100 protein-coding genes (1 of these 100 cut by a window edge) are annotated in these 115,343 nt (G+C 57.5%); 61 read left to right on the top strand and 39 right to left on the bottom strand.

Translation table 11 applies throughout. The features are described from left to right. The first annotated feature begins 182 nt into the window (after positions 1-182). Positions 183-1,964 carry an aspartate--tRNA ligase gene (gene aspS, locus JM93_RS03755; protein WP_145340694.1) on the top strand — a complete coding sequence of 594 codons (1,782 nt, stop codon included), beginning with the start codon at positions 183-185 and terminating at the stop codon, positions 1,962-1,964. An 84-nt stretch (positions 1,965-2,048) separates the two neighbouring features. Then, on the top strand, positions 2,049-3,860 hold the full coding sequence (locus tag JM93_RS03750) for an ABC transporter ATP-binding protein (RefSeq protein WP_341873622.1): 1,812 nt from the start codon (positions 2,049-2,051) through the stop codon (positions 3,858-3,860). A gap of 57 nt (positions 3,861-3,917) precedes the next feature. Here JM93_RS03750 and JM93_RS03745 read toward each other — a convergent pair whose 3' ends face one another. Beyond that, positions 3,918-5,093: a hypothetical protein gene (locus JM93_RS03745; RefSeq protein WP_145340692.1), complete on the bottom strand. Its 1,176-nt coding sequence runs from the start codon at positions 5,091-5,093 to the stop codon at positions 3,918-3,920. 312 nt (positions 5,094-5,405) lie between these two features. Between JM93_RS03745 and JM93_RS03740 the strand changes: the two genes are divergently transcribed. The 4 genes from JM93_RS03740 to JM93_RS03725 all read left to right on the top strand — a co-directional run bounded on the left by JM93_RS03740 (position 5,406) and on the right by JM93_RS03725 (position 12,012). Next, positions 5,406-7,031 carry an EAL domain-containing protein gene (locus JM93_RS03740; RefSeq protein ID WP_145340691.1) on the top strand — a complete coding sequence of 542 codons (1,626 nt, stop codon included), beginning with the start codon at positions 5,406-5,408 and terminating at the stop codon, positions 7,029-7,031. Between the two features lie 162 nt (positions 7,032-7,193). Next, the gene (locus JM93_RS03735) at positions 7,194-7,745 is read left to right on the top strand and encodes a TetR/AcrR family transcriptional regulator (RefSeq protein ID WP_145340690.1); all 552 of its coding nucleotides are present in this window, start codon (positions 7,194-7,196) and stop codon (positions 7,743-7,745) included. 19 nt (positions 7,746-7,764) lie between these two features. Beyond that, positions 7,765-8,865 (top strand): efflux RND transporter periplasmic adaptor subunit, encoded by a 1,101-nt coding sequence (locus JM93_RS03730; RefSeq protein WP_145340689.1) that lies wholly within the window; start codon positions 7,765-7,767, stop codon positions 8,863-8,865. 36 nt (positions 8,866-8,901) lie between these two features. After that, positions 8,902-12,012, top strand: a complete 3,111-nt coding sequence (locus JM93_RS03725; RefSeq protein ID WP_145340688.1) for an efflux RND transporter permease subunit — start codon at positions 8,902-8,904, stop codon at positions 12,010-12,012. A 91-nt stretch (positions 12,013-12,103) separates the two neighbouring features. Here the strand turns inward: JM93_RS03725 and JM93_RS03720 are convergent, their stop codons facing one another. From JM93_RS03720 to JM93_RS03710, 3 genes are all read right to left on the bottom strand, one after another. Beyond that, a complete protein-coding gene (locus JM93_RS03720; protein WP_145340687.1) occupies positions 12,104-12,598 on the bottom strand; it encodes an ureidoglycolate lyase in 495 nt (164 codons plus the stop codon). A 4-nt stretch (positions 12,599-12,602) separates the two neighbouring features. Further along, on the bottom strand, positions 12,603-13,424 hold the full coding sequence (locus JM93_RS03715; RefSeq protein WP_145340686.1) for a bifunctional allantoicase/(S)-ureidoglycine aminohydrolase: 822 nt from the start codon (positions 13,422-13,424) through the stop codon (positions 12,603-12,605). A gap of 395 nt (positions 13,425-13,819) precedes the next feature. Beyond that, positions 13,820-14,017, bottom strand: coding sequence for a YdcH family protein (locus JM93_RS03710; RefSeq protein ID WP_145340685.1), 198 nt, complete (start codon positions 14,015-14,017; stop codon positions 13,820-13,822). Positions 14,018-14,133: 116 nt separating this feature from the next. Between JM93_RS03710 and JM93_RS03705 the strand changes: the two genes are divergently transcribed. Together JM93_RS03705 and JM93_RS03700 are read left to right on the top strand one after the other, a co-directional pair. Continuing rightward, on the top strand, positions 14,134-15,069 hold the full coding sequence (locus JM93_RS03705) for a LysR substrate-binding domain-containing protein (protein ID WP_145340684.1): 936 nt from the start codon (positions 14,134-14,136) through the stop codon (positions 15,067-15,069). 83 nt (positions 15,070-15,152) lie between these two features. Continuing rightward, positions 15,153-15,473, top strand: a complete 321-nt coding sequence (locus JM93_RS03700; RefSeq protein WP_145340683.1) for an antibiotic biosynthesis monooxygenase family protein — start codon at positions 15,153-15,155, stop codon at positions 15,471-15,473. Between the two features lie 73 nt (positions 15,474-15,546). Here the strand turns inward: JM93_RS03700 and JM93_RS03695 are convergent, their stop codons facing one another. Then, positions 15,547-16,257: a substrate-binding periplasmic protein gene (locus tag JM93_RS03695; protein WP_145340682.1), complete on the bottom strand. Its 711-nt coding sequence runs from the start codon at positions 16,255-16,257 to the stop codon at positions 15,547-15,549. Between the two features lie 413 nt (positions 16,258-16,670). Between JM93_RS03695 and JM93_RS03690 the strand changes: the two genes are divergently transcribed. Then, positions 16,671-17,210: a winged helix-turn-helix domain-containing protein gene (locus JM93_RS03690; RefSeq protein WP_145340681.1), complete on the top strand. Its 540-nt coding sequence runs from the start codon at positions 16,671-16,673 to the stop codon at positions 17,208-17,210. Between the two features lie 75 nt (positions 17,211-17,285). Here JM93_RS03690 and JM93_RS03685 read toward each other — a convergent pair whose 3' ends face one another. From JM93_RS03685 to JM93_RS03660, 6 genes are all read right to left on the bottom strand, one after another. Continuing rightward, positions 17,286-18,005: an MgtC/SapB family protein gene (locus JM93_RS03685; protein ID WP_145340680.1), complete on the bottom strand. Its 720-nt coding sequence runs from the start codon at positions 18,003-18,005 to the stop codon at positions 17,286-17,288. Positions 18,006-18,189: 184 nt separating this feature from the next. Beyond that, entirely contained in the window at positions 18,190-19,371 is a 1,182-nt protein-coding gene (locus JM93_RS03680) for an OmpP1/FadL family transporter (protein WP_208994900.1), read from the bottom strand. Positions 19,372-19,459: 88 nt separating this feature from the next. Continuing rightward, a complete protein-coding gene (locus tag JM93_RS03675; protein WP_145340679.1) occupies positions 19,460-20,257 on the bottom strand; it encodes an SDR family NAD(P)-dependent oxidoreductase in 798 nt (265 codons plus the stop codon). Then, a complete protein-coding gene (locus JM93_RS03670; RefSeq protein ID WP_145340678.1) occupies positions 20,257-21,186 on the bottom strand; it encodes an SDR family oxidoreductase in 930 nt (309 codons plus the stop codon). The genes JM93_RS03675 and JM93_RS03670 overlap by 1 nt, the downstream gene beginning before the upstream one ends. Further along, a complete protein-coding gene (locus JM93_RS03665; RefSeq protein WP_145340677.1) occupies positions 21,183-22,085 on the bottom strand; it encodes a bile acid:sodium symporter family protein in 903 nt (300 codons plus the stop codon). The genes JM93_RS03670 and JM93_RS03665 overlap by 4 nt, the downstream gene beginning before the upstream one ends. Then, a complete protein-coding gene (locus JM93_RS03660) occupies positions 22,082-23,449 on the bottom strand; it encodes a flavin-containing monooxygenase (protein WP_145340676.1) in 1,368 nt (455 codons plus the stop codon). Before JM93_RS03660 ends, JM93_RS03665 begins: the two co-directional genes overlap by 4 nt. A gap of 71 nt (positions 23,450-23,520) precedes the next feature. Here JM93_RS03660 and JM93_RS03655 point away from each other — a divergent pair, with 71 nt between their 5' ends. Then, on the top strand, positions 23,521-24,186 hold the full coding sequence (locus JM93_RS03655; RefSeq protein ID WP_145340675.1) for a TetR/AcrR family transcriptional regulator: 666 nt from the start codon (positions 23,521-23,523) through the stop codon (positions 24,184-24,186). 9 nt (positions 24,187-24,195) lie between these two features. Here the strand turns inward: JM93_RS03655 and JM93_RS03650 are convergent, their stop codons facing one another. The 9 genes from JM93_RS03650 to JM93_RS03610 all read right to left on the bottom strand — a co-directional run bounded on the left by JM93_RS03650 (position 24,196) and on the right by JM93_RS03610 (position 35,511). Continuing rightward, on the bottom strand, positions 24,196-25,188 hold the full coding sequence (locus JM93_RS03650; protein ID WP_145340674.1) for a LacI family DNA-binding transcriptional regulator: 993 nt from the start codon (positions 25,186-25,188) through the stop codon (positions 24,196-24,198). 73 nt (positions 25,189-25,261) lie between these two features. Next, a complete protein-coding gene (locus tag JM93_RS03645) occupies positions 25,262-26,179 on the bottom strand; it encodes a ribokinase (protein WP_244300759.1) in 918 nt (305 codons plus the stop codon). A gap of 5 nt (positions 26,180-26,184) precedes the next feature. After that, the gene (gene rbsD, locus JM93_RS03640; protein WP_145340672.1) at positions 26,185-26,595 is read right to left on the bottom strand and encodes a D-ribose pyranase; all 411 of its coding nucleotides are present in this window, start codon (positions 26,593-26,595) and stop codon (positions 26,185-26,187) included. Further along, positions 26,592-27,590: an ABC transporter permease gene (locus JM93_RS03635; RefSeq protein WP_145340671.1), complete on the bottom strand. Its 999-nt coding sequence runs from the start codon at positions 27,588-27,590 to the stop codon at positions 26,592-26,594. Before JM93_RS03635 ends, rbsD begins: the two co-directional genes overlap by 4 nt. Then, a complete protein-coding gene (locus JM93_RS03630) occupies positions 27,587-29,158 on the bottom strand; it encodes a sugar ABC transporter ATP-binding protein (protein ID WP_145340670.1) in 1,572 nt (523 codons plus the stop codon). Before JM93_RS03630 ends, JM93_RS03635 begins: the two co-directional genes overlap by 4 nt. Before the next feature lie 78 nt (positions 29,159-29,236). Then, on the bottom strand, positions 29,237-30,157 hold the full coding sequence (locus JM93_RS03625; protein ID WP_145340669.1) for a sugar ABC transporter substrate-binding protein: 921 nt from the start codon (positions 30,155-30,157) through the stop codon (positions 29,237-29,239). 415 nt (positions 30,158-30,572) lie between these two features. Then, positions 30,573-32,993, bottom strand: a complete 2,421-nt coding sequence (locus JM93_RS03620) for a methyl-accepting chemotaxis protein (RefSeq protein WP_145340668.1) — start codon at positions 32,991-32,993, stop codon at positions 30,573-30,575. A gap of 671 nt (positions 32,994-33,664) precedes the next feature. Beyond that, entirely contained in the window at positions 33,665-34,558 is an 894-nt protein-coding gene (locus tag JM93_RS03615; protein ID WP_145340667.1) for a nucleotidyltransferase domain-containing protein, read from the bottom strand. Positions 34,559-34,569: 11 nt separating this feature from the next. Then, on the bottom strand, positions 34,570-35,511 hold the full coding sequence (locus tag JM93_RS03610) for a patatin-like phospholipase family protein (RefSeq protein ID WP_145340666.1): 942 nt from the start codon (positions 35,509-35,511) through the stop codon (positions 34,570-34,572). Between the two features lie 71 nt (positions 35,512-35,582). Here JM93_RS03610 and JM93_RS21900 point away from each other — a divergent pair, with 71 nt between their 5' ends. Next, complete coding sequence (locus tag JM93_RS21900; RefSeq protein ID WP_208994898.1) at positions 35,583-36,182, top strand: helix-turn-helix domain-containing protein; 600 nt, start codon at positions 35,583-35,585, stop codon at positions 36,180-36,182. After that, positions 36,179-36,649: an IS630 family transposase gene (locus JM93_RS21895; protein WP_208994896.1), complete on the top strand. Its 471-nt coding sequence runs from the start codon at positions 36,179-36,181 to the stop codon at positions 36,647-36,649. The genes JM93_RS21900 and JM93_RS21895 overlap by 4 nt, the downstream gene beginning before the upstream one ends. A gap of 447 nt (positions 36,650-37,096) precedes the next feature. On the opposite strand, the gene JM93_RS03600 is transcribed toward JM93_RS21895, so the two are convergent. Then, positions 37,097-40,774, bottom strand: a complete 3,678-nt coding sequence (locus tag JM93_RS03600) for a vitamin B12-dependent ribonucleotide reductase (RefSeq protein ID WP_145340665.1) — start codon at positions 40,772-40,774, stop codon at positions 37,097-37,099. Positions 40,775-41,429: 655 nt separating this feature from the next. Here JM93_RS03600 and JM93_RS03595 point away from each other — a divergent pair. Both JM93_RS03595 and JM93_RS03590 read left to right on the top strand, forming a co-directional pair. Continuing rightward, positions 41,430-42,131, top strand: coding sequence for a response regulator (locus tag JM93_RS03595; protein WP_145340664.1), 702 nt, complete (start codon positions 41,430-41,432; stop codon positions 42,129-42,131). 162 nt (positions 42,132-42,293) lie between these two features. Next, positions 42,294-42,680 (top strand): NADH:ubiquinone oxidoreductase subunit NDUFA12, encoded by a 387-nt coding sequence (locus tag JM93_RS03590; RefSeq protein ID WP_145340663.1) that lies wholly within the window; start codon positions 42,294-42,296, stop codon positions 42,678-42,680. Positions 42,681-42,743: 63 nt separating this feature from the next. Here the strand turns inward: JM93_RS03590 and JM93_RS03585 are convergent, their stop codons facing one another. Further along, positions 42,744-43,220 (bottom strand): GNAT family N-acetyltransferase, encoded by a 477-nt coding sequence (locus JM93_RS03585; protein ID WP_244300746.1) that lies wholly within the window; start codon positions 43,218-43,220, stop codon positions 42,744-42,746. A gap of 62 nt (positions 43,221-43,282) precedes the next feature. Next, on the bottom strand, positions 43,283-43,951 hold the full coding sequence (locus JM93_RS03580) for an alpha/beta hydrolase (RefSeq protein ID WP_244300745.1): 669 nt from the start codon (positions 43,949-43,951) through the stop codon (positions 43,283-43,285). A gap of 301 nt (positions 43,952-44,252) precedes the next feature. Between JM93_RS03580 and JM93_RS03575 the strand changes: the two genes are divergently transcribed. The 8 genes from JM93_RS03575 to tenA all read left to right on the top strand — a co-directional run bounded on the left by JM93_RS03575 (position 44,253) and on the right by tenA (position 52,011). Beyond that, a complete protein-coding gene (locus tag JM93_RS03575; protein ID WP_145340661.1) occupies positions 44,253-45,419 on the top strand; it encodes a cysteine desulfurase family protein in 1,167 nt (388 codons plus the stop codon). Positions 45,420-45,536: 117 nt separating this feature from the next. Next, positions 45,537-47,009 (top strand): Fe-S cluster assembly protein SufB, encoded by a 1,473-nt coding sequence (sufB, locus tag JM93_RS03570; protein ID WP_145340660.1) that lies wholly within the window; start codon positions 45,537-45,539, stop codon positions 47,007-47,009. Positions 47,010-47,077: 68 nt separating this feature from the next. Further along, complete coding sequence (gene sufC / locus JM93_RS03565; RefSeq protein WP_145340659.1) at positions 47,078-47,830, top strand: Fe-S cluster assembly ATPase SufC; 753 nt, start codon at positions 47,078-47,080, stop codon at positions 47,828-47,830. Between the two features lie 17 nt (positions 47,831-47,847). Beyond that, positions 47,848-49,170 (top strand): Fe-S cluster assembly protein SufD, encoded by a 1,323-nt coding sequence (gene sufD / locus JM93_RS03560; protein WP_145340658.1) that lies wholly within the window; start codon positions 47,848-47,850, stop codon positions 49,168-49,170. A 15-nt stretch (positions 49,171-49,185) separates the two neighbouring features. Further along, positions 49,186-50,442: a cysteine desulfurase gene (locus JM93_RS03555; protein WP_425280802.1), complete on the top strand. Its 1,257-nt coding sequence runs from the start codon at positions 49,186-49,188 to the stop codon at positions 50,440-50,442. Positions 50,443-50,454: 12 nt separating this feature from the next. After that, complete coding sequence (locus JM93_RS03550) at positions 50,455-50,850, top strand: SUF system Fe-S cluster assembly protein (RefSeq protein WP_145340657.1); 396 nt, start codon at positions 50,455-50,457, stop codon at positions 50,848-50,850. A gap of 93 nt (positions 50,851-50,943) precedes the next feature. Then, positions 50,944-51,321: a Fe-S cluster assembly scaffold SufA gene (gene sufA / locus JM93_RS03545; protein WP_145340656.1), complete on the top strand. Its 378-nt coding sequence runs from the start codon at positions 50,944-50,946 to the stop codon at positions 51,319-51,321. A gap of 27 nt (positions 51,322-51,348) precedes the next feature. Continuing rightward, the gene (gene tenA / locus JM93_RS03540) at positions 51,349-52,011 is read left to right on the top strand and encodes a thiaminase II (RefSeq protein ID WP_145340655.1); all 663 of its coding nucleotides are present in this window, start codon (positions 51,349-51,351) and stop codon (positions 52,009-52,011) included. 42 nt (positions 52,012-52,053) lie between these two features. Here tenA and JM93_RS03535 read toward each other — a convergent pair whose 3' ends face one another. The 4 genes from JM93_RS03535 to parE form a co-directional block, all read right to left on the bottom strand. Beyond that, positions 52,054-53,109 (bottom strand): GGDEF domain-containing protein, encoded by a 1,056-nt coding sequence (locus JM93_RS03535; RefSeq protein ID WP_145340654.1) that lies wholly within the window; start codon positions 53,107-53,109, stop codon positions 52,054-52,056. Positions 53,110-53,229: 120 nt separating this feature from the next. Next, positions 53,230-54,666 carry a DEAD/DEAH box helicase gene (locus tag JM93_RS03530; RefSeq protein WP_145341049.1) on the bottom strand — a complete coding sequence of 479 codons (1,437 nt, stop codon included), beginning with the start codon at positions 54,664-54,666 and terminating at the stop codon, positions 53,230-53,232. Positions 54,667-54,923: 257 nt separating this feature from the next. Beyond that, entirely contained in the window at positions 54,924-55,715 is a 792-nt protein-coding gene (locus tag JM93_RS03525; RefSeq protein ID WP_145340653.1) for a sulfotransferase family 2 domain-containing protein, read from the bottom strand. An 88-nt stretch (positions 55,716-55,803) separates the two neighbouring features. Continuing rightward, a complete protein-coding gene (parE, locus tag JM93_RS03520; RefSeq protein ID WP_145340652.1) occupies positions 55,804-57,834 on the bottom strand; it encodes a DNA topoisomerase IV subunit B in 2,031 nt (676 codons plus the stop codon). Between the two features lie 668 nt (positions 57,835-58,502). On the opposite strand from parE, the gene JM93_RS03515 reads away from it, so the two are divergent. Further along, positions 58,503-59,405, top strand: coding sequence for a tetratricopeptide repeat protein (locus JM93_RS03515; protein WP_208994894.1), 903 nt, complete (start codon positions 58,503-58,505; stop codon positions 59,403-59,405). Between the two features lie 519 nt (positions 59,406-59,924). On the opposite strand, the gene xth is transcribed toward JM93_RS03515, so the two are convergent. Together xth and erpA are read right to left on the bottom strand one after the other, a co-directional pair. After that, entirely contained in the window at positions 59,925-60,707 is a 783-nt protein-coding gene (gene xth, locus JM93_RS03510) for an exodeoxyribonuclease III (RefSeq protein WP_145340651.1), read from the bottom strand. A gap of 52 nt (positions 60,708-60,759) precedes the next feature. Next, positions 60,760-61,101 carry an iron-sulfur cluster insertion protein ErpA gene (erpA, locus tag JM93_RS03505; protein ID WP_145340650.1) on the bottom strand — a complete coding sequence of 114 codons (342 nt, stop codon included), beginning with the start codon at positions 61,099-61,101 and terminating at the stop codon, positions 60,760-60,762. A gap of 168 nt (positions 61,102-61,269) precedes the next feature. Here erpA and JM93_RS03500 point away from each other — a divergent pair, with 168 nt between their 5' ends. The 4 genes from JM93_RS03500 (at position 61,270) to JM93_RS03485 (ending at position 67,694) form a co-directional block, all read left to right on the top strand. Further along, positions 61,270-62,493, top strand: coding sequence for a deoxyguanosinetriphosphate triphosphohydrolase (locus tag JM93_RS03500; RefSeq protein WP_145340649.1), 1,224 nt, complete (start codon positions 61,270-61,272; stop codon positions 62,491-62,493). 87 nt (positions 62,494-62,580) lie between these two features. Next, positions 62,581-64,350, top strand: a complete 1,770-nt coding sequence (argS, locus tag JM93_RS03495) for an arginine--tRNA ligase (protein ID WP_145340648.1) — start codon at positions 62,581-62,583, stop codon at positions 64,348-64,350. Positions 64,351-64,422: 72 nt separating this feature from the next. Then, positions 64,423-67,029 (top strand): SPOR domain-containing protein, encoded by a 2,607-nt coding sequence (locus JM93_RS03490; RefSeq protein WP_145340647.1) that lies wholly within the window; start codon positions 64,423-64,425, stop codon positions 67,027-67,029. A gap of 206 nt (positions 67,030-67,235) precedes the next feature. Then, complete coding sequence (locus JM93_RS03485) at positions 67,236-67,694, top strand: hypothetical protein (RefSeq protein ID WP_145340646.1); 459 nt, start codon at positions 67,236-67,238, stop codon at positions 67,692-67,694. A 97-nt stretch (positions 67,695-67,791) separates the two neighbouring features. On the opposite strand, the gene JM93_RS03480 is transcribed toward JM93_RS03485, so the two are convergent. Then, a complete protein-coding gene (locus JM93_RS03480) occupies positions 67,792-68,700 on the bottom strand; it encodes a LysR family transcriptional regulator (RefSeq protein WP_145340645.1) in 909 nt (302 codons plus the stop codon). Positions 68,701-68,836: 136 nt separating this feature from the next. Here JM93_RS03480 and JM93_RS03475 point away from each other — a divergent pair, with 136 nt between their 5' ends. Then, entirely contained in the window at positions 68,837-69,763 is a 927-nt protein-coding gene (locus JM93_RS03475; protein WP_145340644.1) for a DMT family transporter, read from the top strand. Here the strand turns inward: JM93_RS03475 and JM93_RS03470 are convergent. Beyond that, positions 69,760-70,773 carry an alpha/beta hydrolase gene (locus JM93_RS03470; protein ID WP_145340643.1) on the bottom strand — a complete coding sequence of 338 codons (1,014 nt, stop codon included), beginning with the start codon at positions 70,771-70,773 and terminating at the stop codon, positions 69,760-69,762. The two genes, JM93_RS03475 and JM93_RS03470, sit on opposite strands and share 4 nt — an antisense overlap. A gap of 138 nt (positions 70,774-70,911) precedes the next feature. On the opposite strand from JM93_RS03470, the gene nagZ reads away from it, so the two are divergent. From nagZ to JM93_RS03415, 11 genes are all read left to right on the top strand, one after another. Continuing rightward, entirely contained in the window at positions 70,912-71,928 is a 1,017-nt protein-coding gene (gene nagZ / locus JM93_RS03465; protein WP_145340642.1) for a beta-N-acetylhexosaminidase, read from the top strand. 26 nt (positions 71,929-71,954) lie between these two features. After that, positions 71,955-72,767: a segregation and condensation protein A gene (locus tag JM93_RS03460; RefSeq protein ID WP_145340641.1), complete on the top strand. Its 813-nt coding sequence runs from the start codon at positions 71,955-71,957 to the stop codon at positions 72,765-72,767. 28 nt (positions 72,768-72,795) lie between these two features. Continuing rightward, the gene (gene scpB / locus JM93_RS03455; protein WP_145340640.1) at positions 72,796-73,497 is read left to right on the top strand and encodes an SMC-Scp complex subunit ScpB; all 702 of its coding nucleotides are present in this window, start codon (positions 72,796-72,798) and stop codon (positions 73,495-73,497) included. Positions 73,498-73,616: 119 nt separating this feature from the next. Next, positions 73,617-74,651 carry an ABC transporter ATP-binding protein gene (locus tag JM93_RS03450; RefSeq protein ID WP_341873618.1) on the top strand — a complete coding sequence of 345 codons (1,035 nt, stop codon included), beginning with the start codon at positions 73,617-73,619 and terminating at the stop codon, positions 74,649-74,651. Between the two features lie 117 nt (positions 74,652-74,768). Beyond that, positions 74,769-75,005 (top strand): twin-arginine translocase TatA/TatE family subunit, encoded by a 237-nt coding sequence (locus tag JM93_RS03445; protein WP_145340638.1) that lies wholly within the window; start codon positions 74,769-74,771, stop codon positions 75,003-75,005. 53 nt (positions 75,006-75,058) lie between these two features. Then, entirely contained in the window at positions 75,059-75,496 is a 438-nt protein-coding gene (gene tatB, locus JM93_RS03440) for a Sec-independent protein translocase protein TatB (RefSeq protein WP_145340637.1), read from the top strand. Continuing rightward, positions 75,493-76,290 carry a twin-arginine translocase subunit TatC gene (tatC, locus tag JM93_RS03435; RefSeq protein ID WP_145340636.1) on the top strand — a complete coding sequence of 266 codons (798 nt, stop codon included), beginning with the start codon at positions 75,493-75,495 and terminating at the stop codon, positions 76,288-76,290. Before tatB ends, tatC begins: the two co-directional genes overlap by 4 nt. A 63-nt stretch (positions 76,291-76,353) precedes the next feature. Further along, on the top strand, positions 76,354-77,634 hold the full coding sequence (gene serS, locus JM93_RS03430) for a serine--tRNA ligase (protein WP_145340635.1): 1,281 nt from the start codon (positions 76,354-76,356) through the stop codon (positions 77,632-77,634). Next, positions 77,634-78,392 (top strand): 5'/3'-nucleotidase SurE, encoded by a 759-nt coding sequence (gene surE / locus JM93_RS03425; RefSeq protein ID WP_145340634.1) that lies wholly within the window; start codon positions 77,634-77,636, stop codon positions 78,390-78,392. Before serS ends, surE begins: the two co-directional genes overlap by 1 nt. 17 nt (positions 78,393-78,409) lie before the next feature. Then, positions 78,410-79,114, top strand: a complete 705-nt coding sequence (locus tag JM93_RS03420) for a protein-L-isoaspartate(D-aspartate) O-methyltransferase (RefSeq protein ID WP_145340633.1) — start codon at positions 78,410-78,412, stop codon at positions 79,112-79,114. 128 nt (positions 79,115-79,242) lie between these two features. Beyond that, positions 79,243-80,637: a M23 family metallopeptidase gene (locus tag JM93_RS03415; protein ID WP_145340632.1), complete on the top strand. Its 1,395-nt coding sequence runs from the start codon at positions 79,243-79,245 to the stop codon at positions 80,635-80,637. Positions 80,638-80,724: 87 nt separating this feature from the next. On the opposite strand, the gene JM93_RS03410 is transcribed toward JM93_RS03415, so the two are convergent. After that, the gene (locus tag JM93_RS03410; protein WP_170230495.1) at positions 80,725-81,225 is read right to left on the bottom strand and encodes a DUF2165 family protein; all 501 of its coding nucleotides are present in this window, start codon (positions 81,223-81,225) and stop codon (positions 80,725-80,727) included. A gap of 102 nt (positions 81,226-81,327) precedes the next feature. Then, a complete protein-coding gene (locus JM93_RS03405; protein WP_145340630.1) occupies positions 81,328-82,200 on the bottom strand; it encodes an ATP-binding protein in 873 nt (290 codons plus the stop codon). 236 nt (positions 82,201-82,436) lie between these two features. Between JM93_RS03405 and yajC the strand changes: the two genes are divergently transcribed. The 5 genes from yajC (at position 82,437) to JM93_RS03385 (ending at position 86,792) form a co-directional block, all read left to right on the top strand. Next, positions 82,437-82,769, top strand: coding sequence for a preprotein translocase subunit YajC (yajC, locus tag JM93_RS03400; protein ID WP_145340629.1), 333 nt, complete (start codon positions 82,437-82,439; stop codon positions 82,767-82,769). Between the two features lie 131 nt (positions 82,770-82,900). Further along, entirely contained in the window at positions 82,901-84,511 is a 1,611-nt protein-coding gene (secD, locus tag JM93_RS22070) for a protein translocase subunit SecD (RefSeq protein ID WP_155197708.1), read from the top strand. Between the two features lie 15 nt (positions 84,512-84,526). Next, positions 84,527-85,486 (top strand): protein translocase subunit SecF, encoded by a 960-nt coding sequence (gene secF / locus JM93_RS22065; protein ID WP_155197709.1) that lies wholly within the window; start codon positions 84,527-84,529, stop codon positions 85,484-85,486. A gap of 9 nt (positions 85,487-85,495) precedes the next feature. Further along, on the top strand, positions 85,496-85,873 hold the full coding sequence (locus tag JM93_RS03390) for an Mth938-like domain-containing protein (protein ID WP_145340628.1): 378 nt from the start codon (positions 85,496-85,498) through the stop codon (positions 85,871-85,873). 61 nt (positions 85,874-85,934) lie between these two features. Beyond that, on the top strand, positions 85,935-86,792 hold the full coding sequence (locus JM93_RS03385) for a phytoene/squalene synthase family protein (protein WP_145340627.1): 858 nt from the start codon (positions 85,935-85,937) through the stop codon (positions 86,790-86,792). Positions 86,793-86,796: 4 nt separating this feature from the next. On the opposite strand, the gene trmFO is transcribed toward JM93_RS03385, so the two are convergent. Next, positions 86,797-88,212 carry a methylenetetrahydrofolate--tRNA-(uracil(54)-C(5))-methyltransferase (FADH(2)-oxidizing) TrmFO gene (gene trmFO / locus JM93_RS03380; RefSeq protein WP_145340626.1) on the bottom strand — a complete coding sequence of 472 codons (1,416 nt, stop codon included), beginning with the start codon at positions 88,210-88,212 and terminating at the stop codon, positions 86,797-86,799. A 231-nt stretch (positions 88,213-88,443) separates the two neighbouring features. Here trmFO and JM93_RS03375 point away from each other — a divergent pair, with 231 nt between their 5' ends. Beyond that, on the top strand, positions 88,444-89,085 hold the full coding sequence (locus tag JM93_RS03375; RefSeq protein ID WP_208994892.1) for a hypothetical protein: 642 nt from the start codon (positions 88,444-88,446) through the stop codon (positions 89,083-89,085). 102 nt (positions 89,086-89,187) lie between these two features. On the opposite strand, the gene JM93_RS03370 is transcribed toward JM93_RS03375, so the two are convergent. The 3 genes from JM93_RS03370 to uvrA form a co-directional block, all read right to left on the bottom strand. After that, positions 89,188-89,337 (bottom strand): DUF1127 domain-containing protein, encoded by a 150-nt coding sequence (locus tag JM93_RS03370; RefSeq protein WP_145341044.1) that lies wholly within the window; start codon positions 89,335-89,337, stop codon positions 89,188-89,190. Between the two features lie 404 nt (positions 89,338-89,741). Beyond that, the gene (locus tag JM93_RS03365) at positions 89,742-89,891 is read right to left on the bottom strand and encodes a DUF1127 domain-containing protein (protein WP_145340625.1); all 150 of its coding nucleotides are present in this window, start codon (positions 89,889-89,891) and stop codon (positions 89,742-89,744) included. A 229-nt stretch (positions 89,892-90,120) separates the two neighbouring features. Beyond that, entirely contained in the window at positions 90,121-93,054 is a 2,934-nt protein-coding gene (gene uvrA, locus JM93_RS03360; RefSeq protein ID WP_208994890.1) for an excinuclease ABC subunit UvrA, read from the bottom strand. Between the two features lie 576 nt (positions 93,055-93,630). Between uvrA and JM93_RS03355 the strand changes: the two genes are divergently transcribed. Both JM93_RS03355 and JM93_RS03350 read left to right on the top strand, forming a co-directional pair. Further along, positions 93,631-94,191 (top strand): single-stranded DNA-binding protein, encoded by a 561-nt coding sequence (locus JM93_RS03355; protein ID WP_145340624.1) that lies wholly within the window; start codon positions 93,631-93,633, stop codon positions 94,189-94,191. 268 nt (positions 94,192-94,459) lie between these two features. Next, positions 94,460-96,466 (top strand): L,D-transpeptidase family protein, encoded by a 2,007-nt coding sequence (locus JM93_RS03350; RefSeq protein WP_145340623.1) that lies wholly within the window; start codon positions 94,460-94,462, stop codon positions 96,464-96,466. A gap of 87 nt (positions 96,467-96,553) precedes the next feature. On the opposite strand, the gene JM93_RS03345 is transcribed toward JM93_RS03350, so the two are convergent. Next, entirely contained in the window at positions 96,554-97,786 is a 1,233-nt protein-coding gene (locus JM93_RS03345; RefSeq protein ID WP_145340622.1) for a zinc ABC transporter substrate-binding protein, read from the bottom strand. A gap of 173 nt (positions 97,787-97,959) precedes the next feature. On the opposite strand from JM93_RS03345, the gene JM93_RS03340 reads away from it, so the two are divergent. The 4 genes from JM93_RS03340 to JM93_RS03325 all read left to right on the top strand — a co-directional run bounded on the left by JM93_RS03340 (position 97,960) and on the right by JM93_RS03325 (position 103,877). After that, a complete protein-coding gene (locus JM93_RS03340; protein WP_145340621.1) occupies positions 97,960-98,703 on the top strand; it encodes a sulfite exporter TauE/SafE family protein in 744 nt (247 codons plus the stop codon). 137 nt (positions 98,704-98,840) lie between these two features. Further along, positions 98,841-99,803 carry a 1-phosphofructokinase family hexose kinase gene (locus tag JM93_RS03335; RefSeq protein WP_145340620.1) on the top strand — a complete coding sequence of 321 codons (963 nt, stop codon included), beginning with the start codon at positions 98,841-98,843 and terminating at the stop codon, positions 99,801-99,803. Between the two features lie 265 nt (positions 99,804-100,068). Beyond that, positions 100,069-101,610 carry a sensor histidine kinase gene (locus JM93_RS03330; protein ID WP_145340619.1) on the top strand — a complete coding sequence of 514 codons (1,542 nt, stop codon included), beginning with the start codon at positions 100,069-100,071 and terminating at the stop codon, positions 101,608-101,610. A gap of 17 nt (positions 101,611-101,627) precedes the next feature. Further along, positions 101,628-103,877: a bifunctional diguanylate cyclase/phosphodiesterase gene (locus JM93_RS03325; protein WP_208994889.1), complete on the top strand. Its 2,250-nt coding sequence runs from the start codon at positions 101,628-101,630 to the stop codon at positions 103,875-103,877. A gap of 87 nt (positions 103,878-103,964) precedes the next feature. Here the strand turns inward: JM93_RS03325 and JM93_RS03320 are convergent, their stop codons facing one another. Beyond that, a complete protein-coding gene (locus JM93_RS03320; protein ID WP_145340618.1) occupies positions 103,965-104,963 on the bottom strand; it encodes a nuclear transport factor 2 family protein in 999 nt (332 codons plus the stop codon). A 142-nt stretch (positions 104,964-105,105) separates the two neighbouring features. On the opposite strand from JM93_RS03320, the gene JM93_RS03315 reads away from it, so the two are divergent. The 10 genes from JM93_RS03315 to JM93_RS03270 all read left to right on the top strand — a co-directional run. Next, positions 105,106-106,161, top strand: a complete 1,056-nt coding sequence (locus tag JM93_RS03315; RefSeq protein WP_145340617.1) for an ABC transporter ATP-binding protein — start codon at positions 105,106-105,108, stop codon at positions 106,159-106,161. An 87-nt stretch (positions 106,162-106,248) separates the two neighbouring features. Next, positions 106,249-107,454 carry an ABC transporter substrate-binding protein gene (locus tag JM93_RS03310; protein ID WP_145340616.1) on the top strand — a complete coding sequence of 402 codons (1,206 nt, stop codon included), beginning with the start codon at positions 106,249-106,251 and terminating at the stop codon, positions 107,452-107,454. Positions 107,455-107,539: 85 nt separating this feature from the next. Next, the gene (locus tag JM93_RS03305; protein WP_145340615.1) at positions 107,540-108,565 is read left to right on the top strand and encodes a carbohydrate ABC transporter permease; all 1,026 of its coding nucleotides are present in this window, start codon (positions 107,540-107,542) and stop codon (positions 108,563-108,565) included. After that, on the top strand, positions 108,562-109,719 hold the full coding sequence (locus JM93_RS22060; protein WP_145340614.1) for a carbohydrate ABC transporter permease: 1,158 nt from the start codon (positions 108,562-108,564) through the stop codon (positions 109,717-109,719). The genes JM93_RS03305 and JM93_RS22060 overlap by 4 nt, the downstream gene beginning before the upstream one ends. A gap of 40 nt (positions 109,720-109,759) precedes the next feature. Further along, on the top strand, positions 109,760-110,296 hold the full coding sequence (locus JM93_RS03295; protein ID WP_145340613.1) for an ester cyclase: 537 nt from the start codon (positions 109,760-109,762) through the stop codon (positions 110,294-110,296). Positions 110,297-110,401: 105 nt separating this feature from the next. Beyond that, on the top strand, positions 110,402-111,712 hold the full coding sequence (gene hisD, locus JM93_RS03290) for a histidinol dehydrogenase (RefSeq protein WP_145340612.1): 1,311 nt from the start codon (positions 110,402-110,404) through the stop codon (positions 111,710-111,712). Next, on the top strand, positions 111,712-112,764 hold the full coding sequence (locus tag JM93_RS03285; RefSeq protein WP_145340611.1) for an ester cyclase: 1,053 nt from the start codon (positions 111,712-111,714) through the stop codon (positions 112,762-112,764). The genes hisD and JM93_RS03285 overlap by 1 nt, the downstream gene beginning before the upstream one ends. Next, complete coding sequence (locus JM93_RS03280) at positions 112,761-113,528, top strand: SDR family NAD(P)-dependent oxidoreductase (protein WP_170230493.1); 768 nt, start codon at positions 112,761-112,763, stop codon at positions 113,526-113,528. Before JM93_RS03285 ends, JM93_RS03280 begins: the two co-directional genes overlap by 4 nt. Then, on the top strand, positions 113,528-114,559 hold the full coding sequence (locus tag JM93_RS03275) for a LacI family DNA-binding transcriptional regulator (protein WP_145340610.1): 1,032 nt from the start codon (positions 113,528-113,530) through the stop codon (positions 114,557-114,559). Before JM93_RS03280 ends, JM93_RS03275 begins: the two co-directional genes overlap by 1 nt. Continuing rightward, on the top strand, positions 114,546-115,343 hold the 5' portion of the coding sequence (locus tag JM93_RS03270) for a nuclear transport factor 2 family protein (RefSeq protein ID WP_145340609.1). 171 nt of this gene lie beyond the right edge of the window; 798 of the gene's 969 nt are visible here — the first part of the coding sequence; it begins with the start codon at positions 114,546-114,548; its stop codon lies off the right edge, out of view. The genes JM93_RS03275 and JM93_RS03270 overlap by 14 nt, the downstream gene beginning before the upstream one ends.

Below are 115,343 nucleotides of genomic sequence, written 5' to 3'. Positions count from 1 at the left end.
TGCTGGTTCATTCAATCGGTCCTGGCTCTGTCTAACGGTGCCGCATTTTTTGCGGGCCGGTCCAGCCCGACCCAAGCCTTTCCCTTGACTTTCGGCGCGTGCCGTGGCTTGTGCAGCCCCGACCGGCCTGCCTTGTGCAGGCCGAAGCAATTTTCAGTCAAGAATAAAAAATCGAGGACACAATGCATCCTTTCCGCAGTCATACGTGCGGCGACTTGCGCGCATCCCATGTCGGCGAAAACACGCGCCTGTCAGGCTGGGTCCACCGCGTGCGTGACCATGGCGGTCTCCTGTTCATCGACCTGCGCGACCACTACGGAATTACGCAGTGCGTTGTTGACCCGGACAGTGATGCCTTTGCTTTGGCCGAAACAGTGCGTTCCGAGTGGTGCATTCGCATCGATGGTGAAGTGAAAAAGCGGACGGATGAGACCATCAATTCCGGCATTCCGACCGGCGAGGTCGAGATTTTCATCCGCGACATGGAAGTGCTCGGCAGTGCGAAAGAACTGCCGCTACCGGTCTTTGGCGAACTGGACTACCCGGAAGAGGTACGGCTGAAGTACCGCTATCTCGATTTGCGCCGCGAGAAGCTGCACAACAACATGATTCTGCGCTCCGAGGTGGTCAAGGATCTGCGTGAGCGCATGTGGTCCATCGGGTTCAACGAATTTCAGACGCCGATCATTACCGCATCCTCCCCGGAAGGCGCGCGCGACTTCCTGGTGCCGTCCCGTCTGCATCCGGGCAAGTTTTATGCCTTGCCGCAAGCCCCGCAGCAGTTCAAGCAGCTGCTGATGGTCTCGGGCTTCGACAAATACTTTCAGATCGCGCCGTGTTTCCGCGATGAAGATCCGCGCGCCGACCGCTCGCCGACCGATTTTTATCAGCTCGACATGGAGATGTCCTTCGTCACCCAGCAGGACGTGTTCGACACGATCGAGCCGGTGATTGCCGGGTGTTTCGAAAAATTCGGCAATGGTCGTCCGGTGAACCGCGACTGGCCGCAAATCGCCTACAGGGACGCCGCTCTGTGGTACGGCTCGGACAAGCCGGACTTGCGGAACCCGATCAAAATGCAGGTGGTTTCGGAGCATTTCGAAGGCTCCGGTTTCGCAATTTTCGCAAAGCTTCTGGAACAGCCTGGCACTGAAATCCGCGCCATCCCGGCACCCAAGGGCGGGTCCCGCAAATTCTGCGACCGGATGAACAAGTTCGCCCAGGAAGAGGGCCTGCCGGGCATGGGATACATCTTCTGGCGCAAGGCCGAGGACGGCTCGATGGAAGCGGCCGGGCCGCTGGCTAAGAACATTGGCCCGGAGCGGACCGAAGCCATCCGCCAGCAGCTCGGCCTCGAGATGGGTGATGCAGCGTTCTTCCTCGGTGGCAAGCCGAAGGCGTTCGAGCGCGTTGCGGCCAAGGCCCGCGACATCATCGGCGTCGAGCTTGGTCACACCGATCTCAACCGCTTCGAATTCGCCTGGATCGTTGACTTCCCGATTTACGAAAAGGATGAGGAAACCGGCGAGATCGATTTCGAGCACAATCCTTTCTCCATGCCGCAGGGCGGGATGGAAGCGCTCGAGGGCGACCCGCTTGAGGTCAAGGGTTACCAGTACGATCTGACCTGTAACGGCAACGAGCTCGTGTCCGGCGCGATCCGGAACCACAAGCCGGAAATCATGTACAAGGCCTTTGAAATCGCCGGGTATCCGGCCGAAGAGGTCGACAAGCGCTTCGGCGGCATGGTCAACGCGTTCCAGTATGGTGCGCCGCCCCATGGTGGCTGCGCAGCCGGCATCGACCGGATCGTGATGCTGCTGGCCGATGAGGCCAACATCCGCGAGGTCATGCTGTTCCCGATGAACCAGAAGGCCGAAGACCTGATGATGGGCGCGCCGAACGAGCCAACACCGGCCCAGCTGCGCGAGTTGCATTTGCGCCTCAACTTGCCTGAGAGCTGAGGCGCTCCCACATCGGAGCCAAATAGCTTATAGATACGACATCGCCTGGGCCGGATATCCGGCCCTTGCCATATGGAAGGCAGATTGAAATTGCATAACCCTGCAAAATGGCAGGTCTGGACCGACCCGGAGGGCACCGTTCAGCTCGTCAAACGCCTCTTGGTCGAAAACGGCCGGGCCTATGCGCCGAAATATGCGCTTGCGTTTGTTTTTATGGCATTTGTTGCGGGCTCAACGGCGGCCAGCGCCTGGATCATGAAGGACGTGATCAACGAGGTCTTCGTCAACAAAGATCCGGCCATGGTCTACGTGATTGCGGCGGCTGTTCTGGTCATCTTTTCAGTGAAAGGTGCTGCCAGTTACGGCCAGATGATCGTTTTGAGCAGGATCGGCAACTCGATTGTAGCCCGCCTGCAAAAGCGGCTGTTCCAGCGGCTGACACAGCAGGACATGTCCTACTTTGACCGGACGGCGCTTGGCGACCTGGCCGTGCGGATCAACCAGGGGGCAGGGGACGCACGCGGTGTGATCGACATGATTGTCGTCACCCTGGGGCGGGATCTTCTGACGTTGATCGGCCTTGTTTTTGTCATGGTTGCTCAGGACCCGCTGTTGAGCGTCATCGCGCTCGTCATCATGCCGCCGGCTGTGATCGGTGTTTCTTTGCTTGTGCGGCGGGTTCGAAAACACGCCAAGTCGCAGTTTGTGTCATCCACGCGGATCATGTCGGTCTTGCAGGAAACCGCGCTGGGGATCCGGATTGTCAAAGCCTTCGGCGTCGAGCCGGAAATGCGCAGGCGCATGGACAGCGCAGTGGGCGATGTCGAAAAGCAGGCCAACAAGATCGCGGCCCTGAGCGCCCGCACATCCCCCCTGATGGAAACGCTTGGCGGTTTTGCCGTTGGCATGGTGATCCTTTATGGCGGCTATTCGGTTGTTGAGCTCGGCAAGGATCCGGGAGCTTTCTTCTCCTTCATCACCGCTTTGCTGCTGGCCTATGATCCGGCGCGCCGTCTGGCCCGCTTGCAGGTCAATTTGAGCAAGAGCCTGGTTGGCGTGCGGCTAATGTATGAGCTCCTTGACGATCATCCTGCGCTTGTCGATGCCGATGGCGCGGCAGAGCTGGCGGTGCCGAAAGGGAAGGTGGTGATTGAGGAAGTGCGGTTCTCATACGGCGAGCCGTCCGTCTTGTCCGGGTTGTCGATGGTGGCCGAGGCCGGCAAGACGACCGCACTTGTTGGCGCGTCAGGCGCTGGCAAATCCACAGTCTTTGCTCTTCTGGAGCGGTTCTACGATGTTGACCGCGGATCGATCACCATCGACGGGCAAAACATTCGAGACGTCACGGTCGAAAGCTTGCGCAGGAACATTGCGGTCGTTACCCAGGACACTTTCCTGTTTGATGTCTCCATACGCGACAACATCGCATTGGGACGCCCCGAGGCTACATTTGACGAGATCCGGCAAGCCGCAATCGATGCCAATGCCGATGACTTCATCATGGAAATGCCCGGAGGCTACGACGCACCTGCCGGCGAGGGCGGTGGGCGTTTGTCTGGCGGTCAGCGCCAACGGATCGCGATTGCCCGGGCCATGCTGCGCAATGCGCCGATCCTTTTGCTCGATGAAGCAACTTCGGCGCTGGATGCCGAATCGGAAGCCAAGGTCCAGTCGGCGCTCAAGCGCTTGATGGAGGGTCGAACCACCTTGGTTATTGCACACCGGCTGTCAACCGTTCGCGATGCGGACATGATCCAGGTGTTCGATCGCGGCCGGGTGATCGAGAACGGCACACACCAAAGCCTATTCCAGCAAGATGGTGTTTACCGGCGCTTGTGCGAATTGCAGTTTCAGGAATCCCGCAAGCCGGACACCGAGCAGTCGGCTGCAGAATAAAAAACGCGCGGCTGTCGGGCCGCGCGCATTTTTCACAAATTTTGTGGCGCTGCTGCTTTACTGATTGGCAGAAATATCGACGCCCAAAACCTGCGGCAGAGTTTGCGGTGCCATCATGGCGGCGCCCATAATCTGCGGGAAGGGAACCGGTGCTGCAGGCGCTGCTGTCACGGTCAGATTGATCGGGTTTTCCAAGAAGCTGGTCACCGCTCCGGAAACCTTGTCCTGAAATTCCTGGTTTTGAAGAACAGCCAGCATCAGGGGCAGCGCGCCGGTCAATTGGGCGACATAGGCCTCGCGATCTTCACCCGCTTCCTTGGCTTGTTTGTCAAGAACACGCTCCACGAGCGATTCATTATCGACCTTGATCGAGATGTTCTCCACGGTCACGCCTTGAACGATACCCATCGCCTTGCTGGGATCATCCTGTGTTTCGTTCAGCTGTGAGACAACTTCCCGAGTGACACCGCCGAGGCCGAGATTGAGCGTGACGACACCAGCTTCCGAGCCGGAGACCTGAAGGTCGTTGATCTGCATAGTCGCAGCGTCCGGATCCCATTTTCCTGCGCCCGATACACTGACAACCATGCTGTCATACCCGAGGTCGCCAAGCGCCTTTTTGCCTTCGTCATCGAGGTTTTCTGCAGTGACCGTAATATCGTTGATCGCGAACTTACCGGCTGTCGGCAGATCGCCAGACATTTCGTCAATGGACGACGTTATGCTGCCGATATCGAACTTGTTGCCGTCCTCGTCCTCAAAGATCAGCGTTTGAATGTCTGCGGACGAATAAACCGGGCCCATAGTCGCGTTTTCGGCACCGGCCTTCACCTCCTCCGGTGAGGGCAGCTTGAGATCGGTGGCGCTCAGCTTTGAGACCGCCATTTTGACCTCATCAGAAGTCAGTTCAAAACCGCCCATGTCAAGCTGGCCGATTTCCATGCGGCCATTGTCGAGCACGGACCCGCCTTCCAGCGTTGTGCTGGCAATGTAGACGGAGGTGTTGTCATCGGATTCGTTGGTCAGGCGCAGGTCGGTGATCGTCACCGAACCGCCATTGTCGGTGACCGTTCCGTAGCTTTCGACTTTGCCGTTATCTGTTTCGAAGATCGTCATGAAACCGTCGGCAACGGCGTTTCCTGACGGCTCGAAAGCGGCAGCAGGCGTTGCCAGTAAGGAAACACCGAGCAGGAGCGCAAGGCGGCGGGAGCGGAATGCGGAACGGGCAGTCATTACAATAAATCTCCAAAAACTGGGGCGCGAAACGCCAAGTCAGCTGCACGATGGTGCAAGCACATGAAGGACGCAAGGCAGAATTGCCCTCAACGGGATTTGGCAGGTCATTTACGTCGATTGCGTGACGCAGGGCCCGGCGTATCGGTGTCCGTGCCTGCGAACCTTCGCTTAACCACCTGTGGATCACGTATTCGCAAGGCGATCCTTGGTGAGAATCCCGATATCTTGCTGCAAAATGACAAGCCTTCAGAGCTTGTTTACCAAGACCCTGCACAGTCTCAGGGTCGCATCTCAAACTCGGGATAACGGGTGTCTGGCCGGTACATAGTCTTCTTGCGCGCTGTCTTGATCGCCATTTTTCTGGCGACTGCGCCGTTGTTTGTGGCCAACATAATATTGAACCAGTACGCGCGCAGCCAAGCCCTCAAAGAAATGGACGCTATGGGCATGCGCTATATCCAGCGTGCGGAAGATGCCATCAGCCAGACCGTCACAGCTTTGCAGCGTCTCGCCCGTGATGACATTCAGACCTGCAACGCGGAGGACCGGGTTCTTTTTCAAACCCTTGTGACCAGCGAAGGCATGATCGATGCCGTTGGCCTCGTGGATTCACAGGGCAAGCGGATGTGCATCACCCCTGACATGGAATTGACGGGGGAGGCCGTGCTTCCGGTTCTTCGGGAGGACGGGCCGCTCGTTGGTATCGGCATGCTGGACCGCGAATATCTGGGCGCACGCTCTGCCGTCATCAGTTGGGATCTGCGCAACGGCAACCGGCTCTTCGCCGAGGTCACACCGGCTGTGATCGCGTCGGATCCGGGGCCTGAATACCTGCGGGCCTACCGGCGGGCCGAATTGCGTTTGGGCAACGACCTGCTCTGGTTTGCAACGGGCGGCTACTCTTCGGAGGCAACCGATTCATCAGATACTCTGGTCGCGGCAGTATCATCGCCGAATTACCCGTTGCGTGCCACAATCGTTGCACCCGAATCCGCGGCGATCCAAGCTGTTCAGGCATTGAAGGTCATTGCCGCGACAGCTTGCGTTGCGTTGGCGATCATTCTGGTTGCCGTCGGCGTTTGGTTCTCCTGGCGTCCGGAAAGCGAAGCCAATGACGAATTCGTTGCGGCGATCAAGAATGGCGAGTTCATACCGTTTTATCAGCCGGTTATTGACATCGAAACGGGCCGGATGCGTGGCTGCGAAGTGCTGATGCGTTGGCGGCGGCCAAATGGGGTTCTGGTGTCTCCGGGGCAATTCATGGCCTATGCCGAAACCTATGGCCATATCTTTGATATGACCCGGTCGCTCATGATGCAGACTGCCCGCGAAATGTCCGGGTACTACGGAGACAATCCGGATCTCAAATTGTCAATCAACCTGTTCGCCGGACACTTTCTTGACCGCGAAATCGTGAATGACATCAAAGTTATCTTTGGTGAAACCGATATTTCCTATCAGCAAATTGTTGTTGAGGTGACCGAACGCCATCCGCTCGCCGATCTGGAGCTGGCCCGCAAGATCATCGCCGAACTCCAGTCTCTCGGCGTCAGGGTTGCGTTGGATGACGTTGGGACCGGCCACGGCGGGATGGCATACCTTCAAAAGCTTGGAATCGATATCATTAAGATCGACAAGATGTTCATCGATACGATTGGCATGGACGACAGTTCGACCACGATTGTGGACTCCATGGTCGAGCTTGCCGACAATCTAGGAATGGGCATCATCGCCGAGGGCGTTGAGCAACAAGAACAGATTGACCGCCTTTTGGACCTTGGTGTCACGGCGGCGCAAGGATATCATTTTGCACCACCAATGCCCTGTGGCGAGTTCCTCGAGTTTGCTGAGAAAACAGAAGCGGAAGCGGACGAGCGCGAACGGTTGGCCGCTGAGGCGGCCGCTGCAGAGCGCGCGGCGGCAAACGCCGCTTGATTGCGGTTTTTTGACAGTCCCTCCAGTGTGTTTTGCCGACAATATCTGAGCCGAAACACCCAGCTCCGTCCGTTATCGCGGCAGGGTGAACGCTTCGCCTCTTGTCTGTACCAGCTGGACGGTATATTTGTGCCCATACTGTACTGACCAGACGGTATATTCATGCAAACCGCGAAACATTCAAAAAGCACAAAAGCAGACATCCTGGATTCCGCGCTCGATATCGTGCGTGAAGCAGGGGCGTTGAGCCTGACCATTGATGCGGTTGCCGAACGCAGTGGTTTTTCAAAGGGCGGGGTTCTCTACAATTTCCCGACCAAGGACGCGCTGATTGCCGCCATGGTGCAACGTCTTGCAGACCGCTTCGCGGAGGAAATAGAAACGGCACGCGCAAGCCACATGCGCAGCAAAAGTCCGACATTGGCGGCAATGGTCGATGTGACAGAAATCTGGCTTCGGGAAAACAAGAGCATCGCCCGCGCCATTCTTGTCACACACATGAAATCGCCAAACCTTATCGATTCCTTCATGGCGCTGAAAAAGCGGCTGAAGGATGCCATCCGTGCAGAACACCCGGATTTTTCCGAGGCACTCGCCATCTGGTGCTCTCTGGAAGGTCTTCATTTCGCCGACGCACATGGCGTGATGCTTCATACGGATGACGAACGCACCGGCATTTTTGCGAACCTACGCCGCCGGCTCTCTCTAACCTGAAGAGTGTTGAAATAAAGACATGCCCTTGGAAACGCATTTCGGTCGTACGCTTCGGCGTGTAGGTTTTGTTATGGCAGCATTCGGCGTTCTGGCTGCCTGTCAGGAAAACACAGAAAATCCGATCGCTGAAGCAGAGGCCGACCTGCATTCTGCGCCTCGGCCTGCCAAAGTCTTTCAAGTAACCGACCAGATAGGTTTGCTGGAGCGCCGTTTTGCTGGCCGGGTTGCCGCGGTTCAGACAGTGGACCTGTCGTTTCAGGTTCCCGGCCGTCTGGTCCAATTGCCCGTGCGCGAAAGCCAGCAGGTGAACGAGGGCGATCTCATCGCCAAGCTTGACACGACGGACTACGACCGTGCCCTGCGCGAGGCGACCATCAATGCGGACCAGGCCAAGCGTGATCTGGACCGCCTCGAAACGCTCCGGGACCGTTCGGTTATCTCGCAGTCCTCATATGATGAACAGAAAAATGAGTATGATCTTGCTGTTGAAGCCTTGAAACGGGCGAAGCAGGATTTGGAATACACCGAATTGCGCGCGCCGTTTGATGGGATCGTTTCGACGCGGCTTGCGGAGAATTTCACGAATGTTGCTGTTGGAACGCCAATCGTCCAGCTGCACGATGTGTCGGAAGTTCAGGTGGACATCAACGTTGCCGAGGCCCTGTTTGGAAGGGTGACGGAGTCGGAAGTGGCCTCTATCGAGGCAAAATACCCGGCCTATGGCGCAAAGACGTTCCCCCTGGAGTATCGCGAGCATTCCTCGCAGGTCGATGAAGTCACACAAACCTATCGCATCACTCTCGCGATGCCGCGCAACGATGCGGAGGAATTGTTTCCGGGCATGACAGCGTCGGTTTCGGTGAAGTTCTTGCCGGAGGGGCTGGAGCTTGGCGAACAGTTGCTGGTGCCATCCAGCGCGATCGCGGTCGATGGGGACGGCCAGCCGTTTGTCTGGAAGTACTCCGAGGACAACGGTCAGGTGTCAAAGCAGCCGGTCGAAGTCGGAACAGTCATGGGTGATTTCATGCCGGTGAGCGCGGGACTGGACGTCGGTGATGAGATCGTCTCTGCCGGCGTTGCTTACCTGAGCGATGGTCAATCGGTACGGCGATTGAACTGATCCCGCACACACAACACTCTCCAAGGATCAGCACCTGTGGATATAGCTGCCTATTCAATCCAGAAACCAGTCAATACCTGGATGATCGTTCTGATGGCCCTGCTTGGTGGTCTGTGGGGTCTTACCACGGTTGGCCGGTTGGAAGACCCTGCCTTCACGATCAAAGAAGCTCAGGTCATCACCCAATATCCGGGGGCGACCGCGGCGGAGGTTGAAACGGAAGTCACCGAGCGTCTGGAAACTGCCATCCAGCAAATGCCGCAGCTTGACCTGATCACATCGGCGTCGGAGCCGGGCCTGTCGCGGATCAGCGTTGAGATCAAGCCGACCTATGATGGGTCTGAGTTGCCGCAGGTCTGGGACGAGTTGCGCCGCAAGGTCAATGACGAGGTCCGCAACCTTCCGGCCGGCGCCGGAACGCCACTGGTTTACGATGCATTCGGTGATGTCTATGGCCTGTTCTACGCCTTTACGGCGGATGGCTACACCAACCGCGACATCCGTGAGACCGTGAAACAGATCAGGCGCGAACTGCTGACGGTTGAAGGGGTCGGAAAGGTCGAGGTCGCGGGCGAGCCGGAGGACGTCATCTATCTCAATGTCGACCAGGATAAAATCGCCGGGCTCGGAATTTCGATGACAGACATTGCCGGGGTGCTGGATGCGGAAAACCGGATCCAGTCGAACGGGTCGGGCATCTCCGGAGACAAACGCATCCGGTTGATGACCGCTTCGGCCTTTGATGATTTCAGGGGCATTCAGGACCTTGTGATCGGGCGGCCCGGTTCAACCGCGATGATCAGGCTTTCCGATATCGCAACGCTGGAGCTCGGCGAGCCTGAACGCCCGAGTCGTTTGATCCGCCACAATGGCCACGAAGCGGTAACCATCGGCGTGTCCCAGGTTGACGGCACCAACATTGTCGAAGTTGGCGGGCGGGTGATTGACAAGCTGGCCGAGGTGGAAGCCCGGCTGCCTGTCGGCATGCAGATCCATCCGATCTATGAACAGAACATCGTGGTCGATGAATCGGTCAACGGCTTCATCACCAATCTGGCTGCCTCGGTGGTCATCGTGATTGCAGTCCTGGCTTTGTTCATGGGGTGGCGCGCGGCACTTGTGGTCGGCACGGTGCTGCTGCTGACCGTGATGGCAACCGTCCTGTTCATGCGCATCTTCAACATCGAGATGGAGCGGATCTCGCTCGGCGCATTGATCATTGCCATGGGCATGCTGGTGGACAACGCCATCGTTGTGGCCGAAGGCATGATGATCATCATGCAGAGGGGCATGAAAGCCATCCAGGCTGCGAGCAAGATCGTCCGTCAAACCATGTGGCCACTGCTCGGCGCGACCGTGATCGGCATCATGGCGTTTTCCGGCATTGGCTTGTCGCCGGATGCAACCGGCGAATTCCTGTTCTCGCTGTTCGCGGTGATCGGCATTTCGCTGATCTTGTCCTGGGTGTTTGCGATCACGGTGACGCCGCTGTTCGGAAAGTATTTTTTCCGCACAACCGAAGGCAATTCTGACGATCACGATCCTTACAAGGGTATTATCTACGCCACCTATCGCGCTTTCCTGGTCGGCACGTTGCATGCGCGGTTGCTGACAGTGGCGGTGCTTGTCGGGATTACGGTCACCTGCATCATGGCGTTCGGAAACGTCAAACAGGCCTTTTTCCCCGATAGCAACACACCGCTGTTTTATGTCAATTACTGGGCGCCCCAGGGAACGGATATCCGCGCCACCGAAACGGCGCTCAGGGGCATGGAAGAGACCGTGCTGAATGATGAGCGTGTTGAGGCTGTCACCAGCTTCGCTGGCGGCGGCGCGTCACGCTTCATGCTGACCTATGCACCGGAAGACGCAAACCCGGCGTATGGGCATATGATTGTTCGCACCACGAGCCGCGAAGTGATCGACCGGCTGGCGCTTGATCTGCGGGAACAGTTTGCGACCGAATACCCGTCTGCGCAGATCATTACGAAACGGCTGGTCTTCGGACCAGGTGGCGGGGCCAAGATTGAGGCCCGGTTCTCCGGTCCGGATGCGAATGTGCTCAAGCGCCTTGGCGGGGAGGCTCAAGCCATCTTTTCGCTGCCGGACAACAAGCTGGCCGACGTGAACACCGATTGGCGGCAGCGCGAGCTGGTTGTGCGCCCGATCTTCGATGAAGACCGGGCCCGGATCTCCGGAGTGACCCGTGAAGAATTGTCGGTGGCCTTGCAATTTGCCACCGATGGGGTGCGGGTCGGGGCCTATCGTGACAATGATGAGAGCCTTCCGATTGTGGCACGCAAGGCCGAACAGGATGGCATGTCGGTAAACGAAAGCGTTGCCGATACCCTGATTTGGACCGCAAGCCAACGGCGTTACGTGCCGGTTGACCAGGTGGTCACGGAGTTCGTTATGGAACCGCAGGATACGGTCATTCACCGTCGCGACCGCGTGCGCACGCTAACCGTGAAGGCCGAAACCACTGCCGGTGAAACTGCATCTGCGGCCTTGGCCCGTGTCCGTCCTCAGATAGAGTCAATCTCCTTGCCCCCGGGCTACAGCTTGGAATGGGGCGGGGAGTACGAAAGCACAAATGATGCGCAGGCCTCTCTGGGCGCTCAGCTTCCGCTCGGCTTTCTGGTAATGCTGATCATCTCGATCCTGTTGTTCGGATCAGTGCGCCAACCGCTGATCATCTGGTTGATGGTCCCCATGTCGATCAATGGTGTCGCCATCGCCCTGCTTGCGACCGATACGCCGTTTGGTTTCATGTCGCTGCTCGGCTTCTTGTCGCTGTCTGGCATGTTGATCAAGAACGCGATCGTTCTTCTGGAGGAGATCGACCTTTTGATCCGCGAAGGCATGGAGAAGTATCAGGCGATCGTACAAGCGAGCGTGTCGCGTATGCGGCCGGTGATGCTTGCGGCCATCACCACAATCCTCGGCATGGCGCCGTTGTTGTCTGATGCGTTTTTCCGCGGCATGGCGGTGACAATCATGGGTGGACTGGCCTTTGCAACCGTGCTCACCCTGATTGCAGCGCCGGTGCTTTATGCCCTGTTTTTCCGTGTGCGCCCGCCCAAACGGGAGAAAGGAAACACCGCCGAAACCGGGCAGCCTCCCGCAGATGCCATACCGGCAGAATGACCGGTTTTGACCAAATAATAGGCGGCCAAAAGCCGCCTTTTATATTTAAATTCATATGCTTGAAGTGTTTTTCGGATTCTGATTCAGAACTTTAGGTTTCGACAATTTGGTAGGGCGTTTCGAACCAGAATTCCTCAAGATTGTTTCCCTCGCCGATCCGGTCGACAACCGTAAAAAGACCGGGGTCGCAAAGCGGGGTCAAAACCCCGTGCCAGACATTGCGGTGAAAATTGATGCCTTGGCCAGGGTTGGTCCGGAAAGCTCTCGGCGCCCCAGGGTGGCCACCCTCGTCCGGGCAGACGATCACCAGAAACGGCTCCAGCGTCATTGGCAAAAAGGCTTGGCTGCCAAGCGGATGCCGCTCAACCATCTCAAGTGTGTAGGGCAGGGACCGCTTTTCCGATCTAAAGAGGCTGATGCCGGCCTTCGCACCCGGGCCTTGGAAATCCAGGTCGGCCAAGTCGTGGTAACGGCCGCAAAGGCCTTGATTGATCACCTGGGATGGTTCACCCGAAGCGTCCAGAACATCCCCGAATGGCGCAAAGGCTGGCGCGGTCAGAGGCTGAATAACAATCGTGTCTGCCATTGGCTCACCGCAGCTTCATATGCCGGTTGACGTCTTTGTAGAGCAAATAGCGAAACCGGCCGGGCCCGCCTGCGTAGCAGGCCTGAGGGCAGAAGGCGCGAAGCCACATGTAGTCTCCTGCCTCGACCTCGACCCAGTCCTGATTGAGCCGGTAGACGGCTTTGCCCTCCAGCACATAAAGACCATGCTCCATCACATGGGTTTCGGCGAACGGGATCACAGCTCCGGGCTCGAAGGTGACAATGTTGACATGCATGTCATGGCGCAAGTCGTCGGGAGCAACAAACCGTGTGGTTGCCCATTTCCCGTCCGTCCCAGGCATCTCATTGGCCGGCAAATCCTGTTCGCGGGTGACAAAGGCGTCAGGTGTGTCGAGACCAGCGACTTTCTCGTAGGCCTTGCGCACCCAATGAAACCGCACCGGTGTGTCGCCTTCGTTTCTGGCCGTCCAGTCACATATGGGTGGAAGATATGCGTATCCGCCGGGCGCCATGACATGGACAGTGCCGGAGATGGTGAGCGTCAGGGTGCCTTCCACAACGAAAAGAACCGCTTCGGCATCCGGGTCGGTTTCCGGTGTGTCACTGCCACCTCCCGGCTGAACCTCCATGATGTATTGTGAAAAGGTCTCCGCAAAGCCCGACAGAGGCCGCGAGAGCACCCAAAGCCGCGTGCCGGTCCAGAATGGCAAGAAACTGGTCACGATATCGCGCATCGTCCCCTTTGGAATGACCGCATAGGCATCGGTAAACACCGCCCTGTCAGTGAGCAGCTGTGTTTGCGGCGGATGGCCGCCGGTCGGAGCGTAATAGGTAGAGGGGGGCATCGGGCAATCCAAACGCGCTGTTTCATGGCTGAAGCGGGCTTCAGCCGGTGACTCGGTCGCGCAGTTTAGAAATAGAGCGGGTTGTCGCCAAGCGGAAACACAGTGCTTCGTGCGACAGCGGCGTACCATAAAGAACCCCGCCCGGGCAGTCGGGCGGGGTTCGGCAAGCTGGCAGATGGGGTTACACGCTCGCGGATCGTGCTTTGCGAAGCTCTGCTCGGCTTGCTTCAACCTGATCCAGAACGGTCTCACAGGCAGACGTCCGTTTCGTGGTCAGGAAGGTGCTCATGCGATCCTCAAGGTCTTTAAGCCGTCGCTGACGCGTATCCGCGACGGGAGGGCGGGTAGGTGCGAACATAAACGGCCAGAACATCGGTTGCATGGCGGAATACCTTTCAGGTTGGGAGAAGATCACCACGTTGATTTCGGTCAAGAACACGTTCGATCCGGGCGATCTCATCGCGGATGCGAAGCTTGAATTTCTTCAATGTGCGTACGTGAACCACGTCTGGGGCAGGACGTTTTTCTTCCCGCCGGATCTGGTGCTCCAGCGTTTCGTGCTGGCTGCGCAGAGCTTTCAAGCGGGTGTACATTTCAAAGTCTCCTAGGTTCGTTGACGACACTCAGAATATGGTTTGTTTTGATCGATAGGTGAAATACATTGATTGTATCAAATTGATAGAAACTATCTATGAGTTGAAATTTCGCCATGAGCTTTCGTCCCTCTGCCAGGCAACTGGAGTATTTTCTCGCCCTTTCAGAGACCGGCCATTTCGGGCGCGCGGCGGAACGCTGCAATGTTTCACAGCCAACTTTGTCTTCACAATTCAAACTGTTGGAAGACCAGTTGGGGGTCGCTTTGCTGGACCGCGGGGCGGGCGATATCAGCCTCACACCAGCGGGCGAGGCATTGCTGCCTTTGGCGCATCAGGCCATCGAAACCTTGGACGAAATTGTGGCGGCTGCCAATGCGCGGATTGGCAATCTGGGCGGCTTGGTGCGCCTGGGCGTTGCCCCGACTTTCGGGCCCTATTTCATGCCGCATATTTTGCCGCGTTTGAAGGACACATTTCCGGACCTTGAGCTTTACATTCGTGAGGAGCGGCCCGCTCAGCTGTTGCCGGATTTGCAAACAGGTGCGCTGGACTGTGTGTTGTGTCCGGCGCCGCTGGCGTCTGACCGTGTTGAAAGCGAGATCATCTGCAGCGAGGAGTTGCTGCTGGCGGTGCCCTCGGATCATCCCCTGGCAGGGCTTTCAAGCGTTCCCCTGGATGCGCTTCGCGGCGAACGGCTCCTGACCCTCGGCCGGGGCCACCGGCTCTATGAGGATGGCCAGCTGCTTGCTCAGCAATCCGGTGCGGTGTTTAGGGCGGATTATGAAGGCACCAGCTTGGACGCACTGCGTCAGATGGTGTCGATCGGCATGGGGCTTGCCCTGTTTCCGGCCGGTTATATTGCATCGGAGTTCGGCAAGGAGACGCGTGTCCTGCTGAAATCGATCGACGGATTTGCCATGAAACGTGACATTGCGCTCGGCTGGCGCAAGGCAAGCGCGCGCAGGCCGCACTACCAGATTATTCTGGATATCAGCCGGAGAACGGCAGCGGATATGGCAGTGCCGGGCATTCGGGCCGCTGCGAGGTGAACGATATGCGGTTTGCAGGACCGGCTGCTTCATGTTGAACTGCGGCAGGGGAGCCGGTCAGGCTTTCAGGTCAGGAGGTGCCCATGCCGCATATCTCAAGCGATTCCGATTTTCAGACTGTCATCACCACCTTTGAAATGACGCCCGGCACATGCTTCGATCTCCTGGATGAACTCAAGGATGCCTATAGCCACTTCATCCGTCATCAGCCGGGCTTTATCGGGGCTGGGCTTCATGTCAACGACGCGCAGACCCGCATTGCCAACTATTCGCAATGGCGGCGGCGTGAGGACTTTCTTGCAATGCTCCGCTCCGATGAAATGCGGACCCGGAACCGGCGGATCAGCGCGCTTTGCAAGAGCTTTGAACCGGTCATGTATGACGTTGTCGAGAGCATCGACTGAGCGGTCCGACAGAAACCTATTCGGCGGGTGATCCCGGGGCTGTTGGCTTGGCCCCGGGACCGTGATCGGCTTGTTATTCGTACTTTGCGAGGATCTTGGCCTGGGTGCCGTCCGCGATCATGCTGTCGAGCGCCGCCTGCATTTTGTCGACAAGCGCCTTGTCCGTGCCCGGATTGCACGCGATGCCGTCAAGCGACTCTGCAAGAACGATTGATTTCTCGACTTCGACGCCGTCACGAACCAATCCGTTAAAGTATGCTTCCGATACCGCAATCAGGTCGGTGCGACCCGCAACGAGTTTTTTGACAGACGTTTCCATGTTTTTTGCCGGGTCGATTTTCGGAAAGCCTTCGTTCTTCAGGATGGACTCTGTGTAATCATCGGTTTGCGTGCCAACGGTGAAGGCTTTGGCTTCTTCCAGATTGGTCGGGTTCACATCTGAGCCCGCCTTTTTGATCAAAAGCGTGGTCGCTTTATTGAGCGGCTCGACCCAAAGGAACTTCGCATCACGTTCTTCGGTATGCGCGGTTGTGAAAACGCAGTAGCCGGCTTCATTCTCGGCAAGACCCAGAGCCCGGGACCATTGAGCCATTTCCACATCATAAGTGATGCCGGCCCGTTTCATGATCTCGAAAGCCTGATCGGCGCCAAGGCCTACAATTTTGTCACCCTCTTTGAAATTGTAGGGTGGGTAGTCTTCCGTTGTAAGCTTGATGTCGGCTGCGAAGACGCTTGTTGCGAAGGTTACTGCGGCAATTGCCGTAATTGCACGAAGAGCGGACATGTGTGTTTCCCCCTGTGGAAAGTCGATCCGATCCCAACGGTCTATCAGGGAGAAAATTTAAGAAGTATTTTAAGGCATTCCGCAGCGGCAGTTCAATTGAAGTTTAGTGAACCAATATCTGCTGGTCTGTTAAAATTCCGAGCGGTTTCTTTTAAGATTTCTTAATACAGCGTCTCCGCCGGCAGAGTTTGATACTGGGGCCCGGTATTTTAACATTGAGAGCCCAAGTAATATATATGTGATTGTGAATTACAACTCAGAATAAATGTCGGGGTGTTGATCCAAATAAAGTATACACAGAACAATTCGTGTAATGAAAAACCCACCGGATGGGTATCCGATGGGTTTGCAGAGTTTTTTTATGATGGTCCGCCAAATAAAATTGCCGATGGGGTTTGTGCCTCAGCGATCTTATGTTTTTCTCTGCTAAAGATGCGATACCCAATCACGATGATTTTCGTCAACCATGTTCCGAGAAGTCTGTTACAGTAACTTCTCAAAATGGGAAGAAGAAGACTGGCGGTGCCGTGAGACGACGATCCGTGACCCTGGAGCAGCTGGAGGTGCCTGATAATGAGCAGGCGCGGCGCAGCGCGCGGCTGATCGAGCTTCATTTGCAACTGACCCGCATCATCCTTGATATGTCACATCAACTGACCATCGATGAAGCAATCATCCGTGAGGTTATATTTGCGAATGATATGCGCGATAGAACGACACATATTTCGGATATTGTCGAATATACGGGTCTTTCTGTCTCGTCCGCACACCGCAAGATCAAGAAGCTGATTGATATGGATCTGGTCGAGCACAGAAAAGAGGGCAAGCGGCTGGTTCTGCGCACATCAACGCGTGTCTTAAACGGCCGCTATTGCTACGATGGTGGCGTCCCCGTGATGGATGTGGCGTTTGACGAGATCAGTAAAATGATCAATGACATACTGCGCGGTTGATTTCCCAAATTGGAAAGTTCCAGTTTCAGCTTTTTAAGACCGGCCGGTCAAAAAAGTTGCCAACTCCTGAGGCGGCTAGTCTGTCGTGCTTGCTTCCCACCGCGCGCGGGATACCACAGGCATCTCCCTCAAGGTGTTGACGGCGGCGTTCAGCTCCTTGCGATCAACGGACGTGCTCACGAGAACAGCGGTGATTTCGATAAGACTGTCCGAAAGAGCGGACTGGCGAATGTCTGCGACAGGATAGCGTGCCTTGTTCAATTCAAGGATGACCGCCTCCCGAACTTCTGAAACATGGCTTGCCTCGGCAATGATGAGCACTTCATAGATTGCCTCGGACTGCTCTTCGTTGAGCGGGGCGCGGTTGATCCAGTTGACCAGCGGCCGGAGCAGCGTATTTCCGGCGATTACGAAGCCGGTGACCATCACTGCCTCTGCGATCATGTCTGCGCCTGCACAAGCGCCAACGGCGGCGGAAGCCCAAAGTGTTGCTGCCGTATTGAGCCCGCGCACATCGGCGCCGTCTTTCATGATAACCCCGGCGCCGAGGAAACCGACGCCGGAAACTACATATGAAATGACCCGTGTCGCACTATCCGCGTCGGTGGAGACAATGAACGCCAGATCGACAAATGCCGCAGCGCCGAGTGCCACCAGGACGTTGGTCCGCAGTCCGGCACTGCGCTGACGATATTGCCGTTCTGCGCCAATGATCGTACCGAGGACAAATGCAGCCAATAGGCTTACGAAACTGTCGGCCATGGAAACGGAATTGAAATTCTGGATAAACAGCATGGTGCACCGGCAAGGTAAGCGACTCAAATACGCAGCTTGCGCGGAGGATTGGCGTGAGCTGCGATGAGACGCAAGCGTTTTTGTTCTCCGGCGGGCCGGTCACGGCTTTTTTGAGCGATGCCTGTACATAGATGGTGCCGGGCAATCCCGGCACCATCTGGCTGAGCGCGTGCGGGCGCCTGGCCTAGTATGTCAGCTTCAGTTTCGTCTGGATTGCGTACGCCCAGGAAGAGCCGTAGTCGTAGTTTGTTGCGGCTTGGTTGGCCGATGCCCGGTTGGTCAAGTCGCCGTTTCCAGGCGTTTTATATGTTGCGGCTGTTCCGATCGACCATTCCATGTGTTCGTTCAACGCGAAGCTGCCGCCAACGCCAAGCGAATAGGTGTCCGAATAGGTCTGACCAATGCCGCGGTCCCATTGGATGCCGGTTTGGAAACTCGCCCAATCGTTGAACTGATGGCCAATCGCGGCACGCACCGTCCATCCGTCTTTATAGCCGAGAAACCGGTCGACGGTCAGCGCTCCGGCGGCATTTGCAACGGTCAGTTCTTCCACGCTCGACCAATTGACCCACTTCACACCGAATGAAGCCAGCCATTTCGGTGCAATCCCGCTTTGTACATTCAGTTCAACCGACTGGGGCAGGGTGATGGATGCAAAACTGTCAAAAGCCGTGACACCCGTGACCTCGGTTGTTCCGTCAAGATCAACGGAAACCGGGGAATCGTAGATCACGCTCGCCCGAATGGCATATTGAGGCACCTCATAGGCAATGCCCGCGCGCCATCCCCAGCCTGGGTCAGCCGATTGCAGATCGACTTTGGTCGGCGCCGAAGCGGTTGCGCTCAGCGCTGTCAGATTTTCCGCATAGTAGGTCAGGTCAACGATGCCGGCGCCACCAATCGCCCGGATGAAATGGCCATCTTGGACCTGAAAGCGATAGCTGCAGCTTGCGTTCCAGGCCGTGCTGCCAGCGGATGTCTTGGTTAGGGAAAAGCGGCCCTGCCAGGTTTCATCCAGATTTTCCTCGATTTGATAAGGATCGTTGACGCGCCCCATACAGGCAATATCGTCGGTGATCTGGAATTTGAGCGCGCCTTGATAGTTCCAGATGTTTGGCGTTGCCCGGCTGGTGGCACGGCCTGGCACAGGCACGCCGCCGAACAGCGTGGCTGATGTGGCCATATAGTCGACGTTGCGATCGACATATTTGTATGTGCCCTCGATCACGAACCGGCCCGGATCGAACAACAGTTCGTTGGACCCGATCCCCAATGTATCCCAGCCCCCGGCCATGGCGGCCTGCGCAGAGATGGCCGCAATGCCTCCAACTGCAACCTGTTTCACAATATCTCGAAAAATATACACTGTTCCCTCCCGTAAAAATGCGCCCACGCCGGTTTGTTGTTTTGAAACAGCAGTGGTGCGCAGATTTTCAAATGCCTCCGCAACCTGCCTAAGAGCTTGTTTCGTATCCTTTTTCTGTCATTGAAACCTGAAAGCGCCGCTCCATCAGCCGTTGATAAAGCGCTGGCGACAGGCGGTTTGCGATATGGGCGAAGCGGGCGACCCGGCCAACCGGAATGAACGGCGTCTTCGCGGAAAGACCCTGGAAAATCGTCCGTGCAGCCACCGCCGCCGGCATTTCATCCAAGCCGTCTTTTGCCGAGCCCGGCCGGGCAAGCCCATTGGCGGTTTTTTGGCTGTTGCCGGAATTCGTTGCGATGAAACTCGGCGCGGCCACAAGACAGGCGACACCATAGGGGGCTTCTTCTGACCGTAAGGACTTGAAGAACCCTTCAAGCGCATGCTTGCTGGCGGCATAGGCCGCCCGGTGTGTCAGCGGTGCGAAACCAGCTACCGAGGAGATGGCAAGATGGACACCGCGTGTTTGCCGCAGATCGAGGATCAGATGTTGAGCGAGATGAACGGCTGAAAAATAATTCACCTCGAACAAATGCCGGTGGGCCTCCGGCTGAAGCGACCCTGCCGGCCCGATATGGGTCAATCCGGCATTGTATACAGCAAGGTCGAGGCTCGGCCGTTCGGCTCGCAACACCCGGCAGGCATTTGCAAGTGCGTTTGGGTCCGTTACATCACAGGCTAGGGGGAGCGTGTTCGGCAGGCTCGAAAGCGCCTCTAAGGCCGGGCCAGGCAGATCGATAAGGGCCGTAAACCAACCATGTTTGCGAAGCTCCGCAGCCAAAGCCTGCCCGAGGCCGCCCGCGCCGCCGGTGATAAGTGCTGTCTTCATCACAATCCCGCCTGTTTTTGCCAAAGCGCGAAAGCTTGTGGGCCGGTAACTTTCGGGATGTAGCCGAACCGTGTCTTGAGCTTGGTATTGTCGAGCACCGGTCGGTATTGCAGGAAACGGACCTGCTCGGGCCCGTATCGCGACAATCCCAGCGGCTTTGAAACCGCAAGATATGCGCGGACGGCCCATGCCGGCAGGCGCACCAGAGGCTTGTTGAGGGTTTGCGCGATCTTTTTGAGACTGACAGGATGGTCTGCCGCCACGTTGTAAATGCCCGCTGGAGCTCTCGTGGCCGCCCGCTCCAAAATCTTCACCAAATCATCGGTCCATATGAACACGAATGGACTGTCAGCGCCGGTCAGGCCCAGCAGACGTGGCTTGCGGAACAGGGCGGTGATCTGGTTTTCAACGCCTGGGCCCAGCACCGTGCAGACGCGCAGTACGACCTGTTCGAGTTCGGGGTGGGTCTCCCGATAGGCGGCCAGCAGCTCTTCGACCGCCCGTTTGTGATCGGAGTAGATAAACTCCGGATTGCCGCGCAGCGCGTCTGTTTCAGTCAAAAAAGGCGGGTTGTCGTGGTGGTAGCCATAGGCTGCGCCAGAGGATGTCACGACCAGACGTCTGACTTTCGCGCTAAGGCAGCCCTCGACGACATTGCGTGTCCCAGCGACGTCCACCTGATAGGCTTGTGCACGATCCCGTGGATCGAGAACCGAGGCCAGATGAACCACTGCATCCGGCCGAAGATCCCTTAGAACCTGCTCAATGCCCGGAGCGGTGACATCCAGAGCCACGCATTCGATCCCGTCGGGCACGTGTTCTGGCGTCCGGATGTCTGATGCGATCACAGTGTGCCGGGTTCCATGCAAGGCGTGGCACAGGTGACGCCCGACAGTGCCGTCAGCTCCGGTGATCAGGATCCGCTTCATCGGGCTGCCTCCGTGCGCGAAAACCACTTTGCCAGCGCCAGCCCTGACACTGCGTGCCAAACACCCCAGAACGCCGCGACAACGGCCATTCCGCCAAGGCCTTGGAAAAAGCCGAAGATCAGCACCAATCCGAGGCCAGAGTTTTGAATGCCCGTTTCGATCGACAGGGCACGCCGGTCGTAGGGGCTAAGGCCGGTCAGCGTTGCAATGAGATAGCCGCTCGTCAGGGCGAGCGCGTTATGTGCGACCACGATGGGCACAATCTCGCCCGCAAACGCCGTGAAAAACGTCCAGTTTGCTGTCAGTGCGAGGCCGATGAACGCCATGAAGATCGCCATCGAAAGGATCTGCAGGGGGCGGCGGATGGTGGTTGCCGCAAGCGGGGCCTTGGCGTTCAATGTCATGCCGAGCATGAGCGGCACGAGGAGCATGAGGGAAACAGTCAGCGCCACTTGAACCGGGTTGATTTCAATGGCAGTCAAAAGCGCACGGCTCGGTTCGTATAGCCCGCCCCAAAAGGCGATATTGACCGGTGTCAGCACCACCGAGCCGATGGTGCTGAACGCGGTCAATGAAACCGACAAGGCGGCATTTCCACCCGCCCGGTGCGTGATGAAATTGGAAATGTTTCCGCCAGGGCAGGCAGCCACAAGAATAAGGCCAAGCGCGATTGACCCGCGTGGCTGGACGGCCAGAACCAGCAAGAATGTCACGGCCGGCAGCATCAAAAACTGCGCGAATATTCCGACCAAAAACGGTTTTGGCGTGCGCAGAAGGGCCCTGAAATCGGCCGTTTGAATTTCGATCGCGACCGCGAACATGACGATTGCCAAGATCGCGTTCAACAAGACCATGCTGCCGGGCGAAAAATTCAGCAGCACCGAATCCACATCGCTCATGAGGCAGCCTTTTGCAGTGATGCAATCCGGCTGGTGAGCGCTCTGCGGTAGCTGGTCTTGTCGACGTAATAGGCCATGCGGTCGAGCTTGAGGTAGTCAATGCCGCCGGTCTGGCGCTTGAATCCGTTGGCCTTTTCACGCCGGATGGCATCAGCGGCGGTGGATTTTTGTTCCAATCCCTTGATGTACCGCGCCACCAGCTCGGCCTGTTCATGCCGTCCTTGCCAGCCAAGCCCGGTCGCCTCTACCATGCCAAGAACAAACAGATCGTCCCGGTCCGGATGCATGCAGTTTAAAAACAGGTCAGGGGCCGCCCCCGTCCAATTCAGCAAGGCCTTGTCGATAAACGGATAGTCGAGCACATAACCTGTGGCCGTGACGATCATGTCGTAGCTGGCCTGGGTTCCATCGGAAAACTGAACGATTTTCCCGTTAAGCCGCGCAATGTCCGGTTTGATCCCGACATCGCCGTGCCCGGCATGAAACAAGATCAGGGAATTGACCACCGGGTGGCTTTCGTAAAGTTTGTAATCGGGCTTGGGGAAGCCGTAGCGTTGCGGGTCTCCAGCAAACCAGCGCAAGATGACGCTGTCGATCTTGCGCTTCAGCCACATTGGCAAGTGTGCAGTGCCATTCAGCGTATCGGCGGCGCGGCCGAAAACATATTTCGGGACGAAGTAGTAGCCCCGCCGCATGGACAGGTCGACTGACTTGGCATGGTGGACCGCGTCGACCGCCATGTCGCAGCCGGAATTTCCTGCGCCGACAATCAGGACCCGTTTGCCGTTAAACTGCCGGGCCGATTTGTAATCGGCGGCGTGGATCAGCTCGCCTTCAAAATTGCCTTCAAAGACGAGGCGGCGTGGTGTCGACAACGTGCCATTGGCGATCAGGAGGCCTTTGTAGACACTTTGGTGTTCTCGCCCGTCTTGGGTCTTCCAGGTAAGGCGCCATCCGGCGCCGCTTGGGCCGATTGGAACGGCCTTCAGCACTTCTGTCTTGAAACTGTAGCACCCGTAGAGACCGAAATGCTTAGCAAAACTCTGGAAGTATTGCCTCATTTGCCGGTGAGACGGATAGTCCGGTGTGCCGTCCGGCATTGGGAAGTCGGCAAATTCGGTGGTGGTTTTTGAGGAAATCAGGTGAGCAGATTCGTACATTGTGGACCGTGGGCCGGTGATGTCCCACACCCCGCCCACATCGCTGTGCATTTCAAAACCTTGAAAAGCGATACCTTGTTCCCGCAGCACCTTGGCCATGGCCAAACCCATGGGGCCGGCTCCGATCAAGGCATATTGATCGCGGGTGTCCGGGAGCGTGTCCGGCAGCCCTGCCTCTGGGACGGGTTCGGTTTTTTGTGGCATGGTTCCTCCCGCACACGCTATGGTTTCTATTAAATTGAACGAATGTTCAAATTAAGGCAAGAGATTTTGTAATGTCGAGCCCGAAAACGTCCACGCGCCGGCGCGCACCGAGCAAAAAATCGCTGGCAACCAAAGCGCGGATCCTGGATGCAGCGGAAAGCTTGTTTGCCGTGCGCGGCTTCGACGGGACCTCAATTCGCGACATCGCCGCCGAGTCCGGTTCACCGGTTGCCTTGGTCAATCATCATGGCGGGCCGAAAGAGGATCTGTTTCATGCAGTTGTGGCGCGGCGTGCGGAAACCCTGGCGGAGTTGAGGCTGGAAGCGCTGGAAACGCGCAAGGCAGAGTCGGGGGATCTGATTTTGCGGGAAATCTTGAGTTGTTTCGTGCGCCCGTTTTTGCACCTTGCTTTCGGGCCGGACAAGGGATGGGTCGCTTATGGTCGCCTCATAGCGCTGGTTTCGGCCGATGAGCGCTGGAAGGAAATCGCGGCTGAGTGTTTTGACCCGACCGTATCTGTGTTTTTGGACGAGCTTTCGGAAATCTGTCCCAACGCTTCCCGCACGACCTTGAGTGCTGCCTTCGTTTTTATGGTGTCAGGCATGCTCGCACTGACATCCTCCAGCTGGCGGATTGGCGCGGTGGCGAAGCTCAAAGAGGAGACTGACCTCGTGGAAGCCTTGCTAGACTATTCAGAGGCCGGGTTTATCCGGCTTTGCGGCGATACAGCTCGTTGATATTCAAAGCTAGTCCCTGGACGGGGGCGGGGCCGTTGATTGGCGCACAACCAGCGAACCACGGATCGCGAAATCCGTTTGTTCCTCGGTCGGCAGGAAAATACGCTCGACGGCACCCGATGCCATATCCTCAATGGGCTGGCGCAAAGTCGTCAGGCGGGGAACCACAAGGGAGGCCAAGGCGATATCATCGAAACCGGTGACTGACAGGTCTTGCGGAACGTTGATCCTAAGGTCGCGCGCGCTGCGCATGACGCCGATCGCCTGCTGGTCACTGGCAGCGGCGATGGCCGTCGGCCGCTCGGACGGGCTGCTTTCCAAAATCAGTCGGCCGATCGCTTCACCCGCATCATAGCTGAAATCGCCATGATAGATGGCGAGCTCCACCGGGTCGTCGTCGCTGGTCAGTTTTTCGATTTGCTCGACAAACCCATCCCGCCGTTCCCGCGACACGCCCATGCCTTCCGGTCCGGCGATGTAGGCGATTTTTCGGTGGCCGAGATCATGCAGGTGGGCGGCGAGTTTGCGCGAACCGTCCCGCTGATCAGTCGCAACAAGCGGGTACGATCCGTACCTGCGGTCGAGAGAAACGATTGGAATATCGGCTGTAAACGGACGGCTGCCATCGGTCGCAGCAACGACGAAGATCCCGGAGACCGCCCGGTCATGAAGCGCCGAGACCTGTGTGCGTTCCGTGTCCGGATCGTCGTGGGAATTGGCCAGCATGACCGATTGACCGCGTGTTGCCGCTTCCATCTCAATGTTCTTGGCAAGCTGGGCGAAGAACGGATTGGTAATGTCCGGCACGATCAGACCGACGACGTCGATACTGTTGGTTCTCAGTGCTCTGGCTGCCAGATTCGGTTTGTAGTTCAGCTCGCGCATCGCCGACAGAACCCGCTTGCGCAGGTCTTCCTTGACGGTGTCGTTGTCTGCAAGCACGCGTGATACCGTGCCTACGGACACGCTGGCTTTCTTGGCTACGTCTTTTATCGTCGGCATGCGGGACCGTTTATTCGGATTGCTCATCATGTTTGAACCACTATGGCACAAAACAATCAAGCACTTGTGAAGGTCACGCTGTCTCTACCGCAGAAAAGGTCTCCAACTCTTTAAGATCGGGCAGCGAGGAGGAGGCACCTTTGCGTGTCGTCGCGAGCGCGGCGGCGCGCATGGCAAATGCGATGGCCTCTTCAAAATGGCTGCCTCGTGCAAGTTCGGCCGCCAATGCGCCATTGAAGCAGTCTCCTGCCGCTACGGTGTCGATGGCTGCAACCTTTGGTGCTGTGCGCATGCCGCGTTCGTTTCCAAAGGACCAGGCAACGCCATGACCGCCCATCGTCACCACGGCGCCTTTGAGTCCGCGGCCTGCTAGAGTATCAGCGGCCGCGAGTGCGTCCTCCAGGGTGCTCAGCGTCCGGCCGAGCAGGCTTCCGGCCTCGCTTGCATTGGGTGTTAGAATATCAAATGCCGCCAAAACATCCGGTCCCCATGCGGCAGCCGGCGCGGGCGCTGGATCCATAATCACCAAGGCATCACCCTGACGGGCAAGACGGGCAGCGGCTAGCGACGTTTCCAGGGCGATTTCGTTTTGCAGCAGCACGACGCTGCTGTTTTGCAGAAGGTCTGCGTGCTGTTCCGCATCGGCTGGCCGCAGGGCGGCGTTGGCCCCTGCGGACAGGCGGATCAGATTGTTGCCGTCCGGGCCGACGTCGATGAATGCCAAACCTGTTTGATGGTCTGCCAGTTGGGCAAGACGGCATGTGACGCCGAGGCCTTTCAGATCTGCCGCGGCGCTCTGGCCGAAAGCATCTTGGCCTATGGCGGCGACCAGCGTCACATCCGCCCCGAGTTTTTTGGCCGCGACAGCCTGGTTGGCCCCTTTGCCGCCAAGCGCGGTGGCGGTCTCGCGAACCGGAATGGTTTCGCCAATCTCGGGCCAGCGGTCGAGATAACACACCAGATCGATATTGACGCTGCCAACTATGGTCACCGGTTTCAAAACGCTACTCCGCTGATCAGGATGATATTGGCATAGGGCGTCGTTTCGCCGGTCCGGATCACGGCCCGGGCTTTTGCCGTGCGCGCCTTGAACGCAGTGTGAGACACCTTGGTCACCGGATTGCCGGTTTCCGTCCCGGCACGCCAGGCACTGAGTTCGCGCTGCATAAGTTTCTCGGTTTCCACCCCGGCCTCTTCGGCGTAAACCGCGCCCTCTATGACCAGTTCGCTGCGCAGGGCGCTCAGCACTTGGGCCAGGCTTGGCACGCCGGCGGTCACCGCAAGGTCGATGACATCGGTGCCCGCGGGAACGGGCAGGCCCGCATCGGCGACCACGATTTCATCCATATGCCCGAGCGAAGCAACCAGTGCGCTCAGGTGACGGTTAAGCAGAGCGGTTTTCTTCATTTGGCGGTGTACTTTGCGCGGTAATGGTCGAGGATGACAGCGAAGACGATTACGATACCGGTAATCATCTGCCGCATAAAGTCGCTTAGGCCAATAAGTATCAGCCCATTTGCCAGGACACCGATGATAATGGCGCCAAGCAGGGTGCCGATTACCGATCCACGCCCGCCGCTGAGGCTGGTGCCGCCGATAATGACCGCGGCAATGGCATTGAGTTCAAAGCCGATCCCGGCAATCGGGCTGGAGATGTTCAAACGGGCCATATAGACGATGGCAGCAATGCCTGCAGTGAAGCCGCAGATCGTGAAGGCCGCCACTTTGTACCAGAACACTGGGTGGCCCGCGAGCCGCACGGCCTCCTCGTTGTTGCCGATACCGTAAAGCAAGCGGCCGAAAACGGTGTAGTTCAAAACGAACCAGGCCACCAAAACAAGGAGCAGCGCAACAATGAACACCACCGGAACACCATAAATCATGGCCGAGCCGAATTCCTCGAACGCGATCGGAAACGCGTAGATCGTCTGGGCATCGGACACTTGCAGCGCAGCACCGCGGGCAATGTTCAGCATGCCAAGGGTGATGATGAACGAGGGCAGTGCCCAATAAGCACTGATGACGCCGTTGAACACGCCGCACAATACGCCGGTCATCGTCGCCGCAACCACTGCCAGCGCGATGGCCTCTGCGGGGCCGAAGCCGGGCAGCGTAATGGCCTTGCCGGCGACCACCGCAGCAAACGCCATAACCGAGCCGACCGACAAATCAATGCCGCCGATCAGGATCACAAAGGTCATACCGACGGCCAGGATCAGATTGATGGTGATCTGGGTCAGGATGTTGGTGATGTTGTTGGCTGTCAGAAAGTGTTCGGTAAAGACCGAAAAGAACAGGATCAGCGCGAGCAGGGCAAGCCCGATACCGGCATTGTTCAAGACGGAGCGGAGCGAGATGGCACGTTTGACCTGTCCGGTCTCCGCAAGCGTTTGTGTTGTCATTGGGTCAGTCCCCCGGCCTGCTCGCTGCGGCCATAAGCCAGTTTGAGTATGTTTTCTTCCGAGAATTCCGGGCGCTTCAGTTCGCCTTGAATTTCATGGTCTGAGAGCACAAGGATACGATCGGACAAGGTCATCAGCTCGGGCATCTCCGAGGAGACGACCAGGAGCGCAACGCCCTCACGCGCCAGCCCTTTCAAAATTGCGTAGATTTCGGCCTTTGCGCCGACATCGACACCGCGGGTCGGCTCGTCCAGAAGCAGCACCTTCGGATTGCGTACCAGCCATTTGGCGAGCACGACCTTTTGCTGGTTGCCGCCGGACAGGCTGGAGGCGGGATCGGCGGTGTCGCCATATTTCAGCTTGAGTTTTGCGCCCGCGTCCCGGGCTTGCCGGTTTTCTTCTGCAAACTTGATCAGCCCGAGATTGGATACAGACGCAATGTTGGCCATGGAGCTGTTGGCCGCAATCGGCATGTCGAGCACAAGCCCTTCACCTTTGCGGTCTTCGGTCACGAATCCGAGGCCCGAGGCAATGGCATCTCCGGGGCCCTTGAAACGCACTTCCTTCTCGTCGCGCAGGATTCGGCCGGACTGGATCGGGTCCATCCCGAAGATTCCGCGCAGGATCTCCGTGCGTCCGGCACCGACGAGGCCGGCAATGCCGACAATCTCGCCATAATGCAGATCGAAAGTGACACCCGTCGGTTTCGGGTTCGCGGCCGTGCGCAGATCCTGAACACCAAGCGCAACCGGGCCCAGGGAAAGCGTTTCGTGGCCCTCGGCGATCTGCGCCTCCAGCCGCCGCCCAACCATGCGGTGAACGACGCCTTCGGGCGAGGTGTCCGAGATCAGATCGGTGGCGATGGTTTTGCCGTTTCTGAACACGGTCACGCGGTCACAGATCCGGAACACTTCATCAAGGTGATGCGAAACAAACACAACCGTGACGCCGTCGGCCTTGATGCTCTCGACAATCTCAAAAAGCCGTTCGGTTTCACGTTTGGTGAGGGTTGCCGTCGGCTCGTCAAGAATCAGGATGCGGCTCCTGGATTGAAGCGCGCGCGCAATCTCGACGAGCTGACGGTGCGCAATGCCGAGGGATGCGATGGGGGCACGTACATCGATGTCGGTCAGGCCGATCGCCTCGAGCGCAGTTACCGCACGACGGTTCAGCTCTTTTTTATCAAGAAGTCCGAGGCGGGTGCGCGGCAGTTTTTCGATCGATATGTTTTCGGCAATGCTGAGGTGATCCAGAAGGTTGAATTCCTGGTGAACGACCTGGACGCCGCTGATTTTTGCATCATGCGGGCTGGCCGGCTGATAGGCCGCCCCGTCCAGGTGGATCTGTCCGGCGTCATAGGCAAACACCCCGGACAGGATCTTGATCAGCGTCGATTTTCCGGCGCCATTTTCACCAACGAGCGCGTGCACTTCGCCCTGTTTGAGTGAAAAGCTGACACTGTCGAGCGCTTTTACGCCGCCAAAGTGTTTTTTTAACCCTTCAACGGCGAGGAAGGCCTGTTGCGGGGAGGGTGTGGCGGGCGCTGCATCAAAATCGGCTGCGGCCATGGCGATTGTCCATGCGTGGCTGGAGAAAAAGGAGCCCCGGTTTGAAAGGTCAAACAGGGGCCTTGATGCGACGTAAGGTCAGTCGGCGGTCACCAGCTCGATCGGCGTTTTGACCCAGCCTTCCAGTTCCGGACCGCCATTGACGACTTCCAGAGCAAGGTCGATCGCATTGGCCGCCATATCGGTACCAAACTGATCAACGGTTGCCAGCATACGGCCGTCTTCGATCATCGGGCCAACGGCCGGGATGTTGTCGAAGCCGACGACCAGAATGTCGTCACGGCCCGCGCTTTCAAGCGCCTTAACCACGCCGATGGCCATGGAATCATTGGCAGCCATCACGCCCTGAATGTCCGGATGTGCGGTCAGCATGTTGGAAAACACCGAGTTTGCCTCCTCGGTTTCCCAATGTGCCGTTCGGCTGTCGAGAAGGTCGAGCTTGTATTCAGCCACGGAGTCTTCAAAGCCAAGCCGGCGCTGGGTTGCGTTGTCGGCGCCCGGATTGCCTTCGATGATCACGACCTTGCCGCCTTCGCCGAGTTTCTTGCCCAGTGCATCACCGGCAAGCTTGGCTCCGCCGCGGTTGTCCGGACCGACAAAAGCCAGTTCGACACCGCGCTGCTTTTTTGCCTCTTCATCGAGTGCCACGTCGAAATTGACCACAACGATGCCGGCGTCCATCGCCTTTTTCAGAGGACGGACCATCGCGCGGCTGTCTGCAGGGGCGACCACGATGGCGTCAACGCCTTGGGTGATGAAGTTTTCAACCGCATTGATCTGCGATTCAAAATCCGTCTCGTTCTGCATGCCCACGGCCAGCAGCTCGTAGTCGCCGCGCTTTTCCTGATGCGCTTCCGCGCCGACCATCATGTTTTGAAAGAACTCGTTGGCCAACGACTTCATGATCAGGCCGACCACCGGCTTGTCGTCTGCCATTGCGGTACCGGCAAGCATAGCAAGGCCGCTCACCGCGCCAGCGGCGATCTTAAGTAACTTCATGATTTTCCTCCCGAATAGGTCAGGCCCTTACCGGATTGTTTCCCGGTATCGAGGCTGCCCCATTTGAATGCACGGTAAAAAGCGGACGTCAATATGAAACGTTTCATTTATTTAAATGCATTCATAATTATCTGAGGATGCGCCGTTGCGAGATTTGAATTTCGGCAGGAGCAACAAAAGGTTATTGGGGGGCAAGAGCAGGGGGCTGCAATGTGGAAAAAATCCGGTCTCCGGACCAGCTGAGATCGTTTTACAGGCGCGGCATTTGCATGACCGCGAAACCCTGGCCGGAAAAGAAGCGCAGATGCGCCCTGGGGCAGCACCCGTCCGCTTCGGTATTTTGTACTCAGTTTCTTCCGCGGCAGCTTTGCGGCGGCGAGAGGCTCCCGCCGTCCGCTTGAGGGTGTCCGCGGCGTTAGGCTGCGCGGTTGAACCAGCTGGAGGTCACCGGTTCGGCGAATTCGACACCGCAACCGGAGCCGGTTTGGCGGACGACCTTGGCCCGGACCTCGCTTCCATCGAGGAACGAAAGCATGACCTCTTCGCCGATCTCCAGGTCGGTCACGTCAAACAGCTGCGCGCCTGTGGTGCTGAGGTCGAGCAGCTGAACCAGCTTGCGCCGGCCATTTTTCAACGTAAGGGTCACATCTTCACTGAAGCTCTTGCGGCTTGCGCGGCGCCGGTCTTCAACATCTTTGGTCACGCCCTGCAGGAATTTCTCGACCTCTTCGGCCAGGTTGGCACTGGCGGTTGAGACGAGCTCGGATGCGTTGTTCACGGCGGCGGCCTCGTCTGACGTCTGCAAGACGGCACCGGACACGCTGGCCATGCTGGAGGCCGCAGCGCCGGTGCTGTCGCTGGCTGAACGCGCCGAACGGGCAATTTCCTGGTTCGCGGAGCGTTGTTCCTCGATTGCGCCTGCAACGGAGCTGGTCAGGTCCTGAACCTCGGACACTTTGGCGCTGATATGTTCGATTGCGCCAGCCGCATCGCGGACCGAGTTCTGAATGCCGGAAATCCGGCCTGAAATCTCGTCGGTGGCTTTCGAGGTTTGCTCGGCCAGTTCCTTGACTTCGGAGGCGACCACCGCAAAGCCCCGACCCGCTTCACCGGCCCGGGCCGCCTCGATGGTGGCGTTGAGGGCAAGCAGATTGGTTTGCGCTGCAATATCGCGGATCAGGTTGACCACGCTGCCGATATGATCGGCGGCTTCCGACAGATTGCGGACATTCTGGTTGGTCGCCTCGGCAGCTTCCACGGTTTCCAGAACGATCCTGCTTGTGGCCTCTGTCTGGCTGGCGATTTCCTGAACGGTTGCGGTCATTTCCTCCGTCGCCGCGGCAACCGCGGCAACGTTTTCTGAAGCGTTGTCGGACGCATTGCCGGCTTGATCTGATTCGGACTTCGCGTTGGTGGCAAGCTCTTCCAGCGTTTGCGCGGCAGAACGCATGCGGTCCATCTGTTCACCGACGGTTGCCAGCCGGTCGCTCATAATGGCCTTGAAGTCGTTGATCAGATTTTCCAAAAGGGTCTGGCGTTGGCGCTCCCTGTCCCGTTCGCTGCGGGCATGGCTTTCCAGTTCGACGCGTTGGACCGCATTGTCCTTGAAGACTGCAAGAGCCTTGTACATGTCGCCGATTTCATCGTTCTGACCATTTTCCTCGACCTCAACATTGATGTCGCCGCCGGCCAGGCTGTTCATGGCAACAACAACCTTGTTGATTTGCCGCGAGATGGTGCGGGCCGCCAGCAGGCCGACCCCAGCGGCCACCCCCAGAAGGACAGCACCGATCGCAAGCATCTGGTTGCGCATGGCAACAACCGGCGCGATGGCCTCGTTGTAGGCCTGAAGCGCAACGATTGCGAACTTGCTCCCCTGATAGTCAAGGCTGATCGCCTCGACATCCAATTGCTCACTGCGGTGAAGCGTGCCGTATCCAAAAGCCTCGCCTTCGGCAAAGGCCTGGTCAATCACCGGACTGTCCAGTTTCGTCGCCAGAATGTCGTTTTGGTCTGCGGTGGCTTCCGAATCGTTGCGCAGAAACCGATCTTCGCCGACCAGCAAAAGCTCGCCCGTGGTGCCAAGTCCCTGGCTTTGCCGCATCAAGTCGTTGATTTTGTCGATCGGCATCTGAAACGCTAGCACGCCGATGGTTTCGCCGTCGCTGCGCACCGGATGCGCCATGAAGCTGGCCGGTGCGTCATAACTTGGCCCATATGGCGCAAAGTCTTCGAAGGCGACCGTGTCCCGTGACGTAATGGCCATGGCCTTGCGAAAAACCTCGCCGAGGTCCGAGGCGGCCCATTCTCCGCCACCCGATGTGAAATTGGTGGCGTAGTCAAGCTCCTTGAACACCGAATAGACAAGGTTGCCTTTGGTGTCGAACAGGAAAACGTCATAGTAGCCCTGATCCTGCTGCAGCGCCCGGAACCAGGGGTGGTATTTGGCATGCGCATCGTCGTAGGCCGACCCGGTGTCGCCCCTGTCCAAAAGATGTTTTTCGCCCGTCGGATGCGGGTTGTCGGTGATGTAGGCGGCTTGAAGTGTGGTCTCAGGCGTGCCGCCGGAGGTTTCCCAGAATTCCCAGATATTGGCGAATTCCTTGACTGCAGCAATCGTGCCCGGGTTACCGGCGGTGAGCACCAATTCGCGTTCGATCGCCTGAAGATATGCCAGTGTCTCCTGCTTGCCGGTCTCCGCCGCCGCTCTCAAGCGTTCCTGAGTCAGGCCTTCAACGCTTTGGACGGAGGTCAGATAACTTGAGATCCCGATGCCGATCCCAACAACAGCTGCAGCGCCGACCACCAAAGCCGGTATTTTTTTAGACAAACGCATCGCAGAAAAAGCCCCTTACCGCGTCCGCACAAGCCGTGCATAGGTTTGAACTAGACGTAAGGTAAGTTTATCACGTGAACAAAACTCTAATGAATTGGCGGGTTTGACAAAAGTATCAGACTTTAAGGTTGCTGATCACGGGCCCGGTTGTGACAAGACAGTGATCCAGCCCAGTGATCCAGCCCTGTGATCTGGCCGGCCGGCAAAGCGGGTCGGACCGAACAAGACGGCAAGCTGGCCATATGACCGGGTGAGTTGCCTCCCTGCGGCCGCGGCTTATCGCCTGGGCACGAGGCCGGCCTTGTCCGTCCGCGGCAGCTTGCCCCATGCGTCGCACACGCTGTGCAATGACGCCTGTCAGAAGGCCTTTTGGGTACATGAAAGCATGCAGTGCGCACCGTAGCCCAAAAAAGGCATGAGGCTTCAAGTGGGAACAGCGGGCCCCAGCTGATCAGGAGCAGTTTAGAGGTGAGAAGTAATTTGAATGTTGGAAAATATTTGCCGGATGGGCCATTGCCGCCGCAGAGGTCAACAAAGGCTATTTAGATAAGATCAACGCGTCCCAGTCGGCAAAATTTCATATGGCACGTTATGCGAATCCGGGCAGGTGGCGCTTAAGTCAGCTGCTCGTCAGTGTCTTCGGGTCTTTAAAACAGAACTTGCGATGCATTTCAGAAGTCGTTCCAAAAGTCTTTGAATGCTTCCATAAAAATTGCTTGGTTGTTCGGTTCCCAGCACACCGGATGCCCGTTGCGAAGTAGGTAATGGATGCCGTTGGCGCACCTCAGATCGCTCTTATCCGGCATGTCATAAATGTGATTGAAGCATTTTATGACAGTTTCCTGGTAGCTGGTCCCAAAAAAGTTGTTCGGGACATTCCAGAGCATGCCTTCCAAAAAATATGAGGGAGCGACTCCATCTTGCAAGCGGCCTTCATTCACCATTCGGTTCCGAATGTTTTTAAAGATTCGGACGGTCGGCTTGAAATATTTACTGGTGTTTTGGTGTTTGTTCGTACAGTTGGTCGAATGCTGCTTAGGGTAGTTGACGATTTTTGTGCCGTCTTTCTTCCAAAATACAATGCCTTCCAGATAGGAAGGCTTGCCGTTCGCGAGGTAGCTAGTGTAATGGCGATGTTCTGCACAGGCCAGAATGTCGGCATCGCGGCGGTTACCATTTCCGGGCACGTAGATGGCTTTGCCACTTCCATCTACGCCATTGCCGAAATTCTTAATCAGCCAAGCGGTAACTTCTTCAGAAAATTTGGGCAGTGTGTATTCGGCAGCTGACCGCATGCGATCATAGTTCGCCTTTTCCGCCTGCGTAAGGTCGCTGGTGTCGGAATAGAAGATCGAGCTGAGCCGAATTACGATATCCACGTCGCTATCGGCCCATACGTTCGTGTTGTTACCGTAAGAGCCCTGTAGGAATGTATCGAATTCCTTCAGGTGATATGAAGAATCGGCATCGTTCAGGACATCACTGATCGTTCTGTAAGTGGAGGCCGACTGTTGAATGCTGCCTTGGGACGACCATGTTTCAAGTTGTGCTTCACCGACTGCCATTCTTGTGTCTCTTAAAGAAGAAAATCTTTCAATGTGGTTTCGTTGTTGGCAAAGCCTTCCCGCCCACGCTGTCGGAGGATATTGAGCTTCTGGAAATCATGCTCGAACAGGTCGGTTGCCATTTCCGGCTGCTCGAATGTGTCGTTGACGCGGACGGTGGGCACATCCGTGAAGAGGATCGCGCGTAGCTGGTCCATAGACTGCGTGTTGATCTCAAGCGTTTTCTGGAGGAGTTGTACGCTTTGGAGATACTCCGCCCAGTACATCTTGCTGAATATCGACGGTTGCGGGCTCGGATAGATTCCCACGCCGACGCTGACCACCCGCATGTCTTTGTACGCGATGTTGAGTGCCTGAAAAGCGTCGGCAATCGCGTAAAGTGTGGGATTGTTGGCGCAATAGCCCCCGTCTACCAACTTAACCTCATCGCCTGCGGCGGTGGTTACCGTCTTTGGTTCAAAGAATGGGAAAGCGGAGCATGATGCCTGGACTGCATCCCCGATTTTGACCCCAAACCCCGGCACAAAGGTACCTTTCCGTCCATGAGCTTGTTCAATGCTACCTTTAAAGATCATTGGTCGCTCTATGACCCATTTTGTCGTAACGACACCGAGGGCGGTCTTCACTTCGTCGAATTTTGCGTTCTGAAAAATCTCGGCAGCAAGTTCTTCCAACTTTGCTGACTTCTTCGCAGGCTTCTTGAGCCGCATGATCTCAGGGACGTATTCTTTGTAGAGCGTGTGGATTTCATCAACGGTTTTGCCAAGAGCTATCATCGATCCGATGATTGAACCGGTACTGGTCCCGAAAACTAAGTCAAACTTTTCGCAGAGACGGCAGCCGATAAGACCCTCAATCTCGGCTAGTACACCAAGGGTATAGAAGCCCTTAGCACCGCCACCATCGAGGCTGAGGATGCGATACGGCTTCGCGGTTTCGGTTTCCTCGCTCATTATACTATACTCGGAGTCACGGAAGATCCGAGATTTAACGGGTTGACGGCGCAGTTTATGTCGATTCAAGTATGTGCATGATTCTCCCCGGTTTTCTGTCCGCTTCAGAGCGTCTTGATCTTGAGGTTTGTGTGCGCAGCCAGCGCGAGGATCATGGTGTTGCGCGTCGGGCCAATGCGATCCTGTTGCTGGATGATGGTGAGAGTTGCGTTCAGATCGCGAAGTTTCTCTATCTAGACGACGACACGGTCCGTGGCTGGTACAAGACCTACCGTGAGGGTGGCTGGGATGCGCTTTGTGTTGATGGCTGGAAGGGCGGCCAGTCCCGCCTTTCGGTCACCCAAGAGGGCGAACTATGCGACTGGCTAGAGGGGCGCTTCTGCCGCTCAACTGCACCGATCAGAGCCCATATTCTGAAGGAATTCGGCTTGGACTATTCGCATTCCGGCTGCCTCAAGCTTTTGGCCCGTTTGGGGTTCGAATATCGCAAGCCTAAAGGTCTTCCACGCGTTGCTCCAGCCGAAAAGCAGGCCGAATTCATCGCCCTGTACGAGCGTTTACTGAACGAGTTAGGTGCCGACGAAGCCGTGTATTTCGCCGACGCTGTGCATCCCGAATATGAGACCAAGCCCGCAATGGCTGGGTCAAGGCAGGCTCAAACCCCGCCGTGACAACCACCTCAGGGCGCGGGCGCGTGAACATCCATGGCGCGCTCAACCTTGAGACCTTCGATGCACCCTTTGTCGAGCCAACCACCGTCGACGGGGGCAGCGCTACGCAGCTTCTCGCCAAGATCGAAGCGCGCAACCCGGACAAGCGCCTCATCCATGTGATCTGGGACAACGCCGCTTACCACAAAGGGCCGGATGTCAGAGCGTTCCTGGCCAGACCGGAGTGCCGTATCCATCTGATCCAGCTGCCGCCCTATTGCCCGCACCTGAACCCCATTGAGCGATTATGGGCGGTCATGCACCAGTTCGTGACCCACAATCGGCACTACCCAACGCAAAAGCTGTTCGCAAATGCGATCCTCAAATTCTTTCGCGAAACCATCCCAACTGAATGGAAAACATTCCGAAGCAAAGTGTCAGACAACTTCAGGGTCGTAACTCACCAGAAATTTCGGGGGTTGGAGTGAGGGAGGTATATCTTATTTTATATCTACCCTTGTAGCGTATTTCTTAATGTTGCGTCCTGGGGCTGTTGTCGTCGTCCGCAGTTTTGATGCTGGTATTCGATTGGCAACTTTCTTCCAATTGATATCGAAAATAGCTCTTTCCGTTTTCGGCACCTGAACTGACATCATCAATCTTGCGTAAGTACAACCCGCCCGATCATCTCCGATGGGCGGGTCTACTTGTTTCAGGTCCGTTTGAGCCGCTTATTGACCTGATTTGGCCGTCCTATGCGATTCGGGGCACGAACTGAATTAGCCTTGTCCTTCGCCGGCGTCGCACAGTACCGCAGTTGTCGTATTTCACCCATCTGCCATTCGACACCAACCCAAGGAATTCCCTCGGGTTGGTACAAAACATTGGGTGCTATGAACAAAACTTTGGTCCTCTCACCAAACAAAAACGTCTTCCTAGCTGCAGCCGCTTGTTGAGCCGCAGGTGTCGCATTTCAGGCAGGTGCCGTTGCGGACCATGGTGAAGTTGCCGCACTCCGCGCAGTTTTCGCCTTCATAGCCTTTCATGCGGGCCTGTGCGATTTGCTGGGCCGCGCTTGCAGGCTGCGGGGCGGGGGTTACTTCCACGGCTGCGACGGCTTCGCTGCCCCGGGCAAAGGCGGTTGCAACGGCCGCTGTCTGGCCGGCGACCGTGCTGGTCAACTCGGCCTTGACCGCTTGTGTAATCTCACCGGCCGGCTCGCTGCCGGACACCAGGCGGAACCGTTCGGTCTGGCCGCGCACCAGGCCGTGGGAGACGACACCCGGGCTGCCCTTTTCCATGGTCTCCACCGCACCGGCGCTGACCGGCGTGCCGGAGAAGGCTTCTGGCGGGACATGGGCAAGGTCGTGACGGCCGAGATAGGAAACCGCCAGCTCGCGGAACACATAGTCGAGGATCGAGGTCGCGTTCTTGATCGCATCGTTGCCTTGGACCATGCCGGCCGGCTCGAACTTGGTGAAGGTGAACGCATCGACATATTCTTCGAGCGGGACACCATATTGCAGGCCGAGCGAAACCGAGATGGCGAAGTTGTTGATGAAGGCCCGCAGAGCCGACCCTTCCTTGTTCATGTCGAGGAAGATCTCGCCAAGACGGCCGTCATCATATTCGCCGGTGCGCAAGAACACGGTGTGGCCGCCGATCTTGGCTTTCTGGGTGTAGCCCTTGCGCCGGGCCGGCAGTTTTTCCTGCTGGCGCACAACGCGTTCGACAATCCGCTCGACAATGCGTTCGGCAACCACTTCGGCCTTGGCGGCCTGGGGCAGGGCGGCGATGTCCTCGGCAAGGTCTTCGGCTTCCTCGTCATCGTCCGACAGAAGCTGGGCATTCAGCGGCTGGCTGAGCTTGGACCCGTCGCGGTACAGCGCGTTGGCCTTGAGCGCGAGCTTCCAGGACAGCATGTAGGCTTCCATGCAATCCTCGACCGTTGCATCGTTCGGCATGTTGATCGTTTTGGAGATCGCGCCGGAAATGAACGGCTGGGCGGCCGCCATCATGCGGATGTGGCTTTCAACGCTCAAGAAGCGCTTGCCAATGCGCCCGCACGGGTTGGCACAGTCGAACACCGGGTAGTGCTCTTGCTTGAGGAACGGTGCGCCTTCGAGCGTCATTGCCCCGCACACATGGGTGTTTGCGGCTTCGATGTCGGCTTTGGAGAAGCCAAGGAACGACAGAAGCTCGAATTCCGGGTCTTCCAGCTGCTCGTCAGAAACGCCAAGCGCCTTCATTTGTTCGTCGCCGAGCGTCCAGCGGTTAAACACGAACTTGATGTCGAAGGCCGACTTCATGCCGTCTTTCAGCTTGGCAAGGCTTTGGTCGGTGAAGCCCTTCGACTTGAGGCTGCCCGGATTGATGCCCGGCGCCTGGTCGATGGACCCGTGGCCGACCGCATAGGCCTCGATTTCAGCAATCTGGCTTTCCGAATAACCGAGCTTGCGCAGGGCTTCGGGAACGGCGCGGTTGATGATCTTGAAGTAGCCGCCGCCGGCCAGCTTCTTGAACTTCACCAGGGCAAAATCCGGTTCGATGCCCGTTGTGTCGCAATCCATCACCAGGCCGATGGTGCCGGTGGGCGCGATCACGGTGGACTGGGCGTTGCGGAAGCCGTTCTTTTCGCCAAGCTCCAGCGCACGGTCCCAGGCCTTCTTGGCGCGGTCGATCAGGACCGGCTCCGGGCAGGAGGCATGATCCAGCGGAACCGGGTTGGTGTTCAGGCCTTCATAGCCATCCGCTTGTCCATGGGCGGCCCGCCGGTGGTTGCGGATCACCCGCAGCATGTGCTTGGCGTTTTTCTTGTAGCCCGGGAAGGAGCCGAGCTCGCCGGCCATTTCGGCGGAGGTGGCGTAGGACACACCGGTCATGACAGCGGTGAGGGCGCCACAGATCGCGCGGCCTTCGTCGGAGTCATACGGAATGCCGGAGGTCATCAACAGGCCGCCAATATTGGCGTAGCCCAGACCAAGGGTGCGGAACTTGTAGGACAGCTCGGCAATTTCTTTGGACGGGAACTGCGCCATCAGCACCGAGATTTCCAGAACGACCGTCCAGAGCCGTGTTGCATGTTCGAAATGGTCGATGGCAACAGAGCCGTCCTCGTTGCGGAACTGCATCAGGTTCAAGGACGCCAGGTTACAGGCCGTATCATCCAGGAACATGTATTCAGAACATGGGTTGGACGCGCGGATCTCGCCATCGGCCAGGCAGGTGTGCCAGTCGTTGATGGTGGTGTGGTACTGCAGACCCGGATCGGCGGACGCCCAGGCAGCATAACCGATCTGCTCCCAAAGTTCCTTGGCCTTCACGGTCTTGACGACGCCATTGGAGCGGCGCGCGTTCAGATCCCAGGCGCCGTCTTCGATCACCGAGTTCAAGAAACCGTCGGTCACCCGCACGGAATTGTTGGAGTTCTGGCCCGCGACGGTCAGGTAGGCTTCCGAATCCCAGTCCGTGTTGTAGGTCGGGAAATCGATCTTGGTGAAACCCTGCTTGGCAAACTGGATGACCCGCTGGATGTAGTTTTCCGGCACCATCATCTTCTTGGCCGCGCGGATTTCGCGCTTCAGGGCCGGGTTTTTCGACGGGTCGAAGCAATCGCCGTTATCCGCCTCGCAGTTGACACAGGCGCGCATGATCGCGGTCAGGTGCTTCTGGCCGATCCTGGATCCGGTGACGAGAGCGGCGACCTTCTGCTCTTCTTTCACCTTCCAGCTGATGTATTCCTCGATGTCCGGGTGATCGACATCGACCACAACCATCTTGGCCGCGCGGCGGGTCGTGCCGCCGGACTTGATCGCGCCGGCCGCCCGGTCGCCGATTTTCAGGAAGCTCATCAAACCGGAGGATTTGCCGCCGCCAGACAGTTTTTCGCCTTCGCCGCGAACCCGGGAGAAGTTCGAGCCGGTGCCCGAGCCGTATTTGAACAGGCGCGCCTCGCGGACCCACAGGTCCATGATACCGCCTTCGTTGACCAGATCGTCCTGGACCGACTGGATGAAGCAGGCATGCGGCTGCGGATGCTCGTAGGCGGTGGCGGACTTGGTCAGTTTTCCGGTCTGGAAATCGACATAGTAGTGGCCCTGGCTCGGGCCATCGATGCCGTAGGCCCAGTGCAGCCCGGTGTTGAACCATTGCGGAGAGTTTGGCGCAACCTTCTGGGTCGCGAGCATGTAGCGCAGTTCGTCGTAAAAGGCTTGGGCGTCGGCTTCGCCGTCGAAGTAGCCGCCTTTCCAGCCCCAGTAGGTCCATGTGCCGGCCAGGCGGTCAAACACCTGCCGCCCGTCGATCTCGGAACCATAACGCTCGTCTTCGGGGTATGTGGCGAGGGCTTCCTCGTCAGCTTCGTGGCGCCAAAGCCAGGACGGGACGGTATTTTCTTCGACCGGCTTCAGCTTTGCGGGGACACCGGCTTTCCGGAAATACTTTTGCGCCAAAATGTCCGAGGCGACTTGCGAGAACTGGGCCGGCACCTGAATGTTTTCCAGGCGGAACACAATTGAACCGTCCGGGTTCCGGATTTCGCTTGTCGCTGTCCGAAATTCAATGTCGGCGTAGGGTGATTGCCCTTCTTTGGTGTAGCGCCGCTCGATCCGCATTCCGTATCCCCTTTGTCTTCCCCGCTTTGGTGGCCCCAAGCCGCCCAAAACACGCGCTGAAATTTCATAGCCGGGCGGCCTCTGCCCGGTTGGCGGTAACCCGCCACCCTGTCCTGAAGAACCGGCTTACCGACCCTTTATGTTGTATCGCCTGATGATTGTCGTACTAGATATAGTGCTCATCAACAGGTTTGTCACGGCTCATATCGAGCAATCAGCACGCAAAAACCCGTCCCGGCCAGTTGGGTAGATGTGGCAGGGCGGTTACGCGTAAACTGGTTACTGGATGAACGCTTGGAGGACCTCGGACTAACCCCGCAGCGCATGCCGATGATGATTAGGAAACTAGTGTAAACGAATTCTTACCGTCAAGCGTTCAGCGACAACTGCTTGTGCCCAAGTTGTGGGCAAGCGCAAAATGTTGTGGCCATGTGTGGATAGCGGGGAGGGTGCGGTTCGGGCATCCTGAAGCGGCGGAAACCGGGGCATTTCAGGGGCAGGTAACCCGGCGGGCCTGCGGCTGCTCATCGTTGCAGGGGAAAGGTAACCCGCATTCTATGAAAATTTGACGAAAATTCCCGGCACCGGTTTCAACGCGATTTAAGCCTGGCCTGCAATAACTGGCCCCAGCTGAAGCCAGAGGCCCGTTAAGTCTATGAAATTTCACACAGCCTACGGGCTAGCGATCGAAAATATGGACATCGTGGTCGTCGAAGACAGCAAGCCCATGCAGACGATTCTGCGTTCGATTCTCCTGAGTTTCCGTGTTGCCCGCGTCCGGGTGTTCGATTCGGTGGATGAAGCGCTCGACGCCATGCTTACCGAGCCGCCCAATGTCATTTTGACGGATCTTCGTATGGAGCCGACGACGGGCTACCAGATGTTGCGTATGATTCGGCATCGGCACATGGAGCCGCTGTGTTATGTGCCGTTGTTGTTTGTCACTGCTCATGGGACACGCGCCCTTGTCGACCGAGCCTTGCGCAGCGGTGCCCATCATCTTCTGGTGAAGCCGGTATCGCCCGCGACATTGATGAAGCGGCTGCAGTGGCTGGCACGTGATGACCGGCCAATGGTTTTGGAAAACTCCGGCTACTACAACATACAGGGCATCGGAAAGATGCTTGATGAACAGGCTGCCCGCCTGCAGAACCTGGCGGCTGGCCGGATCCAGACACAGATTGCCAAACAGCGCGTTGCGGACGGTGCCACGCCGCTTGAGCAATCTCTTGCTGCGCGCGCTGAAGGACCAGACCCAGACGCCAAGCCTGAGCCGCCGCTTGTTTTGCCCGGTAAGGCCGGGAAGATCCGCCAGCCCGGATTTGCAGCAGTGCGTTCGTCAACCCGCACGTTCTAGCCCCGAGCGTTTTGGAGCTGTGCAATCGGCCCGAATTCCCTGCCAGTGAACACTGGACATCGCCCAGTGTTGCGGTCATATTCTGCCGGAAATTAGACGGGGTGCGCAGTGCGGCCAAACGCACGCCGCCCGGACAAAAATCACCAAGGACGCCTGAGCATCATGAAGAACCTGTTGATTGAGATTTTCACTTGGTGGAACGGTCAGACAATGGGCACCCGGTTTTTTACCTGGCGCAAAGGCGAGTTTGTTGGTGAAGACGAGTTCGGCAACAAGTACTACCGCGAGCGTGCGGGCAAAAAGCGCTGGGTGATTTACAACGGGCTTGCAGAAGCGTCTGCGATCCCTCCCGGCTGGCATGGGTGGATGCACCACCGTGTCGATACGCCGCCGGTAGATGAGACCTATCACCCGAAGAGCTGGCAAAAGCCGCATGAGTTTAACCACACGGGTACACCGAGGGCCCATCGCCCGGATGGGTCTATTCTGACCCCGGAAAAGCGCCCGGAAGTCACCGGCGACTATCAGGCCTGGACGCCGGGCCAGTAAAACACCGGCTCATAGCCCTTACAAAAGCCCGCCTTGCTGCGGGCTTTTTTGCGCACGCTCCTTTTAAAAGACAGTTCGTTTTGGATAACCGGGTGCCCGAATCTCGAAGCCTGTCTTGGTGCGCTGAAAGCCGGCCCGCTCGTAAAAGCGGTGACCCTTTTTGTTGTCCGAACCGGCAAGCAGCATGAGCTTGTAAGCGCCCTCGGCAAAGGCATGTGCGAAAACCGATTGCATCATTCGATCGCCATAGCCGCAGCTGCGGAAATCCGCATGCGTTACGACATTCTCGATGAACCCGTAAGGCGCGCAGCCTCGTGTGAAATTTGGCACCATGATCAGCGTGCAGCTGCAAATCGGGCTTCCGTTGAGTGTGCCGATAAAAATGGTGAGCCCTGCATGGTTCAGCATGTCCGTGAAGGTCCGGGCCTGCACTTCAGGGCGCGCTGGAACGTCGTCTGGAACAAGATGGCGGTAGAGCATTTTCAGGTGCTCAAGATCGCCCGGGTCAGCGGGCCGGACCTGGAAGTCATCTGATGTCATAACGTTAAATCCTTAAATGAAAAAAGCCCGCCAGTTGGCGGGCTTGAATGCGTTTTTTTTGATCAGTCGATCGGGATATAATCTTCTGGGGTCAGACCGAGCCGCTCATCCAGGTATCCGCCGCAGCGTTCCAAAAGATCGTCCATATCGTTTTCGAAAAAATGGTTGGCTCCAGGGATCGTCTGGTGGTTGATCACGATGCCTTTTTGGGTCTTCAGCTTGTCGACCAGTGTCTGGACGTCCTTTTGCGGGACCACCTTGTCATTGTCGCCATGGATGATAAGGCCGGACGACGGGCAGGGCGCCAGGAATGAGAAGTCGTGCAGGTTTGCCGGCGGGGCGACAGAGATGAAGCCTTCCACTTCCGGCCGGCGCATCAGAAGCTGCATGCCAATCCACGCCCCAAAGGAAAAACCGGCGATCCAGCAGGCGCGCGCATCCGGATGAACGGTTTGCACCCAATCGAGCGCGGCAGCTGCATCCGACAGTTCGCCTTGGCCGTGATCGAACGTTCCTTGCGACCGGCCGACACCCCGGAAATTAAAGCGCAGGACCGCAAAACCGCGCTGCGCGAACATATAGTACATCTGGTAGACGATCTGGTTGTTCATCGTGCCGCCGAACTGCGGATGCAGATGAAGAACCAATGCGATGGGCGCGTTCCGCTTTTTTGCGGGGTGGAACCGGCCTTCGAGCCGGCCGGCGGGACCGTTAAAGATCACCTCGGGCATGAAGCGTGATGTCCTCTTATAAGGTGGCATAACCGTTGCGGGAGCGGGTTTGTGCCGATCCTAAACTACGTGAAACTCCTGAGTCTAAACTTGACTCTCAAGCTCCATGTTTCTAGAACCTTCTTTAGAATTATTCGAAACAGACTGCTCCGGTCTGGCTTGCGCATGACGCGGTTTCGTCAGGATTGGGCACGTTTACGCCATCGCACGGGAAAATTTCAAGTTTTCCGTGCGGCCCCGGTCAAGAATCACGGGCGGCACCGGGCGCCGCAGGATTGAAAACAACGTTTGAAGCGGACAAATGCCGAAATCCGAGCCGATTTATCTGGATCACAACGCGGGGGCGCCGATGCGGCCAACCGTGCGCGATGCCATGATCGACGCTCTGAACGATACAGGCAACGCTTCTTCGGTCCATGGACACGGGCGCAAAGCGCGGGGCCGGATCGAAAAGGCCCGGCAGAGAGTGGCCAGGCTTTGCGGCGCAAAGACCCGGGCTGTGACCTTTGTATCGGGTGCGACGGAAGCCAACATGACCGCCTTGACGCCTATTTGGCAGGATCAGGGCGCGCCGCTTTACCTCGACAAGCTGATCCGCAGCGCGGTGGAGCATCCTTCCGTCCTGTCCGGAGGACGGTTTGCCGTGAAAGATCAACGTGTGGTGCCGGTTGATTCGAACGGCATCGTCGATCTTGAAGAGCTTGCGAAGCTGCTGGACAGCGAAGACAGCTGCCTCGTGTCGATAATGGCTGCCAACAATGAAACCGGTGTCATCCAGCCGTTTGCCGAGATCGGGGCGCTGGTGAGGGAAAATGACGCTTTGTTCCATGTCGATGCGGTTCAGGCCGCCGGCCGGATGCCGATTGATATGGAGGCATGGCATGCAGATGCTGTGTCGGTCTCCGCGCACAAATTCGGCGGGCCGCAAGGCATTGGCGCCCTTGTCGTTCGTTCCACGGCCCGCGTTCCTGCGCCATTGATCAACGGCGGCGGGCAGGAAAACTGGCGCCGATCCGGCACGGAAAATGTCGCCGCAATAGCCGGCTTCGGTGAAGCCGCAGAACGCGCCTTGGACGACCTTGACTGTGTGGAACAGATCGGAGCTGCACGTGATCGTCTTGAGGCGGGGATTCAAGCCTTGTGCCCAGGGGCGATCGTATTCGGAAAGGATGCCCCAAGGCTCGCAAACACCACCTGTTTCGCTGTTGAGGGCATTCCAGCTGAAACAGCACTGATCGCCTTCGACTTGGAACACGTATCAGTATCGTCCGGGTCGGCGTGCTCGTCGGGCAAGGTGTCTGCTTCCCATGTTCTAAGTGCCATGGGCTACAGCGAAGAGATTGCCCGCGGCGCGATCCGGGTCAGCTTGGGCTGGGACACCGGAACCAGGCACATCGACCGTTTTTTAGAGGTTTGGCCGAAGATTATCGACCGGCTTAATCCTCAGGCCCGAACAAGGGCGGCTTGAATTCGTGCGGTCCATGACCGCCCGCAAACTATCAGTCTCCGTGTTCCAGACGGGCTGAAAAGAAGATGAATGAGACCACCGTCGGGGCCTTGAACCCCGAACAGATGGAGTGAAGATATGCCGGCTGTGCAGGAAACAATCGATCAGGTCAAAGCGATCGATGTTGACCAGTATAAATATGGCTTCGTAACCGACATTGAGTCTGAAAAGGGCGCGAAAGGCCTTTCAGAAGAGACGGTGCGGTTCCTGTCCGCGAAAAAGAACGAGCCGGAGTGGATGACCGAGTGGCGCCTCGATGCGCTGCGCCGCTTCAAGCAGATGGCAGAGCCTGACTGGGCGCGCGTCAGCTATCCGAAAATTGACTTCGACGCTTTGTATTACTGGGCATCTCCGAAATCCGTTGAGGGGCCGAAAAGCCTCGATGAGGTTGATCCGGAACTGCTGGCAACCTACGAAAAACTGGGCATTCCGCTGGCCGAACAGGAAATTCTGGCGGGCGTCGAGCCGAAAAACCGGGTTGCGGTCGATGCGGTGTTTGACAGCGTCTCTGTCGTTACGACCTTCAAGGAAGAGCTGAAAAAGGCCGGCGTCATTTTCTGTTCGATTTCCGAGGCGCTGCGCGAGTATCCGGATCTGGTCAAGAAGTATCTCGGCTCCGTGGTTCCGGTCACCGACAACTACTACGCAACGTTGAACTCGGCCGTGTTCTCTGATGGATCCTTTGTGTACATTCCGGAGGGTGTACGCTGCCCAATGGAACTGTCGACCTATTTCCGGATCAACGAACAGAACACCGGACAGTTCGAGCGCACGCTGATCATCGCCGACAAGGGCTCTTACGTCTCCTACCTGGAAGGCTGTACGGCGCCGCAGCGGGATGAAAACCAGCTGCACGCAGCCGTCGTTGAGCTGGTTGCGCTGGACGATGCGGAGATCAAATACTCCACCGTCCAGAACTGGTTCCCGGGCGACAAGGAAGGCAAGGGCGGCATCTACAACTTCGTCACCAAGCGGGGCGATTGCCGCGGCAAGAACTCCAAGATCTCCTGGACCCAGGTTGAGACCGGCTCCGCGATCACCTGGAAGTACCCGTCCTGCATTCTGCGCGGCGACAATTCCCGTGGCGAGTTCTACTCGATTGCCGTCTCCAACGGCTTTCAGCAGATCGACAGCGGAACAAAAATGATCCACCTGGGCAAGAACACGTCCAGCCGGATCATTTCGAAAGGTATATCCGCGGGCAAGTCATCCAATACCTACCGGGGTCTGGTGTCCGCACACCGCAAGGCATCACAGGCGCGCAACTTTACCCAGTGTGACAGCCTGCTGATCGGCCAGGATTGCGGCGCGCATACGGTGCCTTACATCGAGAGCAAGAACGCATCCGCCCAGTTCGAGCACGAGGCGACCACCTCGAAGATCTCGGACGACCAGATGTTTTATTGCTTGCAGCGCGGTTTGTCCGAGGAAGAGGCCGTGGCGCTGATCGTCAACGGTTTCGTCAAGGACGTCATCCAGCAGCTGCCGATGGAATTCGCGGTTGAAGCCCAAAAGCTGATCTCGATCAGCCTGGAAGGCTCGGTCGGGTAATCGGCGCCTGTTTGGTAGTCACAGTTCCGGCGCTTTGAAGCGCACCATTAAATTGAGGAAATCCTCTGATGCTTGAGATCAAAAACCTGCATGCCCGCATTGCGGAAGACGAAACGGAAATTCTGCGCGGCATCGACCTGACGGTCAAGGCAGGCGAAGTTCATGCCATCATGGGGCCGAATGGCTCCGGCAAATCCACGCTCTCCTACATTCTGGCGGGCAAGGACGATTACGAAGTCACGGAAGGCGAAATCCTGTTCAACGGCGAGAACATGCTCGACATGGAGCCGGATGAGCGGGCGGCTGCCGGCATGTTCCTGGCGTTTCAGTACCCGATCGAAATTCCGGGTGTTGCGACCATGGAATTCCTCAAAACGGCTTTGAACGCACAGCGTAAGGCACGCGGTGAAGAGGCGCTGTCGATCCCGGATTTCATGAAGATGGTGAAATCCAAGGCCGCCGATCTGAATGTCACCATGGACATGCTCAAGCGCCCGCTCAATGTCGGCTTTTCCGGCGGTGAGAAGAAGCGTTCCGAGATCCTGCAAATGGCTTTGCTTGAGCCGAAGCTTTGCGTCCTGGACGAAACGGATTCCGGTCTCGACATTGACGCGCTGCGCATCGTGTCCGAAGGCGTCAACAAGCTGCGTTCGCCGGAGCGCGCGATGGTGGTGATCACCCACTACCAGCGTCTTCTCGATCACATTGTCCCCGATGTTGTCCACGTCTTGTCCAAAGGCAAGATCGTCAAGACCGGTGACAAGGATCTGGCGCTTGAGCTGGAGAAAAACGGCTATGCGGATTTCGTCAACGCCGCTTGATGGCAGGGGAGAGCAAAATGAATGCAAGTTTGCCCATAAAGCATACCCAGGCTGAGACAGATCTCATCGATCGGTTTGACGCTGCCAAAGCGCATTTGCCCGGATCTCAGGTGATTGTCGGCCTCAGGGACTCAGCGGTGTCTCAAATCCGCGACAAAGGACTGCCGCATCGCCGGGTAGAGGAGTACAAATACACGGACCTGCGCGCCTATATGAAATCGGGCGCCCCGCTTGCCGGGCCGGCTACGCTCGATGAGGTCCGCGCGATCTTGGATGCGCAGGACAGCTATGGTGACCTGGACCGCTACCGGATCGTAATCGCAAACGGCCGTTTCATGGCCGATGTCAGCGATGCGCCGGCGCTCGCCGGTGAAGGCGTGACCGTCACCGATTTCAGCGAAGCCTTGAGTGCGGAAACCGCGGCCGATCTCCTGGCCCAGCCAACGACCGCAGGCTTAGACGGCGTTCTTGCGCTGAACACGGCGTTTGTTCAAGGCGGCGTCTTGCTCGTTGTCAAAGAAGGCGCTGCTGTTTCAAAGCCTGTCGAGGTTGTCCATGTCGGCACCGGTTCCGGTGCACTGGTCACCCGCTCGAAAATTACTGTTTCTAAGGGCGCATCCTTGCGGGTTCTGGAGACATTTGCCGGAGATACCGGCAATGGTGAAATCAATGCGGTGTTTGACTATCACGTCGCTGACGGTGCGAAAGTGGCCGCGACCCGGCTTATTGCAGGCGACGCCGACCCGGCGCGGCTGTTCACAACCATCGCGACCATTGGCGCTGAAGCAGAGTTTAAGTCGCTGGGCTTTATTGCGGGCCCGTCATTCGTGCGCAACCAGCAATTCGTCAATTTTACAGGCGAGCATTCGGAGGCCAAGATCTACGGCGTATCCATGGCGCGCGGGGAAGGCGTTGCCGATCAGACCCTTATCGTTGATCACGCGGTTCCCCATTGCAACAGCCGGGAGTTCTTTAAGACCGTGCTCGATGATCGGGCCCGGGGCGTTTACCAGGGGCGTATCAATGTCGCACCGCATGCGCAGAAAACCGATGGCGAGATGATGACCCAGGCCCTACTTCTTTCTGAAGAAGCAGAGATGGCCAACAAGCCGGAGCTGGAAATCTTCGCCGATGACGTGATTTGCGCGCATGGGGCGACCAGCGGCCAGATGGACGAGGACCTTCTGTTTTACCTGCGTGCGCGGGGAATTCCGGAAGATGAGGCGCGGACCTTGCTGGTTCTGGCTTTTCTGTCCGAAGCCATTGAGGAATATGGCGAAGATGACGTGACCGAGGGTCTCGAAGCCCGCGTTCGCGACTGGCTTGCCGCCAAAAACTAAAGGAGCAGCGCCGGAATGACGGTTGCAACTGCGATGCCTGAACAGGCTGCCACGGAATACGATGTTGAAGCCATCCGCAAGGATTTCCCAATCCTTGCGCGCGAGGTCTATGGCAAACCGCTTGTCTATCTTGATAATGGTGCTTCAGCGCAAAAGCCGCAGGCGGTCATCGATGCCGTGAGCAAGGCGTATTCTGAAGAATATGCCAACGTGCATCGCGGTTTGCACTTCCTGTCGAACACGGCGACTGACAATTATGAGGCTGCGCGCGAGAAGGTGCGCCGTTTCCTCAACGCCCCCAGTGTCGACGAGATCGTCTTCACGAAGGGCACCACCGAGGCGATAAACCTTGTGTCTCACGGGTTTGGTGCAGACCGGATCGCGGAGGGCGATGAGATCGTTCTGTCGATCATGGAGCATCATTCAAACATCGTTCCTTGGCACTTCTACCGCGAGCGCAAGGGCGCGGTTTTGAAATGGGTTTATGTCCGAGAGGACGGTTCGTTCGACCTGGAGGCGTTTGCTGAGGCTTTGAACGAGAAGACCAAACTCGTCGCGATCACGCATATGTCCAACGTGCTCGGTACCGTGGTGCCGATCAAGGAGGTATGCCGGATCGCCCATGAGCGCGGTATTCCTGTTCTGGTCGACGGCAGTCAGTCCGCGGTCCACATGAATGTCGATGTGCAGGATCTGGGCTGTGATTTCTACTGCTTCACCGGCCACAAGGTATATGGACCGTCGGGGATCGGCGTGTTGTGGGCCAGGTCCGAGCTGCTGAAGCAGATGCAGCCGTTCAACGGCGGCGGCGAGATGATCCTCGATGTGACCGAGGATGTCGTCACGTATAACGATCCGCCGCATCGTTTTGAGGCGGGAACTCCGCCGATCGTTCAGGCGATTGGGCTTGGTGCCGCCCTCGACTATATGGAGGCGGTTGGACGGGACAACATTGCGCGTCACGAGGCCGATTTGCGCGACTATGCGCATCAGAGGCTGTCGGAGATCAATTCCTTGCGGATTTTCGGCACCGCGCCGGACAAGGGTGCTATCGTGTCCTTTGAATTGCAGGGCGCTCATGCACATGATGTGGCAACAATCATTGACCGCTCCGGCGTCGCTGTGCGTGCGGGCACACACTGCGCCCAGCCACTCTTGGCAAAATACGGCGTGACATCTACATGTCGGGCGAGCTTCGGTCTTTACAACACCCGTGCGGAAGTGGATGCGCTCCACGCCGCGTTGATCAAGGCCCAGGGATTTTTGGGGTAAGGAACACCAGCGATGGAAAACTCAACGACCATCGATCACAATGAAGCCGGGGAAGAACTTCAGGCTGAGGTGACCGGCAAAAGCGCGATCCCTCAGGCGGAACTGGAGCAGTTGACAACCGATATCATCGGCGCGCTCAAGACCGTCTATGACCCGGAAATTCCGTGCGATATCTATGAGCTGGGCCTGATTTATAAAGTTGATATCGAAGACGACCGGTCGATCAATATTGATATGACCCTGACCGCACCGGGGTGCCCGGTTGCCGGTGAAATGCCGGGGTGGGTGGAAAACGCTGTCGCCTCTGTCGCAGGGGTTGGGCCGGTTAATGTCGATATGGTGTTTGACCCGCCTTGGACCCCGGACCGGATGTCAGATGAAGCGAAAGTCGCCCTTAACTGGTACTGATTAACGGGCGCGGGCGCGCTTCCCCTTTTGACGCTTAACCTGAATTCCTATATCAAGTTCAAAAGCCCTTGGCCTTTGACATCAGAGGATGTGATGACCGCTGCCCGGAAATTTCAGGTAATGACCTTGACCGACGCTGCTGCTGAGCGCGTGCGTGAGCTTATCGAGAATTCAGACAAGGATGCCATTGGATTGCGACTTGGCATCAAGAAAGGCGGCTGTGCGGGCATGGAGTACACCATGGATCTCGTCGGTGAACATAAGCCAGGCGATGACCTTGTCGAAGATAAGGGCGCTAAGGTGTTCGTCGAGCCGTCTGCCATGCTGTTCCTGCTTGGAACCGAGGTTGATTTCGAGGTGACCAAATTCCGCTCCGGTTTCGTTTTCAAGAACCCGAACGAAGTATCTGCGTGCGGGTGCGGCGAGTCTGTCTCTCTTCAGGCTGCAAATCCGGCCAGTCTGAGCCAGTAACAAAACGGCACATCTCAAGGGGATGCTTTGCACCTTTTTTCACGTTTGAAGGCAGACGCCTCTGGCGATTGGGCCTCGTATGTCGAGCACCAATTCGTCCATGAACTCGGCACCGGCGAGTTGCCGAAATCGTCGTTCCGGCACTATCTGGTTCAGGACTACCTTTTTCTCATCCAATTTGCCCGGGCCTATGCGCTCGGCATTTACAAAAGCCCGACACCTCAGGACATGCGTCAATCGCTCGAGGGCGTGAAGGCGATTATGGATGTGGAACTGGATCTGCATCTGGAATTGTGCGCATCCTGGGGCATGAGCCGCGAAGATATTGAAAACGCGCCGGAAGCGGCCCAGACCATTGCCTATACCCGGTTTGTCCTCGAGGCGGGCATGGCAGGTGATTTGCTCGACCTGCAGGTTGCGCTTGCTCCGTGCATCATCGGCTATGCCGAGATTGGCAAAGGCCTCGCCGAAAAACATGGCCAAACGCTCGACGGCAATCCGTATAAGCGTTGGATCGAAGAATATTCCGGATCGACCTACCAGAATTTGGCAGCAGAATTCGGCGCGTGGATTGACGCGACCGCTGGTGTCTATCTGACCGAGGCGCGTGTTCCGCGTTTACGAAAGCTGTTTGCCAAGGCGAGCCAGCTTGAGGCGGATTTTTGGCAGATGGGCCTTGAAGCGTCTTGAGAGAAAGCCGGTGTGAAACTGCACGGCTTTGGGTAGGATCGTTTAGGAGACGGCGATCTGGTCGTCTGAAAGGTCTTTTTCGGTTTTGACCATGTTGCGCCCGCCGTGTTTGGCGGCATACATCGCCTCGTCCGCCCGCGCCACGATGGAATGCGTGCTGTCGCCTGGGCGGTAGATCGAAATCCCGATGGAGATTGTAATGCGGCCAAGATTTTCGCCGGTGGACCGCTTGACCAGTTCCTTCGACATGACAGACTTGCGGATTTTTTCTGCAATCGACTTTGCTTCATCCAGGTCTGTCATCGGCAAAATGATCGCGAATTCCTCACCGCCGTACCGGCACGCCGAATCGTGGCTCTTGACGTTTTGCTTGACCGCAAGGGCGACCAGCCGAAGAACCTGATCGCCGGTCTGGTGGCCATAGGTATCGTTGAATTTCTTGAAGTGGTCGATATCGGTCAAAAGCAGTGCGAAAGACGAGTTGTTGTCTTCCGCATGAGCCAAACTCCGCTCCAGCGTCGCGTCGAAATGTTTGCGATTGGACAAGGTGGTCAGCTCATCGGTCAGTGATTCGTACCGAATTGCTTCGAGATTGGCCTGAAGATTCTCGATTTGCCGCTTTGACTCCAGAAGCTGTGTTTCGAGCTGCCGGTTGGACGCCACAGCCGTGTGGGTCGACTTCATGAGGTGGGTCATGAAGATTTGAAGCTTTTCCGGGTCTTTCAGCTTTTTAAGCTTCTGACCGGCTCTCTCGAGCACGTCACCATAGTCCGATGTGGCATCCGCACTCAGCTTGAGCGCGTTGACCAGATCTTCGACTTCCCTCGAAACTTTCGAGCCAACTTCATCGAGCCGGTCGCCCAAGCGGTTGGGAGACAAGAACTTTCCGTAAACCGCCAGCATTTCTTCAGAGCTGACCCGGCCTTTGTCTTTCAAAATCTCATTGACGGCCCGATTGAGACCGTGGTTGTATCCAGCGGAGTATGTGTACCAAAGCTCATATGAACGGGGATACGCAGGCAACGTATTCCGTTTGATGTAGGAGAGCGCGGACTCGCCGTACACAATCGTCCGCTTATGATCTTCATCTTCGGCCATTTAGAATCCCACTGGTCGAGCGTGCCTAGCCGCCCCACACGGCAGCTTGCTCGACCAATACAATTCTACTGGAAGATTTAAGGTCCGGTTAAGCCTGTCACAATTGGCTGGGAACCCGTATCAAGATGCCTTCTTAGGCCGAGGTTCGCGCAGCAAGAATGCAGGAATATGACTGCCGGCCCCAAAGGCTGGTTCGTCCCGGTCTGCAGCTGCGCGCGGCTTTTGGTTTTTTTGCGCAGCGGCCTGACGGGCAGGGCGGCGGCGCTGCGGAGCCGGTGCGTCTTCCACAGCCGTTACCGCTGGAGCTGCTTCTTGCTTGTCGTCATTGTCCGCAACTTTGCGGCGGCTTGAGCCGTTCTTTGACGAAGCGGACTTGGCATTGCGGCCACCGCGTCGGCGAGCCTTGCGTTCTTCTGCGGCAGCCTCAAAGTCTATTGGCGCGCCGGTCCACTCGATCTCGATGGAAATCAGCTCTTCAATTGCCTTGAGGTATTTCTGATCGTCTCCAGTTACCAGCGTGTAAGCGGCGCCTGAGCGGCCTGCGCGACCCGTCCGGCCGATCCGGTGTACATAGTCTTCGGCGTGGCTCGGCACATCGTAGTTGAACACATGGCTCACTTCGGGAATATCCAGCCCGCGTGCGGCCACGTCGCTGGCGACCAAAAGCTTTATGTTGCCCTTTCGGAAATTGTCGAGCATCAGCATGCGGGTGCGCTGGTCCATGTCACCATGCAGGCAGCCAACATTGTATCCGTGTTTTTCGAGGGACCGGAAAAGGGTCGAGATATCGCGCTTGCGGTTGCAGAAGACGATCGCGTTTTGAAGATCTTCGGCTTCTTCGAGCAGTTCGCGCAAGGCTGCGCGCTTTTCATAGTCGACGTTTTCGGACGCTTTCAGGCGCTGGCTGACGTTCACTGCAGTGGATGAGGTTTTCGCGACCTCGATTCGCGCCGGATTTTGCAGGAAAGTCTCCGTCAGGCGCTGGATTTCCGGCGGCATGGTGGCCGAGAAAAACAGGGTTTGGCGTGTGAAAGGGATCAGTTTGCAGATCCGTTCGATGTCTGGAATGAAACCCATGTCCAGCATGCGGTCGGCTTCGTCGATCACGAGGATCTCGACACCTTGGAGCAGCAGTTTGCCACGTTCAAAGTGATCCAGCAGGCGGCCTGGTGTTGCAATCAGGACATCTGTTCCGCGGTCAAGCTTCTTGTCCTGCTCGGCAAACGAAACGCCCCCGATCAGCAGCGCAACATTCAGTTTGTGATTGGTGCCGTATTTTTCGAAGTTTTCTTCGACCTGAGCAGCAAGTTCCCGGGTTGGCTCCAGAATCAGCGTGCGCGGCATCCGGGCGCGGGCGCGGCCTTTCTCGAGGAGCGTAAGCATTGGGAGAGTGAAGCTGGCTGTTTTGCCGGTGCCGGTTTGAGCGATCCCCAATACGTCGCGCCGTTCCAGTACCTGTGGAATTGCTCCCGACTGAATGGCTGTTGGTTCCGTATAACCTGCAGCTTCCACCGCAGAGAGGACTTTCTCGCTAAGACCGAGTGAATTGAATGACATGTAGCCGCTTGACCAGATTTTGTAAGATTGGGTCGAAGTCATCAGCATCACACAGCTGACGAAGTCGCGGCCACCCTACATTTTAAACCCGTCAAGTCAATCGACGTAACTGCCAAATATGCATAAATTCGGTCATTTAGCTCAGTATGGCTAAGGGAGCTGCTAAGTCACGGCTCCGCAAACAGTGAAAAATGTTTTGCCGGATACATTAAATATTGAAAAGTCTGTAAGCGGCAAAGAAAGTGCCGCTGCGTTTGTTAGAGGCGGGGCGCGCTGTCTGCCTGCACCGCGTTGGTCATCACCGGGCGGCTGGAGAGCGGTTTCGGAGTTGCTCCGGACGCATAAAGCGGCATGTTGAAGAGCTCGGCATCGCGGGCATAGCGCTTGCGAACCAGGCGGGCAGCACTGGAATCGAGCAGCTCGTCGGTCAGCACATTGTGCCGGGCCGAATAGGAAATGCGCTTAAGGGCCGGCATCTTCACGCCATGCGCCTTGAGCAGACGGGACAATGCGCCTGCCTGCTGATCCGGGCTGTCGATGTCAACCAGAAGATCTGGCACTAGCTGCTTCCGGTGGTTCAAGATCGACGTCTGGTTTCGCAGCAGATTGTCCGCGTTCATGTCCGGCAAATTGGCGACCTTCGCCGCGAACGCGGTGATCGACATGTCTTTCGAAAAACGCTTTTCCGCAAAATAGGCTGTAAGCGGCATGTCGCCGAGAATGACGTTCTCATAACAAGACACGACACGTTCGATTGGAGACTGCACACATGCGAAAACAGGCATGTCCGGATAGCGGCGTTTCAATTCGCGGGCAGTGAGCAGTTCAATATCGCTTTGCCAGACCGGCGGGCAGGAGGTGTCCCTGAATTTAGGGGGCGATGCAGCTGCAGACTTGCTATCAAGCGCGGATATCACGGGCAGGGCCCACAAGAAGGGATCGCCCGGAACCCGTCCAAACGCAAGTCCCTTGTCCCGGAACACAATGAAGGAATGTTGCCGCAACGGCCGCTTTTTGCGGTCAAACAGATTGTAAAGCGTGCGCAGCATCAAAGATGTCCAAGTGTTTAACTTCGGTATGTTGGCTACCTGATGTTGACCCAAAGGTCAATTATCCGGGTATTTGCAAGCTTGGGGTTTATATGTCCAAATCCTCTGCGAATTCGGCATTTTCCTGTATAAACCGGAACCTCGCGTCGGGCTTGTTGCCCATGAGGCGATCGACGGCATCGTTGGTATCGGCGATGGCGTCTTCCAAAACGCTGACCCGCAGCATGGTTCTCTTTGCCGGGTCCATGGTGGTTTCCTTGAGCTGGGCCGGCAACATTTCGCCCAAACCCTTGAATCTTCCGATCTCCACCTTGCCTTTTCCCTTGAACTCGCGTGCAAGCAATTCATCCTTGTGCGCATCATCACGTGCATAGAACGTCTTGCCACCCTGGCTCAGCCGGTAAAGCGGGGGCACAGCGAGAAACAAGTGCCCGTTGCGGATCAATTCTGGCATCTCCCTGTAAAAAAAAGTGATCAGCAGAGAAGCGATGTGGGCGCCGTCAACATCGGCATCGGTCATGATGACGATCTTTTCGTAGCGCAGATCAGTGTCGCGATAGGCGGAGCGGGTCCCGCATCCAAGTGCTTGGATCAAATCCGCGAGCTGCTGGTTCGCTGCAAGTTTTTCTCGGCCGGCATTCGCCACGTTCAGGATTTTGCCGCGCAACGGCAAAACTGCCTGATTGGATCTGTTGCGTGCTTGCTTCGCCGAGCCGCCCGCTGAATCGCCCTCGACAATAAACAGTTCGGTGCCCTCGGCCTGATTGGCCGAACAATCGGCAAGCTTACCGGGCAGGCGGAGCTTACGGACTGCGGTCTTGCGGGCCACATCCTTCTCCTGCCGCCGCCGCAGACGTTCCTCTGCGCGGTCAATCACCCATTCCAGCAGCTTGTTCGCTTGGTTGGGGGAGGCCGTCAGCCAATGGTCGAAAGCGTCGCGGACGGCGTTTTCCGTGATCCGGGTCGCCTCGTTGGTGGCAAGCTTGTCCTTCGTCTGACCAACGAATTCCGGCTCGCGGATAAAAACTGACAGCATGCCGCCAGCGGAGGTCAGAATGTCATCGCCAGTGATCAGCGATGCCTTCTTGTTGTTGGTCAGTTCGCCATAAGCCTTCAGTCCACGCAACAATGCATATCGAAGGCCCGCCTCATGGGTGCCGCCTTCCGGAGTGGGGACGGTGTTACAATACGAATTTATAAAGCCATCGCCCGCAAACCAGGTCACCGCCCATTCAACGGAGCCATGGCTGCCGGCCTTTGCGGTCTTGCTGGCAAAAACATCATCGACGACCCGGCGCTCCTTCTGGAGCCGTTCGTTCAAGAAGTCGCGCAAACCGCCGGGGAAATGGAACACGGCTTCGGCGGGCGTTTCGTCTTTTTCCTGGATCAGAACCGGATCGCAGTGCCAGCGGATCTCGACGCCGCCGAACAGATAGGCTTTTGAGCGGGCCATTTTCAGAAGCCGGCTCGGCTTGAATTCGGCAGTTGACCCGAAAATCTGAGCATCCGGCCTGAAGCGGACTGAAGTGCCCCGGCGGTTCTGAGTCTCGCCGACAAGCTCCAGGTGGCCATCCGGGATCCCGCGCCGGAAGGTTTGGCGGTAAAGCTTGCGGGCCTTGGCGACTTCGACCACCAGCTCTTCCGATAGCGCATTGACGACGGAGACTCCGACGCCGTGCAGGCCGCCAGACGTTTCGTACACCTTGCTATCGAATTTTCCGCCGGCGTGCAGTGTCGTCATGATCACTTCAAGGGCGGATTTGTCCTTGAATTTCGGGTGCCGGTCGACTGGGATCCCTCGGCCGTTGTCCGTCACAGTCAAGAACCCGTCGGCACCGAGGGTCACATCAATCCACGTGGCGTGTCCGGCAACGGCCTCATCCATGGAGTTGTCGATGACTTCGGCAAACAGATGGTGGAGGGCTTTTTCGTCCGTTCCTCCAATATACATTCCCGGCCGCCGCCGAACAGGCTCGAGACCTTCTAGAACTTCAATGTCGGCGGCAGAATAATCGTCGGTGACGGGCGTGAGGGCAGGACGGCTCTTGGGTGCAGGGGTTTCGGTTTTTCGGGTTGCTGCATCAGATCCGCCTGCGAAGAGATCGTCTTTTGCACTCATGCTCTAAGGTGTCCATTCTTATTGTACGACCCTGTATCGGGGCGCTTGAGTCGGGCCTTATCATCTCAAGACTGTTCACATACAGCAAAATGTTCTTTGTTTCCCCCACGCATTTTCCAGCTGTTTATATCTGCAGGCTTTCGGTCAAGGGAATCTCAACCCCTTTCGTGCTGTGTTTGGAGCCATGGTTGAAACATCCGTGGGGGCGGCGTGACACAAACCGAAAATTATGAGTGCACCGGCGGGGAGACTGGTTTCATGTGTGGGTCAGTCCAGATTATCGCCAAGGCAGCTGTGTCGCGTTTGCAACACTGTGCAGCAGAGTCACGTTTGGGCACCGTGTTCGCCATTGATGCCGCGGTTCGGCCATGATTGATCATCAGGGAATAGGCACGGCTGTCGTTTGGGCATTGGAGGCGGGTGGTTCCGGACTGAACTGCATTCGCGGCATGAACGATAACTCAAGGGCGCAAAATAAGTTGGTTCGGCATCAAAGAGCTCTCGGCAGAGTATCCGGCACGATCACAGTCAAAAAGAGTCCGCGCTCTTGCCACAATCATGCGGTGCAGGGTCGCAGTCTGGCCGAAATGCACAGGTATTCTCGGCAGCAACAGGAAAAGCGTCAAATACTGCAGGCCAACAGGCCGCAGAGAAATGAGTGTGAGGGAATGTCCTCGTTATTGCAGATGAATGACAGCGGATATCAGGGCGTGATCCAGACGGCGTATGGCCGCGGTTTTGCGCGGCTTGTTGCCGTTTGCATGCTTGTCAGCTGCATCGGGCTTGGTGATTACCGGGCGCAGGCATTTGATGGAACTCCGGCTGATCCGGACACGGAAATCGGGCCGCAGGATCTCAGCCCGAGCGAAGCGCTTCGTGCTGGAGCCCGGCAATATTATTCCGGTGACAAAGAAGCAGCGCTCAACTCACTGAGATACGCAGCTGACCATGGCCAGTCGATGGCGGCTTGGAAGCTTGGCGAAATGTATGCCCATGGCGACGGCGTCCAGGAAGACGACTTGAAGGCGTTCGAGTATTACAGCCAGGTGGTTCGCGAGCATGGGGACGACAGTCCGACCGACCCGGACGCGCCATTCGTCGCAAGTGCTTTCGTTGCCCTAGGGAACTACTACCGGGATGGAATTGGGGAGCGTGTGACCGCGAACCCTGCCCGGGCAAAGCAGATCTTCACCCATGCAGCTTCTTATTTTGGAGACGCTGACGCACAGTTTGAGCTTGGTCGCATGTATCAGGGCAGCAATGCCCGCATGGCCGTCCGGTGGTTTAATCTGGCGGCCATCAAGGGGCATGTCGGAGCACAGGCGCGCCTTGGTGAAACATTGTTCACAATCGGGCAATCCGATAGCAGAAAGGCCCGCGGGCTGATGTGGCTGTCCGTTGCGCTCGAGCAGGCTTCGGCGAACAACGAAGCCTGGATTCGCAATCTTCACGAAAAATATTTCGGACTGGCCAGCGAACTCGTGCGGGCCCAGTCCCGGGATATGTCGAGCAAATGGCTGTCAAACAACCGGCCGGAGCTCTACGCCGCTCAGCAGACAACAACCGAATAAGCGGCCGTTTGGTTCTGTTGTTCTTAAAGGCCGCTTACGGCGCATTTGAAAACCCGTCAGCCTTTTGAGCCCGATTGCCACGGTGTGTGTGGAACGCCATGGGACGGGAGTAGCGAGGCGGACGGGCAGGGTGTGTCGGAGAATTTCCAGGACGTGTTGTTCAGCACCATTTGGCAGGTCGCAAGACGGGGCCCTTGAGGGCTCCGCAAGCAGACCGTTTCACCAATGAAAAAATCGTCTCCGCGGTACCGGCAAGTGCAGCTCACGGTGGGGGATTGAACTTGCTCCAACTGACTGGCGGGTTTTGGAGGCGCACCTGCGCCCAAGCTGACAGCCGGTATGAGGGCGAGGCCGGTTGCTGTGAACAATTTCACGACGAAACTGATCACTGGCAAACCTTGCCCCAATCCCGCGCGTTCGGGGCGCCTGCGCGTTGCACTTATCCCATTGCGGGAAGCCTATCATGGGTGCAATACGTATCAAGTCTATTGAATGTGCAGATCCGGGCGCATTTTATCCTCAGGCGGCGAGATCCACCCAAACCGGTACGTGATCGGAGGGCTTGTCCCACCCCCTCACACGTTTGTCTATGCCGCAGCCGTTCATCAGGTCCGCAGCTTGGGGCGACAGCAGGACATGATCAATGCGGATGCCGTTGTTTTTCTGCCAGGCACCAGCTTGATAGTCCCAGAAAGTGAAGATTTCCTCGGCTTGTGTGCAATTCCGTACCGCCTCGGTGAAGCCGAGGTTCAAAAGCGCTCTAAAGTTTTGCCGGCTTTCCGGCTGGAAAAGGGCGTCATCGAACCAGTTTTCCGGGTTCTTGGCATCGACCGGGTCGGGAATGACATTGTAATCGCCTAACAAGAGAAAAGGCGTTTCTTCCGCCAGCCGTTTTTCGGCGTGGGCGATCAGCCGGTCCATCCATTCCAACTTGTAAGTGAACTTTTCGGTGCCGAGCGGATTGCCGTTCGGCAGATAGAGGCACCCGAAGCGGACGGCCCCGTTGTTGGTCGACACGGTCGCCTCAATGAAACGCGCCTGTTCGTCATCATCGTTGCCAGGAAGGCCGCGCTGAACGTCCTCCAGCGGCAGCTTCGACAAGAGGGCAACGCCGTTGAAGCCTTTTTGACCATGGGTTTCAACGTTGTAGCCCAATTCCTCAAATGCTTGCCTCGGAAAGTTCTCGTCGACGGACTTGATCTCCTGAAAACAGGCTATGTCGGGGCTGGTTTCTTTCAGCCAGTCCAGCACGGTGTCAATGCGCGCCTTGACGCCATTGATGTTCCAGGTTGCGATTTTCATGAAGGGTCCAGCCGAATAGCTGCTGGCGGCATTGAGCCGCCAGCAGGACAAATCAGATTGTGAAACTTGTGCCGCAGCCACAGCCCGAGGTGGCATGCGGATTGTTGATCTGGAAGGATTGGCCGATCAGATCATCGACAAAATCGATCTCCGAACCGCTCATGTATTCCAGGGACATGGAATCGACGAGGACGGTGATACCGTTTTTCTCAATGGCGAGGTCATCGTCCTCGCGGCTTGTCACCAAGTCGTATTTATATTGCAGTCCGGAACAGCCGCCGCCTTCGACTGAGACGCGCAGCATGCTTCCATCCGGTTCCCCGGTCAAAATCTTGGCGATCCGCTTGGCAGCGCGGTCGCTGACTGTTACGGGATGTTCAAGTGTGTCGGTCATGGGCCTGCCGCATTTCAACGGGTTTGAGCCGGGCAGGGCGGACCCTGCTGCGGCCTTGTCATACAATGATAGGTATGATGTGCGAGGCATTGCGTCAATGCATGCCGCTTCGGTCGGATGGGTGAAGTCGCCGGGGCAGGCTCTGAAAGATGAAGTATGAGGCGGAATATGAATGTCGAGCTCGGCTTGGGATATGGGGCGCAGGCGCTTGCGTCCTACGCAGAGCAGCCAACGAAAAGCCGGGGGCGCTTGTTTCAAGAGCCTGAGAGCCCGACCCGCACTCCGTTTCAACGCGACCGGGACCGGATTATCCATTCCTCCGCATTCCGGCGCTTGAAGCACAAGACCCAGGTTTTCGTCTATCATGAGGGCGATCATTTCCGCACCCGGCTGACGCACACGATTGAGGTGTCGCAAATTGCCCGGTCGCTCGCGAGGGCCTTGCGCGTCGATGAAGACTTGGCCGAGTGCCTGGCGCTGGCTCACGATCTTGGCCATACACCGTTCGGGCACGAGGGCGAAGACGTGATGCATGTGTGCATGGAGCCCTACGGCGGCTTCGATCACAACGCGCAATCGCTGCGGGTCGTAACCTCGCTGGAACAGCGCTATGCGGAATTCGACGGCCTGAATCTGTCCTGGGAGACCTTGGAAGGCCTCGTCAAGCACAACGGCCCATTGTTGGACGCATCGGGCCGCCCGCTTGGTAAATTCAAGGACAGTGAACTTCCCTTCGCCATTCGCGAATATGCAAGCCGGCAGGATCTGCTGCTGCACACTTGGCCAAGCCTTGAAGCGCAAGCAGCCGCAATCGCAGACGACATTGCCTACGATGCGCATGATCTGGACGATGGCATGCGTGCCGGATTGTTTGCGATCGAAGACATGAAGGATGTACCTTTTCTGGCCGATATCCTGGCCGATGTCGACAGCAAGTATCCTGGCCTTGAAGAAAGCCGGCGCATCCATGAAATCGTCCGGCGTTCGATCACCCGCATGGTCGAAGACGTCATTACAGAGGCAATGAAACGCCTGTCCGATGTCCAGCCGGAGACGGTTGAGGATGTGCGCGCCGCAGGCCGGTGCCTGGTGGATTTCTCAAGCGAGACCTCGGCCTCGGAACGTGAAGTCAAAAAATTTCTGTTTGCGCGGGTCTACAGGCACGAGGATGTTCTCGCCGTCCGGCGGCTCGTGGCTGATGTGGTGCGTGATCTGTTTGCCCGGTTCATGAAAGAGCCTGAGCTCATGCCGGCGCCTTGGGACAAGGATCTCGCAGGCTTGGATGAAACCGGCCTGGCCCGGCGCGTGTGCGACTATATTGCGGGCATGACAGACCGATATGCCATCGAAGAACATCGCAGACTGTTTGACGATACGCCGGATTTGAGCTAGGCCGCAGCCACAATGTGACTGCCAGCGGGCCGCGAAGACCACTCCGGCGCGCGGGTTAGCTATTTTCATGGACACTTCAGGCTTTCGATGAACATTTTCGCCGAATTTTCAAATCGCGTGCAAACGGTGCTGCAATCCCTTGATCTGTCGACAAAAGAAGGCGATGCGCCGGACTTGTCCCGGGTGACGGTCGAGACTCCGCGCGATCCTGCTCATGGCGATTTGGCAACAAATGCCGCGATGGTGCTGTCCAAGCAGGTTGGCATGAAGCCACGCGATCTTGCCGAAAAGCTGGTGGATAAACTACAAGCCGATCCCGAGATCACTGAAGCTGCAATCGCCGGTCCGGGCTTCATTAATTTGAGAGTGTCGCATTCGGTTTGGGAGAATGTGCTTGGGGCCGTATTGGCACAACAGCTTGATTTCGGCCGGTCCAGGTTAGGCACCGGCAAAAAGGTCAATGTGGAATACGTGTCGGCCAACCCAACCGGTCCGATGCATGTCGGGCATACACGCGGCGCAGTTGTCGGCGATGCTCTGGCAAACCTGCTGGATTTCGCCGGCTATGACGTGACCCGGGAGTACTATATCAATGACGCTGGCTCGCAAATCGAAACGCTGGCGCGCAGTGCATTCCTGCGCTACCGCGAGGCTTTGGGCGAGGATATCGGAGCGATCCCGGCGGGGCTTTATCCCGGCGACTACCTGAAACCGGTGGGTCAGGCGCTGGCGAAAGAGCACGGCGATGCACTGACCAAAATGGCAGACGGCGAGTGGCTTCCAATCGTCAAGGACTTTACCGTCGCGGCGATGCTGGACCTCATCCGGGACGATCTGGCAACGCTCAATGTTCATCACGAGGTGTTTTATTCCGAGCGCACCTTGCATACCCATGACGGTAACGGCCCATCTAAGATCGACGAGATGCTGGACGCCTTGCGTGAGCGCGATCTTGTGTATCAAGGCACTTTGCCGCCGCCAAAAGGACAGGTACCTGAAGACTGGGAGGACCGGGAGCAAACGCTTTTCCGGGCCAGCGATTATAGTGACGATACCGACCGTGCACTAAAAAAATCGGACGGCTCTTATACTTATTTTGCGGCCGATGTGGCGTATTTCCGGGACAAGTTTCTGCGGGGTTATGACGAGATGATCTACGTTCTCGGCGCGGATCACAGCGGCTATGCCAAACGCTTGGAAGCCGTCGGGCAAGCAATCTCTGATGGTAAGGCGCAAGTTATTGTCAGCTTCTGCCAGTTGGTGAAGCTGTTCAAGGGCGGTGAGCCTTTCAAGATGTCCAAACGGTCTGGCGATTTTATCACCCTGCGCGATGCGGTGGAGGAAGTAGGGCGGGATCCGATCCGGTTCATGATGCTCTATCGCAAGAACGACGCGCCGCTCGACTTCGACTTCGAAAAGGTGACCGAGCAGTCCAAAGACAATCCGGTATTTTATGTCCAATATGGGCATGCAAGATGCCACTCGGTGTTGCGTCAGGCCGCCGAAGAATTCCCTGCTTTGGACCTTGGGGAGACGGCGCTCGCCGCGGCAGACTTCTCGGTGCTGACCGACGAAGGTGAGCTTGAGTTGATCTCGAAATTGGCTCAGTGGCCGCGTGTGGTTGATTCGGCGGCAGATACGCATGAGCCTCACAGAGTGGCGTTTTACCTGTATGACCTCGCGAGTTCCTTGCATGCGCACTGGAATAGAGGCAAGGAATTGCCGCAATTACGTTTTATTAACACTGATAATACCAAATTAACCCTAGCGCGACTTGCCCTGGTTCGTGCAATATCTTTGGTACTTGCCTCAGGTCTTGCTGTGCTGGGTGTGAACGCGCCTGAGGAGATGCGCTAAAGTCTCTTGGGCTTTGACGGTCTGTAAAGTGTAAGCCGCCAAAAAGCCGTACTGGCCGGATAGTAATCAAACATGGCAGGAAATTCCGACCACCCCAAATCAGCGCGGTACCCTTCCGGGCAGCCGCAACCGGGAACAAGTCAGGAACCGGCGGAAGATCCGCTGGTCGAACTGGCACGCATCGTACATCGCAACAAGCAGCCGGGGGCAAGTGTGACAGGGAACCGCGTTGGCAGCACGGACTATTTCGCTGGTCTTGACGAGGTCGCTGGCGGCCCAACATCCCAGCCAGCTGCACCGGCAACTCCGGGGCCGGCCGCAGACCGCGCCGCACCGCCTGTTGCAGAAACACCCGTTGCACAAACGCCGTCGCAGCCTGCCGCAGACAACCAGATCCCCTGGCCCAAAACGCCAGATCTCGGCTCCATAGAGGCAACGGCTGCGCAGGCCATGAACCGCTCTGTTGACCCGGCGCGGGCACCGTCTTCTCGCGGGGTTGGCTTTTTGCCGACCGGCGAGCCACCGCTGGACGACCTTGCCAATGCGCCGCGTCCTGCACCGTCCGTGACCGCAGATCTGGAAAAGAGCTTAACTGCGGAACTAGAGGATGAGCTTATCGGCGCGTTCCGGCAAAACTTCGACACGGCGCCGGACCCGCTGTCCGCCGCGCCACAGCAGTCTGAAATGCCTCCAGCTTCGCCTGCCTACAGCCCGCCACAGGACGCGGCATTTGACGTAAAGCCTGTTGCCGCGCCGCCTTTGCAATCCGGTGTGGCTGCCTCACAGGAGCCGGCAGCGCCCGAACAGCCTGCCAGGCCAGACGCGCAGCCGCAGCGCACGGAGCCGTATTTCGGATCCGGATTTGCCAGCAATTACGGCGCACCAGCCAATGATGCCAAACCAGCGATTGACGAAGACGACCTTTTCGCGGCGATTTCACAGCCGGAAGCGTCGCTGGAAACGTCCTATGAGCTGCCGGCTACACCAGCTCCTGAGGCCCAGAGCGTGAAGTCTCCGGCTCCCAGAGCGCCGACCTCTGACCCGGCAGCCTCCGAGCGGGCGGCATTTGATCCGGCACCGATCTCTGGCCAAACGTCTCCCCCGGTAGCCGGTCAGGCGCCTGAGATGCCGAAGGCGGATCCCAAGCCGCCGCAAGGTCCCGATTTCGATTCGCTTTTTGCCGATTTGAAACTCCCCGATTTCCCGGTATCGCGCCAGGAGCCGGCTGTTGCCCCACATGAGGCCGGTTCTGCCCGCACAAACGTGTCCTGGGACAGCATATCGGAAACACCTGCTGCCAGCCGGCCGGTCGCCGAAGAGCCGCTTGAATTGCGCGGGTCTGACACGTCCACTCCTGCCGAGGATGACATCGACAATATGACGTGGCCTGCGGCCGCGGCATCCGTGCCGCAAAGCGGCGACGACGAACTTCCGCCGCCTCCGGGCGGATACGACCTCGATGCTGTTGCACGCGCGATGAACGAAAGCGATCCGACCGTTGGCACCAGCGGCGTTCTGCCGCCGCATCCGCCGGCCGAAAAGGCCGCAGCTCCAGGGTCGGAGCCAAGGTCCCGCAAAGGTCTGATGGCGGCTGCAGCTGTGCTTGGCATCGCAGTTATCGGTGGCGGAGCCTTCGTCCTTCTGGATGACGACAGCGTTGCAGTGCCGGACGGTCCGCCGCCGATCATTGCCGGTCTTCAAGGCGATCTCAAAGTCTACCCGGACAACCAGCAAGCCGCCTCGGACGACCAGGGAGCGAAACTGATTTATGACCGGGTGGGCGGGTTATCCGATCCGTCCCGGGAACGCCTTGTGCTTCCTGAGACGGCAGAACCTGCGCAACTGCGTCCGGCGCCGGAAAATACGGCCACACCGGATCCTCTTGTTCCCGGAGCACCGAAAAAAGTACGGACGCTCGTGGTGCGCCCGGATGGCAGCATTGTGAATGACGGTGACCAGCCGCGGCAGGTATCGACCAGCCCGGTCGCACAGCCGTCGGCACCAGCGTCGCCGACCAATCCGTCAGCTCCGGTGACCTCGACGATCACAACGGCACCTGTCACGACGACGCCAATACCATCATCGCAGGACAATGCTGGCCCATCGGCATCCGGTACGGACATCGCGTCAGCACCGGCAACACCGCAGCCTGCACAACCCTCTACCCCGGCCATCGTTGGGACACAGACCGGAACAGATGGTCAGACTTCGGCGGACGCGTCGGCTGCCCAGGCGGTGGCTCCGGCAGATATTCCGACTGTCACGCCGCGCGCCAAGCCACCGGCGCCGGTCCGCGTTGCGTCGGCGCCCCAGCCTGTCGCCACCGACACGTCGTCAGGGCCGCTCAATTTGACCAACCCCGCGCCCGCACCGGCGGCTGCAACACCGGCACCTGTTGCAACGGCATCCGGTCAGGTCGGTCAAATTGCGTCCGGAACCTATATCGTACAGGTGACATCGCAGCGCTCGGCAGAGGCGGCGCGCAATGCGTATGCTGGCCTGCAACGCCAGTATCCGAGTGTTTTGGGCAACCGGACCGCTGTGATCGTGTCAGCCGATCTAGGGGATCGTGGAACGTTCTACCGGGCACGCATTCCGACAACATCCCGCGGCGAGGCGATTTCGCTGTGTGAAAGCCTGCAGGCGGCCGGCGGCGACTGCTTTGTCCGGCAGAACTGAACGCAGCAAGTCTTAGAATCTGCAACGTGGCGGCTCTCGTATGGGAGCCGCTATTTTTACTAATCAAGGCCTGTACTGCTGGACAGTTGCGCGGAAATCGGGAGCGCGCTGGATGGCTTATCCATTTATAAAAATTCTAAAATTATCCCCAATATTGCAATTATGTAATCTGTAGGCGTTGCTCAACGGTTGCGAAAGGAAAATCGATGTCGATTGCTAGATTGTTTTCGGGTGCCATGCGGGGATGGGGAAAACAAAACAGACCTGAACATAAGGGTAAAGTTATGTCAGAGTTTGCCGCGCAGCAGGTACGAAACAAGATAAAGCTCTTCGATCCGGCGTTTGACAAAGGAAAAACCGCGTTTAGTAGAACGCCGCCGCCTCCAGCAAAAGATCCTAAAAAGGTAGCAGCGCAGGTCATAAGCAATGCCGCTGGATATGGGTCGAACGCCTTGGTTCCAGGCGAAGTTGGTTCACGACCGCGTCCTCCGGTGCCACCCCGCAAGCGCCTCGGCATGGCAAAGGGAAGTGTTCCCCCACCACCAGCTCGCGATCCGTCTCAAGCGTTGAATAAGGCGAATGCAAAATCGGCTAGAAGCAGTGTTCATAATCAAGGTTTACCTCGCTTAGGCGAAGGTGATTGGGACGAACTGTACTCCGGCTAATCCCCTTGCGAGGCGATTTCGCTGTGTGAAAGCCTGCAGGCGGCCGGCGGCGACTGCTTTGTCCGACAGAACTAAGCCGAGCAGAATTTGAACTTCCCTATCCGGCGGCTTTCAAATGAGAGCCGCCGCTTAGTGTTTGGCGGATCGACCGATAGGCCGCTGCAATGGCGTCGGAAACCGCGCGCACAGCCGGTTCGCGCAACAGGTCCCGATGTACGATCAGGTGTTCGTTGCCGGTCAGCTCCTGGACTGTATCGCCCAGTCTGACGAGGCCCGGATTGGCATCCCCCATGAAAACCGGAAGCAGGGCGATGCCGGCACCGCTGGCAACAAGATCCCGGGCACTGGTCATGGTGTTTGTCCGCAGCGCCGGCTGGTATCTGAGGGTCTTCTCAAGCCAAATCCGATGGGAAGGATACCAGAGATTGTCCGGTGGAAAGCCAATCCATGTTCCGCGCTTGATGGCCTCGGACAGTCCTTCAATCGAGCCCCTGTCCAAATAACAACGCGCGGCGTAGGGGGCATAAGTGAGCTCACCGATCTTATGGGCCACAAGCGTATCCGTTTCCGGCAAACAGCTGCGAATCTGCAATTCGGTCCCGCGGTTTTGATGGTCCGCATGCTGCTGGCTGACGACAAGTTCCAGTTCAATGTCCCCGACCGCGGCTTTAAGCGCAGGAAACCCGAGCGCAAGCGTTTCGGCGCGCACTTCATCAACCGATACCCGCACAACGCGTAGCGCAGAGCCGGGAAGATCGGGCAGGGTTCGAAGGGCCGCTTCTGCGTCCCGGCGCATGTCCGCAGCCAAGGGGATAAGCTTGGCACCGGCTTCTGTGGGCTTCAGCCCGGTGGGGGTGCGCTCAAACAGGCGCGCGCCGATCTGGTCTTCAAATTGACGCAAGCGCCGGCTCAGCTGCGGCTGGCTCATCGCCAGCATCTTTGCGGCTCCCGACAGCGACCAGGTGCGGGCAGCCGCATCAACGATTTTAAGGTCATCCCAGTTCATGGTCTTACTATGCAGAAGCCGATGGCAATCTGCAATGCCATGCATATACGCATGACCCGCATTGGAAATTGGCGGCTGCTCACACGCGGCGGCGGGTGCTAGTCAGACACTCAAAACGCTCACCCGAAAGCCAAAAATGACAGAACACAGCCGCTACGCTTTGCGCGAAAACACACCGCTTGCTGTCGGATTGGCGTTGTGCGGCATCGCCTTGTTCACACCGGTTTTCGCAGCAGGAAAAATCGCGGAAGGTACAGTGCCGGCGCTGGTTCTCGTATGGCTCCGGTTTTTCGGAGGGGCCTTGACCCTGGGCGCTGCGGGGATTGTCAAAGGCGCGCCGGAAGGCGGGTATATCAGCCGGCATTGGCGGGTCCATCTTTTACGGGCTGCATTTGCGATCGGTGGCCTGGGTGGAATGATCTATGCTGGAGCAGTTTTGCCAGTGGCCGATGCGGCTGCGATTGGGCTGACCAAAGGCATGATGGCGATTGGCCTAGCCGCGCTGATTTTGCGAGAAACGGTGGTGGCCCGGCACTGGCTTTCAGGCGTCTTTTGCGCTCTCGGCGCCTTGCTCGTGGTGCGGTCGGTTTCTGGCGACGCCGGCGCGGCGGCTGGTGTTCCCGCTGATGGCGTGTTGGCGGCGCTGATTGGAGCGTTTTGCATGGCCTGTGAAGCGCTCGTGATCCGGTATCTTGCCCAGCGCGAAGGCACGGTGGTCATGCTGACCTATGTCAATTGTGCGGCCGCGCTTCTCCTTGGTGTGCCCGTGCTCTGGATTGCGCTGCACCAGGGGATCGACTGGTCCGTGGCCGGATGGTTTGTCCTGCTAGGCCCCTGCGCGATCATCGGGCAATCCTTCAATGTCGCGGCCTACCGGCGCGCGGGAGCTGCAACCCTGGCACCGGTCGGGTATGCTTGGGTCTTGTTTGCCGCGCTGCTCGGGTACTTGCTGTTTAACGAGGTACCGGCGCTCGAAGCGGGAGCAGGGGCAGCGCTCATCGTGCTCGGCGGATTGATCCTGACGTTGAAGTGGCCCCTGCGCGGTCTGAAAGGCCGGGCCTAGGTGGTCAACGCTTTGGCCAGAAACGGCAGGCTGTCGTCCATTCGGTAGTCGACCGACGAGTGATTGTCGTCAAATTCCTCATAGACGTGGTCAACGCCTTCCCCCTGCAGTTTTTTGTGAAGCCGGCGCGCGCCATAGACCAGATTGTACTGATCGACGCTGCCGCAATCGATCCAGAGTCCCTTCAGCGATTTCAGGGCTTGTGTATGCTTGTCGGCCATCAAGACAGGATCCCAGGCAAGCCAGGCGCTCCAACGCTCGTCATTGATCTCACAGGTTTCCAGATCGACAGGCAGGCGGATGCCGCAGAACGTGTCCGGATCCGGGTCCGGATCGTAGGTGGCAGCCATTGCAAAGGTCATTAGGTCATGAAACGCTCCGCCGGGATACTTCGGACCTGTTTCAAAATCGGTCACGAAGGTTTCGATAGAGCCTTTGCGCGCAATTGCCCGCACCGCACTGGGCATCTCCGGCAGGTAGCACAGTTCGAAGGCCATGTCGCCGGAATGGCAGGCGGCGGCTGACCACGTGTCTGCATGCAGCATGGCATGCACCATCGAGCCATAGCCTCCCGATGATTTGCCGAACACGCCGCGGCGACCCGGACCGCCGCATTTGAAACGCCCCTCTACCGCCGCCAGCATTTCGGTTGTCAGCCAGGTTGCCCATGGTCCCATGGCGAGACTGTCGATATACTGGTTGCCGCCAAGTCGGGTGAAGCAATCTGGGAACGCGATGGCAACCGGGGGCATTTTGCCCTCGTGGATCAGCCGGTCAGCGCGTTCTGGAACGTTTTCACCAAAATTCTTCCAATTGGTGTGCGCAGGCCCTCCTGACGTAAAGCCCACAAGATCCACCAGCAGCGGCAGGCCGTCTCCGGTCTCGCCATGCGGAATGTAGACCGCAATTTCGCGCACATAAGGATCACCCAACCTGTTGGTTTTCAACATATCCGACGAAATCGTGAACCTGTGGATCTCGCCGGACGGAATATCGGGCTGGGCGCGCATGAAAACCTCCGCTTGGACATATGCCGTACCTGTTTGGCACCCTGTCCTGCCGAGCGCAACCCGCCGAACCAAGGGTGAGCCCTTTTGCCCAACCCGGCCTCGCTTGACCACACGCAAGTGGGCCGGTATGCGCATTTCATGACCAAAGCCTTCATTTCCGGATGTGCCGGCCTCACGATCACCGACGAAGAGGCTCGCTTTTTCACGCAGGAAGACCCGTGGGGGCTGATCCTGTTTCGGCGCAACATTGAAACGCCGGACCAGGTGCGGGCTTTGACCTCTGCTTTCCGCGACTGTGTCGGGCGGCCGGATGCACCGGTCCTGATCGATCAGGAAGGGGGGCGCGTAGCCCGGCTCCGGCAGCCGCATTGGCCTGAGTTCCCGCCGCAAAAGCTGTTCGGTGACCTGTTTGCAGTCAGCGTGGAAAAGGGCTGCCGTGCGGCGTGGCTGGGTGCGCGTCTGATTGCAGACGAATTGCAGAAGCTTGGCATCACGGTCGATTGCCTGCCGCTTCTGGACGTTGCAACACCGCACATGTCTGATGCGATCGGTGACCGGGCGCTGTCTCAAGATCCGAACGTCGTGACAGCACTTGGGCGGGCTGTGGTCCAGGGTTTGACGGCTGGCGGGGTCTTGCCGGTCATGAAGCACATCCCCGGTCACGGGCGCGGCACAGTGGACAGTCATCTGGAGCTTCCAAAGGTTGGCGCGTCGTTGCCGGAATTGGAAACATCCGATTTTCTGCCGTTTGCGAGCCTCAAGGATCTGCCGATGGGCATGACGGCGCATATCGTTTACGAAGCGATCGACCCGGACCACCCGGCAACTCAGAGCAAAACGGTGATCCATGAGATCATTCGCGGCGCATTGCACTTTGACGGTCTGTTGATGAGTGATGACATCTCCATGAATGCTTTGGCCGGATCGATTCGCGATCGTGCCGAGCGGTCTTTTGAAGCTGGATGCGATCTGGTGCTGCATTGCAACGGCGCGCTGGATGAAATGCGGCAGGTTGCCGAAGGTGCCCCGGTTCTTGCGGGGAAAACACAAGAACGATGCGTCCACGCTCTTTCTTTCGGCAGGGGAGACCGTCAAGATTCGCAGATCGACGAGCTTTGGGTGGAATTCCGGAGCTTGACCGGCCTCGCATCGTGAAAGATGCCCCCTCAGGACCCAAAAGCATGGCAGTTCAAGACGATTTCGACCTATTGACTGCGACCGAGCCGGAACGGGCCGTTTCCGAACCTCAGCTCGTGGTCGATGTCGATGGTTTCGAAGGTCCGCTGGATCTCCTGCTGACCCTGGCGCGCAACCAGAAGGTGGATCTCAAGAAAATCTCGATCCTGCCGCTGGTCGAGCAGTATTTGGCGTTTGTCACTGAAGCGCGCCGCCTGCGTCTGGAGCTGGCAGCTGACTATTTGGTGATGGCAGCCTGGCTGGCCTATCTGAAGTCAAAACTTTTGCTGCCCGAGCAGAAGGACGAGGATGAGCCGACCGGCGAAGAACTCGCTGCGGCACTGGCTTTCCGGTTGCGCCGTCTTGAAGCCATGCGCGCTGCCGCCGAAAAGCTGATGAGCCGCAACCGGCTCGGAAAGGACGTGTTCGCGCGGGGTATGCCGGAAACCGAATCCATCGTCAAAAAGAGCGTTTGGGACGCAACGGCTTACGATTTGCTGTCTGCCTATGCAACGCAGCGCCAGCGCCAATCGGTCACTTCGGTGCGGGTGCTCAGACGCAACGTCTGGTCGCTCCAGGAAGCGCGGGAATTGCTGACACGTCTTGTTGGCCGTGTTGCAGAATGGGCGCCGATCACCATGTATCTGCAGGAGTACCTCCACAACAAGGAGGATTGGGCAACCGTCGTTGCAAGCACATTTTCGGCAAGCCTTGAAATGGTGCGCGAGGGCCACGTTGAGTTGCGCCAGAACGAGCCGTTTTCGCCGGTTTACATTCGTGCGCGGCAGGTTGAGGCGCGGCCGGAAACCGGGCAATGACATCCTTGCCGGGCAGTGAGTGTTGAGTATGAGCGCTGACGACGATCTTCTGGTTGGGGCGGGCGGGGAAGGCCATAAACCTCCTGTCGACCGCACCGCGGTGCGAATGGTCGAGGCGATGCTGTTCGCGTCCGCAGAACCTTTGAGTGCGCATGAACTGACCGACCGCCTGCCGTCCGGCACCAAGGTCGAGGCGGCGTTGCTCGAGCTCAAGCGGCTTTATTCAACCCGCGGCGTCAATCTCGTAAAGGTGGCAGGCAAATGGTTCTTCCGCACGGCAGAGGATTTGTCGCACCTCATGCACCGCAGCATGGAGGAACAAAAGAAGCTTTCACGTGCCGCTCTGGAAACGCTTGCCATCATAGCGTATCACCAGCCTGTGACACGCGCCGAGATCGAAGAAATCCGGGGCGTTTCCACATCAAAAGGCACGCTGGATGTGCTTTTGGAAACCGGCTGGATCCGCATGCGTGGCCGCCGTCGTACGCCAGGCCGGCCCGTGACCTATGGAACATCTGAAGCGTTTTTGGAGCATTTCGGCCTTGATACGGTCAAGGATCTGCCGGGTCTTGAAGAACTAAAAGGGGCCGGACTGCTTGACAGCGCCATCCCCGCGTCCTTCATGGTGCCCACGCCAGATGATGATGAGGCTTTGACCGAGGACGAGGACCCACTTGACGATGAGTCCTTGTTCGACGGCGGGCCAGACAACCCGGGTAAAGAAAACTGAACGCGTCCGCACAATATCACGGAAAACCCTCGGCACGGCCCAAGAAGAATGCCGACCTGAGCTGGGGAGCGCTCGGCACGGCTGGTGCGACGATCGCAGCCGGTCTCACGTTTGAAAACGTGTGGCACGACTACAGCGGCAACGAATCTGTCCATGATCTGTCGCTCGAAATCGCGCCAGGGGAGGTGCTGTGTCTGCTCGGACACTCAGGGTGCGGCAAGACGACGCTGATGCGGATTGCGGCAGGGGTAGAGCGTCAGACGCGCGGCCGTGTCCTGATCAACGGCCGTGAAGTTGCAGGGCCGGATCAATTCCTGCCACCGGAAAGACGCGGAGTTGGCCTGATGTTTCAGGACTATGCGCTGTTTCCGCATATGTGCAACCTCGACAATGTAATGTTTGGCCTGACGAACGTACCGAAGGCGGAAGCGCGTAAGATTGCGCTGGCGGCGCTGTCTCGGGTTGGGCTAGAGGGCTATGCGCAGGATTTCCCCCATGCACTGTCGGGCGGTGAGCAGCAGCGTGTTGCGCTGGCCCGTGCGATCGCACCGCGTCCGGGGATATTGTTGATGGACGAGCCGTTCTCCGGGCTGGACCGGCGGCTGCGCGATACGGTCCGCGATGAAACGCTGGCAATCCTGCGGGAAACGCGTGCCACCTGCATTATCGTGACACACGATCCGGAGGAGGCCATGCGGATGGGCGACAAGATCGCCCTCATGCGGCAGGGCCGGTTGATCCAGCACGGCACGGCAGATGATCTTTACAACGCTCCTGTAGATGTTTTCGCTGCAAGGTTCTTTTCAGAGTTGAACCAGATCGCCGGGATCGCCACATCAAATGGGGTCGATACGCCGCTTGGGACACTCCCGTTCAACGGATTTGTTCCTGGCAGTCCGGTCGATGTGTGCATTCGGCCCCAGGGCATCGTCTTGAACAAGGCGCCAATGTGCGGAGTGGCCGGACGTATTTTGTCCAAACGGTTCGTTGGCGAGGTCGACCTTGTCAGCGTCGCCGTTGACGGGCTGGACCGGCCGGTTCATGTTCGGGTCAGAGGCGGGAGCAACCTTGAGGAAGGTATGGACGTCGGCGTGCAGACCGACCCAAAAAATGTTCTTGTGTTTCCGTGTGTTGTGGAGCCTTCTGAAACCTGAATTAGAAGCGTTCGCTAAGCCGATAGTCTGGCACGCACTGAGTTGCGGCAGGACCGGCTTTTTTGTAAGAGTTTGAGTAAGGGCTGTTTCAAGGGCCCAATAACGGGAGTTTGGCGAATGGGAATTAGTTTTTGGCAGATCGCGATCATCGCCGTGATCGTTGTTCTGCTGTTCGGCCGCGGCAAGATTTCGGCTCTGATGGGCGATGTCGCCCAAGGCATCAAGAGCTTCAAAAAAGGTATGGCCGAAGATGACGTCGCCAGCAACGACACAAAGTCATCCAAGACCATCGACCATGATCCGGCTGAACCGGTGAAATCCGAAGAAGCCAAAGACCAGTCCAAGGCCAGCTGATCCGCTTCGTGCGGCCAGACCCTTTTGGTGAACCTTGAGACGGCGGACCGTTTATGTTCGATATCGGATGGCCCGAACTCCTGGTGATCGCGTGTATTGCGATCATCGTGGTGGGCCCCAAAGATCTTCCCCGTATGCTTCGCAGCCTGGGCCAGACGCTTGGCAAGGTGCGCCGCATGTCGCGCGAATTTCAGTCAACGTTCAATGAGGCCCTTCGGGAGGCCGAACAGCAGGCCGACATCGCCGATATGAAGGAGCAGGTTGAAAAGGCCGGCAACCTCAATCCACTGGGCGACCTGACAAAGTCCATCGAGGACGACATCAACGGCAAGAAAAACGGCGCAGTTCAGGGTAAGAAACCGGAACGCCCGAAACCGGTGGAAAAGGCAGAAACGCCGGCGGCGGAACCTGAAGCTGCACCCGATAAACCCAGCGGGCCCGCGGCCGCGCCTGCGAGCGAAACGCCTGTTCAAGAAGAAAACAAGGCATGAGCCAGGAAGATATCGACGCCAGCAAGGCGCCCTTGATTGAGCATTTGATCGAGCTGCGCCAGCGGCTCATGTGGTCGATCGCCGCAATCCTCGTCATGTTTATCGTTTGCTTCTTTTTTGCGACCGACATCTTCAACATTCTTGTGGTGCCCTATGAACGGGCGGCGGGCGAAACCCGGTCGATCGAACTGATTTACACGGCGCCACAGGAATACTTCTTCACCCAGCTGAAACTGGCTTTGTTCGGCGCGCTTTTTCTCGCTTTTCCGGTGATAGCGAGCCAACTCTACATGTTCGTGGCGCCCGGGCTCTACAAGGAAGAACGTGGCGCGTTCCTGCCGTTCCTGGTCGCAACACCGATCCTGTTTTTGATCGGCGCGTGTCTGGTCTATTTCCTGGTCATGCCCATGGCGATGACGTTCTTCCTCTCGATGGAGCAGGACGGTGCCGCCGGACAAGCCGCGATTTCGCTGTTGCCAAGGGTGAGTGAATATCTCGGCCTGATCATGATCCTGATCTTCGCATTCGGGCTCGTGTTTCAGCTGCCTGTCGTGCTGACGCTGCTTGGCCGGGCCGGAATGGTCACTGCTGAGAGCCTGAAACAGAAGCGCAAATATGCGGTTGTCGGAGCCTTCGTGGCCGCAGCCGTTTTGACGCCGCCGGATCCGATCTCTCAGATCGGCCTTGCACTGCCAACGCTCCTTCTCTACGAAGTCTCCATCATTTCAGTAAGACTCGTCGAGCGGAAACGGGCGGAAAAAGAAGCTGCGGAAGAGGCTGAAAACTCAGCCTGATCCGCATCCCCTTGACGCCCGGCTCGGCGGTCGGCCCATCACTCCGTCGTTCCGGGACCTACCATGTTTGATATCAAGTGGATCAGAGACAACAGCGAAGCCTTTGACAAGGCGCTTGCAAAACGGGGCTATGACGCCTCAAGTGCAAAGCTGATCTCCCTTGACGATGCCCGCCGCGCGCATATCACGAAGCTTCAGGAAGCCCAGGAGCGGCGCAATGCCGCCTCTAAGGAAATCGGCAAGGCCAAGGCGTCGGGCGACAACGAATCCGCGCAAAAGCTGATCGATGAAGTGGCCGAAATCAAATCGTTCATTCAAAATGGCGAGGAAGAAGAGCGCAAGCTGGTAGCTGCCTTGGAAGAGGCCATGGCCGGTATCCCGAATGTGCCGCACGAGGATGTGCCGGAAGGCGAAGACGAAAACGACAACGTATTTTTCCGCGGATTCGGCGAAAAACCGACCTTCAGCTTCAATACCGCCCCCAAAGAGCATTACGAACTTGGCGAGGACCTTGGCGGTATGGATTTCGCCACGGCAGCAAAACTGTCCGGCTCGCGTTTCGTTGTCCTGAAAGGTCAAATTGCCCGGCTTGAGCGTGCGCTTGGCCAGTTCATGATCGATCTGCACACCGCAGAGCATGGCTATACGGAAGTGTCGCCGCCGCTTCTTGTGAATGAAACGCCGCTTTTCGGCACCGGGCAGCTGCCGAAATTCGAGGAAGACCAGTTCAAGACCACAACCGGTCACTACATGATCCCGACGGCCGAAGTGCCGCTGACCAACTTGATTGCCGGAGAAATCCTGGGAGAGGATGAGCTGCCCTTGCGGGTTGCCGCCCTGACCTATTGCTTCCGGTCCGAGGCCGGATCCGCCGGCCGGGATACCCGCGGCATGCTGCGCCAGCACCAGTTTGAAAAATGCGAGCTTGTTTCGGTCACAACGCCCGACAAATCCCTCGAAGAACTTGAACGCATGCTGGATTGCGCGGAAACAGTCTTGAAAAAGCTCGGCATTCACTACCGCGTCATGACCTTGTGTGCCGGGGACATGGGGTTTGGTGCGCGCAAGACCTACGACATCGAGGCTTGGCTGCCGGGGCAGGACACCTATCGCGAAATTTCGTCCTGTTCTGTCTGCGGTGATTTCCAGGCCCGCCGAATGAACGCCCGCTACCGGCCTGAAGGGTCCAAACAGCTGTCGCATGTTCACACCTTGAACGGCTCCGGTGTGGCTGTCGGGCGCGCGCTGATCGCGGTCGTTGAGAACTATCAAAATGGTGACGGTTCAATCACTGTGCCCGATGTCTTGCGGCCCTACATGAACGGGTTGGAGACAATCGGCTGATGCGCATACTGATAACCAATGATGACGGCATTCACTCCTCTGGCCTTTCGGCGCTGGAGCGCATTGCACGCAGCCTATCCGATGACATCTGGGTGATTGCCCCGGAAACCGACCAGAGCGGCGTTGCACATTCGCTTACATTGAGCGAACCGCTCCGTTTGCGCCAAGTCAGTGAAAAGCACTTTGCCTTGAAGGGGACGCCAACCGACTGCGTGATCATGGGAGTGCGCAAGGTCTTGCCCGGGCTTCCGGATCTTGTTTTGTCCGGTATAAACAGGGGGCAGAATTTGGGGGAAGACGTGACCTACTCAGGCACGGTCGCCGGGGCAATGGAGGCGGCCATTCTTGGCATTCCGGCGATCGCCGTGTCCCAAGCCTACAATTGGGACATCAGTTCTGAGCCGCCCTACGAGACTGCAGAGGCCCATGCACCCGAACTCTTCAAGAAGTTGCTTCAAGTGTCGCTGCCTGACTACGCTTTGTTCAATGTGAATTTTCCGGCCTGTGCACCGGATCAGGTGCAGGGTATCAAGGCAACTGTTCAGGGGCATCACGAGCAAAGCGGGCTTGTGATTGATGAGCGGCGTGACCCGAGAGGATACCCTTACTACTGGCTCGGGTTTAGGGATCGAGGCAAGTCTGTTCGCGATAACTCGGACTTGCATGCAATCGCTGACCGGTTTGTATCGGTGACGCCTTTGCGCATAGACTTGACTGCACATGACATGGTGGCGGGCCTGGCCCGGGACCTCTCTTAGGGAACACTCAGCGCGACATGTCAGGATCTGCGATCTCTGCCGGCTCAACAGCGCTCTTTGAAGAAGCAGCCAGGGTAGCGCCCGACGAAGCCGAGGCGAGGGCGGCCCTTGTCTTGACCTTGCGCGGGCGCGGAATCGGAGACCGGGCTGTCTTGTCTGCGATTGAGCGTGTGCCGCGCCGGCTGTTCCTCGCAGCCCGTTATCACCGGCTTGCCTATGACGATGCGCAACTGCCGATCGAATGCGGACAGGTGGTATCGGCGCCCTCGCGCGTCGCCCTGATCGCCCAGGCTCTTCAGATTAAACCCGACCATGCGGTCCTGGAGATCGGCACAGGCTCGGGATACCAGGCGGCAGTGCTGGGCCATCTTGCCGGCCGCGTCGAGACCATCGACCGCTACAGGAGCCTGTCCGCGCTCGCAGCGCAAAGGCTGGCGGCGTTGAAATTGAACACGGTTACGGTACACCACGCCGACGGGTTGGCGGGATTGAAAAGCCGGGCGCCATTCGACCGGATCATCCTGACTGGATCGGTCACCGAGATCCCAGAGGTTCTTTACACACAGCTTGCGCCGGCGGGCATGATCATTGCGCCGGTTGGCCCGCCAGGATCTCCACAGGTCCTCACACGAATCCGCCGCACCGAGACGGCGGACGTCGCCGATCCGCTGGGCCAGGTCAGAAGTGTCGGGTTAACAAGGGGCGTTGCCGAAATCCTGTAAGGCTTGGTGCCCGCCCTTGCGTTCTGGCGGGACTGTATTGGATTTTCTCAAATCCATTCAGTCTTTATAAACCTTAATGGTTTTTACTCTTAACCATAACAGTTCACTGTATCGGTTTGAGTAGAGCGATGAAAAAGCGGACGCGTATCCTCCGCAGCGACCTTTTCAACAGGGTTGCTCTTATATCCATAAGTGCCGCGTTTCTGGCAGGATGTAGTGCGGCAACCGAGCGGTTCGGCGAAGCGCCGGTCTATACCGGCGGGACTGACAATCAGCGCGCCATTCTCGGCGGAAACTCCCAACCTTCCTATCAGGATATTGCCAGCGGGCCCGGCGGAACCAGCGCAGGTTTACCGCAGCAGTCCTCGCAGCCGGTTTATACCGGGTCGATCCCGTCACAGGCGCCGGTCCCAGCGCGCGCTCAGCCGTTGAATAGCCCGACTGCTGTTTCCGCAGCGCCGTTGCCAGCGCCTTCCGTTTCCCAGCCGCGTCAGATCACGCCGGTCGCCACGGCCCCTGCACCTGAGGTTGCCGGCGCAAGCTGGAAGGGCTGGACGTCGACCGGCGGAACACGTGTGCCCGTCCGCCAAGGCGAGACCGTCTCATCGCTGTCGCGCCGATATGGTGTGCCGGAAAAAGCCGTATTGAAGGTCAATGGGCTGTCCAGCGCCAATGACGTTCAGGCCGGTCAGTCCATCATTATCCCGACCTATGTTCATGGCGGGGGAACCACAACGGCACGAAATGACTTGAGCGGCAGCGCTCCTGTCCGCTTGCCATCGGCTTCACCGGTGCTGACAACTGCGTCTGTGCCTCAAACTGCAGGTTCCGCTCCGGCACCAGACAAAAAGCCGGTGCAGCAACCGACCTTTACCCAGGTGCAGTCCGGCCCTGCCGGCGCATCTCAGCCCGCTCCCGTGACGGTCAGTGCCTTGCCAAAGCGAAAGCCGGTCGGCAATAGATCCCTGACAACCGCGTCCATCAAGACACCGTCGCCAGCGGCGCCGAAGGATCCCGCACAACCCGTTCGCACGGTAACAAACGCGTCGGTATCTTCCACCGAAACTGGCGGCGAAGCCCGTCCGACCGAACCGATCCAGCGACCCGCCATTGTTGCAAGCGTTGATCCGGTGGCAACAGAGGGCCCGCAATTCCGCTGGCCAGTACGAGGCCGGATCATCTCCGAGTTCGGATCAAAGCCGGGCGGTGCACGCAATGACGGCGTTAATCTCGCCGTTCCGGAGGGGACACCTGTTAAGGCGGCTGATGACGGTACCGTGATTTATTCGGGCAACGAGCTGAAAGGTTACGGCAATCTGGTTCTGATCCGCCATGACGATGGCTGGGTGTCTGCATACGCGCATAACAGCGAGCTGAAGGTCAAGCGCGGTGACAATGTGCGCCGGGGCGATGTTGTTGGTCTGGCCGGGAACACCGGGTCCGTCAGCCAGCCGCAGGTGCATTTCGAGCTGCGCAAGGGAAACAAGCCAGTCGACCCACTGATTTATCTCCCGAAAAGCTGATCCGTTCTCCTGCAATGAAAAGCCGCCCGGTCCGATGGGCGGCTTTTTTTGTTGTGTCGCAGCGTATCTGGCGGGGTGAGCGGAACGTCAGGCTTCCGGCTGCTGAACGAAAACCAGCATGAGCAGCAGTAGCGCGGAAAACCGGAAAGCGGCATCAATGCCAGACCATTGGGTGCTTTGCCACATCAAGAACCACTCCCCGCCGATAGTCATGAAGCCGGTAAACCAAAGAAGAATGCCCAAGGTCAGGCCGAGGCATGCCAAACCTTTTGAATCGTGAAATGCGGCGGGTGATTTACCCGCGGCGCGTGCCAGATTGAGCGCACCCAAAAAACACAGCGCCGCTACCGCAAATTCAACAAACACAATCGCCCCGAATGCAAATGTATGGACGGCAGTGTTGGTGATTGCCCGCCAGGACAACGGGTTGTCGGCAAAAACGGTATCCATTGAAAGGACATGCCGGACAAAAGGCATGTTGGCATGTGGATCCTGAATGTTGGACAAGCCTGCGAGGAAGGCAAAAAGCCCCGCGCTTGCGACGAGGCAGACTTTCGAAATCTGTAAGCATAGAATTTTGCGTGCCAAAGGAATGTCTCCGAAACCCGATAATAAAATACCGGGCAGAATGACACGCCGGATTGATCAAGCAATCAATAATTTTAGCACACAAACATATAGATAGCGCGGTCAATCCAGAACCTTGCCCTGACGTCCTGCGAGATCCTGGATGAATTGATAGGCAACGCGTCCCGACCGGCTGCCCCGCGTGGTTGCCCATTCAAGCGCCTGCGCCCGCAGGTCATCTGGGGCAATTGCGAGCTCAAAATGCGCGGCATATCCGCGAACCATATCCAGATAATCGTCCTGACTGCATTTGTGAAACCCGAGCCACAACCCGAAACGGTCGGAAAGGGACACTTTCTCCTCTACAGCTTCGGCCGGATTGATCGCAGTCGAGCGCTCATTTTCGATCATGTCCCGCGGCAAAAGGTGGCGGCGGTTCGAGGTTGCATAGAATAGGACATTGTCGGGCCGGCCTTCAATCCCGCCCTCCAAAACAGCCTTGAGAGACTTGTAGGACGTGTCATCCGTGTCGAAACTCAGATCGTCGCAAAACACTAAAAAGCGATGGTTTTCTGCGCGGATCAGTGCCATGAGGGCAGGGAGGCTTTCAATATCCTCCCGGTGAATCTCGATGAGTTTCAATGACGGTGTCTCATCTGCCGCATTCACGGCAGCGTGGACTGCTTTCACGAGGGCCGACTTACCCATGCCGCGAGCGCCCCACAGCAAGGCATTGTTGGCTGGCAGTCCCTTGGCAAACCGCTTGGTATTGTCGAGAAGCAGGTCGCGAACCCTGGAAACGGCACACAGCAGTGAAATGTCGACCCGGTTCACCTTGGGCACCGGCTGCAGTTCGCCAGGGCGGGGCAACCAGACAAAGGCATCTGCGCTCTCCATATCCGGGCGCGCGGGGCGCGGCGGAAAAGCGCGGCTTACCAGCTCGAGCAGCGAATCGAGTTTTGCGTTGAGTTTTTCAATCTCGCTGTGCTGTGACATTCGTTCTTGCATCCCATTGTCAAAACGCCCATGTGAGGGCGGTCCTTTATCAAGGCGAGCACTAACACGGAGGAATGACCGCGAAAACGCCGGGATAGCCGGTTCTGGTACGCCAATTGGTCAGCCGATCCCTTGAAAACCGGCTCGCCACCGTTATAGTCCGCGCCACATAAAAACGGCCAGTCAGCCGCGCCCGCCCTGCAGGAGCGTCGGCTTGGCCTTCCTAGGAGAGTTGAATGCTAGTCACACCCGCATACGCACAGGCCGCCGGCGCAGGAGGTCAGGACTTCCTTTTGTCCCTTCTGCCGTTCGTGCTGATCTTTGCGATCATGTACTTCCTGATTATCCGCCCGCAGCGCCAGCGCATGAAACAGCACCAGGAGCTGGTCGCAAACCTGCGCCGCGGCGACACCATCGTCACGTCCGGCGGTCTGATCGGCAAGGTCGCGAAAGTGGTTGATGACGGCGAGATACAGGTTGAGCTGTCAGAAGGTGTGAAAGTGCGTATCGTACGTTCCATGGTCCAGGAAGTGCGATCCAAGTCCGAGCCTGCGAAAGAGGGCGCCTGATCCGCGGCCAACCATGCCGCATCACGCGCATTTGGCCTGACATTGCCATTAAGGCAGGGCCACACTCTTTGGAATGAATGTCTGTCCGGCCGGCTTGAAGCCGGCCTGGCCCTTTAGCACAGGCCTCCGTCATGCTTTATTTTGCCCGCTGGAAGATCGCGCTGATCGTTCTGGTGATCTTTGCAGGGTTTATCACAACCCTTCCAAACTTCTTCTCCGCCAAGACGCTTGAAAGCTGGCCTGACTTCCTGCCGAAAAAGCAGATGGTCCTCGGGCTGGATCTTCAAGGCGGTGCCTACCTTCTTTATGAGGTCGATCAGCAGGACTATATCAACAAGCGGCTTCAATCGCTCGTTGGTGAGATCCGGGTGGCGCTGCGCGAACAGCCCCGCATCGGCTATACCGGGCTGGGGGTTCAAGGCGATGGTGCACAGGTTCGTATTCGGGATCTCACCCGTCTGAACGAGGCGGAGCAGCGTCTGGAAGAGCTGCGCAACCCCTTGGTATCTTCGCTGTTTGGCGGGCAGCCAGTCGATGAGTTTGACATTGCGGTCAATGATGATGGTTTGATCCGCTTCACCTATTCCGAGGCCGGGCTCGATAACCGCCTGCAGTCGATCGTTCAACAATCCATCGAAGTTATCCGCCGCCGTGTTGATGAAATCGGCACAACAGAACCGAACATCCAGCGTCAGGGGACCGACCGGATTCTGGTCGAGGCGCCGGGCGAAGCGGATCCGGAACGGTTGAAGGATCTCGTTGGCCAGACCGCGCAGCTCACCTTCCACATGGTCGACACGTCGATGTCTGCTGAACAGGCGCTCCAGAACCGCCCGCCGGTCGGCACGATCGTGCGCTATTCGATTGATGATCCGCCACTTCCTTATTTGCTGGAAGAGTCCCCGCTTCTCAGTGGCGAGGATCTCGTCGATGCGCAGGTGAGTTTTGACCAGCGGTCCAACGAACCTGTTGTGAATTTCCGGTTCAACACGTCCGGCGCCCGCAAGTTTTCGACGATTACGCAGCAAAATGTCGGCCGTCCGTTCGCGATCGTGCTGGATGAAGAGGTGATTTCTGCGCCTGTCATTCGCGAGCCGATTACTGGCGGATCCGGGCAGATCTCAGGCAGTTTCACGGTCGACGGCGCCAATGATCTTGCCGTTCTGCTAAGAGCCGGTGCCTTGCCGGCCAAGTTGACCGTCATCGAAGAGCGGTCGATCGGACCGGGCCTTGGAGCGGACTCGATCGCGGCCGGCGAGGTGGCGTCCATCATCGCCGGTTCGGCCGTAATCATTTTCATGATCCTCGCTTATGGCCGGTTTGGCGTGATCGCCGACCTGGCGCTGGTCGCAAACATCCTTCTGATATTCGGTGCGTTGACGACACTGCAGGCAACACTGACCCTGCCGGGCATTGCGGGGATCGTCTTGACGATCGGGATGGCAGTTGATGCCAACGTCTTGATTTTCGAGCGAATACGAGAGGAGGCGCGCGCGGGACGATCGGCGATCACGGCCATTGATGCGGGCTACAAGAGGGCGCTTGGAACCATTCTGGACGCCAACGTCACGACACTCATCGCAGCAGTTATCCTGTTCCAGCTTGGGTCGGGTCCGGTGCGCGGCTTTGCCGTTACACTGGCCATCGGGATTTTTACGACGGTGTTTTCCGCCTTCACCTTCAGCCGGTTGCTGGTCGCCATTTGGGTGCGCACACGCCGGCCGTCGAAACTGCCAATATAAGCCGGGAGAAGACTTATGGCATTGCTAAGACTTATTCCCGACAACACGCACTACCGTTTCATGTGGCTGCGGAAGGTTAGCTTTCCCTTGTCCATTGTGATGGCAGTGGCCTCGCTGGCACTGTTTTTCACGGTTGGGCTGAATTACGGCATCGACTTCAAGGGCGGCACCATCATCGAGATGAAGACGCCTGGCGTCGCAAATATCGCGCAAATCCGGTCCGATATCGGTACCTTGAACCTCGGTGACGTTCAGGTTCAGCAGTTCGGCGACCCGGACGAAGTGCTGGTGCGTGTGGAAGAGCAACCGGGCGGTGAACTCGCTCAGCAAGCGGTTGTCGGCCAAATGCGTGCGATGTTCGAGAAAGAGGATTTCGAGTTCCGGCGCGTCGAGGTGGTTGGGCCGAGAGTGTCCGGCGAGCTTGCGATTGCCGGGTCTATAGCGGTGGCGGGCTCGTTGTTCGCGATCCTTATCTACATCTGGTTCCGGTTTGAATGGCAGTTTGCCGTCGGCGCGATCCTGACCACAGTGAACGATGTTCTGGTCACAATCGGCCTGTTCGTGATCCTGCAGCTCGACTTTTCATTGTCGAGTATCGCGGCCGTTCTCACGATCATCGGGTACTCGCTGAACGACACGGTGGTGGTCTATGACCGGATCCGCGAGAACCTGCGAAAATACAAGAAGATGGCTTTGCCCGACCTCTTGGACAAGTCGATCAACGAAACCTTGTCGCGCACCGTGCTGACCTCCGTTACGACGCTTCTTGCGCTGATTTCACTCTATGTTTTCGGTGGTGAAGTTATTCAGTCGTTCACGCTAGCGATGATTTTTGGCATTCTGATCGGTACTTACTCGTCGATCTTCCTCGCAGCGCCATTCCTGATTCTGCTAAGACTGCGCAATGACGGAAGTTCAGACGACGCGGAAACCAAGGGCACGGCGCAAGCTCCAGCCCCTGCGGCCAAAACATAGTGCGGCATCATGGAAATTCGTGACGCCCACTTCCCGGGACGGGCTCCCGTCGACGCCTATGGCGGAGGCGGGTTCCGGTTCGCAGATATGTCGCACAAGGGATCGATCCTTTGCCTCCCGAGCGGGATATACGGCTGGAACATTGCCGCCGCCTCGGATTTATCACTGGCGCGGTTCCAGAAGGTGTTCGACGAGACCGGCGACATTGAAGTGTTGCTTGTGGGGACCGGGCCGGACCTGTGTCCGCTGCCTGCAGATATCAAGGCTGCGTTCCGGGAAGCCGGGATCCTGGCCGACCCGATGTCGACCGGCGCCGCGGTGCGCACACTCAATGTGCTGCTGTCCGAAGACCGGGCCGTTGCCGCAGCGCTTATCGCTGTCGAGTAACCAGCTGCTAAGGGTCCCTGTGCACAAGTTGCGCTTCGACAGAATGACCGAAGGCGTTTGAATGAGCTCCAACTTTGAACATGCGGCCGACCGCCTGCGGGAGCTTGACTGGAACCGTTATGTGTCGGCGTTGTTTGCGCCGGAAAAGCAACGGTCAGGACTGTTCGCGCTTTACGCCTTTAATGCGGAAATCGCCCGTGTGCGGCAAATGGTCAGCGATCCGCTGCCGGGCGAAATTCGCCTGCAGTGGTGGCGGGATTTCTTCGAAGGGGTGGAACATGGTGACGCCAATGCCAATCCGGTTGCAGCGGCCTTGCAAGACACCATCCGCACCTACAACCTGCCAAAGCAGTCATTTCTGGCGTTAATCGACGCCCGGGTGTTCGATCTCTATGATGACCCAATGCCGAGCCTCAACGATCTGGAAGGCTACAGCGGTGAAACGACGTCGGCGGTCTTCCAGCTTGCCAGCCTGATCCTCAATGGCGGCCAGGATCCGCAAACGGCAACCATCGCCGGTCATGCCGGTGTTGCCTATTCCTTTACAGGTCTCTTGCGGTCCCTGCCTTACCATGCGTCCCGTCGGCAGGTTTATCTGCCGAAAGACCTGCTTGAGCGGCATAATGTTGAGATCGAAACGGTCTTCAAAGGTGAGACCACACCGCAGTTGGTGGCCGCCTTGGGTGAACTGGCCGGGCATGCCCGCCATCATCTCAAACGCGTGCGCCAGAACAGCAGGGAAGTGCCGGAGCATATCTCGGCGGCCTATTTGCCGCTCGCGCTTGTCGAACCTTATTTGAAGCTGATGGAAAAACAATCGCGCGATCCGCTGAAGGAGCTGGCGGAGCTGTCGAAACTCCGCCGCCAGTGGACGCTTTGGCGGGCGTCCAAAAAAACCATCGACGGATTTCTGGCTTAACGCTTTACTCCGCTGCGACGGGCAATTCGAACGTTCGGATCCAGGTTTCGAAGTCCGCCTTGGCGCGTTGGGTCATGGCAAGTTTTTTAGCCCGCGACTTGTCCTTGCCTTTCAGCCGTTTGCCGGTCTCATCGGTTTTTGGGGCTTCAACCGGGGGAAACAGCCCGAAATTGACATTCATCGGCTGAAACGAGCGCGGTTTGCCGTCCCCGTCGTCGCGCGCGATGTGACCACCGGTGATATGGGCAAGGAGCGCGCCCATCGCGGTCGTTTGCGGTGGCGCAGAGAGCATGTGGCCAATTTGCTCCGAGGCCGCAAACAAGCCTGCCATACAGCCGACACTGGCCGATTCCACATACCCTTCGCAGCCGGTAATTTGCCCTGCGAACCGCAATCTCGGATCTGCCTTGAGCCGTAATTGGGCATCGAGCACTTTCGGAGAATTCAGGAAAGTGTTGCGGTGCAAACCGCCGAGCCGGGCAAACTGAGCATCCTCAAGGCCGGGGATCATTCTGAAGATGTCGGCCTGCGCGCCGTATTTCAGTTTGGTTTGAAAGCCGACCATGTTGTAAAGCGTGCCGAGCGCATTGTCCTGCCGCAGTTGGACAACTGCGTAGGCCTTGACGTCTGGATTGTGTGCATTGGTCAAACCCATCGGCTTCATTGGACCGTGGCGGAGCGTTTCCCGGCCGCGGGCCGCCATCACCTCAATCGGCAGGCAACCGTCGAAATAGGGCGTGTTGGCTTCCCATTCCTTGAAGTCCGCGGTATCGCCGGCAATCAGAGCGTCAATAAAGGCGTCGTATTGCGCCTTGTCCATCGGACAGTTGAGATAGTCCTTTCCGTTGCCGCCAGGGCCCACCTTGTCATAACGTGACTGGAACCAGGCCTCGTTCATATCGATGCTGTCGAAATGCACAATCGGTGCGATGGCGTCGAAAAATGCCAGCGCATCCTCGCCGCTTTTCGCCAAAACCGCTTCGGACAGGGCAGGAGAGGTCAATGGACCGGTCGCAACGATCACCGAGGTCCACTCCTGGGGCGGAAGACCCGCGATTTCGCCGCGCTCTATCTCGATAAGAGGATGCTCTTCGAGGGCTTTGGTAACCGCATCGGAGAATCCGTTCCGGTCAACGGCAAGCGCACTGCCGGCCGGAACCTGATTTTCATCCGCACAGCGCATGATCAGCGATCCGCACCGGCGGAGCTCGTGGTGAATCAATCCCACCGCGTTCTGGTCTGAATCATCAGAGCGGAAAGAGTTTGAGCACACAAGTTCCGCAAGCCCGTCCGTGGTATGGGCTTCGGTTTTCCGCACGGGACGCATCTCATGCAGCACTACCTGGATGCCGCGTTGTGCGATCTGCCAGGCGGCTTCGGAACCGGCGAGGCCGCCACCAATTACATGAATGGGCGTCATGGATCGTCCTTGGAGCTGGTTTTTTCGGTTCGGCCGGCGCGCAAGCGGTTGTGCCATTTGGCGCAGATATCCTGCTATGAGCGGCCTCTGCAGCAGCTGTGCTGCAATTGGGCGAAATCATTACCGTTTTCCCTTTGGCGCTGCAATTGGTTTTGAGAGGATTCCGTTGGGGAATCCGGCGCAATACGGCTAAGTTGCCGGTAAACCTATTTGCGAGGGGGCTCGTAATCAGTGTCGAAAAAGTCTTTGAGCTTCGGCGTTCCGGGGCTGTCTACGGCGATTGCCGTGTCTTTTTTAGTTGCCGGTTGTGCCGCACAATCGGGCGGAAGCGCTGTTGGCTGGTACAATGGTCACAACGGTGTCGCGCCGCGTCCTGACCGCACCTATGTCTGCCATGGTTTTGGCTGCACCTATAAAACACCGGTGGATTTCACCCGGCGCGACCTCAATCGGTTGCGCGCGATCTTGTCCCGTGGACGCGGGTCACCCGCGGCGGAGCGCCGTGCGATCGCCAGAGCGGTCAGCTGGCAGGAACGGAGCGTTGCGAAGCCGGTCGGGTCTTCCGGCGACATCGGCGGGCTGGATATGCAAAATGCGGGAAAGCGTGGCCAGATGGACTGTATAGATGAGGCGACGAATACAACATCGCTTCTTCTCGTGGCCGAAAAGAATGGGTTCCTGCGCCATCACGCAGTGAGCGCACCTGTGTCGCGCGGCTTTTTCCTGGATGGACGGTATCCGCATGCCACTGCGGCTGTGCGCGAGATAAAATCGGGAGAGGTTTACGCGGTCGACTCTTGGCGCCGGGGAAATGGTAGTCCACCCGATATCATCGGTATGCACGCATGGATGTCGCGGTCCGGCGGAATATAAAAAACACCTGCCGGCGGGAGGGTCCGGCAGGTGTCTTTTGGGTGCGCCTTACAGCGCGCATTCGGCAGCTCCCCATGGGAGGAAGCGGGGGCGCCGAATGGATCAGCGAATGGAGGCGCGTGCGTACCGGTCGATATCTGAGCGGGCAATGCCCAGATCGTTCAGTTCGCGGTTGCTCAACGAAGACAATTCTTCGTATGTCGAACGGTAGCGTTTCCAGTTGTTGTATTTGCGGATAACTGTATCGAGCATAGTGTGGCCTTTCGTGTCTCTCATGGCCACGGCACCGCCTACCGGTGTCTGGCCCGTCATCAACTTACAAACGGGATATAGACCTTAGTTGCAGTGCAAGGTAGGGGGTGTTCCGCAAGTCTGCCTTGCTAAAAATGCAAGTCACCAAAGCGTTAATATGCAAAATCGGAGCAGCAATACATAGCTTGTACGTACCGTACAGGACCGTACGGTTTTAAGGCGAGTTTTTGTGTTTTGAAGAACTGACGAACTATTTTGCAAAGGTAGAAAAACGAACGCCTGCCAGTGGGAGGAGGTACTGGCAGGCGTCGTTTTGACGTGGCGAAGTTGGGAGGAGGTAACTTCGCCGGGTCGCACGCTGTTCGGGCTTGGGAGGAGGTAGCCCGGCGAGCGCGAACTCTATGTTAGCCGCGTGTACGGCGTGCAACGAACTCGATTTCGTTGCGGGTAATGCCCAAGTCGCTCAATTCGCGACTGGAAAGACGGGACAACTCATCAACAGCGCGACGATACTTGACCCAGTCATGGTATTTCCGGAAGACGTTACCAAACATCTTCTTTTTCTTCCTTATTACGGTACGGTTACGGGTAACCCCGGCCGCCGTCGTTGTTGACCAGTATATAATTCGGGAGCCGAAATTAAAGAAGTGCGATCTACGCATGTCAGTCATGCGCATATTGCAACGCACAAAAAGAGCCCCGCAACCTGTGCGGAGCTCCTCTCAAATTCAGAAAAATGCGAAAGAAATCAAAGGGTGCAGCGCAATAACGAAGCCTGCTGGTTTATTCCGCCGCAGTCGGTGCGCGGTGCGGACGGCGCTCCAGCAATTCCTTGAGAAACTGCCCTGTGTAACTTTCCGCAACGTCCGCAACATCTTCGGGGCGTCCGCTGGCGACAAGTGTTCCGCCGCCGTCGCCACCCTCCGGTCCAAGATCGACGATCCAGTCCGCGGTCTTGATTACCTCCAGATTGTGCTCGATCACCAGCACCGTATTACCCTGGTCGACCAACTCGTGAAGAACCTCCAACAGCTTGGCGACATCATGGAAATGAAGGCCGGTCGTCGGTTCGTCCAGGATATAGAGCGTGCGTCCGGTGGAGCGTTTTGACAGCTCTTTGGCAAGTTTGACGCGCTGCGCTTCGCCGCCTGACAATGTTGTGGCCTGTTGGCCGACTTTGATATAGCCGAGCCCGACCCGGGCCAGCGTTTCCATCTTGTCGCGGACGGCCGGAACGGCGGAAAAGAAGCTGGCGGCTTCTTCAACTGTCATGTCAAGAACATCGGCGATCGACTTGCCTTTAAACAGGACTTCTAGAGTTTCGCGATTGTAGCGTTTGCCCTTGCACACGTCACATGTGACATAAACGTCAGGCAAAAAGTGCATCTCAATCTTGATAACACCATCTCCCTGGCAGGCCTCGCAGCGGCCGCCTTTGACGTTGAACGAAAACCGCCCGGGCGCATAGCCTCTGGCCTTCGCCTCGGGCATGCCGGCGAACCATTCCCGGATCGGCGTGAAAGCACCTGTGTAAGTGGCTGGGTTGGAACGCGGCGTGCGACCGATCGGCGATTGATCGATGTCGATGACCTTGTCGAGAATTTCCAGCCCGTCGATCCGGTCGTGTGGTGCTGGATTGTCGCGGGCCCCGTTCAGACGCCGGGCCGCCGCCTTGAAGAGCGTATCGATCAGGAATGTCGACTTGCCGCCCCCGGAAACGCCGGTCACACAGGTGAATGTGCCGAGCGGAATGTCGACGGACACGTCTTTCAGGTTGTTGCCCCGGGCTCCGACGACTGAAACCTGCTTTTTCCTGTTGATCTTGCGCCGTTCGGGCGGCATGGGGATCATCAGATCGCCGGACAGATACTGACCGGTCAGTGAGTTTGGATTGGCCATTATGTCCTGCGGGGTGCCGCTGGCGACGACCTGTCCGCCATGAACCCCGGCGCCGGGGCCGACATCAACCACGTAATCAGCCGTCAGCACCGCGTCCTCGTCATGTTCGACAACAATCACGGTGTTGCCGAGATCGCGCAGATGTTTCAAGGTTTCGAGGAGCCGCGCATTGTCGCGCTGGTGCAGGCCGATCGACGGTTCATCGAGAACATACAAAACCCCGGTCAGGCCGGAACCGATCTGTGAGGCCAGCCGGATGCGCTGGCTTTCCCCGCCGGACAGTGTGCCGGAAGATCGGGACATGGTCAGGTATTCAAGTCCGACATCATTGAGAAATTTCAGCCGTTCCCGGATTTCCTTGAGGATGCGTCCCGCGATTTCCTGGTGTTTGTCAGAGAGCTGCGCCGGCAGGCCGTCAAACCAATCGCGCGCGTCGCGGATCGACAGATGTGTCGCCTCTCCGATATGACGTCCCGCGATCTTGACGGCCAGCGCTTCCGGCTTCAGGCGGTACCCGTCACAGGCCGGGCAGGCATGATCGGACTGGAACCTCGCCAGTTCTTCCCGCACCCATGTCGATTCGGTCTCTCGCCAGCGACGTTCAATGTTACCGATCACACCCTCGAAGGCTTTCTCCGTGCGGTAGCTGCGCACACCATCGTCGTAGACAAATTCGATCTTGTCCTTGCCGGTGCCGTAAAGAACCGCGGTTTGGAACTCTTGCGGGAGATCCTTCCAGGGCGTTGTCATGGCGACGTCGAAATGCCGGCAGAGAGCTTCGAGCGTCTGGGTATAATAAGGCGATGTTGAGCCCGTTTTGGCCCAGGGCAGCACGGCGCCCTCGCGCAACGACAATGCGTGGTCCGGTACCACCAGATCGGCCTCAAAGGCCAATGTGGTGCCCAGTCCGTCACATGTCGGGCAAGCACCAAACGGATTGTTGAACGAGAACAGCCGCGGCTCGATTTCCGGGATCGTGAACCCGGAGACAGGGCAGGCGAATTTCTCCGAAAAAATCAGCCGTTCGGGATCGCCTTTGCCATCCGTTTTGTCGGCATACTCGGCAACCGCGATACCGTCAGCGAGTTGGAGTGCTGTTTCAAAGGAATCGGCGAGACGGCCCGCAATATCGTCGCGCACAACAATGCGGTCGACGACAACGTCGATGTCATGCTTGAACTTCTTGTCGAGTGCCGGGGCGTCGGCAATCTCATGGAACGCACCGTCGATTTTGACCCGTTGAAAGCCCTTTTTCATAAGCTCGGCGAGCTCTTTGCGGTATTCGCCCTTCCGCCCGCGCACCACCGGCGCAAGCAGGTAAAGCCGTGTTCCCTCTTCAAGGTCCATTACCCGATCGACCATCTGACTGACGGTCTGGCTCTCGATCGGCAAACCGGTCGCAGGCGAATACGGAACGCCGACGCGGGCAAACAGCAGGCGCATGTAGTCGTAAATCTCGGTCACGGTCCCGACCGTTGACCGGGGGTTGCGCGAGGTTGTTTTTTGTTCAATGGAGATGGCAGGAGACAACCCGTCGATCTGATCCACATCCGGCTTCTGCATCATCTCCAGAAACTGGCGTGCATAGGCCGAAAGGCTTTCCACATACCGCCGCTGCCCCTCGGCATAGATCGTGTCGAAGGCAAGTGATGACTTGCCCGATCCGGACAGGCCGGTCATGACGATCAGCTTATCGCGCGGAAGATCAAGGTCGACGCCTTTCAGATTGTGCTCGCGGGCGCCGCGCACCGAAATCGTGCGGGTCGGATCGGTCAGCAGCGGGGAATGCGCCGGGCCCGGCTTCGCCTTTTTCGCCATGAAGAACTTCAATGCCTCTAAGGTCGGACGGTCTTTTGGTGTGAAACCGCAACAAGAATAAAAACGATGGGCGCAAAGCTGGACCGCGCCGTCGATACGTCGGATATAGCACCTTTGCGCTCGGGTTCCAGTGGGCCGGTTTATGTCAACCCAGATTGACGCAGAACATCACGCATATGATAAAAACCATTTACGTACAAAACAAGAACAAAACGCGTGACGGTCGTTCGCGGCGGTGTTTAAATCCTTATCGGGAACAGGCGGGGAACGAAGATCCGGTGTAATGCGTAGGAATCAGACGGGTCTTTTCCGTCCTGGAAAAACCGGCAAAAATGCAAAGAAGTGGCGAAACGGTTGATTTTGGGGGTTGACCTGCGCCGATTGTGGAAAAGGGCAGGGCGGTGCGGAAAAGGCGCGCAGCGTCACAGGTGAACGTTTAGTGTCGCACAAAAGCGAGGGGCACCTTTGCGTTGGCCCCGGAAGCATGGTGATAAAAACAGTTGGTTCGCAAACACAGCGTCGGCCGCAGGCTTCACGGTGGATTTGGCGGGCTTCAATTCGCAAGGAGCGCAAGACATGGCGGGAAGCGTAAACAAGGTCATTCTGGTTGGAAATCTTGGCGCGGATCCGGAAATCCGGCGCACACAGGACGGGCGGCCGATTGCCAATTTGAGTATCGCGACCTCGGAAAGCTGGCGCGACCGCAATTCCGGCGAACGCCGGGAAAAGACCGAGTGGCACCGGGTGGTCATCTTCAATGAGGGCCTGTGCAAGGTGGCTGAAAACTATTTGCGCAAGGGGTCAAAGGTCTATCTCGAAGGCCAGCTCCAGACACGCAAATGGCAAGACCAGTCCGGTCAGGACCGCTATTCGACCGAGGTTGTTTTGCAGGGTTTCAATTCGAACCTGACCATGCTTGATGGTCGAAGTGAAGGAGGCGGTCAGCGCGGCAGCCTGCCTGACTATGGCTCGGGCGGCGGTGACGGTGGCTTTGGTGGCGGATCCGGTTCCGGTGGCGGGTATGGCGGTCCCGGTGGCGGATCATCCGGCGGCTATGGCGGTGGCTCCTCTGGCGGAGGCTATGGTGGACCTTCCGGCGGCGCAGGCGGCGCTATGGATGATGAAATTCCATTCTAGTTGACGGCGATTGGGTGCCAGCGCCGCAGTGTGATCTCCTAAATTAATCGCATAGATGGCAAAAACCGGGCGCCATTGCTGTATTTTGGTCACAGGGACGTGATTGCGCGGCGCAGCTGCCCTCGGACGGCTTAACGATCCGTCGATTGTTGGTGTAGTATTTTTACGCTGTATTTAAGGAACCTTGGGCCGGTACGGGCACTCCGGCCCTTGAGTTCGGGGGCAGCGGGCAGGCAGGGCCCGCTCGAAAACATGTAAGGCAAGTGCAATGCGCGCAACCAATTCGAAGCCGGTATTTCACGGAAAGTCCGCCAGGAGGTCCGGCCGGTCCTTGATTTCCAATGCCCTGATGGCAAGCGTTCTGACGACGGGCCTGTCCGGTGCCGTTGTTTTCGGCGGTACAGACGAAGCGGCTGCGCAGAATTTCTTTCAGCGCATTTTCAATCCCGAACACCAGCGGCGTCAGGAACATCAGCGTCAACAGGAGTTGCAGCGGAAGAAGGCAGTCCGGGTAAAGGTGTCGGCACCGAAATACTATACCTACAAGCCGGATGCATGGCAGACGGTTTCTCTGAAGGGTTTGTCGGAGGTTAAGACCGCGTCAGTTGCGCAGTCCGCCGAAGGCACGCCGGACAGCGGAATTGGCGCCGTCACAGAACCGGCTGCCCCGGTGGTGTTGACCCCATTCGATAAGGCACGCCCGGCGCTCAAGACAATGACCTTGAAGGCGCTTCCAGAAGTGGGTGAGGCGCTGAATGCTTTTTACCGCGAACACCCGAACTTCCTCTGGATTGAGGGAGACGACGTAAGTCCGAAAGCGCTTCAGGCGATTATGACATTGGCGGACGCCGGAAAGTTTGGCCTCAATCCGGACGACTACAAGGTTTCAATGCCAGACTTTGGGGCTGCAGCCGAAAATGCACTGGTGACAGCCGCTGAGGCTGAGGTCACCGCGCGCCAAGTCGCCTTGATGCAGTTTGAAATGGAGCTGTCGGCAGCGGTTGCCACCTACATTCTCGATGGGACCCGCGGGCGGGTCGATCCAAACCGTTTGTCAGGCTATCACGACCTGCCGCGCCATGATGTGGATCTGGTCGCCGCCTTTGAGGATCTGAGCAAATCCTCTTATGTTCAAACCGATATCGTCTCACATCAGCCGCAAAGCACGCACTTCAAGGCTTTGGTCACCGAGCTTGCAGCCTTGCGGGCAGCCGATGAAGAAACCGAGGTCATCGAGATTGCGCCGGGTACATTTTTGAAGGCCGGGCGCTCAAGCCCGGAAGTGAAAAACATTGTTGCCGCGATCCGCAAAAACGGGTCCGAGGCCCTGAAGGCAGAGCATTCCGACACGCTGTCTGCTTATGTTGATGGCGAAGACTACACGCCAGAGCTTGTTGCTCTGGTCAAGGCCTACCAGAAAGAACAGGATCTGACGCCGGACGGGATTGTCGGCAAAAACACCATCCGAGCGCTTGTGGGCGTTACGAATGCGGCCAAGATCGCGAAGGTCGAACTTGCAATGGAGCGCAGCCGCTGGCTTCCCGAGGAGCTTGGCGCGCGCAAGGTGTTTATCAACCAGCCAGCATACACGGTAACCTACACAAACCCTGGTGAACAGGCGCTGTCGATGCGTGTTGTTGTCGGCAAGAAGTCCAACCAGACAAACTTTTTCTACGATGAAATCGAAGTCGTGGAATACAACCCCTACTGGGGCGTTCCGTATTCTATCATCGTCAATGAGATGATTCCGAAACTGGTCAACGACCCGACATATCTCGACCGGTCGGGATACGAGGTGACCACACCGTCAGGCCGGCAGGTGTCATCTGCCTCCGTCAACTGGTACGCGGTTGCCTCCAAGCAGCAATCCGTCAATGTCCGGCAATACCCGGGCCGCTCGAATGCTCTTGGCGAAGTGAAAATTCTGTTCCCGAACCGCCATCACATTTACATGCATGACACGCCGCACAAGCGGCTTTTCCAGAAAGATGCGCGGGCATTCAGCCACGGCTGTGTGCGCCTTGAAGATCCGAAGGCGATGGCCGCTGCCGTGCTTGGCAAATCGAAGGACTATGTTACGGGCCAGATCGCGCAGGGGCAGAACCGCCAGGAAAAGGTTGAGGGCAATATCCCGGTTTATGTGTCCTACTTCACGGCTTGGCCTGAAGCAGACGGGACGATCGGGTATTTCGCCGATGTCTATGACCGCGACCGGCATTTGTTGAAAGCGCTCGAGAAGACCGAAAAAACTCGGGATGCTGCCCGAACATCCTGATGAGTGTGTTCCAGACGAATAAGATAAAGCCGCGCTTTGGCAGCGCGGCTTTATCATTTCCAGGAGCGTTGATCACGTTCAACGAGCTCAAGAGGGATCGGCCAAGCATGTTCCGAACGATTCAGCCATCCCAAGGATGAGCTCGCCATACAAATCGGGTCCGTTTTCCAATGTTGCGCCGAGCGGATCCAGTGTCGCCTGTTTGGCATTCGAGCCTTCGATCGCCACTTCCACAAGCTTTGGTTCAAACTGAGGTTCTGCGAAAACGCAGCGAACATCCAGATCGCGGATTTTAGCCTGAATTTTGCCGAACCGTTCAGCCCCGGGTGCAACTTCCGGAGACAGGTTGATGGCCCCGGTTGCCGGCAAATCGAACCGTTCTTCAAAATACCGGTAGGCATCGTGGAACACGACATACCGCTGTCCGCGTACAGGCGCGACCATCGCATCGACCTTGGCTGAGATATCACTCAAGGACGTTTCCAGTTTGGCCAGGTTGTCGGCGTAGACCGACGCGTGATCCGGGTCGATCTCGCCTAGATGCTCCGCAATCTCGCGCGCCATGATCCGAGCATTTTCAGGATCAAGCCAAATGTGCGGGTCGAAAGCATGATCGTGATGTGAGTGGTCGTGGTGATCGTGCCCGTCGGCTTTTGCCGGAGTGGCCTCGGCGTGGCCATGGTCATCGTGCTTGTCTTCACCATGCGCATGCTCATCATGGCTATGACCGGCGTGATCCTCGTGACCATGATCATCGTGTTTCTCTTCGTCATGCGCATGGTCGTCATGGCTGTGACCGGCGTGATCCTCGTGACCATGGTCATCGTGTTTCTCTTCGCCATGTGCATGGTCGTCATGGCTATGGCCGGCATGTTCTTCGTGACCATGGTCATCCTGGTCACCATGATCATGCGCTTCGAAGTTTGCGTCTTCGCGGAACGGGAGCTGCGTGATCCCGGGTGTTTGGGAAAGCGTGATCACCTTCGCGTTTTCCGCCAGAGTGCCGAGTGGTTTTTCAAGCGACGGGGCGAGATTTGGCCCAACCCAAATGACCATATCCGCAGACTGCAGGTCTTGTGCTTGAGACGGTTTCAGCGAAAAGCCGTGCGGAGAGGCTGCTCCGTCAATCAAAAGCACCGGGTCGGCGACGCCCGCCATAATGCTCGCTGTCAGGGAATGGACCGGTTTGATCGAGGTGACGACCTTCGGCGCTTCGTGCGCGGCGCTGCCCGCTGCGCTGGCCGACAGGATTGTGGCGGCCAAAAAAGCTGATCTGAGCGCGCGTGAATGGGAGCTGTGTTTGGTTTGGTGTCGGGGCACGGGATACTCCGTCCGAGGTGTAATTATGTAACGCGTTACTCTATAACATCACATATTTTTGGCATCAAGCCTCGCTGGCGCCCGCTACCGATATTGCAGGGTGCCGTGTCCACGGGCTAAGAAGCTATCCCTTCCTAGCAGACCGCCCGTCACCGATCGGATGATTTCAAAACATGACCTTCGATATTTGGAGTTTGCTGGCCGCTTTGGCTGCTTGTGCGCTTGGCGGGGTTTTGAAAGGCGCGACTGGGGCAGGTGCGCCGGTCATCGGCGTGCCGGTTCTCGCCGCCTTGTTCAACGTTCAATTGGCTGTCGTCATTTTTGCGGTGCCTAATCTTTTAACAAATATCTGGCAGTCCGTCCGTTTCCGGCAGAGTTTGCTGCCGGGCCGGTTTGTTCTTCTTTTTGCCGGTGGTGGTGCACTCGGCGTTGTTTTCGGCACCTACCTGCTCGACGGGCTTCCCTCAGATGCCCTGTCACTCGCCATGGCCCTGGCGGTTTTGGCCTATGTCGGTTTTCGCGTCCTCAAGGCCGATTGGCGGCTGGCCTGGTCCCGGGGGCTTTGGATTGCAGGACCGGCCGGACTAGTCGGCGGCATTCTGCAAGGGGCAACCGGCATATCGGCACCCGCGTCACTGACCTTCCTCAATGCGTTGAAAGTCGAGCGTCGTCAGTTCGTGGCGACAATCTCTGTGTTTTTTGCCGTCATGTCGGCGGCGCAGCTGGAGCGGATGATTGCACTGGAATTGATGTCATTCGACCGGTTCATGATCGGGCTTGGCGCAACCGGTGCCGTACTTGCCGGCATGCCGGTGGGCCAGTTTCTGGCGCGGCGCATCCAGCCGCATGTGTTTGACAAGATCATTCTTGCACTTTTGACGATCCTCGCCCTTAAAATTTTGGTTGAGCTGGTCTGACAGGCGGGGCCGCTTGCGCGCGCTTTTGCGGATGATCAAAGCCGGGCACCGTCTCACCATGCAAGTTTGCCGTGGCTCAAAGCGCTGGCGAGGCACAGATACCTTGTTTGCGCAGCATTCTTGGTACGGAACTATTTATGTCTTCGATTCTTGCGATAGCGTTGAACCCAACAGTTGATGTGTCTTGCGATACTGCCCGCATTCAGCCGATGCACAAGATCAGGACAACGAACCCGCGCCATCATCCGGGCGGCGGCGGCGTCAATGTGGCGCGTGTGCTGACGGCTTTAGGGGAGCGGCCTGCGCTTGCCTACTGCCAGGGTGGCGCCGCCGGTTCTTTGTTGCACGATTTCCTGAAACAGACGTCCATCGACCTGCATTCGTTTCAGATTGCCGGTGATGTGCGGCTTGCTTTTTCCGTTCTTGAAGAAACCAGCGGGTTCGAATACCGGTTCGTGCCCGAGGGGCCGACGGTGAGCGAGGCGGAACTTGCGCACTTGTTCGATTTTCTGAAGCGGTCCAATGCCGGTTATGTCATCGCCAGCGGGTCATTGCCGCTCGGCGCGCCGGTGGACACCTACGCGCGAATGGCTGAGATCGCACGCGAAAAAGGTGCGCGGTTTGTTCTCGACACCTCCGGACCGGCGCTGACCGAGGCTTTGAAGCGGGGGCCGGTTTTTCTGTTCAAGCCAAGCATTGGCGAGCTTCAAAAGCTGGCCGGCCGGGAGTTGAGCGAAAAAGACGCCATCGAAGAGGCCGACAGGCTTGTAACATCGGGCATCGTCGAGTTTGTCGCGCTCACACTTGGAACAAAAGGGGCGCTGCTCGTTGGGAACGGCATTTGTGAAAGGGTACCGGCCATCCACGTAGCCGCAAAGTCGGCGGTCGGTGCGGGCGACAGCTTTGTCGCGGCGATGGTGTTTGCGCTCAACCAGGGACACGGGATCAAGGAGGCATTCCGGTTCGCGGTGTGCACGGGCGCTGCTGCGGCGATGACATCCGGCACAAATCTTTGCAATCCGGCAGATGTGGAGATGCTCTACTTAGCTGATTGCAAAACGAGAAAAACTTTGCCAGCTATTAAAATAGGTGCCTCCTGAGAGCTTCTGCTTAAGCTAAACTTAACTGTTACAGCCTGCCTGAAGGTTGCGGCTTATGTCGTAACGTTCTGTAAAGTAGTAGAATGTGCCGGTATTGTTATTTTTGATATTTTATACAAATATTTAGTATTCTCGGCGGAGTATCGTTGCTGGAATTGCGGGGTATTGTGTGTTCGAGTGGCTTGAGCATACGAAAACTCCAGGGAACCCTGTCTCATGCGGCGGGGTTCCGAAGGGCCAGACAAACACAGGCTTGGGGGAATAGGTGGTCACAGAAGAGGCAGCCAATCGGCAGGCGAAAGGGCGGCATGAAAGCCTTTCTCGTACCTTTATCCTGTACACCCTGATTTCCTTCGGACTTTTGGGGTTCGTGTTCATCGGAATATTTGCAAAGGTTCTCTGGGATCGCGAGCTCGATCAGGCGACCACGACCACTGAAGCCCTGTTCTTATCCGCGAAAGAACCGCTCGAACGCGCAGTATGGTCGATCAACGAAGAGAGCGCCTTGCAAATCGTTCAGGGTTTGTTGAGCTTGAAAGCGGTCGAAAGTGTCTGGGTCGAAACACCGGATACGGGAACTTATGGCGTCAAATCCGAAATTCAGAACAAAAATGTGATCAAATACGATCTCGTCAGCCCGGCGATCTACGCAAACTCCGACAAGATTGGCTCGGTTTACTTCATCATCGATCGCAGCGTGATCTACGATCAGGTCGTCTCCGTTGTCACGACGACTGTTCTAAGCATTGTCATCTATTTGGTCATGCTTGGTGTCATTCTAAGGGCTATTTTCCGCCGTCTGATTGGAATTCCGCTGTCGTCCATTGTCACATATCTTCAAACGCCCCGTTTGATCGAGGATCCGCCCCGAGGAGAGCTAATGCCGGGGCGGACCGACGAGATTGGTATTCTGGCAAGCTCGCTTCAGACCATGGTCGGCAAACGCCATGCGGATTTGAAGCAGATCCAAGACTATCAGATGAACCTGGAGGATCTTGTCACCGAGCGCACAGAACAGCTCAAAAAGGTTCAAGAAGAACTCATCCAGGCCGACAACCTTGCAGCACTTGGGGCGTTGGTTGCTGGTGTGTCCCATGAACTCAATACGCCGCTTGGCAATGGGCTGATTGCGGCAACCACCATTACTGAGAGCACGGGGCATCTCAAAGACAAGATCCAGGCGGAAGAATTGACGCTGGATGATCTCAATGCAGAGATTTCCCGCATCGGAGACGCCTCCAACGTTATTGAAAAAACACTCGGCCGCGCCCGTGAGCTGGTTCAAAATTTCCGCCAGGTCGCAGTTGATCGTCAAAGCGAAAAGCGGCGTGAGTTCAATGTCGATCACATTATCCGCGAAACGCTGGCAACCCTGCAGCCTTCGCTGAAAAAGACACCGTATACCGTGAAGCTTCACCTGCATGCGAACACAGTGATTGACAGCTATCCCGGAGCTGTCAGCCAGATCATCACCAATCTCGTCGAGAATGCCGTCAAACATGCTTACGAAGACGAGACAAACGGTGTTGTCGAGATCGAAACCCAGGTGGCCGCATCGGGGCATACCACAGTGACCTGCAAGGATTACGGCTGCGGCATTCCCGAAGGCCACTTGAAACGGCTGTTTGAACCGTTTTTTACGACCAAGCTCGGCAAGGGCGGGTCAGGCCTTGGAATGGCGATTGTATACCGCCTGGTGACGGAAGTGCTTGGCGGTCAGATTTCGGTGGTCTCGGAAGTCGGAACCGGAACCACTTTCACAATTGATTTGCCGCCCGCAGTGCCGGCTTCCAAGACGGCCGCTTGAGCGGGAAGGAGTACCCCATGCCGATGGATTTTCTCGCGAAAGCCAAGCCAGTTCCCCAGCCGCCACAGCTGGAGCCTTGGAAAGTGCTGATCGTCGATGACGATCCGGATGTTCATGATGCCACGCGCATTGCGCTGACTGGTTGCGAGCTCGAAGGGCGCGGGCTGAAGCTCTACCATGCCAAGTCCATGGCTGAGGCGAAGGAAATTTTGCAGGCCGAAGCCGATATTGCCGTGTCGCTGGTTGATGTGGTGATGGAAACCGAAACGGCCGGTCTTGATCTGGTCAGCTGGATTCGCGGCGATCAGCATAATCACTTTACCCGCCTCATCTTGCGCACCGGCCAGCCAGGTTATGCCCCGCAGACCGATGTCATCAAGAAATACGAAATCGATGATTACAAAGAAAAGGCGGAGCTCACCCGAGCAAAGCTGATCACGACAATCATCACCGCGCTCCGTGGTTACAAGCTGATCATTTCGATCGAGCGCAACCGGCGCAGCTTGAAAAAACTGATCAAGAATTTTGGCGTATTGATTGAAAAAAACGATATGCGGGAGTTTGCGGCCTGCATTCTCGAACAGATCGCCAACATGGTCGGCATCGAGCCCGAAGCCATGATTTGCGCGGTTGATTCCGAGAACGCTGAAACGGCGTCCAACAATGATGTCACCATCAAGGTTCTGGCTGCTGGCGGCGCGTACACGTCCTGCATCAGCAAATCGCTGGATCTGGTGCCGTCGGAAGACATGCGCAACACGATCCGCCAGTGCATTTTGTCGGGTGAAACACAGAAAAACCCAGGGAACACCTGCCTGTCACTTATGACGCGGAATGGTTTGCGGGCAGCGGTCTTTGTCGGGATCCCCTACGATGTTCTGGAGCGCCGGTTGGGCGCGGAAGTCATCGAACTGTTCGTCATCAACACTTCTCTTGGCTACGAAAAGACCGCGCTTGTCGAGCACATCCGCAAGCTGGCGTTCGAAGATCATCTCACTGGCCTGCCGAGTTATGCAGCCTATCGCGAGGCTTTCCACACTCAACAGGCACTGGGACAGCAGACCACGACGGTTCTTCTGGATATTCAGCGCTACAAGATGATTGCCCACGGCATCGGCGATGAGAAAGCGGCGAATTTTCTGAAAAATGTCGGACAACGGCTGCGCAAAGGGTTCCCGAAGGCTCATGTTCTTGCCCGCAAGGAAGTCGATGAGTTCGTTTTGCTGCTTGATCGTGTCAAGGCCGATGAAATCACGGAAGTCGTGGAAATTGTTGAGCGTTTGTTCGATGAACCTGTTGCGGTCGGTGACAACGTGTTCAATATCCGGATGCGCCTCGGATTTTCCAATTCCGAGGACCACGGCACGGATCCGGACCAGCTGTCCCGCTATGCGTCTATCGCGTTGAACGATCTGCGCCAGCGCGGGGTTGGAACCTATTCCGTATTCAATCCAAGCATGCAGGAAATCGCGTTTGAACGGCTGCGGCTGACATCGCTTCTAACCGGCACGGCCGGAAAAACCGAATTTCTGGTCCATTATCAGCCCATTCTGGAAGCGAATTCGGAAAAACTGTATTCTTGTGAAGCGTTGATGCGGTTCCGGACAACGGCCGGGGATTACCTGCATACCGGCCGCATGATCGAGGCGGCTGAGGCCAGCGGCATGATCATTGATGTAGGCGCTTGGATGATCAAGGCCGCGCTTTCCGAATACATGTCTTTGGGGGCACTTGGTCCCGACATCAATCTGAACCTGAATTTGTCGCCGAAACAGGCGCAATCGACCCGAATTTACCGGGATATCCAGAAAGCGCTCGACATTTCGGGGATGCCTATGGACCGCCTGGTGTTTGAGGTGACCGAGGGGCTCTTCCTAAACAATGACCGGGAAACCATCGCGTTTCTGGAATGGATTCAGCAGCAAGGCGGACGTGTCGTCATCGACGATTTTGGGACCGGCTATTCCTCGTTCAGCTACCTGCGCAAGCTGCCCGTTGACGGCATCAAAATTGACCGGGCATTTATCATGCATATGGATGAGGACGAAGACGCGCTTGCCGTCGTCAAGTCGATTCTGGCCGTTGCAAAAGCCCTCGGACTTACGGTGACGGCCGAGGGGGTAGAGACCATTGAGCAGCGCAATATCCTGCGTGATCTCGAATGCGACTACTTGCAGGGCTTCCTGTATTCCAAAGCGGTGCCCGGCGGAGAAATCCCAAAGTTCATGGCCCAGAGCTCACCGGCCGGAATCGTATCGGTCGCTTAAGGCTGTTGGCTCGCCCCGGCTTGAGGAACAGGGCGAGCCAGTGCCGGCATGACTGCCAAGACCATCAACCCGGCTGCGCCGCGGTACTTAGTCCGGGGTGCGGGCATTCGCTTCGCTGATCAGATCCCGGCCCATCTGCCGGAACAGGTCCAGATAGTCGAGAAGCACCCAGTTTTCCATGATTTTGCCGTGTGCGCAGCGGTAAAAATCCATGACCCGCAAGGTCAGTGGTTTGCCTGATGCCTCCACGCCCAAATAGTCACCTTGGTGGGTCATCGTCATCGAGGGCCAGCCGCTGACGGCAGCGTACTTTCCGTCGCCGATACGGCAGTAGTGGTTGCCGCCGACACGGTCTGGAAATGCGGTCAGAAATGACGCCCGATGGTCTTTTTCAAAACCGCTCCATCGGTAATTTGCGCCAATTCCGCCCGGTCCGTACCAGAGCATGTCCTCGTGCCAGTATCCTGCCTCGCCGGTTTGCCCTTTTGAGGTGAATGTTTCGGGATCGAAAACCTTGAGGTCGGCAAGCATGGCCTCGCATAAATCCAGCGTTTTTTCGCCATCACCCTGGTCTACGGGAAGGACGCCGTCATGGGTCGCCGGACCCGGGAACAGCATTTCGGTGCCAAGCATGCGGGGCAGGGGCATGCGGCCGCACTGGCGCATGAGGTCGATCAGGTCCAAAGCGATTTTCGCCTCAGAAATCCGCCCGTCCGGCTCAATCCGGTAGAATTCCCCGGAACGCAGAAATGCCAAATGCCCCGAGGGTTTTAATCCAAAAAGGGGGGCGTCGAAGTTTCCGACATAGTGGCAAACGCTGGCCACCCAATGTCCGCCAGGTGCGCGTCGGTTTGGTCCACCGATAAAGATCTCGTCGCGTCGGCGCATGTGGGACAACCCCTGGCGGAGCGGCTCAATAAAATCGCGAACGATAGAATCGCGCCCCATGAGGGTTTCAACCGGAAAACTGACATTCCAGACAGCATCCTCGGTCAGGGAAGTGTCGACCAAAAGCTCTGCTTCAGAAGGGGCCACGGTGAAAATCGAATTGAGGAAACGATGCGGCGTTTTTCGAAAGTCGGTCATTTTATTGCTTTCAACGGGGAAAACTGGGAAGAAGTGATAATATTGCATTCGTATGCAAAAAAGGATTGCCAAAGTCTGAAGGCTGTGTCTAGCTGTTTTGCATAGGAATGCAATTTGACGTCGAGCACTCGGGAGGGGCGGTGTGGCTGAAATCCAGCTGAAGAATGTGTCGAAGCGCTGGGGCAGCTTTGTTGGCGTCGACAATTTCGACATGACAATTGCAGACCGCGAGTTCCTGGTTCTCCTCGGGCCGTCCGGCTGCGGAAAAACCACAACCATGCGTATGATTGCAGGCCTTGAGGAGGCTACCGACGGGGACATTGTTATCGGCGGGCGGGTGGTGAACGATCTGGACCCAAAGGACCGCGACATTGCCATGGTGTTTCAGTCCTACGGGCTTTATCCCAACATGAATGTCTACGAGAACATCCGGTTTCCGCTAAAGGTTCGCAAGGTGGATCCGGCGACCCATGACGAGCGGGTGATGCGGGCTGCGGACATGGTCGAGCTCCGTGAATTCCTGCATCGCAAACCTGCGGAATTGTCCGGCGGGCAGCGGCAACGTGTTGCTCTGGCGCGCGCCATCGTGCGTGAACCAAATGTGTTTTTAATGGACGAGCCCCTGTCGAATCTCGACGCCAAACTGCGTGTGTCGACTCGGGCGCAGATCAAGAACCTTCAGCATGAATTGAAGGTGACAACGATTTACGTCACTCACGACCAGATCGAGGCCATGACACTTGCTGATCGCGTGGTGGTGATGAAACGGGGCGTCATCCAGCAAGTCGGAACGCCGACCGAAATCTACGACCGCCCCGCCAACACCTTTGTCGCCGGTTTCATCGGCTCTCCTGCGATGAATCTTATGGAAGGCACACTCAGCGGCGGCACATTCTCCGGTGACCACGTGTCGATCAGTGGATTGAGCGGACCTGACGGACCGGTAACGCTTGGCTTTCGGGCTGAAGATGCAGCAGTCGCCGAAACCGGGCCGCAGGCGGAGATCACCGCCCCGGTCTACACCATGGAGCTTTTGGGCGACGCGACAATGATCACGGTGAAGGCCGGGGGTGCGCTAGTCTCCGTCAAAGCCAGCAAGGATTACCGTATCGAGATCGACGAACCGGTGGGGCTGAATATTCCCGCTGAGATCTGCCATCTTTTCAATCAAAAAACCGGCGCACGCATCGACGTGTAAGCGGGTTCGACGCCGGCGAAAATGCCGGACCAGCCAGAATTGCGCTCTTTAAGGGGCGTGGGGAACCAGCAGGGAGACCTGACAGAGATGATAACGAAACTGCTTCTCGCGACCGCCATGTCGGTGGCTTTTGCAGGTGCATCAAGCGCTTGCGACTTCAAAAACGACGTCCCGGTGAAATCACTTACCGCCGGCTTTGAGGCCTGGAAAGCCGTGACCGATTTCATGGCCAAATGCGGAAACTTCACCGCAGAGCTCGACCAGGAATTTCGCACAAAACAACCGGCAGCCTTCGCGGCCGACCCGGCGCTTTATCAGATCGGCGGCGTTGCCAACGGCACTCTGGTCCCGTTGATGAATGAAGGCACGATCCGGCCGCTCGACGGCTTGGTGGAGAAATACGGTCAGCAACTGACACCAAACCAGCTGATCAAGGTGAACGGCGAGATCATGGCGGTGGCCATGATGATCAACACCCAGCATTTGATGTACCGCGAGGACATCCTGTCCGACCTTGGTATCGACGTGCCGAAAACCTACGACGAGGTCCTGGCAGCGGCGGAGAAAATCAAGCAGGCGGGCGTCGTGGACTATCCGCTTGGAGCCACTTACCAGACCGGGTGGAACCTCGCACAAGGCTTCGTGAACATGTATCTGGGTATGGGAGGCGAGTTCTTCACGCCTGGCAACGAGCCTGCCATCGAGAACGAGCAGGGCGTCGCTGCGCTCGAAATGATGAAGAAGCTGACCGAATACATGGATCCGGAATATCTTGTGTCCGACTCCACCTATGTTCAGCAGCAGTTTCAGCAGGGCAAGATCGCTATGGCGAACCTGTGGGCCAGCCGCGCCGGTGCCATGGACAATCCGGATGAGTCCCAGGTCGTTGGCAAGGTCAAAATGGCCGGTGCGCCGAAAGCCGCCGTCCGGGCAGCCTCAACCCTCTGGTGGGATGGCATTGTCATTGCCAAAAATGCCAGCGATGAAGAAGCCGAAGCAGCGTTTCGCGTCGCCATGAACGGCATGACACCGGAAATGGTTGAGGCCAACAATGACGCAGCTGTCTGGCTGATTGAAGGCTATGAACCCGGCCCGCTCGCCCAGGGCGTGGTTGAGACGGCTCAGGCCGGTGCACTTGCCTATCCCGCAAGTTCTCAAATGGGTCTGATGCACACCGCGCTTGGCAATGGGGTGTCCGACTATTTGACCGGAGCGAAAGACGCAGCAACAACGCTTCGCGATATTGCAACGGCGTACACGACGTCCGCGCGCGAAGCCGGACTGATCAAGTAAGTCCACTGTCAACAACAAGCTGCTGCAAGAGACCGTTCAGTGTCTTGCAGCCTCATCTGGGTGGCCGGAGCCGGGGAGGGCAAAAATGAAATACAAAACGTTTGCCGCCTTTGTCGGTCCGTCCATCTTCCTAATGCTGCTGTTTATCGCAGCCCCCCTGATCAGCGTTTTCTTCCAGAGCTTTTACATCACCCAGCCCGTGTTCGAGACAGTCGAGGTGGAAACCTGCACCCCAGGTTTTCCGACGCAGACCTGTGTGACCGAGCAAAAAACCCAGCCAATCATCGGTGAGGATGGAAAAGTCGTCACCACCGTCAAGTATGTCGGTCTGGAAAGCTACCGGAACGTGTTAGAGCCGGACCGGGCATGGGCGGCGCTCAGTGCCTTCGATTTCCGGGCGTTGCTGACGATCGATTTCTGGAAAGCGCTCCGCTTTACGCTGACATTCACACTGGTAACGCTTCCCCTGGTTATCGGTGCCGGGCTTTTGATCGCTGTGGTAGTGAACAATGCGTCCCGTCTGATACGTGGCCCCATCATCTTCGTTTCGCTCCTGCCGTTCATCATCACACCCGTCATCGGGGCGCTTTCCATCCGCTGGCTGTTCATCGGCGACGGCATAATGACTGCCTTTCTGGAATGGGCGTTTTCGCAGAACATCTCGATGTTTGCGCAAGGCTGGACCATTGAGCTCCTTATGATGTTCTACCGGGTTTGGCACGTGGCGCCGTTTGCGTTCGTCGTCTTTTACGCCGGGCTGCAGACGGTCAATCAGGATACGCTGGAGTCGGCCATTATCGACGGCGCCAGCCGCTGGGAACGCCTGCGCTATGTCATCATTCCGCATCTTATGCCGCTGATCGTGTTCATTTCCCTGATCCACCTTATGGATTCCTATCGGGTGTTTGAGGAGATCGTCGGGTTCTCAAGCCAGGCACACCGAATTTCCCTGCAATGGTTGACCTATGACTTCTTGACGCCCGATGACAGCGGCAACCGCTCTATTTCCCGCGCATCGGCAAGCGCCATGCTGACCATGATCGGCATTGTCGTCCTGCTGGTGCCGCTGCTGCGCAAGACATGGCGCGATCACAAGGGAGGCCGCGTATGAGCGTTCCATCTTCCATGCGTCAACCAATGGCGCTGCGCCTGTCTTCCGCCGGGTTCCTTGCCTTCTGGTGTGTGATCGCGGCCTTTCCGATCTTCTGGATCGCGGTGATGAGCGTGAAGGACCCGGTCGATGCGTTTGCCGCCAACCCGTTCGAGGTGATTTTTGGGCCTGAAACAGTGGCCAGTGGACGCGGTTTGTCGATTGTCAGCATCGTTGTTGGCATCGCGGTTCTCTGGGCGGCCATCCATTTGGCGCTCAACACCTTGCCGCGGCTGATCAAGCAGTATTCGCCGCCGCATCTTCTTGTGGTTGGCTGGATCATTGGCGTGCTGGTGTTCGCCCTTGGTTTCCTGATTGTGTTCTTCGGTCTGCTACCGCCGGTTTTAAGTGCCGTGAACACTGTCCTTGGCCCCTTCGGCAAGCCGATCCTGGGCATGACGACCGAGCACTACCGGGCCGTCTGGGTGGACAATGCGTTTTATGAGAATTTCATCAATTCGCTGATTATCACCGCCGGGGTCGTCACCGTATCGCTGACGGTCGGAACGCTGGCAGGTTATGGTCTGGCACGTTCCGGCTCGAACCTCGCGTTTTGGATCCTGATTATCGCGCTTGTGTTCCGCGCGTTGCCGCATTCGGTTCTGGTGGCCGGATATCTGCCGCCCTTCATCAATTCCGCGGAAATCCTGCGCCCGATCCTTGGGGACGCGGCGCCGACGCTCTATGGCCAGCCCTGGGCGGTGATCGCCGTTCTGGTGTCCATCAACCAGCCGTTCACGATCTGGATGTTGCGTTCCTTTTTCCAGAATATTCCTACAGAGCTGGATGAAGCGGCGCGGGTTGATGGCTGTACGCATTTTCAGGCATTCCGATGGGTGATCATGCCGGTCATGTGGCCGGGCGTTATCACCACCGGCCTGTTTAGCTTCCTCTTGGCCTATAATGATTATCTGGTCTGCTCGCTGCTTCTGGATGCGCAGAACCAGACCATGGTTCCGGCGATTGCCGGCTATTTCAACCGCGAAACAACAACGACCGATCAGGTCGAGGCAGTCGCAGCGGCCGTGTCGATCACCGCGCCACTGTTCCTGCTGGTGATGATTTTCCAGCGTCAGATCGTGTCAGGACTCACCGCGGGCGCGGTAAAGGGATAATCGGTCAGATGATGTTTCGAGACATTCAGGAGATGTGGCGATGAAGGGATCGCGTCCAGAACAGGCGGTGTTGAGCCGCGAGACGGACTTGACCAAGACCGAAGACACCCGCCGGGTCATCGAAGGTATGGTCGATGGCCTCAACGACCATCGCATCGGAGACATAGGCGAGTTTTTCGCAGAAAGCTTCAGATGGATGGGCAATTACGGCTGTGGCACCAAAACTGGTTTGCGGGAATTCCAGGACAATTGGCAAAAGCCGTTCCAGGCCGCGTTCTCTGACAAGGTCTGCGTCGATGAGGCCCGCCTCTACATGGGGGAATGGGCGGCGGCATTCGGGCGTCAGGAGGCAACTCATTCCGGCTCCTTCATGGGTATTGAGCCGACCGGCAAACGCGTCGAGATCCGCTACATGGATTTCTGGAAGGTTGTTGACGGCAAGATTGTCGACAACTGGGTCATGGTCGACTTTCCATATGTTCTCTCACAGCTTGGAAAGGACGTTTTTTCAGGCGAAGGCTGGGAAGCCTTTGATCGCGGCGAGCGTGTGCCACCGGCACCGGAAAGGGCAGCTTGAACGGCGCTTTAATATAAGGTGCATACGTATGCATATTCACTCGGGAAAAGAATGAACTCCGGCAGCGGAAGACCAGGGCCTCAGGCGGTTTAAAGGGGATGAAACATGGCGATTGAGTATCTTAAGCGCGGCAAGCCCGAAGCGGAACGGTCTGAAGACGACGCCAAGGTGCGGGCCATTGTCGAAGGCACACTCAAGGATATCGAACTCAGAGGAGACGAAGCGGTCCGGGATTTGTCAGTGAAATTCGACAATTATGCTCCGGACAGTTTCAAACTGACCCCCTCCGAGATTGAAGCGCTGATGAGCCAGGTCTCAGACCGCGACATGGACGATATCAAATTCGCTCAGACTCAGGTGCGCCGGTTCGCTCAAGCCCAGCGCGACTCCATGCTCGACATTGAAGTGGAAACCCTGCCGGGTGTGATCCTGGGTCACAAGAACATTCCCGTCCAATCGGTCGGTTGTTACGTGCCCGGTGGGAAATTCCCGATGGTGGCCTCGGCGCATATGTCGGTCGCCACGGCCTCTGTGGCCGGAGTGCCGCGGATCATCGCTGCAACCCCGCCCTTTAAGGGCGCTCCGAACCCGGCGGTGATTGCCGCGATGCATCTGGGCGGAGCGCATGAGATCTACGTGCTTGGCGGCATACAGGCTGTTGGTGCAATGGCAATCGGCACGGAAACAATTGATCCGGTGCACATGCTGGTTGGACCGGGCAATGCGTTTGTCGCCGAAGCCAAACGGCAGCTTTTCGGCCGGGTCGGCATCGACCTTTTTGCCGGGCCAACCGAAACCATGGTGATTGCCGATGACACCGTAGATGCGGAAATGTGCGCCACCGACCTCCTGGGGCAGGCGGAACACGGCTACAATTCTCCAGCGGTCCTCGTCACAAATTCGCGCAAATTGGCCACTCAGACCCTGGAGGAGATTGACCGGCTTTTGAAGATCCTGCCGACCGCCGATACGGCTGCAAAGTCCTGGGAAGACTATGGCGAGGTGATCCTTTGCGGCACCTATGACGAAATGCTGGCAGTGGCTGACGACATTGCATCCGAGCATGTTCAGGTCATGACCGACCGCGATGACTGGTTCCTGCAGCGCATGACCTGTTACGGGGCCCTGTTCCTCGGTGCCAGAACCAATGTCGCCAATGGAGACAAGGTAATCGGCACCAACCACACGCTGCCCACCAAGAAAGCCGGCCGGTACACCGGAGGGCTGTGGGTTGGAAAGTTCCTGAAGACCCACTCCTATCAGAAAATCCTGACGGATGAGGCGGCCGCGGAGATGGGCGCATATTGCTCACGCCTGTGTATGCTCGAGGGGTTTGTCGGGCATGCAGAGCAGGCAAACATCCGGGTGCGCCGGTATGGCGGCGGCAATGTGCCTTATGGTGAGGCCGCGGAATAATGATGGACACGCATACCCGTCACAAGGCTCTGATCGCTCCGTTGCGGGCGGCCATGTATGATTTCGAGGAAAGTGCTGTCCGCAGAGCGCTACAGGAACTAAGCGCCCCGGATGCCTTGTTCCGTCTGTGCCATCCGTTTGGCGATACCGTCGGCCCTGATGCGTTTTACAACACGGCCTACGCGCCATTGCTCAAAGCGATCCCGGATCTCGAGCGCCGCGATACAATCGTCATGGCCGGGCCGACGGAAAAGGGTGACAACTGGGTTGGTTGCGGCGGTTACTATACCGGGTCATTCGAACGGTCCTGGCTGGATATTCCACCGACCGGCCATCAGGTTTCCTTGAGGTTCCATGAATTTTTCAAGTTTACCGACGGAAAGGTGACCGAATTTCAGGCGCTCTGGGATATTCCTGAGGTCATGATGCAGGCGGGCAGTTGGCCAATGGCTCCCAGCCTTGGCCGCGAGTGGCATGTTCCAGGTCCCGCAACCCAGGACGGTCTGGTACCAGGGCCCTATGACGGCGAGCAGGGGGCTGCGACCTGCTTCCATATCGTCGAAATGCTCGAGTATTTGAAAAAGCATCCGTCGCAGGGCGGGCCTGAAGTGATGGAAATGCCGCGCTTCTGGCATCCGCGCATGAGCTGGTACGGGCCGTCCGGCATCGGGACCGGGCGCGGGATCAGGGGGTTCCGGAATTGGCATCAGATCCCGTTCTTGAGCGGCATGCCGGACCGGGGCCAATATGTCGATGATATCACTTATCATTTCTTTGGAGACCGCAACTATGCCGCTGTGACAGGCTGGCCGAACATGATCCAGACCGTTTCGGATGATGGCTGGATGGGCATTGCGCCATCAGGCAAGCGCATCAGTATGCGCAGTCTCGATTTCTGGCGGGTCGAAAACGGACTGATCCGCGAAAACTGGGTCTTGGTCGATCTGCTCGATGCCTACTCACAATTGGGCGTTGACGTTTTCCGGCGACTCCGGGACTTCAACAAGGCCCGCGCGGGCTTTGACCCAGAAACCGGAGTTGCCTTGTCATGATGGATCTTCCAAAAACCCCGAGCTTTTCCCTAACCGGAAAGAAGGTGCTGGTCACCGGGGCCTCTTCAGGCATTGGCCTTGCCTGCGCCACAGCCCTGGCTGAGGCCGGCGGACATGTGTTTCTGGCGGCCCGGCGGCTTGAAAAGCTGGAAGAGGCCGTTGCGGCGATGACAGCCAGGGGCTGGTCGGCGACGGCACTGCAAATGGATGTCGCCGACGTCATGGATATGCAGGTCAGCGTGTCCAAGAAAGGCCCGTTTGATGTCCTCGTCAACAGCGCCGGGCTTGCCCGCCATTCCCCGGCGACCGAAACGTCGCCTGAAGACTTTGATGCGGTTATGAATGTCAATCTGCGCGGCGCTTATTTCGTCACGCAGGCCGTGGCCGTGGGGTTGCTGAAAGCCGGCAAGACGGGCTCCTTGATTAACATGTCGTCCCAGATGGCCCATGTCGGCGGCATAGACCGCGCGGTCTATTGTGCTTCGAAATTCGCCGTGGAGGGGTTCACCAAAGCCATGGCGCTGGAATTCGGAAAATCAAGGATCCGCGTCAACACCATCTGCCCGACGTTCATCCGCACACCGTTCACTGAGGCCACCTTCGACAACCCGGAAAGGGTCAAGTGGGTCGAAGAAAAAATCAAGCTTGGCCGGACGGGTGTCGTTGAAGACATCATGGGCGCGGTTGTGTATCTCGCCAGCGACGCGTCTGCGCTGGTCACGGGAACATCCCTGTTGGTTGACGGGGGCTGGACGGCAGATTGATGACGGTGGAGAAGGTCACATCGGTGGATGTTGCCAAGCGGGCGGGCGTCAGCCAGTCGGCGGTCAGCCGGGTGTTTACACCCGGTGCCTCCGTTTCCCCGAAAATGGCGGAAAAGGTTCTCAGAGCCGCCGATGAGCTTGGCTACCGGCCGAATGTTCTGGCCCGGTCCCTCATTACCGGAAGGTCCCGGATCATCGGCCTCGTTGTGGCCTATCTTGAAAACCAGTTCTATCCGGATGCCCTGGAAAAGCTGTCGAATGCGCTTCAGGCGCGCGGCTATCACATCCTCGTCTTCATGGTGTCAAACGACGAAGCCGGGATCGATCAGGTTATGGGCGAACTGCTGGACTATCAGGTTGACGGCATCATTACAGCGTCGGTCGGCATGTCGAACGATCTGGCGGCCAGATGTGCCGCGGCCGGGGTTCCTGTCGTGTTGTTCAACCGCGGTCAGGACGACGACCGGCTCAATCAGGTCACCTCGGACAATTTCGAAGGCGGGCGCAAGATCGCGTCCTTTCTGGCCGCCGGCGGGCATCAGAAAATTGCCCACATCGCAGGCTGGTCCGGCGCGTCGACCGGACGGGACCGGGAAGCCGGTTTTCGCGCGGGACTGGAACAGGCGGGGCTGGAGCTGATTGCGTGTATCGATGGCATGTACAAGCGTGAAATTGCTGCCGATGCCGCTCGCAAGCTGTTTGCGGGCACTGACCGGCCTGATGCTGTTTTTGTCGGCAACGACCACATGGCTTTTGCGGTCATGGATGTGCTGCGTTTTGAATTGGGGCTGTCGGTGCCAGGGGATGTTTCGGTTGTCGGCTACGACGATGTGTCTCTGGCGTCCTGGCCTGCCTATGATCTCACGACCTTGCGCCAGCCCTCTAACCGAATGGTCGAGGCTACGGTCACGACGCTGCTCGATTGGATCGAGGAGGGCGGTACACATGTTCAAAAAATCAAGATTGATGGTCCGCTGATGATCCGCGGGTCCGTACGCATACCTGAAGGATGGCCAGATGCAAGGCTTTGACCCGCGCTGGAAAGACTTTCCAGACTACATCATCGGGATCACCAAAGAGATCTGGGAAGACCGCAAGATCGCGACTCTTCATCACTATTATTCCGATAACATCGTTGTTCGTTCGCCCGGGTCGGTGGTGGTCGGCAACAAAGGGGTGATCGGCGCTACGATGGCCACTTTGGCGGAGTTTCCGGATCGCAAGCTGCTTGGCGAGGATGTGATCTGGTCCGGCACACCCGAGGACGGCATGCTGTCATCGCACAGGATAATATCGACCGCGACGCATTTGGGTGACGGCGTTTATGGCGCGGCGACCGGCAAGGCTCTCAAGTACCGGATCATCGCCGATTGCCATGCAATCAACAACCAGATCAACGATGAATGGCTGATACGCGATCAGGGCGCGATCGTGCGCCAGATGGGTTGGGACCCGAAACAATATGCACACGATTTGATCGTGCGCGAAGGAGGGGCGGAGGCCTGCGTTCGCCCGTTTACGCCCGCCATTGACAAGCCCGGCCCCTACATCGGCAAGGGAAACGACAACCAGTGGGGCGCAAAATATGCCAACATTCTGACCCGGATCATGGGGGCGGATATGGCGGCCATCGAAGCTGAATATGACCGCGCCTGCCAGCTTGCCTATCCCGGCGGAACAAACGGTGTTTCCTTCGAGGATGCCGACAGGTTCTGGATGGGGCTGCGCGCCAGCTTTCCCTCCGCGAACTTTAACATTGAACACCAGATTGGCCGCGACGATCCCCTGATGCCGCCGCGCGCGGCGATCCGGTGG

Source organism: Roseibium hamelinense (assembly GCF_007830545.1).
In the GTDB taxonomy this organism is placed as follows: domain Bacteria; phylum Pseudomonadota; class Alphaproteobacteria; order Rhizobiales; family Stappiaceae; genus Roseibium; species Roseibium hamelinense.
The sequence above is the reverse complement of the archived record's forward strand: the minus strand, read 5'-3'. Positions and strand labels throughout refer to the sequence as shown.

Coding starts and splice junctions, on each gene's coding strand:
- secD (WP_155197708.1), top strand. CDS start 82,901: ATGCTTTATTTTGCCCGCTGGAAGATCGCGCTGATCGTTCTGGTGATC.
- JM93_RS03550 (WP_145340657.1), top strand. CDS start 50,455: ATGGAAAACTCAACGACCATCGATCACAATGAAGCCGGGGAAGAACTT.
- JM93_RS03445 (WP_145340638.1), top strand. CDS start 74,769: ATGGGAATTAGTTTTTGGCAGATCGCGATCATCGCCGTGATCGTTGTT.
- JM93_RS03490 (WP_145340647.1), top strand. CDS start 64,423: ATGGCAGGAAATTCCGACCACCCCAAATCAGCGCGGTACCCTTCCGGG.
- JM93_RS03655 (WP_145340675.1), top strand. CDS start 23,521: ATGTCGAGCCCGAAAACGTCCACGCGCCGGCGCGCACCGAGCAAAAAA.
- JM93_RS03325 (WP_208994889.1), top strand. CDS start 101,628: ATGCCGATGGATTTTCTCGCGAAAGCCAAGCCAGTTCCCCAGCCGCCA.
- JM93_RS03715 (WP_145340686.1), bottom strand. CDS start 13,424: ATGCCCCCCTCTACCTATTACGCTCCGACCGGCGGCCATCCGCCGCAA.
- JM93_RS03535 (WP_145340654.1), bottom strand. CDS start 53,109: ATGGCCGAAGATGAAGATCATAAGCGGACGATTGTGTACGGCGAGTCC.
- JM93_RS03525 (WP_145340653.1), bottom strand. CDS start 55,715: ATGCTGCGCACGCTTTACAATCTGTTTGACCGCAAAAAGCGGCCGTTG.
- JM93_RS03320 (WP_145340618.1), bottom strand. CDS start 104,963: ATGACCGACTTTCGAAAAACGCCGCATCGTTTCCTCAATTCGATTTTC.
- JM93_RS03515 (WP_208994894.1), top strand. CDS start 58,503: ATGTCCTCGTTATTGCAGATGAATGACAGCGGATATCAGGGCGTGATC.
- JM93_RS03295 (WP_145340613.1), top strand. CDS start 109,760: ATGAAGGGATCGCGTCCAGAACAGGCGGTGTTGAGCCGCGAGACGGAC.
- sufB (WP_145340660.1), top strand. CDS start 45,537: ATGCCGGCTGTGCAGGAAACAATCGATCAGGTCAAAGCGATCGATGTT.
- JM93_RS03390 (WP_145340628.1), top strand. CDS start 85,496: ATGGAAATTCGTGACGCCCACTTCCCGGGACGGGCTCCCGTCGACGCC.
- hisD (WP_145340612.1), top strand. CDS start 110,402: ATGGCGATTGAGTATCTTAAGCGCGGCAAGCCCGAAGCGGAACGGTCT.
- tatC (WP_145340636.1), top strand. CDS start 75,493: ATGAGCCAGGAAGATATCGACGCCAGCAAGGCGCCCTTGATTGAGCAT.
- JM93_RS03275 (WP_145340610.1), top strand. CDS start 113,528: ATGACGGTGGAGAAGGTCACATCGGTGGATGTTGCCAAGCGGGCGGGC.
- JM93_RS03480 (WP_145340645.1), bottom strand. CDS start 68,700: ATGAACTGGGATGACCTTAAAATCGTTGATGCGGCTGCCCGCACCTGG.
- JM93_RS03610 (WP_145340666.1), bottom strand. CDS start 35,511: ATGAGCGAGGAAACCGAAACCGCGAAGCCGTATCGCATCCTCAGCCTC.
- JM93_RS03280 (WP_170230493.1), top strand. CDS start 112,761: ATGATGGATCTTCCAAAAACCCCGAGCTTTTCCCTAACCGGAAAGAAG.
- trmFO (WP_145340626.1), bottom strand. CDS start 88,212: ATGACGCCCATTCATGTAATTGGTGGCGGCCTCGCCGGTTCCGAAGCC.
- nagZ (WP_145340642.1), top strand. CDS start 70,912: ATGACCAAAGCCTTCATTTCCGGATGTGCCGGCCTCACGATCACCGAC.
- JM93_RS03305 (WP_145340615.1), top strand. CDS start 107,540: ATGAAATACAAAACGTTTGCCGCCTTTGTCGGTCCGTCCATCTTCCTA.
- JM93_RS03585 (WP_244300746.1), bottom strand. CDS start 43,220: ATGACATCAGATGACTTCCAGGTCCGGCCCGCTGACCCGGGCGATCTT.
- surE (WP_145340634.1), top strand. CDS start 77,634: ATGCGCATACTGATAACCAATGATGACGGCATTCACTCCTCTGGCCTT.
- JM93_RS03470 (WP_145340643.1), bottom strand. CDS start 70,773: ATGCGCGCCCAGCCCGATATTCCGTCCGGCGAGATCCACAGGTTCACG.
- JM93_RS03600 (WP_145340665.1), bottom strand. CDS start 40,774: ATGCGGATCGAGCGGCGCTACACCAAAGAAGGGCAATCACCCTACGCC.
- JM93_RS03310 (WP_145340616.1), top strand. CDS start 106,249: ATGATAACGAAACTGCTTCTCGCGACCGCCATGTCGGTGGCTTTTGCA.
- JM93_RS03720 (WP_145340687.1), bottom strand. CDS start 12,598: ATGGCAGACACGATTGTTATTCAGCCTCTGACCGCGCCAGCCTTTGCG.
- JM93_RS03530 (WP_145341049.1), bottom strand. CDS start 54,666: ATGTCATTCAATTCACTCGGTCTTAGCGAGAAAGTCCTCTCTGCGGTG.
- JM93_RS03675 (WP_145340679.1), bottom strand. CDS start 20,257: ATGAAGACAGCACTTATCACCGGCGGCGCGGGCGGCCTCGGGCAGGCT.
- secF (WP_155197709.1), top strand. CDS start 84,527: ATGGCATTGCTAAGACTTATTCCCGACAACACGCACTACCGTTTCATG.
- JM93_RS03625 (WP_145340669.1), bottom strand. CDS start 30,157: ATGAAGTTACTTAAGATCGCCGCTGGCGCGGTGAGCGGCCTTGCTATG.
- JM93_RS03685 (WP_145340680.1), bottom strand. CDS start 18,005: ATGCTGTTTATCCAGAATTTCAATTCCGTTTCCATGGCCGACAGTTTC.
- JM93_RS03405 (WP_145340630.1), bottom strand. CDS start 82,200: ATGTCACAGCACAGCGAGATTGAAAAACTCAACGCAAAACTCGATTCG.
- scpB (WP_145340640.1), top strand. CDS start 72,796: ATGAGCGCTGACGACGATCTTCTGGTTGGGGCGGGCGGGGAAGGCCAT.
- JM93_RS03630 (WP_145340670.1), bottom strand. CDS start 29,158: ATGGCCGCAGCCGATTTTGATGCAGCGCCCGCCACACCCTCCCCGCAA.
- JM93_RS03580 (WP_244300745.1), bottom strand. CDS start 43,951: ATGCCCGAGGTGATCTTTAACGGTCCCGCCGGCCGGCTCGAAGGCCGG.
- JM93_RS03415 (WP_145340632.1), top strand. CDS start 79,243: ATGAAAAAGCGGACGCGTATCCTCCGCAGCGACCTTTTCAACAGGGTT.
- JM93_RS03365 (WP_145340625.1), bottom strand. CDS start 89,891: ATGTTTGGTAACGTCTTCCGGAAATACCATGACTGGGTCAAGTATCGT.
- JM93_RS03710 (WP_145340685.1), bottom strand. CDS start 14,017: ATGTACACCCGCTTGAAAGCTCTGCGCAGCCAGCACGAAACGCTGGAG.
- sufD (WP_145340658.1), top strand. CDS start 47,848: ATGAATGCAAGTTTGCCCATAAAGCATACCCAGGCTGAGACAGATCTC.
- JM93_RS03590 (WP_145340663.1), top strand. CDS start 42,294: ATGAAGAACCTGTTGATTGAGATTTTCACTTGGTGGAACGGTCAGACA.
- JM93_RS03695 (WP_145340682.1), bottom strand. CDS start 16,257: ATGTCCGCTCTTCGTGCAATTACGGCAATTGCCGCAGTAACCTTCGCA.
- JM93_RS03460 (WP_145340641.1), top strand. CDS start 71,955: ATGGCAGTTCAAGACGATTTCGACCTATTGACTGCGACCGAGCCGGAA.
- parE (WP_145340652.1), bottom strand. CDS start 57,834: ATGAGTGCAAAAGACGATCTCTTCGCAGGCGGATCTGATGCAGCAACC.
- JM93_RS03575 (WP_145340661.1), top strand. CDS start 44,253: ATGCCGAAATCCGAGCCGATTTATCTGGATCACAACGCGGGGGCGCCG.
- erpA (WP_145340650.1), bottom strand. CDS start 61,101: ATGACCGACACACTTGAACATCCCGTAACAGTCAGCGACCGCGCTGCC.
- JM93_RS03485 (WP_145340646.1), top strand. CDS start 67,236: ATGTCGATTGCTAGATTGTTTTCGGGTGCCATGCGGGGATGGGGAAAA.
- uvrA (WP_208994890.1), bottom strand. CDS start 93,054: ATGGCGAAAAAGGCGAAGCCGGGCCCGGCGCATTCCCCGCTGCTGACC.
- argS (WP_145340648.1), top strand. CDS start 62,581: ATGAACATTTTCGCCGAATTTTCAAATCGCGTGCAAACGGTGCTGCAA.
- JM93_RS21900 (WP_208994898.1), top strand. CDS start 35,583: ATGTGCATGATTCTCCCCGGTTTTCTGTCCGCTTCAGAGCGTCTTGAT.
- aspS (WP_145340694.1), top strand. CDS start 183: ATGCATCCTTTCCGCAGTCATACGTGCGGCGACTTGCGCGCATCCCAT.
- JM93_RS03690 (WP_145340681.1), top strand. CDS start 16,671: ATGTTTTTCTCTGCTAAAGATGCGATACCCAATCACGATGATTTTCGT.
- JM93_RS03350 (WP_145340623.1), top strand. CDS start 94,460: ATGCGCGCAACCAATTCGAAGCCGGTATTTCACGGAAAGTCCGCCAGG.
- serS (WP_145340635.1), top strand. CDS start 76,354: ATGTTTGATATCAAGTGGATCAGAGACAACAGCGAAGCCTTTGACAAG.
- JM93_RS03665 (WP_145340677.1), bottom strand. CDS start 22,085: ATGAGCGATGTGGATTCGGTGCTGCTGAATTTTTCGCCCGGCAGCATG.
- JM93_RS03705 (WP_145340684.1), top strand. CDS start 14,134: ATGAGCTTTCGTCCCTCTGCCAGGCAACTGGAGTATTTTCTCGCCCTT.
- JM93_RS22060 (WP_145340614.1), top strand. CDS start 108,562: ATGAGCGTTCCATCTTCCATGCGTCAACCAATGGCGCTGCGCCTGTCT.
- JM93_RS03370 (WP_145341044.1), bottom strand. CDS start 89,337: ATGCTCGATACAGTTATCCGCAAATACAACAACTGGAAACGCTACCGT.
- sufC (WP_145340659.1), top strand. CDS start 47,078: ATGCTTGAGATCAAAAACCTGCATGCCCGCATTGCGGAAGACGAAACG.
- JM93_RS03385 (WP_145340627.1), top strand. CDS start 85,935: ATGAGCTCCAACTTTGAACATGCGGCCGACCGCCTGCGGGAGCTTGAC.
- JM93_RS03700 (WP_145340683.1), top strand. CDS start 15,153: ATGCCGCATATCTCAAGCGATTCCGATTTTCAGACTGTCATCACCACC.
- JM93_RS03745 (WP_145340692.1), bottom strand. CDS start 5,093: ATGACTGCCCGTTCCGCATTCCGCTCCCGCCGCCTTGCGCTCCTGCTC.
- yajC (WP_145340629.1), top strand. CDS start 82,437: ATGCTAGTCACACCCGCATACGCACAGGCCGCCGGCGCAGGAGGTCAG.
- JM93_RS03670 (WP_145340678.1), bottom strand. CDS start 21,186: ATGAAGCGGATCCTGATCACCGGAGCTGACGGCACTGTCGGGCGTCAC.
- sufA (WP_145340656.1), top strand. CDS start 50,944: ATGACCGCTGCCCGGAAATTTCAGGTAATGACCTTGACCGACGCTGCT.
- JM93_RS03635 (WP_145340671.1), bottom strand. CDS start 27,590: ATGACAACACAAACGCTTGCGGAGACCGGACAGGTCAAACGTGCCATC.
- JM93_RS03475 (WP_145340644.1), top strand. CDS start 68,837: ATGACAGAACACAGCCGCTACGCTTTGCGCGAAAACACACCGCTTGCT.
- JM93_RS03595 (WP_145340664.1), top strand. CDS start 41,430: ATGAAATTTCACACAGCCTACGGGCTAGCGATCGAAAATATGGACATC.
- JM93_RS03660 (WP_145340676.1), bottom strand. CDS start 23,449: ATGCCACAAAAAACCGAACCCGTCCCAGAGGCAGGGCTGCCGGACACG.
- JM93_RS03650 (WP_145340674.1), bottom strand. CDS start 25,188: ATGCCGACGATAAAAGACGTAGCCAAGAAAGCCAGCGTGTCCGTAGGC.
- JM93_RS03500 (WP_145340649.1), top strand. CDS start 61,270: ATGAATGTCGAGCTCGGCTTGGGATATGGGGCGCAGGCGCTTGCGTCC.
- JM93_RS03420 (WP_145340633.1), top strand. CDS start 78,410: ATGTCAGGATCTGCGATCTCTGCCGGCTCAACAGCGCTCTTTGAAGAA.
- JM93_RS03285 (WP_145340611.1), top strand. CDS start 111,712: ATGATGGACACGCATACCCGTCACAAGGCTCTGATCGCTCCGTTGCGG.
- JM93_RS03620 (WP_145340668.1), bottom strand. CDS start 32,993: ATGCGTTTGTCTAAAAAAATACCGGCTTTGGTGGTCGGCGCTGCAGCT.
- JM93_RS03615 (WP_145340667.1), bottom strand. CDS start 34,558: ATGGCAGTCGGTGAAGCACAACTTGAAACATGGTCGTCCCAAGGCAGC.
- rbsD (WP_145340672.1), bottom strand. CDS start 26,595: ATGAAGAAAACCGCTCTGCTTAACCGTCACCTGAGCGCACTGGTTGCT.
- tatB (WP_145340637.1), top strand. CDS start 75,059: ATGTTCGATATCGGATGGCCCGAACTCCTGGTGATCGCGTGTATTGCG.
- JM93_RS03735 (WP_145340690.1), top strand. CDS start 7,194: ATGCAAACCGCGAAACATTCAAAAAGCACAAAAGCAGACATCCTGGAT.
- JM93_RS03555 (WP_425280802.1), top strand. CDS start 49,186: ATGACGGTTGCAACTGCGATGCCTGAACAGGCTGCCACGGAATACGAT.
- JM93_RS03730 (WP_145340689.1), top strand. CDS start 7,765: ATGCCCTTGGAAACGCATTTCGGTCGTACGCTTCGGCGTGTAGGTTTT.
- JM93_RS03340 (WP_145340621.1), top strand. CDS start 97,960: ATGACCTTCGATATTTGGAGTTTGCTGGCCGCTTTGGCTGCTTGTGCG.
- xth (WP_145340651.1), bottom strand. CDS start 60,707: ATGAAAATCGCAACCTGGAACATCAATGGCGTCAAGGCGCGCATTGAC.
- JM93_RS03335 (WP_145340620.1), top strand. CDS start 98,841: ATGTCTTCGATTCTTGCGATAGCGTTGAACCCAACAGTTGATGTGTCT.
- JM93_RS03355 (WP_145340624.1), top strand. CDS start 93,631: ATGGCGGGAAGCGTAAACAAGGTCATTCTGGTTGGAAATCTTGGCGCG.